We start from the raw sequence: 115343 nt of genomic DNA, 5'->3' as shown, positions 1-115343 counted from the left end.
CGATCGACTCGAACGACCGAAACTGCACCTTGGGATCGCCCTTCCCCAACACCCGGGTGATCGCCGCCGTCAGCGTCGTCTTCCCATGGTCGATGTGCCCGATCGTCCCGATGTTCACGTGCGGTTTCGACCGCTCGAACTTCTCCTTCGCCATCGCCCTTCCTCAGTCTCTCCAGATGCTGGTTGGTGTTCGCTACGCCTGCTTCGCTCGCTGGCAAGCTTCAGCGAGATGAACCAGCCTCAGAATCGCGCACCAGACTGGCTTGCCTAGCCGAAGCCCGCCGGCGTCTGGCCTGAATCAGACCAGACTTCGGCGAGGCGGAGGCTGGAGCCGATGACCGGGATCGAACCGGTGACCTCGTCCTTACCAAGGACGCGCTCTGCCTACTGAGCTACATCGGCCCAACTCAGTGGTCAGTGATCAGTAGCCAGTGGTCAGCCGGTTGGCGATCGCTCGGAGGCCCACGTCGCGATGCCGCAGCCAATTCGCCGCCAGCCCCCGAGCGCTCGCCCATCGGCTGACCACTGATCACTGGCCACTGACCACTTCTTCCTGGAGCGGGAGACGGGAATCGAACCCGCGACCAACAGCTTGGAAGGCTGTGACTCTACCACTGAGTTACTCCCGCCCTCGCGCCTCGCCTCGCCTCCTCAGCGGGTACACCCGCGGAGCCACGCCTGCTTCCCACCATGCTGGCTTTACCTAGCCGGAGGCTGGTGGCGAGGGGAGGATTCGAACCTCCGAAGCCACTGGGGCGGCAGATTTACAGTCTGCTGCGTTTGACCGCTCCGCAACCTCGCCCTGCTTTATCGTCGGCCCACACTTCACGACCACGGCGCGCAGCCCGCTGGTGCGGCTTGCCGGGGCCCGACGCGGCTAGACCGTGCGAAGTGGCGGCCAGAAGCCCTGCGCAGGGGCCCGTAGCGCCACGAAGCTCATATCTGAGTAACTGTCAGGAATGCAGCAACTTGCGACGTTTCCAGCGGCACGTAGATCAGCCGGGTCTATCATGAATCCATGGAGCTGGCGAAGGGATTCGAACCCCCGACCCGCTGATTACAAATCAGCTGCTCTACCGGACTGAGCTACGCCAGCCGGATAAAAAAGGCAGTGTAGCATAGGTCGTGCCAGCTCGCAACTCCCGTCGCGACCCCAACCTTGCAACTTTATCATCCCAGACACGCGTCTGTGGCAATTATCTCGCCTTTCTCGCCGCCGGCACCGGGGCCGTGCCTTGGCGCCTCCGCTGCCGGTGGGCCTCGAACAAGACGACGCCGGCCGCCACGGACACGTTCAAGCTTTCGACCTGCCCGGACATCGGGATCGAGACCACATAGTCGCACTGCTCGCGCACGAGGCGCCGCATCCCTCGTCGCTCGGACCCGAGCACCAACGCGGTTGGCTGTGTCAAATCCACCACGTCATACGGCGTCGTTGCTCGTCCCTCCAGCCCGACAATCCAAAGGCCGAGCTGCTTCAGTTCTTGGAGGGCACGCGCAATGTTGACGACGTCGGCAACAGGGACATGGGCCACGGCGCCGGCTGATGCCTTGGCCGCAGCACCGCCCAGCGGCGCAGCTCGCCGCAGTTGCCGCACCAGACCACGTCCGCCCGCCGCATCCACCGTCCGCAGAATCGCGCCCACGTTCTGAGGATCCTCGATGCCGTCCAGCACCACAATCAGGCTGGGCTGCTCACGGTCGATGAGATCCTCGAGAGCTCGAGCCGGCGGCACCTGTACTGTCCCAACCACCCCCTGATGCCGACCGCCGCCCGCCATTCGATCGAGCATCACGGTATCGACTCGCTCGACACGCACGTCCCGACCGCGTGCCTGCGCCAGCAGCTCTTCGATCCGCCTGTCCTTGCGGGCACCCACGTGCAGGCTCAGGACACGTCCGGCACGCAACGCCTCGCCGACTGCGTTGATGCCGAAAATGATCATCTGGACGCCTCGCCTTCGCCGCTCACCCTGTTTCCTGCCCGTGCCCTAGCAACCAGCGAGCAGCGCGACCGCATGAACGGCGATCGCCTCGCCACGGCCCGTCGCATCGACCTGCTCGTTGGTCTTACCCTTGATGCTGAGCTCCGCCACCGAGATGCCCAACGCATCCGCCAGCACGGTGCGCATGACGGTTGCATGCGGTCCGATCTTCGGCTGCTCGGCAATGACGATGACGTCGATGTTGAGGATTTCCCAGCCCGCCTCACGGACGCGTCGTGCCGCCGCCTCGAGCATCGTCACACTGTTGGCCCCCTCCCAGCGCGGGTCGGTATCCGGAAACAGCGAGCCGATGTCACCGAGGTTGGCAGCGCCCAGCAGGGCGTCGGTCACGGCGTGGCACACGGCGTCTCCATCAGAGTGCGCAATTGGACCGCGCTCAAACGGGATACGCACACCCCCGAGTATCAGCGGGCGCCCCGAACCAAGGCGGTGCAAATCGTAGCCAGCGCCGATCCGGAGGCGCGGCCGTCCAGGTGCCACCGTGGCGCGTCCGCGCGCGAGGTCTGCGTGCGTCGTGATCTTCACGTTCCCTGCGTCGCCGGTCACCAGGCGCACGCGATGGCCTGCCTGCTCGGCGAGCCCCGCTTCATCGGTCGCCGCGGCACCGCGGGTGCCAAGGTCGACAGCCTCCGCCAGCACCTCACGCCGGAAGCCTTGCGGTGTTTGCGCCAGAAAGATCGTCTCACGCGGCAGCGTCCGCTGGACGATGGGCCGGCCATCCTCCACGCTGGCCTGCTTCACCGTATCGTGGACCGCAAGCGCGACGGCGGCGGCGCCCGATTCGGCCGCGGCATCGATCGTCTGTTCGATCATCGTATGCGTGACGAATGGCCGCGCAGCATCGTGCACCAAAACGATGTCGGCGTCGGGCGCCGAGGCATGAAACCCGTTCGCGACGGAGTCTTGCCGCCGTGCCCCTCCCGCGACGAGACGCAGCGGCTTACCACAGGGGCGCTCGGCGAGTGACCGCGCTTCGGGCGCGTCGACGTCTGGCACGACGACCAGGATCTCATCGACGCGTGGCACGCGAGCAAAGGCTCGAACGCTATGCTCGACCAACGTGGTGTCGCCGAGCGACAGCCACTGCTTTGCAACCGGCCCTCCCAGACGCTCACCGCGCCCTGCGGCAGCGATGATGACCGAAACCTTCATAGCACAGGGGTCAAGGGCTAGACGCCTTGCATGACCTTTCGAATGAACCCGAGATTTCGCCCCATGTCCGCCTCGACGTCGCCGCTGGGAGAGTCCGTCTCGAGCTGTGCCCACTGATCGAAGCCGATCTCGACGAGCGCCTGCACGACACCCGGAAAGTCAATCGTCCCTTCGCCCAGATAGTGCGGGTTGTCCTTCAGGTGGATCTCACAAATGCGCTCGCTCCCGAGCCAGCGGATCTCCTCGATCACATTGAAGCCACTCTTGGTCGAGTTACCGACGTCGTAGTACACGAGAATCGCTGGCGACTTCGCCCGCTCCATGATACGGGCATTGTCGCGTGCGGAGATGGTGTTCTCGAGACCAAGGACTACGCCTGCCTGGTCCGCGCTCGGGGCCACCTCCCGCAGAGCGTCGCCAACATAATCCATCTCGGTAGTCGTGGTCAGGGCACCCTTGCCGAAGAACGGCAGCAATACCACACGAACACCCATGGCCTTGGCGATCGGGATGGAGTCGGCAACCCATCGCTGCCCGAGCGGGTCGTTCTTCAGGTAGTTCCGATGAAGGATGTCCAGGCAGAGCGACGCAATTGGCAAGCTCCCTTTGCGGGAAGCGTCGAGATACTGCTGCTGCAGCGACGCGTCCGCCAGCGGCAAGGTCGTCACGGCACCCTCCCCGCCGCGACCAATGCTGACCTGAACACCATCGAAGCCAATCCGCTTCGCCAGCGACACCGCTTCGATCTCGAGCGTTTGTTTCAGATTCCAATCCGTGACACCTACCTTGAAGGAGGCCCCAGCGGCGGCGGCTTCGGCCAGCGCCCGTGCCGCCGGCCACGCCGAGAGCCCCGCCAGCGTCCCCACGCCGTACTGGATGAACCGTCGTCGATCCACGGACATCGAACCCTCCAATCCTGGGAGAATGATACCGGACTTCGTCTGGTCGTGCGCCCGGGCTCACTCGTGTCTGAGGGCTACGACAGGATCCACTGACGCCGCCTTCCGTGCTGGAATCAGCGCAGCCAGTGCTGCCGTCGCAATCAGCACGGCTATGGACAGTGCAAGCAGCCGCGGGTCGTGACCGCTGACGCCATACAGCAGTCCGGCAATGAGCCTCCCGAGCACGAGCGTAAGTCCAATGCCGCCGAACGTTCCGGCGAGCATGACGGGCAGGAGCTGCCGAAGGACGTGCCATTGAATCTGTCGACGGCGGGCGCCTAATGCCATTCGGATGCCGATCTCGCTCGTGCGACTTGCGACGTGGTAACTGAGAAGACCAAACAGCCCGGTCGCCGCCAAGATCAACGACAAGGCGGCCACGCCCGTCGATACGTTCGCAAGCCATCGGTTTTCGGTGGTTGCGCGATCTTTGTTTTGGTCGAGTGTGCGGTAGTTCTCCACGTAGTGCTGGCCTCGTGCGGCAACCACTCGCCGCACTTCCGCGGAGGGCAGCGGCGCGCCGCTTCGGGTCTTGACGAGGAGGAACGGCGACCAGATATCGGGATCTCGCCATAAGTCGATGTAAACCATGTGCGGCTCTCGCCGGAGGGGATGGTGGAGCTGCGCGTCCGCGGCGATTCCAACCACGCGCAGCCGCTTCTCCAATCTCGCCTCGCCGACGCGGATGTGTCGTCCGATCAAGCGCTCACCGCCGAATCGCTTTCCCAGCGACTGACTGACAATGGTCGGCGTTTCCCCGCTCGACTCGCCCGTACCCTGATCCGAGCGCCGGAACCCCTCGCCCGCGACGAGTGGCACGCCCAGCGTCTCGAACAGCTTGTCTGTCACGGTCAGAATCTCCGCGCGGACGTCGGCGCTTATCGCAAGACTCTCGACGCTCGCTACTGGTTTCTCCAATCCTGTGATCGAGAGCGGCGCGAAATCAACAACGCTTGCTGAGGCCACGTCGGGAAGCGCCTCGAGCTGATCGACGAGATCTCGATAGTAGGGGACTCGCGTGGCCGTCGGTGTGACACCGGGAATGCCTGCCAGAGTGACGACCGATACACCTCGCATGCGCATTCCCAGATCGACGGCAAGGAGGCGACTGAGCGAGGCTGTGAGTAACCCGCTCCCAGAGACCAAGGCCAAAGCCACTGCGACCTGGACTCCCAGCAGGATCTTCTGCGTGCGTGTGGTCGTTCCGACTATCCCTCGACCGCTTCCCTTCAGCCCGCCTGCGTCCGCCAGGCGACCGGCCTGCCAGACTGGGACGATCGCGAGCGCAGTCGCGACTATCGCAATCAGCACGGTCAGGAACAGCAACGTTCGGAGGTCAAGCCACAGGCTGGGAGTCGCCGGGCTCAAGACAATCCCGAGCATCGACTCCGCTTGAACGGCCACCAGGCGGTTCATTCCTCCGGCGAGCAGGGTGCCAAGAGCTGCGCCAACCAGGACCAACGGCGCAGTCTCCAGCGTAAGCAGGCGCACGAGCGCGACGCGCGAAGCGCCGAGAGCCAGCCGTGTCGCAATCTCGCGTTGCCTGGCGAGGCCACGCCCCAGGAAGAGAATCGCGAGGTTCACGCAACCCACCAGCAGCATCGCGGTGCAGATCCCCCAACTGCCGTAAAGCGGTCCTTCAAAGCGGCGCTCGAGCCGCGCGTTGCCTCCCGTCTCCAGGCCTCGCGCTGCGGATCGAACAACGAGTCGGCGGTTGACGTACTCGCGCTGTTGCGAGGCGGTATAGCGAGCTGGAGCGCCCTCAGCGAACAGGCGCCGTTCCATCGCGCTCAGCGTCGCCTGCGCCTGCTCCCGCGACACAGAAGGGGCCAGTCGACCGAGCACAACCACCCAAAAATGAAACGGATCCGGCCCGTCGGGCGCAATGCCACCCCTCCAGGGTCTCTGCGCTAGCGGGACGATCACTTCAGCGGGGCTTCCTGGCGTAAACCCCGTGAACCCTGGCTCCGCCACGCCAATAATGCTGAATACGGATCCCGCCACTCTGATCTCTTCGCCGAGCACGTCGGGAGAGCGCCCGAAAGCGCTTCGCCACAGCGAGTCCGTCAGGACGGCGACTCTCCGGGCGCTCGGGTCGTCATCGCGCATCGTGAACGGAGGATCGCCACCGTGGTAAAGGCCGGACTCCGCCTGAGCGAGCGCAGCGCCTGCTTCAGGTCCCGAAAGATCATCTCCACGCGCCACCACGAACGAACCTGTCGGCATTCTTCCTTGATCTGCTCGGCGCCCCCAAAGTGTGCTCTGGCTCGACTCCGCGCCTCTGCTGGCGTCATACCGCTCGCGATGTAATCAGCGACCTGTCGCTCCAGATGGTCGCGAAGCTCCGCGTCGAGATCCCTTTCCCTTCGCTGTCGCCGCTTGCCAAGAGCCGAGCCGAAGCGGAACATTGGCAACCTCCTAAACGTTTGACCTCAATAGCCTAGACCTTCTACACGTCTGGCGCAAGACCGTTCGCTGATCAAGAAGAAGAAACCAGACAAAGCGGAGATTTCGCGTCCAGGGACACGGCCCGACGCGCTCAACGCGGCTCGCGGTGAACGGCGACGCCGAAGATGACGAGCGCGACACCGGCGACCTCGGCAGGCGACGGGATCTGCCGCAAGACGACGATGCCAACCACGGCAGCGGTGGCGGGCAAGAGCGAGAGGAGCAGCGCAAAGGTTGCGCGTGACAGCCGCGCCATCGCGAGCTGGTCGCACACGTAAGGAATCACCGACGACGAGATCCCCACTCCGATACCGGCGGCGAGCAGCGTGGGTTGCACGAGCGCGGGCGCGGCGTCGCGGATGCCGATTGGGATCGCAACCACCATCGCAATGAGCATCGCCAAGCCGAGCCTGTCGATCCCTTGCGCGCCGCCGCCCGCGGCGAGGCGATGGCCGAGCACGATGTACATGACGAACAGGGCGCAGTTGGCAAAGGCGAACAGGAAGCCGATTGGCTCGCCGGCGAGGCGAACGCCGGTCAGCACGTACACGCCGGTCGCCGCGAGACCGAGAGCGACCCAGTTGCGGGCGGTGCGCATGCCGGCTGCGGCCAGGGCAATTGGCCCGAGGAACTCGATCGCGCCGACGGTGGCAAGCGGCAGCCGATCGATCGCGATGTAGAAGCAGGCATTCATCGAGGCGAGGACGCCGCCGAGCAGCACCACCAGCAGTCGCGCGCGCGCATCGAGTGCCCGAAAGAAGCGCCACGGCCGTCGCCAGAGCGCGAAGACCGCCGCGGCGCTCGCGATCCGCAGCCAGGCCACGCCGAGCGGGGCGACCCGCGCGAACAGCAGCACGGCGAACGCGGGACCGAGGTAGTGGAACAACGCGCTCACAAGGAAGAACGCGTGCGGCGGCACACGCGCCGCCAGCGCTGCGGCACCCATGCCCGCACTATGGCACTGCCACAGCCGGTGGCGAATGCCATCACCAAGGTGTCGGTGTGATTCTTCCTTCAATCTGAGGCCAGATCGGCGTGGGTCGCCTTCAGGGTCACGCGCTCTCGATGTTTACCCCTGGCGGGCGTTTGAGGCGGGCTGATGCGGCGCAGGCTCCGCGACAGGTCCCACTTCGAGCGGCAGGCTCACCGTGAACACCGTATGGCCTGGCTCGGAGCTCACGGTCACGCGGCCGCTGTGCTGGAGGGTGACGACGCGCTGTACGATGTCGAGGCCGAGACCGGTACCGGTTCCCATGGCCTTGGTCGTGTAGAACGGCTCGAAGATGCGCGATTGCAGCGCCTCGGGAATGCCACTGCCGTTGTCGATGACGCGGATCTCCACGCCGTCGTGCTCCCGCTCGGCTTCAATCCGGATACGCCCGCCGGTCTGCGGCAGCGCATCGATGGCGTTGTCCAGCAGGTTCGTCCACACTTGTGTCAGCTCGCCGGGATGGCCCGGCACCTTGGGAAGGTCTTCGGCGTACGCACGCTCAATCGCGACTTGCTTCTTCTTGATCTGATGCCCCAGCATGACCAGCGTGTTGTCCAAACCCTCGCGCACGTCGGTGAGCTGGCGCTCTATCGCGCGGTCCATGTGGGAATAGGCCTTGATCGAGGCCACCAGCTCGGAGATGCGCCCCGCCGCTGCAACAATCTCGCCGAGCAGACGGTCTGCCGCCAGGCTCGCCTCGAGCCACGCGAGCACCTCCGGCAGCGTCTCGGCCGGCAGCGTGGACAAGCCAGATTCGAGGTCGCTCGCCGTCACGCCCGCATCGGCATACGTCTCGGCCAGCACCCACGGTTGCTCGACGCCACGAGCTTCCAACCAGTCCGCAATGGCGTCCTCCTGACGCCCGCGCTCGACGGGCGAGAGCCCCTCCGCGGCGTGGCGCTGCAGGACCATCTGTCGCATCTGTTCAAGCGTCTCGGCGTGTCCGTGTATCAGCTCGCACGCCGCCAGCTCGGACGCCGCCTCGCTCAATGTGCGCAGCCGATCCTTGAGGGCACTGGCAGCGCGGGTCACAGCCGCAGCAGGATTGTTCAGCTCGTGTGCGAGCCCTGAGGACAGCTTGCCGAGCGCCATCAGCTTCTCGCGCTGCCCCACCCATCGCGTCGTCTCGCGGATCCGATCGGACAGCAACGCTACCACCCGCTTGCTCAGCTCAGGGTGTAGCGCCAGCATCTCCGGGAACAGATCCTTGAGAATCGCCAGCAGCCGCGAAGGCTTCGTGGCAATGCCCTCGGCGGTGTACGCCTTCATCCGCGAGTAGGGCAGCAACCCGCCCACCGTGCCCTGCTCGGCAGTGAAGAACGTCGTCATCTGCCCGTTCATCAGTCCGCGGACATCGAACTCCCCTTCGAGCAGGATGACCATCCGATCCGGCGTGCCACCCGGCTCGAAGAGCCGCTCGCCGGCCGACGCCGTCATCAGCTCGCCATGCTCGACGAACCAGGTCAGCACGTGGTCCGGGAGATCGTCGAAGAACGCTATCCGGCGAAGCTCTTCAATCGTCGTTCGAGGAGTAGTCATGAAACTGCCAGATATTGATGCACGAAATGCACCGCGACGGAGCCTTCACCCACCGCCGACGCGACGCGCTTGATGGACTCGTGCCGCACGTCGCCGGCGGCAAACACACCAGGCACGCTGGCTTCGAGCAGATACGGTTCGCGCGGGAGCGGCCATTCGCCGAGCTGCTCTGCCTTGAGATCGGTACCCGTCAGCACGAAACCGTGCGCGTCACGCGCGATTGATCCGTTCAGCCACGCCGTGTTCGGCTCCGCGCCAATGAACACGAACAGGAACTTCGTCTCGACGCGCTCCTGGTCGTCGCTGTCACGGTCGCGCAAGGTGATACCGTCGAGGTGCGACTCGCCGTGGCACGCACTGATCTCGGTGTGCAGCCGGATGGCGACATTTGGCAGTGATTGCAGGCGATCGACCAAATACTGGGACATCTTCTCGCCGATGGACCGCCCCCTCACCACGAGCACGACGCGCGAGGCGTGCTCGGCGAAGTACATGGCCGCCTGGCCCGCAGAGTTGCCAGCGCCGACGATGCAGACGTCCTCGCCGTTCGTATGGAGCGCCTCGGTGGTCGCGGCACCGTAGTAGATGCCCCGGCCGGTCAGTGCGTGCGCGCCGGGCGCGTCCAATTGCCGCCAGCGGACGCCGGTCGACAGCATCAGCGCCTTGCAGCTGATTCGTGCGCCGTCACCGCACGTGAGGAGCTTGTACGGCCCCTCGAACGTGAGCTGGCAGATCTCCTGCGGCGACAGAATCTCCACGTTGAAGCGGCGCGCCTGCGTCACGGCCCGCCGCGCAAGGTCCCCGCCCGAGAGCCCCGACGGAAAGCCGAGATAGTTCTCGATGCGGCTGGACGTACCGGCTTGCCCGCCTGGCGCTTCCCGTTCGATCAGGACGGTCTTCAGACCCTCGGATGCGCCGTAGACGGCCGCCGCCAGGCCTGCCGGCCCGCCGCCCACGATGGCAAAGTCGTAGGTCTCGGCGGCAGCCGCCGTGCGGAGCCCGAGCTTCTGCGCCAGTTGTGCAACCGTGGGGGCGTAGAGCTTTTCGCCGCTGGTCAGTACGAGGAGCGGTAATTGCGTCGCGGGGCTGTCCAACTTGGCGGCAATCGCCTTTGCCGTCTCCTCCTGTTCGACGTCGAGGAACTCGTACGGCGCGTGATTGCGCGCGAGAAAGTCTTTGAGCGTGTGCACCTCGGGCATCCAGCGGCTGCCGATGATCCGCACGCCTCCATACCCGAGCTTGTGTCCCGCCTTCCAGTCCTCGAGCAGATCGTCGATGACCGGATACAGCCGCTCGGAGGGCGGATCCCACGGTTTGGTGAGGTAGTAGTCGACCTGAGACTGGTTGATGGCGGCAATGGCGGCGTCGGTATCGGCGTACGCGGTCAGCAGGGCGCGCTTGCTGTCCGGATACCGATGACGAGCCTCGGTGAGGAACGTCACGCCGTCCATGTTGGGCATTCGTTGGTCCGAGACCAGGAGCGCCACGGGACTCGCAGCTTCGACCAGCTCGTCGAGCGCCTGCAACCCTTGCGGCCCCGATTCGGCTCGGAGAACGCTGTACTCCTCCCCGTAGCGCTGGCGCAGGTCCCTGGCGATGGACCGCAGCACCTGCGGGTCATCATCGACGGTTAAAATGACTGGTTTTTCCATGAATGACTGGTATCTCCGTGCCTCTTCGAGCATACACGGTTTGCCGCAGGGGCCGACCTATCCGTACGGGCAGGTCTCAGCGCAGGGAAAGGGATCAAGGGATCAAGGGCTCAAGGGCTCAAGGGCTCAAGGGATCAAAGGTGGTTCTTCGGGCGTACGTAGCTCGGTGCGCGCAGACCCGCAGCCGACGACCCGGAAACTCCGTCTTCACCCCGCTGAGCGAGCCACCCACCCTTGATCCCTTGATCCCTTGATCCCTTGATCCCTTGATCCCTTGATCCCTCTACCCCTTCGTTCTCTCAACCACCGCCGCGATCCTTTGCTGCACCTGCCCCGACAGCCGGCGCGCATCGTCGCGCGACAGGTCGGTCGTGGGAATAGGATCGAAGAGCTCGAGCTCCACCCGACCAGGGCAGGTCATCAAGTTGCCCTTTCGCATCACGAAGCGGCTGCCGTGAATGGCGACCGGGACGACCGGCAAGCCATGCTCGATCGCCATCTTGAACGTGCCGGCCTTGAAAAGCCGCAGAGAGCCGTCCACGCTGCGCGTCCCCTCCGGAAAGACCGTCAGCGAGACCCCCGCCCGCATGAGCTGCGCCACCTGGCGGAAGACACTCGCGCCGGGGTTGCGCCGATCGACGAGGACGTGCCCAGCGCGACTCAGGTGCCAACCGAGAAACGGGAAGCGGCCCAGGGAATCCTTCGCAAGAATACGTACCTCGAACGGCAGCGCCGAGAAGAGAATCGGAATGTCGTAAATGCTCTGATGGTTTGCAGCAAAGACGTACGTCTTCTGCCGATCGACCCGCTCCAGGCCCGATATCCGGACATCCACGCCCGTCGTGGCCAGAATCAGCCAAGACCAGATGCGCGCGCAACGATGCGCGAACCGGCCACTGCGGTCAACGAGCGACGAGGCTATCGACAGCGTGCCCAGCGCAATGGTGTAGACACTGATGGCAGGAATCAGGAAGCAGACGGTGCGCCACCAATGGAACGGGGGAAGCCGACTCACGCCGAGTTCACGTCTGAGTGACGGGACGCGTCCTGTTTCGATATGACTCGGTGCGTGGACTGTTCGACGGGCGAGGCGTGGAAGGCGGCGAGGAGGCCGGCTCGGCGTTCGGCTGACTGATGGACTGTCCCTGGTGCAGCGCCTGCTGGGCCTGCGCAACGGCGCTCGGCTCGATGTAGCGTCCGAAGATCATCTTGCCGGCAGTGGTCTGGAGCACACTCGTGACGACGACGTCGATGTACTTGCTGATCATCTTGCGGGCATTATCGACCACCACCATCGTGCCATCGTCGAGATAGGCCACGCCTTGGTTGTACTCCTTGCCTTCCTTGAGGATGAAGACCTTCATGAACTCGCCCGGCAAAACGACGGGCTTGAGGGCGTTGGCCAGCTCGTTGATGTTGAGCACGCCGACGCCGCGGAGCTGGGCCACCTTGTTGAGATTGAAGTCGTTGGTGACGATCTTCCCGTTGAGCGCACGCGCGAGCTCAATGAGCTTCAGATCGACCTCGCGCACGTCGGGGAAGTCCATGTCGGAGATCATGACTTCGACGCCCGCCATCTTCTGAATCTTCTGGAGGATGTCGAGGCCACGCCGGCCCCGATTGCGCTTCAGCGTATCCGATGAGTCGGCAACGAACTGCAGCTCCTTCAGCACGAACTGCGGGACGATCAGCGCCCCCTCGAGGAAGCCCGCCTCACAAATGTCGGCAATGCGGCCATCGATGATGACGTTCGTGTCCAGAATCTTGTGATGCCTGTCGGGCTCGGTCGACCGAAACAGCGACAGCAACCGCGCGGGCTCGAGCCACTCTCCCTTCATGCCGCCGATGACGAGCCCCAGGTACGGGAGCGCCAGCAGCAGGAGCGTGTGAAGGAAGATGATGCGGGAGTCGGCGCTGTTGGTCCAAAACAGCGCCGCGCCAATCGTCTTCGCCACCAGGACGCCCACCACGCCGCCAATCACGGCGCCGATGACGCTCGTGACCGCCGTATGGCGCAGCGCAATCTCCAGCGCCACCATCAAGCAGGCGAGGCCGAGCCCGAAAAGGGCGTTGAGGGCAGGCTCCGTGTGGAACGGTTGCAGGCGGTAGGCCGTGAACGTGATGGCGCCCACGAGGGCGACGCGTCCCAGAATGAACCACACCATGAATGCGTTCCTACGGTAGGTAGGGCGCGCTCGCCGAGCGCGCCGTCACGGCCGCCTCGGCGACGCCCAAAACGGCCGCCTCGGCGAGGCGGCCCTACCTAGTGTCCCGAAACTGAGATTCAGAACCCTAGCTCCGGCACCATCATACCCAATTCACCAGGCGATGATCTCCTCGAGTGCATCGGCGACGTTCGTGACGCCAATCACCTCGCAGGCCCCCCCAGCCTCCTCGGGGGACGCATTGCCCTTTGGCACCACGCACCGGGTGAATCCCATTTGCGCGGCTTCGCGGAGACGCAGCGCCGCCTGTCCCGTGGCTCGGACCTCGCCCGCCAGTCCCACCTCACCAAACAGGGCGGTCCCCGCCCGCACCGGCCGATTTCTGAGGCTCGAGGCCACGGCCGCCACGACGCCCAGATCGGCCGCGCGCTCGTCAACGGTCATCCCCCCGGCCACGTTGACAAAGACATCCTCTCCGAGCAGGTGCAAACCGGCGCGCTTCTCCATCACCGCCAGCAGGAGCGCGAGACGGTTGGGATCCACGCCGTTGGCCATACGACGGGCGAGCGCGCCGTAACTCGCGCCGCTCACGAGCGCCTGCACCTCGACGAGCACGGGGCGGGATCCCTCCATGCAGCACAGGACCGCGGAGCCAGGCGCATCCACAGGGCGCTCCGCCAGAAACACGGCCGACGCGTTGGGCACGGGTCGCAGACCTGCGCTCGTCATTTCGAACACGCCCAGCTCGTTCGCCGCGCCAAACCGGTTCTTCACCGCACGCACGACGCGATACGTCTGATGCCGCTCGCCTTCGAAGTACAGGACCGTGTCGACCACGTGCTCGAGCACCTTGGGACCAGCGAGGCTCCCATCCTTCGTGACGTGCCCGGCGAGGATCGTTGGCACATTTCGACCCTTGGCCTGAAAGAGCAACTGCGTCGCCGCTTCGCGCACCTGCCCAACGCTACCTGGCGCCGACGGCAGCCGCGACGAGAACACCGTTTGAATGGAGTCCACGACCAGCAGCGCAGGCCGCAGCCGGTCAGCTTCCTGGACGATACGCTCAATCGAGGTCTCGGCGAGGAGAAAGAGTGGAACGGCGCCGACACCGAGTCGCTCGCCGCGCGACTTGATCTGATGCTCGGACTCTTCCCCGGATGCGTACAGGACGGGACCTCCGGCAGGTGCCGCCTGTCGAGCGAAGTGCGCAGCGGCCTGCAAGAGCAGCGTGGACTTGCCGATGCCCGGCTCACCGCCAAGCAGCACGAGCGATCCTGGCACGAGCCCACCGCCAAGGACACGATCGAACTCGCCGACGCCGCTCGAAAGGCGGTTGGCTTGTACGAGATCGACATCTTCGTATCGTTGCGCTCCCGCGGACGTTGTTGGGAGGCCGAAGCGTGGCGTGGCATCCGTTGCGGCGATACGCTCCTCGACGAGCGAGTTCCACGCTCCGCACTCGGTGCAGCGGCCCATCCATTTCGGAGATTGTGCGCCGCATTCCTGGCAAACGAACACCACCTTGGGAGGTTTCATCGCGTGTGCCCTGCTAGGATCGCACCATGGAACGCCACATTGTCATCGACACGGTCTCGCCACGGGTCGATTGCGGGCGCTACCCCGTCAAGTGGATAGTCGCGGAGCCGTGTGTGGTCGAGGCCACCCTCTTTCGCGATGGGCACGAGCTCATCCAAGCGGTTGTCGCCTGGCGGAGGCGGAGCGAGAAGCGGGCGACGGAAGCGGCGATGACGCTCGTCAACCCAGGACTCGATCGCTGGCAGGCCGAGCTGCGGTTTCCCGAGCCAGGCCGCTACGTGTACACGATTCGCGCATGGACCGATCGCTACGGCTCCTGGCTCGCGGATCTGCGGAAGCGCGTGGAAGGCGGGCAGCGCGATGTCCGGAGTGAGGTGCTGGAGGGACTGGAGCACCTCGTGCGGTTTCGCACGCGCGCCCGTACCGCCGACCGGCGCCGGCTCGATGAGACCGTCGAGATGTTGTCGTCGCCGGACGATGCGCGCGCGGCGCTCGACCTGGCTTCCTCTGTCGCGGAGCTCGCCGCGCGTCTCGATACGCGTGCGGACCTCGTCGTCTTCAAGCCGGAGATCGAGATCGTCGTCGAGCGGGAGCGAGCACGAGCCGGGGCCTGGTACGAGCTCTTCGTGCGCTCGCAGGGCACAGAGCCGGGCAAGCCGGCCACCTTCGCGGACGCGGAGCGCCGCCTGCCGGACATTCGCACGATGGGATTCGACGTGGTCTACCTCGCGCCAATTCATCCCATCGGCCACACGCACCGCAAGGGGCGCAACAACCAACTCGTGGCGAGGCCTGACGACCCCGGCAGCCCGTGGGCAATCGGCAGCGAGGCGGGCGGGCATGACAGCGTGGACCCCGCGCTGGGCACGCTGGAGGACTTCGACCGCTTCGTGGAAGCGGCCGACGCCCTGGACATGGAGATTGCCCTCGACTTCGCGATCCAAGTGTCTCCTGATCATCCGTGGGTACGGGAGCACCCGGAGTGGTTCTATCACCGCCCCGACGGCAGTATCAAGTACGCAGAGAATCCGCCGAAGAAATATGAGGACATCTATCCATTGAACTTCGACTGCGACGATCGGTCCGCCCTCTGGGAGGAGATTCGTCGAGTCCTGCTGTTTTGGATCGATCATGGCGTGAAGATCTTTCGCGTGGACAACCCCCACACCAAGCCTCAGGCATTCTGGCAGTGGCTCATTGATGAAATCCACGCCGAGCACCCCGACGTGATCTTCTTGGCAGAAGCGTTCACGCGGCCGCCAATGATGATGACGCTGACCAAGGCGGGATTCAGCCAGTCCTACACCTACTTCACGTGGCGCAACACGAAGGCAGAGCTGACCGAGTATTTGACCGAGCTGGCGCAGCCCGACGCGGTGACCGCCTTCCGGCCAAACTTCTTCGCGAACACACCTGACATTCTGCCACGCATTCTCGCAGATGGCGGGCGGCCTGCCTTCGAGATGCGCCTCGTGCTGGCTGCGACGCTCTCTCCCTCTTATGGCATCTACAGCGGCTTCGAGCTCTGTGAGAGGAGCTGGATGCCCCACCATGCGATTCCAGGCGACATCGAGTACGCGGACTCGGAGAAGTACGAGGTGAAAGTGCGCGATTGGGACGCGCCGGGCCACATCAAGGATCTCATCGCCCGCGTCAACCGCATCCGCCAGGAGAATCCAGCGCTGCAACGTCTGGAAACGCTGCGGTTCCTGGACACCGACAGCGACCATCTCTTGGCGTACGCGAAATGGTCGATCGATCACACGAACGTCCTTCTCGTGTGCGTCAACCTCGATCCGCACCGACCGCACGAGTGTCACGTTCACGTTCCGGCCGACGTCGCGCGCGTCGCTTCGGGCGCGTCCTACGTCGTTCGAGACCTGTTGACCGACGCGTCGTACACGTGGTCCGATCACAACTACGTCCGCCTCGACCCGGATCGAGTGCCAGCGCATATCTTGCGCGTCGAGCGCGCTTGATCACGTACCTTACGTGTCTGGTCAGTGATATGGACGGTGTTACGCCTCCTGTCGAGACTCCCACGATTAAAGTAACGGACGCCTGGGAGCGCCTCTTCGACCCCGATCACGCGTTGGCGCTGTCAAAGGTCCTCGCCGCCTGCCTGCCCGCGCGCCGCTGGTTTCGGTCGAAGTCCCGCTCGATTGTTTCGGTGACCCTCATTGATCTGATCAACCTGCCATGCGCGGATGCCACGGCGTATCTCACAGTCGTGCAGGTCACGTACGCACAGGGAGAACCGGAGCGCTATCTCCTCCTGCTCGGGCTGGCCGACCGATCTCAGGCAGGCGAGATCCTACGCGCCAGTCCGCAGGCCGTCATGGCCCATCTCACGATGGCGGATGGCTCGGCGGGTGTCCTGTACGATGCGGTGGGCGACCCGAGTATCTCGCTGGCGCTGCTCGACCTCATTGCCGAGCACCGCCGGCTCGAGGGCCGCGCCGGCGAAGTTTGCGGACACACGACCGGCGCCTTCGAACAGATTCGCGGCACCGGTGTGCTCGAGCCTCACGTGCTCAGGGCCGAACAGACCAATACGTCCATTCGATTTGGGGACCGGCTCATCCTCAAGCTCTATCGACGCCTCGATGAGGGCGTCACGCCAGACCTCGAGATTGGAGCGTACCTGACGACGGACGTGACCTATCCGCACACGCCTGCCGTCGCTGGGCATCTCGAATCGAAGACAGACGAAGGGCGAGCCGTGACCCTTGCGTTGCTCCAGGCCTATGTGCCCAATCGGGGCGATGCCTGGAGCTATTCGCTCACGTGTCTCGATCAGTTCTTTGATCGTGTGCCGATTGACGACGCCTCCGCGACGTCTCCAATCGCTGCGTTGATTGGCGACTATCTCGAGGCGGTTCGCTTGATTGCTCAACGCACTGCGGAGCTTCATCTTGCCCTCGCGGCTGCCGCACGTGATCCCGCCATGACGGCCGAGCCGTTCGACGAGAGGCATCGCGAGTCGCTCTGCCGCGACATGCGGCACCGTGCCTCTCAGGTGTTTCGACAGCTGCGCGACGCCCTGCCACAATTGCCGGCCAGCGTCCTCCCCAGCGCCCAACGCGCGCTTCGCCTCGAGGCGAGGGCGCTGGAAGATCTGGGATCGATCTTGCGCGTCGGCAACGCCGGTCAGAGAATCCGTATCCACGGCGACTACCATCTGGGGCAGCTGCTGCGCGCCGGTGACGATTTCGTCGTGATCGACTTCGAGGGAGAGCCGGCGCGTCCCCTCAGCGAACGGCGCATGAAGCGTTCAGCGCTCGCCGATGTCGCGGGCATGCTGCGCTCGTTTCAGTACGCAGCCTTCTCGGCGCTGATCCAGCGAACGACCGGAGAGAGCGGCGCATCGCTGTCGCGCCTCGAGCACTGGGCGCGTCTGTGGGAGCGCTTCGTCGGTACCACGTTTCTCGATCGTTACTTGGAGGCTGCCTCGAAGGGACGCTTCCTACCCGACGATCGGGATGCAAGACGCATTCTGCTGAAGGTGCACCTCCTCGACAAAGCCGTCTATGAGCTGGGCTACGAGCTCAATCACCGCCCAACCTGGCTCGAGGTCCCCTTGTGGGGGCTCGACGACCTGCTGAAAACGGGGACAGCCCCCGTTTTACGAAAGACGTAAGAAAGAAGCCAGTCGTCCTCCCCGTCCGCACCGGAAGAGGCTCCTTCTTACGTCTTTCGTAAAACGGGGGCTGTCCCCGTTTTCTCTACCGGCAGCTGTGCCGCCTCCCACGCGGCCATGCCTCCGGCCAGCTCGACCAAGTGTTCGAATCCGTGACGCTCGAGCGAGCTCACGGCAATTGAAGAGCGATATCCGCTCGCGCAGTGAATGACGAGCCGGCGATTGCGAGGCAGCGTGTCCATCCGTGCCTGGAGCTGACTCAGCGGCACGTTCAGGCTGCCTCGTATATGTTGTTTTTGCCACTCTAATGCGGTCCGAACATCCAACACGAGAGGCGGTGTCAGGGAATCCAGGTCCTCCGCAATCACGGCGGCAGTCGCACGTTGGGTTCGAACGATCAGGTCAGGCCGTGCCTCGAGCGCCTGCATGCCGCCGTCGAGATAGCCGGCGACAGCATCGAAGCCAATCCGTCCGAGCCTCGTCGCGGCCTCTTCTTCGCGTCCTGGGTCGCCAATGATGATGATCGGCCGATCGTAGGCCAGCACCGTGCCGGCCCAGGTCGCATACTGTCCACTGAGCGCAACGTTGATACTGCCGGCCAGGTGACCTTGGGCGAAATCGGCTGGCTCGCGAACGTCGAGCAGTTGGGCGTCGCTCTCGCTGGACATCTTCACCACCTGCGCCAGCGAGAGTGGTGTCAGCACGCGCTGCAAGATCGCGTCGAGCGTCGGCCGCTCTTTCGCGTTCAGGATCGCATCGTATGTGAAATACGGCGGCGCGTCTGGCTGATCGGCCGTGACGAGCGTCACGAACTGCTCCCGCGACATCGGCTGAAGCGCGTAGTTCGACCGCCGCTGGTCCGCGATCGTCGCGGTCGCCTCCTGGCTGATGCTCCTCCCACACAGTGATCCTGCGCCGTGCGCCGGATACACCAGCGTCTCGTCCGGCAGCGGCAGGAGCTTCGCGTGCAGCGACTCGTACAACAGCCGTCCGAGATCGGTTGCGGACCACCCCAGAGAAGCACGCAGGTCCGGGCGGCCCACCTCGTCGATGAACAGCGTGTCGCCCGTGAGCACCGCATATGGCCGGGTGGCATCGCGCTCGAGATCGAACACGAGAATCGAGATCGATTCCGCGGTGTGTCCAGGTGTTTCCAGCACGTGCATGCGCACCTGGCCGAACTCGAGCGCATCGCCCTCCTTCATTGCCGTGTAGGTGTATTCGGCACGAGCCGACGTGCCCAGATAGATCCTGGCTCCGGTGCGATCGCGAAGCTCCAGGTGACCTGCGATGAAGTCAGCGTGGAAGTGAGTCAGGAATACGTGGCGGATCAGGAGGCGATCGCGCTCCGCTTCCTCGAGATATGCGTCGACGTCCCGCCGAGGATCGACGACGGCGGCCGTGCGCGTCTGCTCATCACCGATGAGATACGACGCGTGCGCCAGGCAGTCGAGGTAAAACCGCTTGAAGATCATGTGTCCCACGCCTTCCGCCACCCATGTCGACACGAGCGCAGGCACCGTCAATGGTAGACCCGATCGATTCGGCTACCCAAGCGACAGAGGAGCTCGTAGGGGATCGTACCAATGGCCGCCGCCATCTCACGCACGTCGAGGCGCTCATCCTCCTGGCGCCCGAGGATGACGACCTCGTCTCCCGGCGAAACATCCAGACCAGTGACGTCGACGCTGATCATGTCCATGGAGACGGCCCCAACGATGGGGACGCGGCGGCCGCGCACGAGCACCCAAGCCCGGCCCGCGAGGCGTCGGTCGAGGCCGTCGGCATAGCCGGCCGGCACGACGGCCATGGTGGCAGGCCGACGAGCGTGGTATCGCAGGCCGTAGCCCACACCCTCGTCTGGGCGCAGGCCCTTGACGGCGACGATGCGACTGGTCAGGGAGAGCACCGGCGCGATCTCGAGCGTTGTTGCAAGCGGCGGTGGCACCACGCCGTACAAGAGCAGACCTGGGCGGACTGCATCGTACCAAATTCGCTCGTCTCTCAGCAGCGCTGCGCTGTTGGCGGCATGCGCCTTCGCCGGATGCAGCCCCACCTCCGTCACGAGACGGCGCGCCGCCTCGAATCGCTCGCGCTGGCACGCAAACGCCTCGCTCTCCGGCTCATCGGCCGTGGCAAAGTGCGTGTAGACGGCGTCGATCGCAAGCTGCCGGCTCTGGGCTATCGCCGGCAGCGTGCGGCGGAGATTGTCGTATCGGAATCCGAGCCGGTTCATTCCGGTATCGATCTTGAGCTGGCAATGGAGCCGCTCGCCGTGTGCCTCTGCAGCTTGCTGGAGATTCCGTGCAGCGGTGGGCGTCGAGATGGTTGGTGTCAGCCGGTACGTGAAGAGCCCGTCGAGATCACTGATACCAAGCGCGCCAAAGATCAGGATCGGCACGCTCACGCCGCTCTCCCGCAGCTCGATTCCCTCGTCGATGTCGGCACAGGCGAGCATGGGAGCGCCGGCGGCTTCGAGTGCCCGTGCCACCGGCACCGCCCCGTGCCCGTACGCATTGGCCTTGACGACGCCGATGATCTCGGGGGCCGTGCGTCCCGACCGCCGCGCCGCGTCAATTGTCAGCTCCCTAATCGTCTGGTAGTTGGCCTGGAGCGCGGTCAGGTCGACCCGTGCCACCGTGTGGCGGACGGCTATGGTGACCTCCACTCGAGATTCTCGAAGCGTGTCAGCTCTTTGATGAACGCGAGCTTCACGCGGCCCGTGGGTCCGTTGCGTTGCTTGCCGACGATGATCTCTGCGATGCCCTGCTCCTCTTGCGGTGTGTTCTCGCGCTCGTAGAACTCCTCGCGATAAATGAACACGACGAGATCCGCATCCTGCTCGAGCGCCCCGGACTCACGGAGATCGGAGAGCTGCGGCCGTCGATCCGATCGCGCCTCCGGCGCACGCGAGAGCTGTGACAGGGCCAGGATGGGCACATCGAGCTCTTTGGCCAGGCCTTTGAGCGATCGTGAGATCTGTGAGAGCTCCTGCTGCCGGTTGTCGAAGCGCCCGCGTGACTGCATCAGTTGAATGTAGTCGACGACGAGCAGGTGCAAGCCATGCTCTGCTTTCAGGCGTCGGGCCTTCGCGCGCATTTCGAGCACGCCGATCGCTGCCGTGTCATCGAGGAACACGCGCGCATCAGCCAGCGTATTGACCGCCTGCGCGAGCATCGCCCAATCCTTCTCGGCCAGGTGGCCCGTACGAAACCGATGCGCGTCGATCCGGGCCTCTGACGTCAACAGCCGCGTGAAGAGGGCCTCCTTCGACATCTCCAGGCTGAAGAAGCCCACGGTCATGTCGCTCTTCGTGCCTACGTGCTGCGCGATGTTCAGCACCAGGCTGGTCTTTCCCATGGAGGGTCGCGCTGCGATGATGATGAGATCCGACGGTTGGAAGCCGGCGGTCATCTCGTCCAGGTCGGTGAAGCCGCTGGGCACACCGGTCAGCAGGCCCTTCTGCGACTGCAGCTTCTCGAGCGTGGCGAAGCTGCCGTGCACGAGCTCGCGCAGCGGCACGAAGCCGGTCCCCAGTCGGTTGTCCGCAATCTCGAAGATCCGGCGCTCGGCATCATCGAGGATCTCGCTTGCATCCCGCTCGGCGTCGTAGGCCTCCTGCAGGATCGCGTTCGAGGCAAAGATCAGCCGGCGAAGGACCGATTTTTCTTTGACGATGCGCGCGTAATACTCGATGTTGGTCGAGCGCGGCACACCGTCGATGAGCCGCATCAGGTATGCCGGCCCCCCGACTTCCTGGAGGTCACCGCCTCTGTCCAGCTCATTGGCGAGCGTCACTGGATCGATGGCGAGGGCCCGCTCGCTCAGATGAATCATCCGCTCGAAGACGCGGCGATGCGCTTCGCGGAAGAAATCTTCCGGTCGCAACAGCTCGACCGCCTGGTTGATTGCCTCGTTGCGTAACAGCACCGCACCGAGCACAGAACGCTCCGCTTCGAGATTGTGCGGCAAGGTGCGGTCGAGCGTGGCAGCGTCCATGGGCAGGACTACCTTACCAGACTCATCACGGTGTGCAGCCTGTGAATCGCTTGTGGAAAACGCGTGGGAAACCGGTGGAAAACGCAGGGCGCGGTGGTAAGACGCGTTCGCCGACTCGTCCGCCGTAGCGCTAAGTGCGAAGGCGGAACGCGCCGTCAGGACGGTTCCGCGGCACGATGGTAGGGCGCGCTCGCCGAGCGCGCCGTTACGGACGCCTCGACAACGTAACGGCCGCCTCGGCGAGGCGGCCCTACCTAATCACCCTGCCTGCGATCCTTCGTCCTTGACGACGACGACCTTGACCTGGGCGGTGACTTCCCGATGGAGCTTTACCGGAACGGCGAGCTCACCAAGCTGCTTGATTGGCTCGCCCAACTGAATCTTCCGTCGGTCGACCGTGAGCTGTCGCTCGGCAAGAGCCTCGGCGATGTCGGTGGAGGTGACCGAGCCGTAGAGTTGCTCGGTCTCGCCAACGCGCCGCACGAACACGAGCTCGAGCTGCGCCAGACGAGACGCAAAGCTTTCGGCCATCGCCTGCTCTTCCGCCTCTCGTGCTGCGGCAAGCTTCTTCATGTGATCGATCTGACGCCGGTTGGCGTCGGTCACCGGCAGCGCGAGCTTGCGTGGCAACAGGTAATTGCGCGCGTAACCATCGGCGACGTTGACCACCTCACCCGCTTGGCCGAGGTGGTCGATGCGCTCGGTGAGAATGATTTCAGTCATTGGCCCTTATTCGGTTGCGTACGGGAGCAGTGCAAGAAAGCGCGCTCGCTTGATGGCAACGGCGAGCTTGCGCTGATATTTCGCGCTCGTACCCGACAGCCGGCTCGGCTGGATCTTGCCGCGCTCCGGGACGAACTGGGAGATGAGCCGCACATCCTTGTAGTCGATGAAGTCGATCTTCTCCGTTCGGAACTTACAGACCTTCCGCCGGCGCGACGACGGTCGCCGCTCCCGCTTGTCACCACCACCGCGCCCGGCGCCGCGCCCCCGACCGCCTGATCTGCCGTATCCGGACGCGTCGCCCTGCTGTCCGTGTCCCTGCGTGCGCATCATATCGCTCATGACTCATGCCTCCGGCTGCGTGGCCGACCCTGCCGACCCGTTTGCCAATCCTGATTCCGTGGAATCCGTCGTCGGCGGCTCGGCAGGCTCGCCGGCCGAGTCCGCGGTCGACCCGCGCGCCGCCTGGCGCCGCGCTGCCTGCTCCTCCCGACGTGCGCGGATGCGGGCTGCCTTCCGCAAATCCTCGTCGACGCGGACGACCAAGTGTCGCAACACGAAGTCGTGCACCTTCAGGCGTCGCTCGATCTCCTTGACCATGTCACCGAGGCCACTGATGACCATGACGACATAGACCCCTTCGCGCTTGTGTTTGATCTGGAAGGCCAGCTTGCGACGCCCCCAATTTTCCGTGTTGTCGACCGTACCCTGATGGCGGGTGACAACCTCCTGGATCAGCTGGTCGATTTCTTTGGCTTGTTCATCGGTCGCTTCAGGCGACACGATGTAAACGAGCTCGTACTGGCGTTGTGCGGTCATTCAAAGGCCTCCTCTCGGCCTAAGCGGCCACCTGCAACCATCGGGTCCAGGTGGCAAGGAGGTGTTGGAGATGTGAGGTAGGGCGCGTTCGCCGAACGCGCCGCCAGGCCGCCTCGGCGAGGCGGCCCTACCTAGCTCTTGGTTTCTGATTGCCGACTCTCGTTTCCTGTTTCCTGTTCCCTGTTTCCCGAATCCTCGATTCCTGAATCCTGAATCCCGATTCCGGAGTTATACCGATTCATGGCGTGCTCGACGCCGTCGAGCACGAATACCTCAGCGGCATCGGCGGCTCGTCCAATGGCGTCAGTGAGCAGCACGCGCTCTTCGGTCGCCACCCTCGACAACACCCGGTCGACGAGATCGCGGCGCGGGTCACCTCGTCCGATTCCAATGCGCAGCCGTGGCACTGCCGTCGTGCCAAGCGCGTTGACGACCGATTCGAGGCCGTTGTGCCCCCCCGCGGATCCGGCCGCGCGTACCCGCAACCGGCCAAGCGGGAGCGCCACCTCGTCGAGCACAATCAGTACGTCCTGCGGGGCTACCTTGTAGTAGCGCTGAAGCTCGCCGACGGCCACACCACTGAGATTCATGTACGTCAACGGCTTGACGAGCAACAGGCCATCACCGAGCTGCCGCACTCGTGCCATCAGGGCGTCGGCCGGTGCGCCTTCGAACCGCACGCCATGGCGCCGGGCGAGCTCGTCCACGACGGCGAAGCCGACATTGTGATACGTGTCCTGATAGCGCGGTCCCGGGTTGCCGAGACCCGCGATGAGCTTCACTCCGCTTCCTTCTCAGGCTTCCCCTTCTTGATCAGCTCGGGCTCGGCGACAGCCGGCTCAACGGCGACTTCCTCTTCCGGTGCCTTCTCGACGTGTGGCGCGACGATGTGGACGATCATCGTCTCGGGCTCGCTCACCGCCTGCCATTTGTCATTCGGCGGCAGATCGCCAACGCGCACACCATCACCGATCACCAGCTCGCTGACATCGATCTCGATGTGCTCGGGGATGTCCCCCGGCAAGCATTCCACCTCGATCTCTCGTGTCACGAAGTCCAACATGCCAGTCTGCTGCTTCACTCCTCGCGCCTCGCCCTTCAGCATGACCGGCACTGAGATCGTCAGCTGCTTGTGCATCGCCACGCGGAAGAAGTCCGCGTGCAGAATCTCGTGCGTCACCGGATCGAGCTGAAAGTCCTTGACGAGGACCTTCGCAGAGCTCTCGTCGAGGCTCAGGTCGATCAGGCTGTTCACGCCGCTGTCGGAGTGCAGGATGCGCGAGAGCGTCTTGGCATCTACTGCGACGGCGATGTTCTCCATTCCCCCGCTGTAGACGACCGCCGGAACCTGACCCTGCGTTCGGAGCCGGTGCGCTGCGTTCTTGCCGCGCGTCTCTCGCTTGGCCGCTTCGAGTACTGCTGCCATAGTGTTTCTCAATCCTTGTCAAAATCACGCGTAGCGCAGGCGTTTAGGCCTGCCCTCTCGTTGAACGTCGCTGCGCTGGGCAGGCAGGCCTAAAGGCCTGCGCTACAGGCTGCTGTGAATATCGCTCCTATACAAACAGCGAAGAAACCGACGTTTCTTCATGGATACTCCGAATGGCCTGGCCCAGCAGACGCGCGACCGACAGCACACGAATCTTCGGCAGATGCGTCGCGTCGCCGTCGAGCGGGATCGTATCGGTCACGACGAGCTGCTCGAGAGGCGCCTGCTCCATACGCTCGAGGGCCGGACCAGACAACACGGCGTGCACAGAGCAGCCAATCACGCGCTCGGCTCCGCTCTCTTTGAGCGCAGTGGCGGCGCGCTGCATCGTCCCGGCCGTGTCGATGATATCGTCCGTGATCACGCAGGTCCGGCCTGAGACATCGCCGATCACGTGCATGACTTCCGCAGCGCCCGTCTCAGTGCTGCGCCGCTTGTCGATAATCGCGAGCTCTCCACCGAGGCGCTTCGCATACGCGCGCGCGCGCTCGGCACCGCCGGCGTCAGGCGAAACGATGGTCAGCTTCGCGTACTGTTGCCGCGCGAGAAAGTCGACAATGACCGGCGCAGCGAACAAGTGGTCGACCGGAATGTCAAAGAACCCCTGGATCTGCGCCTTGTGCAAATCCATCGTGAGAATACGGCTGGCCCCCGCTGCAATGAGCAGATTCGCGACCAGCTTGGCGGAGATCGGCACGCGCGGCTTGTCCTTGCGATCCTGTCGCGCGTAACCGTAGTACGGCAGCACCGCCGTGATGCGCGACGCCGATGATCGTCGGAACGCATCGAGCATCACGCACAGCTCCATGATGTTCGAATCGACGGGGCGGCACGTAGGCTGAATCACGAACACGTCCGTGCCGCGGATGTTCTCGTCGATCTGGAATGCCACCTCACTGTCTGGAAACCGCTCCAACCGCGACTGACCAAGCGGCACACAGAGCACGTCGGCAATGTCCTGTGCGAGTTGTGGATGCGCGGTTCCTGAAAACAGCTTCAAGTCCGTCCGTCCCATCATCATCGCTCGACACACCCGCCGGTATCGCGACCGAGACAGTCTCCTGTCCTCGGACCCTCGATCCTGGCTGGGGCGGAAGGATTCGAACCTTCGAATGCGGGATTCAAAGTCCCGTGCCTTACCACTTGGCGACGCCCCACCATTCGCACGCGGCCAGAAGGAGACGCGCGACGACATGACACCACACTCGCGCGAGCGAACGATCGGGCCCGTAGGCGTGCGGTCGCCGGGCCGGCGGCAAACGTTTATCGTAGCGGAACAACGGGTTACTGGCAAGTCCGGGCCCCATCTTGGGGGCCATCCCTTCAAGGCTCGTGGTAGGGCGCGTTCGCCGAACGCGCCGTCAGGACGTCTCGGCGAGGAGACTGGCCTCGTAAGTCTGCCGACCGATGGTCTTCGTGCGGAGCAATCGCCAGCCGGGGCGGCTGACGGTCGGCCCGAGCGACCGGCAGGCCTCCTCCATGTCCGCGTCGGCTCGAAACAGGCCGACGACCGCCGAGCCGCTTCCCGTCATGATCGCGAGGAGGGCGCCCGCGGCGCGGAGCGCGCCCACGGCCGTGCCAATCTCCGGATGCCGCGCCGTAACGATGGCCTCCAGGTCGTTTCGCAGCTGCGGCAAGAGCCTGCTCCACGCCGGACCTGCAGTGCTGGAGCCCAACCTGAAGGTCGGGCCTACAAGCTCGGGGAGGGCGTAGGCCCGACCTTCAGCTCGGGCGTCGGAGGCGTCCTCGTGCGGCGGTATCGATGCCGCGTCGAGCCACGTATACGCGTCCTGGGTCGATATGCCAAATGGCGGCAGCACCACGAGCACCTGGTGCTCGGGAAGGTCGGCAAGCGGCTGGATGAGATCCCCTCGCCCCGTCGCGAGCGCGGTGCCGCCCACGAGAAAGAACGGCACATCCGCCCCGAGCTCTCCCGCGACACCTGGGAGCACCGGGTCGTCCGGCGCCACACGCCACCTCTGGGCAAGCAGTCGCAAGATCGCACCCGCATCAGCGCTCCCACCCCCGAGGCCTGCTCGCGCAGGGATGCGCTTTCGGAGCCCAACGGCCAGGCCGTCGAGCGACAGACCGAGCGCTGCACCAAGCCGTGCCGCCGCGCGCCAGACCAGATTCGTGGCGTCCGCGGCAACGCTTGGCTCGTCGCAGGTCAAGGTGAATGGCCCCTCCCGCTCGTGCAATTCGATCTCGTCTCCGAGGGCAAGCGATTGGAGCACGGTGCTCACCTCGTGATACCCGTCCGATCGAGCTCCGAGGATCCGGAAATCGAGGTTGACCTTCGCGTGCGCCCGGACGATCAAGGGAGGGGTCGCCATTGGGGAATCAGGATTCAGGAAACGGGAAACGGCGTCAGAGGGCTGTTCACCACCTCAGCTGGCCTCAGTCCCAACCCCGGCTTCTGACCTGGCCGCTGCGTTCTTGCCGCCTGACCCCTGATTCCTGTTTCCTGATTCTTGATTTTGTCTTTGTCGCAGAGGTCCGGCGCGTCGGAGATCCTCCACCGTGATCGGCGTCGCAGTGGCCGGTAGCTCCACCCGGAATGCCTCGTCTGGCAACTCCTCGTTGATTCCGACCTGAGAGAGGCCGAGCGTGAGCTCTGCCCGCGGGCCGGTCGCGCCATCGGCCATCACACGGACGGCACGCGGTACGCCTCCCGTCGTATCCGGGTACTCTACAGTCACCTCGTCGAGTCGACCCGCTACTACTCGCGGGGAACCGCCGGCGTCCCGGCCATACAGCACTGCTCCATCTTCGAGCGTCAGCGAGAACCAGCCTTCCTCGTGCCGCCGTCCGCCGGTCACGCGGCGTGCCTGTGACACACAGCCACTGAGTATCGCGCGAAGATCGTCTGCGTCGAGTGGCAGCCCCGTCAGCGCATCGACGAGCGTGGCCACCGAGCGCTCCTCGACGTAAGAATCATCGCGGGGCAGCAGCAATGTGGCCTGGCTCGGCTGAGCCGCCAGCACGAACGCAGGCGCTCCAAAGGGGGCGACGGCCTCGAGACGCACTCGCCCTCCCTCCGCGAGGCCTACTTGCAGCCGGCCGCGGACACGCCGTCCGTCGATCCGTCCGGACAGGCCGATCTCCGCGGTCATCGCCCGAACATCGCGGCAGTCGACCGTTGCCTGTTCGTACAGCGTCGAGGCGTCAGCCAGCGGTGTCCCTGGATCGGTCGGCAACGCGACTCGCCTCGCTGCACACGACGATGCGAGCGCGCACACACATGTCCCCAGGACGATGTGGGCTACCAGCCTTCGCTCATGAATGCCGGCGAAGGCTCCCTTGCGCTCATGTGATCCGTTGATCCCCTTCATTCCTGTCGCGCGCGCTGGATCTTGTCCTTGATGTCCGAAGGCACAACCGACTCACCGTCGCCCGTGAGCGCACGCTCCCAGGCTTCGATTGCGGCCTCACGGTCGTTCAGAGCAAAGAGCAGATCGCCGAGGTGGTCCTGCACGACAGAGTTGTTGGTGAGCTGCGTCGCCGCCTTTTGCAGGTGGTCGCGGGCGAGATCGAGCCTGCGCTGCTTGAAGTACGCCCACCCGAGGCTGTCGAGATAGGAGCCGTTGTACGGGTCCAGCTTCACGGCCTGTTGCAACAGCTTCACGGCCTCGTTGAGTCGTACGCCGCGGTCGGCAAACATGTAGCCGAGGTCGTTCAGTGTCGGGGCGTGGCGCGGATCAATCTCCAGCACTGCCCGGAATGCACGTTCCGCTTCGTCATAGCGCCGTGCCTCGTGATAGATGGCGCCCAGCTGGTAGCCGAGCGTCGCGTCTCGCGGAAACCGCGTTCGCGCATCGCTGACCACCGCGACAGCGCGATCGAATTGCTGGCTCTGAGCCAGCATGGCTCCCAGGGCAACCACGTGCGACACATCATCGGGCTCGCGCCGAGCTTGCTGCTCGAGCAGCGCTACGGCCGGCTCCACCTCGCCGGTACCCTGAAGCGCCCGAGCCTCGAGGCGCACCAGCCGAGGGTCCTCCGGCCACCGCTTGCGTGCAGCGCGCGTCGCCGTCAGGGCTCGGTCGTACTGCTCGTCGAGCAGATACGCCTGCGCAATGAAGGCGTCGAACAACGGTGTCGAGGGTCCACGTGCCTTGGCGCGCTCGAACAGATCAATGGCCTCATCCACCCCGCCGGTTTGCTGCTTGGCAAACGCCAGACGCAAGAGCAGGTCCGTGCGGATCTCGGCGGGTGGCTGAGGGGCCGTTGGCGCTGGGTCGGCAAACGGCGCGAGCGCGTCGATGACCGCTTGATACTCACGGCGCTCCTCGAACACCTGTGCGAGCGCATACGCGCCGCGGGCGTCCTTCGGTGCCGCCTCGACGAGCTGACGGGCGGTGGCCTCGGCGGCAGCGAGGTCCCCCGATTCGCGCTGCGCTTCCGAGAGCAAGTACAGAACCCGGCTGTTCGCAGGCTTCTCCTTGGCCGCTTCCTCCAAGAGCGTGCGCGCATCGGCAGGTCGCTTGGCACCGAGCAGCACCGCCGCCTGACGCAGGCGCACATCGGTCGCGGCCGGGTTGTGCTCGAGCGCACGACCGTATGCCGCTGCGGCGCCCGCCCAGTCACCGCGTCGCTCGAGTAGCTCGCCCTTGGCGACTTGTGCGCCAAAGTACTGCGGATCGCCAGGCACCACCGAGTCGAGTGCCCCCATGGCACGTTTGGGATCGCCCGCCTGCTCGTGGGCCTGCGCGAGCAAGAGCGCCGCCTCGGAGACAGTGGCCTCGCGATCGAGCAACTTCGTCAGCAGGGCGATTGCCTTGTCGTGGTCGTCCGTCTCGAGATAGAGCCGCCCCAAGGTGAGCGTGGCCCCAATGTCCCAGGGACGGCCAGGTAACGCTTTCTCGAGATGTGTGATCGCCTGCGCCGCCGCCTCGGAACCCTCGCTGCCTTCATTCTCCCGCGCGGCTCGCGCGAGTGCCGCGTTCACGATACCCAGCACCCAGTGCGCCTGACTATTGTCTGGATCGAGCGCCGTGGCACGCCCAGCGGCCGCCATGGCCTCCTCGGCTTGATTCTGCCGTGCGTGCAGCGCTGCGAGCTCGGCAAAGACCTCGGCGGACGCCGGGTCGTGTTCGGTGGCACGTCGAAGGGCCGCAACCGCTCCCTCGACGTCGCCTTGGTCCTCGAGGCGCCGCGCTTGCAGGAATTCGTAGTACGCGGCGCCGTCGCTGGGCCGCCCATCGGCTGGCGGGCCGGAAGACGTTTCCTCAGCCGGGACGCTGGGGCTCTGCACCCCCAGTGGTGAGATGCCCAGGAGAAGCACGAGCGGCAGCGACAACATCCCCTTGATTGTTCCACAGCCGAAGACTTCAGAAAAAGGGGAAAGGGATAGAGGGGTCAAGGGGGCAAGGGATCGAGGGATCCAGGGATCAAGGGATCGAGGGTGGGATGATTTGGGGACCGGGGGCAAAGCAGCGAGCCACTTCCCCCCTTACCCCGTTGCCCCCTGGATCCCTCGATCCCTTGCCCCCTTGACCCTGCTATATTGCAATGTTGGCCCGTGAACATCTTACTCATCCGCCTGCGCGTGGTCGGTGACGTCGTCTTCACGACTCCCGCCATCCGCGCGGTGAGGCGCGCGCTGCCGGACGCACGACTCACGTATCTCGTTGAGCCCGCGGCGTCAGCCGTGGTTGCCCACAATCCCCATCTCGATGAGGTGCTGCTGCGAGCGGCCCCGAGCGGCCCGGCCCGGGTGCTCGCCGACTGGCAGCTGGCGGCCGAGCTGCGGCGACGTCGGTTCGATGTCGTCGCCGACTTCCACGGCGGGCCACGCGCAAGCTGGCTCACGCTCGCGAGCCGGGCGCCCCGACGCATTGGTTACAGCGTCACTGGCCGTTCCTGGATGTACACCGACATCGTGGCGCGTCCGCGCGAGCTGCGGCCGCGGCACTCGGTGGAAAACCAATGGGACCTACTGCGTCCGCTGCTGCCGGGCATCGAGCCTCCGGACCCAGCGCGCGATCCGGTGGAAATGCCCGAAGACCCCGAAGCGGCCCGGCGGATCGCGATCTGGCTGGACCGCCAGGGCATCGGGTCGGTGCACGTGCCGATCGTCATCCATGTCAGCGCGGGCAATCCCTTTCGACGCTGGCCGCTGGAGAGCTTCGCAGAGCTGGCCGCGCACCTCTCGTCTTCCGACACGGAACGTCGTATCATCCTGACGTCGGGACCGTCCGAGGCAAGCGCCGCAGAGGAGGTGGTCGGACGGGCGTTGCGCCTCGCACCAGCGCAAGGCGAGGCGATCGTGACGTGTGGTGGCTCGACGCTGGCAGAGCTCAGGAGCCTCATCGGGCGTGCCGCCCTGTTCGTCGGGGGAGATAGTGGCCCGCTGCACATCGCAGCGGCAACATCGGTCCCCATCGTCGCGCTCTACGGGCCGACGCTTCCGGCGCGTTCGGCACCTTGGCGGGATCCGGCGTTTGTCACCGAGGCGGTCGAGATCGACGATCTACCCTGCCGTCCGTGCGAGCAGCGCACCTGCGCGCCGGGCGACTTCCGATGCCTCACGCGCATCTCGGCGATGCGCGTCGTCGAGGCGGCGGAACGCGCGTTGGCACGGGCGAGGGCATCCGCGCTGACGAGTCCGGCGGCGAGCCCAATGACCAGCTCTGTGGCGAGACCGGACCGATGACAACGACGACGCTTACCGCGCTGGGGCGCGGCAGTGGTCGCAGCGACAGACTGGAAGGGTTGGCGCTCGGCAGCGCTTTGCTGTTCGTCGCCGCCGTCCAGCTGTTCGTGGCTGGCGCCTACATCCTGCTGACGGCCACGGTCCTTTGTTGGCTGGTGCTGGTTGGCGTCCGCAACGAGCGGATCGAGGTCCCGCGGGTGTTTTGGCCGCTGGCGGTATACGGGGGCCTGACGCTGGTCTCCGCGCTCGCCGCCCCCAACCGCATCGAGACCATCGTCGACTGCAAGCAGCTCGTCCTCTTCTTCATCGTACCGCTCGTCTACCGCATCGCTCGCGGTGAGCGTGCCTCCCTGTTGACGAACGTCATCATCACCATCGGTGCCCTCAGCGCGATCATCGGCATCGTCCAGTACGGAATGTTCCAGTACGACACGCTGGACAGGCGACCAGCCGGCTCCCTCACGCACTACATGACCTATTCAGGCCTGCTGATGCTGGTGGCCGGTGCGGTCGCGGGACGGCTCCTGTACGACAAACACGACCGCACATGGCCGGCACTCGTGCTTCCCGCCGTGTTGGTCGCCCTGTCACTCACCTTCACGCGTAACACGTGGGTCGGCATCTCGGCCGCGATGGGTGTGCTCTTCGTCTTGAAAGACCGGCGGCTACTCGCGCTGCTGCCCATCGCCGTTGCCCTGCTCCTCCTCGTCGCGCCGGGCCGAGTGGCGGCGCGTGTCTACTCGGTGCTCGATCTGCAGGATCCGGCGAACCGCGACCGCGTGGCGATGCTGCGCTCGGGGCTGCGCATCGTGCGCGATCATCCGCTTGTCGGTGTCGGACCAGACAACGTCAAGCGCGTCTATCCGCAGTATCGGATGCCGGAGGCAGTGGAACCGCTGAACGTTCACCTTCACAACGTACCCATGCAGATCGCCGCGGAGCGGGGGCTCCCTGCACTCGCCGCATGGCTCTGGTTCGTCGTGGTCGTTCTGCGTGATCTGTATCGCAGGGTTCGTGCGCAGCGCTCTGCCGGGCTGGCGGCCGCAGGCATTGCTGCCATCATTAGTATGCTGACGGCCGGCATGTTCGAGTACAACTTCGGCGACTCGGAGTTCTTGATGCTCTTTCTCGTACTCGTCACGCTGCCGTACGCCGCCGAATATCAGCAATCAGGATTCAGGACCCAGGATTCAGGAACCGGGAACCAGGAATCGGGCGTCAGCGGCGAGCACGGGCCACGGGAATCCGACCGCAAGGACCAAACCCCCGGATGAATCGAGCATGAGCGCCCAGCCTTCGCTCGCCTCCGGCGAGCTACGGCGAGGCAAGCCTGTTTCCCCTTTTCCTGATTCCTGATTATGCCTTCCTTATCGCTCGCGCGCGCGCGAGCCATACTCGCGTCGCTCGCGGAACGATCCATCCTGATAGTCGGCGACGTGATGCTCGACCATTTCTTGTTCGGTCGGGTGCATCGGATCTCGCCGGAAGCGCCGGTGCCGGTGGTCGAGTTCGATCACGAGCACTTCCGGCTGGGTGGCGCGGCCAACGTCGCCAGCAACGTCACCGCCTTGGGCGGTCGCGCCACGCTGGTGGGCGTGGTGGGAGAAGACGACCCGGCCGACCGATTGAAGGCAGCCCTGAGGGACCGCGGGATCTCCGCTGACAGTCTGGTCTGCGACAGCTCACGCTGTACGACGCGTAAGCTTCGCATCGTCACCACGCGACAACAACAGGTGGCACGAGTCGACTATGAGTTGGATGGAGACATAGCGGGTGCAATCCAGGAGACCGTCATCGCGTACGTCGAGTCGGCCGCTCCAAGAGCCGACATCATCGTCGTGTCCGATTACCTGAAGGGGGTCATCACACAGGAGGTGATGCGTGGCGTGATGGGGTGCGCCCGCGCGCGTGGCATACGGGTGCTGGTGGATCCCAAGATCCCGCATCTCGAGCTGTACGGCGGCGTGACACTCATTACGCCAAACCAGGTCGAAGCGGAAATCGCGACCCATCTCCGGATTCGGTCGGACGATGATGCGCGGCGGGCGGCGCGTGCGCTGCGAGACCAGGTGGGCTGCGCCTCGGTCGTCATCACGCGCGGCGAGCATGGGATCTGGATTCTGGATGGCTCGGAGAGCGGGCACGCATCGCTCGGTGAGGGCGTTCTGCCGGCGGCCACGCGCGAGGTGGCCGATGTCACCGGCGCCGGCGACACCGTGATCAGCACGCTTGCGCTCGCGCTCGCTGGCGGCGCCACACTCGCCGAGGCGGCCGAGATGGCCAACCACGCGGCCGGTGTGGCGGTCAGCCACTTCGGGCCCGCGCCGGTCACCCGCGACGAGCTCGATCAGGCGCTTGCCAGCGAGCTGTAGAAAACGGGGACAGCCCTCGTTTTCCATCCTTCGGAAAACGAGGGCTGTCCCCGTTTTACGTCTTTCGTCAGTGTCTGAAATGCCGAACGCCGGTGAAGATCATGGCGAGGCCGTGCTCGTCGGCCGCGGCAATGGACTCGGCGTCTCGAACCGACCCTCCGGGCTGCACGATAGCCGTGGCGCCCGCCTGAGCGATGGCGTCCACACCATCGCGGAAGGGGAAGAACGCATCCGAGGCCACGACGGATCCGGTCAACGGCGCCGTCGCCTTCATCGCTGCTACCTTGACGGCGTCGACGCGGCTCATCTGTCCAGCGCCAATCGCGAATGTTCGATCGGGTCCGGCGAAGACAACGGCGTTCGACTTCACGTGCGCGCATACGCGCCAAGCGAAGCGCAATCCGCGCCACTCGTCCTCCGTCGGAGCCCGCGCCGTCACGACGCGGACGCCGGCTGCCGGCGGCCACGCCCCTTCGGCCTCCGTCACCCTGTCGTGCTCTTGGATGAGGAGCGCTCCCAAAATTGAGCGTGCTTCGAGCGCGGCCGGCGCCACCCCTTCGCTGCGTGCGAGATTTGCCGAAACGACGCGCAGATTCGGCTTGCGCGCCAGAATCTCCAGGGCGCCGGGCTCGACCGCCGGGGCAATGACGGCCTCGATAAACGTGGACACGAGAACGCTGGCAGCCGCCTCGTCAAGCGTTCGGTTGAGAGCGACGACCCCGCCAAACGCTGACAATCGATCGGCGTCACGTGCGCGCACGTAAGCCTCGGCCGCCGACACGCCAACGGCCACACCGCAGGGGTTCGTATGCTTGATCACAGCGGATGCGGGCTCCTCGAGCTCGAGAACGATACGAGCCGCGGCATCGAGGTCGAGGAGATTCGTGTACGAAAGCTCTTTGCCCTGATGCACCGTTGCTGCACCAAGGGCGCGCGCATCCGGCTGTGCGTACCACGCGGCACGCTGATGCGGGTTCTCGCCGTAGCGCAGCGTGCGAATGCGGCGGCACTGCACGGCGAGCCGGTCTGGCAACTCGCCGCCCTGAGATGCGAGCCCGTCCGCGGCTTGTCCGTCCTCCGCGCGGGCTTCGTCGGTGCTGGACGCGGGCGCCACGCGCGCGACCCGCTCACCGTTGACACGGACGCGCTCGAGCTCCCGTGCGATGGCGCGATCGTACTCGGCCGTGTGCGCGAAGGCCTTGCGCGCCAACGCCAGACGAAGCGGCAGGGGGAACCCCGGTAAATCGGCCACGCGCTCGAGCACTGACGCGTAGTCGGACGGGTCGATGACGACGAGCACGTCGCGAAAGTTCTTGGCGGCCGCCCGGGCGAGGCTCGGCCCGCCGATGTCGATCTCCTCGACGAGCGCGTCGAAGGTTGTGGCCGGGTCGGCAGCGGCGCGCGCGAACGGGTACAGGTTGACGGCAACGAGATCAATCAGGTCGATGCGCTCGCGCCGCGCCGCAGCGAGATCATCCGGGCGGTGCCTGCGCGCGAGGATGCCGCCATGAATCCTCGGGTGCAGCGTCTTCACACGCCCGTCCATCATCTCCGGAAACCGAGTGACGTCGGCAACCTGGGTAACGGGCACCCCGGCGTCACCGAGCGCACGCGCCGTGCCGCCCGTCGAAACGATCTCCCATCCCCGCCCGACGAGACCGGAAGCGAACTCGACGAGGCCCCTTTTGTCCGACACGCTCAGCAATGCTCGTGGCATCTTGATTGGCTCTCAGTGTATCCAAACTTGACAATGTCCAAAAGGCGCCAGTATTGTTTGCCGCGCTGGCTCACCAAGCGCGGCAGGAGATATCGGGCCGCGCCGGCCGGCCTTCGCAACTGCCCGTCGGCAAATGAGCCAACGGGTGCACCAACCCATCGTGTTAGATGCACGGCGGGCCAGTAAGGCAGGGAAGTCGATGCAGCGCATTACAGGTCGTGTCAAGTGGTTCAACAACCAGAAGGGTTATGGCTTCATCGAGCGTGAAGCGGGGAGCGATGTGTTCGTTCACTATTCCGCCATTCAGGGCTCTGGGTACCGCACGCTCGAGGAGGGTGAGCCGGTCGAGTTCGAGATCGTCGACGGCCCCAAGGGACCTCAGGCCGGCAACGTGATCAAGCAGGACTAAGGACTCGTCTGGGAATCCCAAGGACCGCGGAAAAGAGCTGCCTGACCGGCAGCTCTTTTCGTGCTTCCTCGGTAGGGCGCGTCAGCCTCCCGCGCCGTCACGGCCGCCTCGCCGAGGCGGCCCTACCTAGTGTGCTGTCCGCGGACAGGACACTAGGATCTTGGCAGCAAATACCACATCAACGGCAGCCACAGCTCGCGCGCGTACGGCACCCGGTGATCGTCGACGAGCACCTCGCAGCCATCGTAGCGTCCCACGATCTCGAATAGATCCCGCAGGGCCAGCGCCTGGTCAGGCGTGAAGCGGGCCCGCGATTGCACGTCTGCGCCCGACCCGCGCTGTTGGAACTCCCCAGCCGCACGCGCCAGCTCGAGGGCCCGCTCGTAATCCGGCCCGTCGAAGCGCGGGAACACGAGAGTGATGGAAAATGGACCCAGCGGCGTCGCGTACAGGGCTCGTCGGAGATCGGGGTCCAGCGCCTGGAGCTCTTCGTCGGTCGGCTGCTCGGGGAGATTGAGATACGGCCAGCAACGCTCTTGGGGGCGCCGCGTGGGCCTTGACGTTGGAGACTCCGCGTCGCCAGGGTTTATTGTGACATCCGACATTCATGCGTATTGTGCCATCGATTGAGCGGCTGCGGCAACGCGCCACCGCGCAGGCGCTCGAGGCCAGATTCGGGCGCGCGGCGATCGTGGCAGCGCTCCGCGCGGAGGCCAACGCTCTACGCGACGCGCTCGCCGCAGGGCCGTCCGCTGCGCGGTCATCGTCTCGACCGGCCACGCCCGAGGACGCTGCCGCCTGGATTGAAGCGCGGCTCCCGGCGCGTCTGGCGCGCACCTTCACGCCGACGCTGCGACGCATCATCAACGCCACCGGTGTCCTGCTGCACACCAACCTCGGGCGCGCACCACTGGCTGCGGCCGTCGTCCGGCAGCTCGCGGAAGTGAGCGGCTACGTCTCGATCGAGTACGACCTCGAGGCTGGAACGCGCGGTGCCAGGGATGTGCACGCCGAAGCGTTGCTGTGTCGCCTCACGGGCGCGGATGCGGCGGTGGTCGTCAACAACAACGCAGCCGCGGTGTTGTTGGTCCTGACGGCGCTCGCCGCGGGCCGGGAGGTGATTATCTCGCGTGGCGAGCTGGTCGAGATCGGGGGCGGCTTCCGAGTGCCGGACGTGCTTCGGGCTTCAGGGGCCATCCTGCGTGAGGTCGGCACGACCAACCGGACGCGCGTGGCCGATTACGGGGCAGCCATCAGCGAGCGGACCGCGCTACTCCTGCGCGTTCATCCATCGAACTTCCGCATCGAGGGCTTCACCGAACGTCCAGCGCTGACCGAGATTGCAGCGTTGGGCAAACGCTTCGGCCTCCCGGTGGTCGAGGACCTCGGCAGCGGGCATCTGCTGCCGCTGCCCGGTGTTCTGGACTCCGAGCCAGTCGTCACCGACAGCGTCGCGGCGGGAGCCGACCTGTCGACCTTCAGCGGCGACAAGCTCCTCGGCGGGCCCCAGGCGGGCATCATCGTCGGCCGCCGTGACCTGGTCGACTGCATTCGGCGCCATCCGCTCATGCGTGCGCTGCGTGTCGACAAGCTGACCTATGCAGCGCTCGAAGCCACGCTTTGCGAGTACGCCTGTGACCGCGCGTCCGCCACCGTACCGGTTCAGCGCATGTTACGGCTCACGGGAGCCGAGATCGAGGCGCGCGCGCGCCGCGTGCTCGAGCGCGTCCACGCCGCATCCGGCGAATCGGCTCTCTCACTTACCATCGTCGACGGCGACTCCACGATTGGCGGAGGGAGCGCACCTGGCGAGCTGCTGCCGACCCGCTTGCTTGCGGTGCACGCCCCGGATGTGGGCGCGAGCGAGCTGGCTCGGCGACTTCGAGCCGCCGACCCGCCCTTGGTGGCACGCATCGTCGAGAACCGCCTCGTCTTGGACCTTCGAACCGTGACCCCGGAAGACGACGAGCTGGTGGCATCCCTGCTCGCGGCAGCGTTGCGATGAACCTACCTAAAAGATCCCCTGCACACTCGTGAGCGCAAGGTCGATAGCGCGCGCTGGAAGGAGGCCGAGATAGAAGACGGCCACGAGCGCGAAGGCGAGGCCTGCAACAGCCGATCGTGCCAAGGCCGGTGTTGGAACGTGCGGCGCCTCGTCGGTCATGTACATCATCACGACAATACGAAGGTAGAAAAAGACCGAGATGACGCTCGTCAGCACGCCGATGACGGCAAGCCAGACGTAGCCAGCCTCGATGGCGGCGCTGAAGATGTACCACTTGCCGACGAAGCCAGCCAGCGGCGGGAACCCTCCGAGCGAGAGCAGGAAGACCGTCATCAGCGCGGCCAGTCCGGGACGTGAGCCCCAGAGCCCGGCGAAGTCTTGCACACGGTCGTGCGCGTGCTCTCCGTCGGCCAGCAGCGCCAACACGGCGAACGCGCCGATGGTGCTCACGGCATATGTGGCCAAGTAGAACAGCGTGGCCGCCTCGCCGACCTGACTCCCTGCGATGAGGCCAATCAGAAGGTAGCCGGCGTGGGCAACGCTGGAATAGGCGAGCATGCGCTTGGCGTTCGCCTGAACGACGCCCACGACTGTTCCCAGGATCATGGTCGCAACCGCCACGACCCACAACATCGGGGCCCAGATCTCGTGCAGCGTCTGAAACGACGACAGGAACACCCTCAGGAATGCTGCGAAGGCGGCCGCCTTGACACCGGTCGCCATGAAGCCAGTGACCAGTGTTGGCGCCCCCTCGTACGCGTCCGGTGCCCACATATGGAACGGCACAGCCGAGACCTTGAAGGCAAAGCCGACGGCCAGGAGGCCAATTGCCACGAACAGGAGCACGCCGGGCGCGTCGGCCTGCCCTGCCACCGCCGCCGCTATCTCTTCCAGCCGCGTGCTACCGACGATCGCGTAGGTCAATGCCACGCCATAGAGGAGAAACGCGCTCGAAAAGGAGCCGAGCAGAAAGTACTTGAACGCCCCTTCCGCGCCCTGTGGCTGCGACCGCCGAATTCCCGTGAGGACGTACACCGCCAGGGACAAGACTTCCAGCGCGAGAAACAGGAGGAGGAGATCGGTCGCCGCCGCCATCAGCATCATGCCGACGACGGCAAAGAGCGTCAGCGCATAGTACTCGCCTGGCGGGATGCCCTCGCGCTCGATCACCTGCGTCGAGAACAATATCGTGAGGAGGCCCACGGCGATGACGATCAGGTTGATGAACAGGCTGAAATCGTCCGCCCGCACGACACCGAAGCCGGTCTTGTCGTAGCCCCACAACAGCATCGACGCCGCCGCGGCGCCAATCAATCCGAGCACGCCGAACCCGGCGAGCGGCGCACGCTCCTGTTTCGGCTGAAACGCTTCGGCCACCATCGTGACGATGGCCGACAACGTCACGATGAGAATGGGCATGATGGCTTGGAAGTCAGTCAGCATCGTGCGTCCTTATTACTCAACGGGCAGTCTCGTCAGGAGCGGCGTGGTCGAGGGACCTGACGGGGGCGAGGGGTTACGGCGCACCTCGTTTTCTCCGGTACGTCGCGCGCGGCGGTCAGGCCGCGCGAGCGCCGACGGATCGGTCCGTTCGGCGCCGGTCTTCGCAAGCGTGGGTCGCTGTGCCTGCACACGCTCGACGAGCCGGGTCACCGCGGGCTGCATGGGCTGAAGGAAGACGTTTGGCACGATGCCCATCACGATGGCCATCACGACGGTCGGGCCGAGCGTCGCCCACTCGCGGGCAGAAAGATCCGGCAGTCGCTCGTTCTTCGGATTCGTCACGGTGCCGTAGTTCACGCGCTGGAACATCCACAGCATGTAAACCGCCGAGAGAATCACGCCCGACGCCGCCAGCACCGCGTAACCTGGCCTCCACAGAAAACCTCCCAGGATGGCCAGGAACTCACCGACGAAGCCATTGAGCCCCGGCAAACCGATCGATGAGAGGGTGATGATGAGGAAGCAGGCCACGAGCCGCGGACAGACGTTCTTGAGGCCGCCGAACTCGGCAATGAGCCGCGTGTGGCGCCTGTCCGACAGCATCCCGACGATGATGAACAGCGCGCCGGTGCTGACGCCGTGGCTCAGCATCTGGTAAACAGCGCCCTGGACGCCCTGCAGGTTCATCGCGCAGATGCCGAGCACGACAAAGCCCATATGGCTCACCGAGGAGTAGGCCACGAGCTTCTTCAGATCCGGCTGCACCATCGCGACCAGCGCGCCGTAGATGATGCCGATCACGGCGAGCGCGGCCAGGTAGGGAGCGCTGACGAGCGCGGCATCAGGAAACAGCGGAAACGCGAATCGGAGCAGGCCATAGGTGCCCATCTTGAGCAGAACGCCTGCCAGAATGACCGATCCCGCCGTGGGCGCCTCCACGTGCGCGTCCGGCAGCCAGGTATGGAACGGAAACAGCGGCACCTTGATCGCAAACGCCAGCGTGAAGGCAAGGAACAGCCACATCTGGGCGTCGAAGCCGATCTGCAGGGTCTGGATGTCGTCCAGCGCGAAAGAGTACTCGCCCGTTGCTTGCTGGTGCATCACCGCCAGCGCGATGATGGCGACCAGCATCAAGACGCTGCCAGCCATCGTGTAGAGGATGAACTTGACCGCGGCATAGATGCGCCGCTCATATCCCCAGACGCCGATCAGGAAGTACATCGGGACGAGCATCGCGTCCCAGAACACATAGAAGAGAAACAGGTCGAGCGCGACGAACACGCCCAGCATGCCCGTCTCGAGCGCCAACAGGAAGAAACAGAACTCCTTGACCTTCTTGGTCACGCCGTGCCAGGAAGACAGCAGCGCGAGCGGGGTGAGAAAGCCGGTCAGCACCACCAGGAACAGGCTGACGCCGTCCAAGCCCAGGGCATAGTCGATTCCGAACTGAGGAATCCACGCGTACTGCTCTGAGAACTGGTACTCGGCCGTTGCCGGATCGAACTGCCACCACGCGACGAGCGTGAGGGCAAACGCGACCAGCGCCACCCCCAGCGCGAGTTGACGGACCAGCTCGTCGCGCTCGCCGTCGCGGTTCGGCAGCAGCAACAGCAGCAGCGCCCCAGCGAGCGGGACGAACACGATGAGAGACAGGAGCGGAAACGCCATGTTCAGGTTCTTGCCGCGCGGCCCTTACCGCACCAGATAAAACGCAATCACCAGCACCGTCCCGATGACGAACGCAGCGGCGTAGGTGCGCACCGAGCCACTTTGCGCCAGACGCAGGCCGCCCGCGCTGCCGCGCACAAGCCAACCCGTCCCGTTGACGGCACCATCGATCAGACCGACATCGACACCTTTCCAGAGCCCCGCGCCCGAGCCGTGCTTGATCGGCTGCACGATGGTGGCATCGTAGAGCTCGTCGACGTACCACTTGTTCAACAACAGCCGATGCAACCAAGGGACGCGCGCCGCAATGACGGCGGCCGTGTGCGGCCGGGTCAACCACACCAGCGTGGCGAGGCCAATGCCGATGAGGGCGATGGCAATCGACGTCATCATGAGCGTGAGCTCGAGCGCGGTGTCGGGATGTTCGGCGCCGTGTGCCTCGGCCGGCGCATGAGCCGGCTCTCCGGCCACCGGCGACACCGCGTGCGTGGGCACGCCTTCCACCAGCGCCGCCGGGGCGCTGAAGCTGGGCTCCAAGAACGCCTCGATGTGGTTGCTACCGCCCAGGGCATGGGGCACACCGACGTAACCGGCCGCCACCGAGCCAATCGCCAAGAGCACCAGAGGAATCGCCATGGCCGCCGGCGCATCGTGCAGGTGGCCGCCGTGCGCGTGACTTGCCTGACCGTGCCCCGCGCCGTGGGCCTCTTGCGCCGTCTCGTGACGCGACTCACCGTGGAAGGTCAGATAGATGAGACGAAACATGTAAACGGCGGTCAGGAGCGCCGTTGCCGTGCCGACCAGCCACAGCATGCGGTGCCCCCCCTCGAATGTCCGGAACAGGATTTCGTCCTTGCTGAAAAACCCGGACAAGCCGGGGACGCCCGCGATGGCGAGCGCGCCGATGAGAAATGTCCAGTAGGTAATCGGCAGCGCCCGACGCAGGCCGCCCATCTTTCGCATGTCCTGCTCCCCGTGCAGCGCGTGGATGACGGCGCCCGAGCCGAGGAACATCAAGGCCTTGAAGAAGGCGTGCGTGAACAGATGGAAGATACCAGCCGCAAACGCGCCGACCCCCATGGCGAGGAACATGTAGCCAAGCTGCGAGACGGTCGAATAGGCGAGGACCCGCTTGATGTCGTTCTGTGCGAGGCCGATCGTGCCCGCCACGAGCGCCGTCGCCACGCCAATGACGGCCACCACCTCCATCGTGAGCGGCGCGTGGGTGTAGAGGACGGCAGTGCGTCCGATCATGTAGACGCCCGCCGTCACCATCGTGGCGGCGTGAATGAGCGCCGACACGGGCGTCGGGCCCTCCATCGCGTCCGGCAACCAGACATACAGCGGAATCTGCGCAGACTTTCCTGTCGCACCGATGAAGAACAAGAGCGTGATTGTCGAGAGCACGCCCCACGTCACCTCGGGAGGGAGCCCAGCAACCGCACCGGCCATCGCCCGAAAGTCGAGCGTGCCGAAGTGGGCAAACGCGAGGCACATCCCCACGATGAACGCCATGTCGCCGACGCGATTGACGATGAAGGCCTTCTTGCCGGCGTCGGTGGCCGACTGCTTCTTGAACCAATACCCGATCAGCAGATACGAGCAGAGCCCGACGCCCTCCCAACCGATGAACATCACCAGCAGGTTCGCGCCCAGCACGAGGAGAAGCATGAAGGCGGCAAACAAATTCAAGTACGAGAAATAGCGCGCGTACTCAGCGTCCGTTTCCTCGTGCATGTACGCCGTCGAGTAGACATGGATGAGAAACCCAATGCCGGTCACGACGAGGCACATCAGCGCCGAGAGCGGATCCAGGCGCAACGTCAACGGCGCCTGGAATCGGCCCGATGTGATCCATGTGAAGACGGTCTCGTCGACGACACGTGCTTCCGGCGGCAAGCCCAGCAGGCGCAAGAACACGATGACCGCCACGCCAAACGAGACGAGCATGGCGACACACGCCAGGCCGCCCGACACCGCCTTGGACAGGCGCCGCCCGATGAGGGCGTTGATGATGAACCCGATCAACGGGAAGAGTGGGATGAGCGCGAGCATCGAATTTCCGATTCAGGTCACCGGAGCATGAGAACACACGTTCGTAGCGCAGGGCTTTAGCCCTGCCTACGTGGCGTTGGCAGGCCTGAAGGCCTGCGCTACGGCTGTCTCTACCATTTCAGCGAGCTGTACGCATCTGGGCTCAACGTCTCTCCGTGCCTGAAGAGCGAGATGACGAGGGCGAGGCCCACCGCCGCCTCCGCGGCGGCCACGGTCATCACGAAGAACACGATGATCTGACCATCGACCGAGCCCAGGTAGCGCCCAACAGCCACGAACGTCAAATTGACCGCGTTCAGCATGATCTCGATCGACAACAGCAGCGTGATGACGTTTCGCCGGAGGAACACGCCGCACGTGCCGATCGCGAACAGCACCGCGGACAGGATCAGGTAATGATTGAGTGTGACCATCTCAGGTCCTTGGTCCTTGATCGTCAGACCTTTCGCTTCGCCAACACGACCGCGCCGAGCATCGCCACGAGAATCAGGATGGAGGTGACCTCGAAGGCGAAGGCGTACTCGGTGAAGAGCACTCGCCCAATCTCGTGGACCGACGACACCGTGTCGGCGCTGGCCGCCTCCTTCTCCACCACCGGCCGCCCCACGCTCGTGACGGCCCACGCGAGCTCGACCAGCAGCACCAGTGCCAGTAGGCATCCGCTCACCTTCACCCCTATCGGCACCGGCGCGCGCGCACGCGGATCATCCTCTTCGTGCGACGCGTTGAGCAGCATCACGACGAACAGAAACAGCACCATGATGGCGCCGGCATAGATGATGATCTGTGCCACCGCGGCGAAGGGTGAATCGAGCTGCACGTAGAGCGCCGCGAGCGCCCCGAACGACAGAATGAGGAACAGCACGCTGTGCATCGGGCTACGCTGCCCGATCACGCCAAGCGACGCGCCGACGATAATCAGCGCGAAGAGATAAAAGAGCCAGATGTCCACGTTTCTCCGTTACCTCGAACCTCGAACCTGCTGGGGCCGGCGAAGCCGGCGCCGCATGAAGGCCGAGCCGCGACCAACGGTCGGGGCGAGGCCAACCTTAACTCTCTAGCCACACGACCAGCCCCGCCACAGCCAACAGATTGAGCGTGGCTACGGGGAGCAGGACCTTCCAGCCAAACGCCATGAGCTGGTCGTAGCGATACCGCGGGAGCGTCCACCGCATCCAAATGTAGAAGAACAGCAGCGCCGAGACCTTGATCAGGAACCACACCCAGGCGAGCCACTCGGGCGTCACGCCAAACGGATCGAACCAGCCACCGAGAAACAGGCTCACGGCGACGGCCGAGACGGTCACCATGTTCACGTACTCGGCCAAGAAGAAGAGCGCGAAGCTCATGCTGCTGTACTCGGTGTGGTAGCCAGCGACCAGCTCCTGCTCCGCTTCTGGGAAGTCGAATGGCGCGCGGTTGGTCTCTGCAACGCCGGCAATCATATACACGATGAATCCGACCGGGGCGAGAAACACGTACCACTTCGGAATCAGACCGAACCAGTGGCCAGCTTGGCTCTCGACGATCTCCCGCAGCGACAAGGAGTTGGCCAGCACCAGCACGGACGCGAGCGCCAGCGCGTACGAGAGCTCGTAGCTGATCATCTGTGCCGCGCTCCGCAAGCCGCCGAGCAGCGAGTACTTGGAGTTCGAGCTCCAGCCCGCGAGCACGATGCCGTACACGCCCATCGACGTGATCGCAAAGACCACGAGCAACGCCACGTTGACGTCGGCGACCTGCAAGCGAATCGGCTCGTCGAGCAGGCCGAAGAGCGTCGTCTCACCGCCGAACGGCACGACCGCGAACGCCGCGAACGCCGCCGTCGCGGAGAGGATCGGGGCCAGGTAGAAGATCCACGGATCGGCCGCTTTCGGCCGCAGCTCCTCCTTGAACAGCAACTTGACGATATCGGCCAGCGGCTGGAGCACACCGCGCGGCCCCACGCGATACGGCCCAAGACGCTGCTGCGCCCACGCCGCGATCTTGCGCTCGAAGTAGACCAGGACGGCCGCCGAAATCTGCAACGCGAAGAAGACGACGACGATGAGAATGAGATGGGCGATGAGGGCCGAATTCATGTCTCAGTCACAGGCGAACAGTTCACAGCAACAAAACAGCGGCGGTCGCGCGTCACGGGTGATCGGGTGAGGGTTGACGTGGTAAATCGACTGATACGGTAGAGCGCGGCTTCCCGCCTTCGCCGACGCTTCGGCGGAGGGCAAGCCAGCACTGGTGTCACCTGTTCAGTGCGCCCCGATCAGCTCTTCCTGCGCACGCCATGGGGCGAGCGCCGGCCGCCCCGTGCGGACGTGCGCCTCGTACTCCTCCCGAAAGTGCTGCAAGGTGCTCACGACCGGAGGCACCACGGCGTCGCCGAATGGACAGAGCGTCTTGCCGCCGATGTTGTCCGCAACGCTGAACAGCAGGTCGAGGTCACGGAGCTCTCCTTCGCCGCGCTCGATCTTCGACAAAATCTTGTGGAGCCAGTCGGTTCCCTCCCGGCACGGCGTGCACTTGCCACACGATTCGTGCTCGTAGAAGTGGAGCAGGTTCTTCGCCACCCAGACCATGCTCGTGGTCTCATCCATGACGATGATACCGGCGGACCCGAGCATGGATCCCGCCTGCACCAAGCCGTCGAAGCTCGCCTGCACGTCAATCTTGTCGGCGGGCAGCACGTTGGTCGACGAGCCGCCGGGGATGACCGCCTTGAGCTCGCGGTCGCCCGAAATCCCCCCGGCGTAGTCGTAAATGAGCTGCCGCAAGGTCACGCTCATGTCCGTCTCGTACACGCCGGGCCGCTTGACATGGCCGCTGACGCAATAGAGCTTTGGACCGGTGTTCTTCTCTGGGCCGATGGCCGCATACCACTCCGCGCCACGGTCGAGAATGAGCGGCACGTTGCAGATCGTCTCGACGTTGTTGACGACCGTCGGACAGCCATAGAGACCGACGACCGCTGGAAACGGGGGCTTCAGCCGGGGCTGCGCGCGCTTCCCCTCGAGTGACTCGATGAGTGCGGTTTCCTCCCCGGCCTCGTAGGCACCGGCGCCGCGATGGATATAGATGTCGATCTGCTCGCCGCTGTCAAGGATGTTCGCGCCAACAAAGCCCGCATCGTATGCGCGTCTCAACTCGGTCTCCAGCACGTGCTGGAGATGATAGAACTCGCCGCGCACATAGATATAACAGACCTTCGCGCCAATCGCCCGGCACGCAATCACGCATCCCTCCAAGAAGAGGTGCGGATTCCGCTCCATCAGCACGTGATCCTTGAACGTGCCCGGCTCACTCTCGTCAGCGTTGACGCACAGGTACTTCGGCTTCGGCGAGTCCTTCGGGACAAATCCCCACTTCATCCCGGTTGGGAAGCCCGCGCCGCCCCGGCCACGGAGCCCGGACTTCTTGACCGCGTCGATGATCTCGGCCGGCGTCATGCCTAGCGCCTTACGGAGGCCTTCGTACCCGCGGTGTTGCAGCGCGAAGTCGAGCGTCTGCGCGTTGGGCTCGCCGACAAACGGTGTCAGAACTGGTTCCATACTGCGATCCTGAGTAGTGGTCAGTGGTCAGTGATCACTCCTCATGTTTCTCCCTGACCAAATGACATCCAGAGAGCGCCTCCACCCCCTCTGTCCGGAGGAGCTCAATCAGCTCCGTCACCCGCTCTGGAGCCTGGCACTCGTGCCAGTGGTCGTTGTTGACCATGATGACGGGTGCACGGTCGCACGCACCGAGACACTCGAACTCGGTGACGGTGAACATCCCGTCGGCGGTGGTCTCACCGGGGCGCACCTGCAGATGCTGGCACAGGGCCTCGGTGACACGCTCGGCGCCCCGGAGCGCGCACGACAGCGTGCGACAGACCTGCAGCACATATCGGCCGACCGGCCGCGTGAAGAACATGACGTAGTACGACACCACGTCTTCGACCTGCGCCGGCGGGCAGCCAATCACGTCGGCCACGTGCTTCATCGCATTACCCGTGATGTGGCCCTGCTGCTCCTGCACGAGATAGAGCGCCGCGATGACGGCGCTCTTGCGTTGCTCGGGCGGATAGTGCCTACAGATCTCCTCGAGGCGGGCGACGTTCGCCGGCGTAAAGGCAAACGGCGGCCCGTCCGGCGGCACCCGCCGCTGGCTGCGATGCCAGCCCTCGCCGTAGGGCATCGACGGATGAAAGCTCATCGATCCACATCCCCCATCACCACATCGGTCGAGCCAATCACCGCGATGACGTCGGCGATGAGCCCGCCTTCAATCAGCTTTGGCAGCGCTTGACACGCCAGAAAGCTGGGCGGGCGCGACTTGATGCGCCACGGCCGGTTCGTGCCGTCCGAGACCACGTAGAAGCCCTGCTCCCCACGCGGGCCCTCGATTGGCACATACGCCTCACCCGCCGGCACCGTAAAGCCCTGCGAATAGATCAGGAAGTGCTGGATGAGCGCCTCCATCTCGGTGTAGACCTGATCCTTCGGCGGCGGCACGAGTCGAGGGTCATCGACCGCCCAATCGCCGGTGGGCGAGATCTGATCGATCAGCTGACGACAGATCTTCGCGCTCTCCTCCATCTCGCGCATACGCACGAGATACCGCGCGTACACGTCGCCGTCGGACTCGAGGGGAACGTCGAAATCGAGTGTGTCGTAGCACAGGTAGGGAAACACGCGACGTACGTCGTAGTTGAGGCCCGACGCGCGGCCGATCGGCCCGACGAGACCCCAGTCGAGCGCATCCTGTTTCGAGAGCACGCCGACACCGCGCGTTCGTTTCTCCCAAATGCGGTTCTTGGTGAGCAGGTTATGGTAGTCCCTCAGCTTCGGCGGGAGCCGATCCAGGAACTCGCGCACGGCGTCGTGAAAGCCGATCGGCAGCTCTTCGCGCAGCCCTCCGATACGGATGTAGCTGGGAAACAGCCGAAATCCGGCGATCATCTCGTTGATGTTGAGCAGGAGCTCGCGCTCGCGAAAGCAATAGAGCATCACCGAGACGGCACCAACCTCCATCGCGTGTGTGCCAAGCCAGACGAGATGGCTCGACAGACGCTGCAACTCCATGATTAGGGCGCGAATCCTGGTCACGCGGTCTGGCATGCGCGTCTCGAGGTCGAGCAACCGCTCGACCGCGAGCACGAAAGCCATGGCATTGCTCTGAGCCGCGAGGTAATCCATACGCTCGACGAGCGGGATGACTTGCTGCCACTTCTTCTGCTCCGCGGTCTTTTCGATACCCGTATGCAGGTAACCAATCGTCACGCCGGCCGTGACGATGTTCTCCCCATCGAGCTCGATGACCAGGCGCAGCACACCATGGGTACTGGGGTGCTGCGGCCCCATGTTGACCGTCATCGTTTCCGTGCGCAGCTCAGGCATAAGACAGGTTCATGGTAGGGCGCCCCTTTAGCGGTTCTCGGCGGCGATAGTATCGGCTTCTCGTTCGACCAGCTCGCAGAGGGCGTGCAGCAGCGTCAGATGCACCTCCTGCACACGCGCCGTCACAGGATGCGCGACATGTACGTGCAGGCGCGCTGCCCGGCCAATCGAGCCGCCGTCCGCGCCGGTCAGCGCGATGGTCACCAAGCCGCGTGAGTTCGCGGCATTCACTGCACGGAGCACGTTGGCCGACGCGCCGCTCGTCGAGAGCGCCAGCAGCACGTCGCCCGGCCGGCCGAGCGACTCGACCTGCCGCTCGAACACGCGCTCGAACCCGAGATCATTGGCCACGGCCGTCAGGATGCTGGTGTCGGTCGTCAGAGCCACGGCCGGCAGCGCCGCGCGATCCCGACTGAATCGACCCGCAAGCTCTGCCACGACATGCTGCGCCTCCGCGGCGCTCCCGCCGTTCCCACACGCCAGCACTTTGTGCCCGGCCGCAAGCGCCTGAATAATCGCCTCCCCGGCGGCAGCCAATTCTCCAGCAACCGCGCCACAGCTCCGCACATGAAGTGCGGCGGCCTCGCGCAGAGCCTCTTCAACGAGCGCCGATGCGGTGGCACGGGTCTGCGGCATAGGAACGGGTGACCCGGTGACAGGGTGACCGGGTGACAAGGTGATCGGGGTTGTTTCAAGAGCTCGAGCCACCCCTATCACCTAGTCACCCCATCACCCCGTCACCTTGTCACCCCATCACCTTGTCACCCTTTCACCCCACTCCCACTCCGTGCTCGCTGCTCCTCGATCGTCCGGAGAAATTCCTCCTCGGTCACCTGCAGCGGCATGCTGACGTTCACGGGCAACTTCACCTGAACCGGGTAGTCCTTGCGTGCAGGGTGCCCCTCCCATTCGTCCGGCATCAGGATGCGCCGCAGGTCGGGATGCCCCGTGAAGATCACGCCGAAGAGGTCCCAGACCTCGCGCTCGTACCAGTTCGCGTTTGGATACACGGACGAGATCGTCGCGAGCGCAGGGTCGCTACCCGGGACACGGACCTTGAGCCGCAGGCGCGCCGGCGGTGGTGCGTCCCCCATGGCGGCCGGCCCCAGCGAGACGAAGTGATAGACGACCTCGAAGCGCGGCTCCCGGGGCCACACATCGACGGCCGTCATCTCGGCCAGCACCTGGAACTGCAGGGCACCATGCTCGCGCAGCGTGCGGCACACGTCCACGATCGCCTCACGAGGCACGGCCAAACACGGCTGATCGACCGAGGGAATCTCCTCGAAGGTGACCTCCGGCAGCGTGCTCCTCAGCACGGCAAGACGCTGGCTGACGTCCATCACGCGTGGTCACCTCGCAGCAGAGCCGGTGGCGGGTGCGTGTCGGTCCGAGGCCTCATGCGGTGCGCCCAAATGCCCGCTGTTGATCGATTTTTCGCTGCAGTTGCACGATGCCGTAGATGAGCGACTCCGGTCTCGGCGGGCAGCCCGGCACGAAGACATCCACGGGCACGACCTGGTCGACCCCTTGCACGAGGGCATAGTTGTCGAACACACCGCCAACTGAGGCACACGCACCCATCGAGATGACCCATTTCGGCTCGGGCATCTGGTCGTACACGCGCCGCAGCGCGGGGGCCATCTTTCGAGACAACCGCCCGGCGACGATCATCAGGTCGGACTGCCGCGGCGACGCGCGAAAGACCTCCGCACCGAAGCGGGCAATGTCGTAGCGGCCGCAGCTCATGGCCATCATCTCGATGGCGCAGCAGGCCAAGCCGAAGGTCACGGGCCAAATGGCCGAACGGCGCGCCCACTGCACCATTCGATCCACGCTCGTCGTCAACACGGGGATTTCAGGAAATTCGGCCACGATTACTCCTCACGGCTACCCCAATCCAGCACGCCCTTGCGCCAGATATAGACGTACCCCGCCGACAGCACCAGGATGAAGACCAGCACCTGGACGTAGCCCGCCCAGCGGAGATCGCGCAGGGCCATCGCCCACGGGTAGAGAAACGCGACCTCGATGTCGAACAGCAGGAAGATCATCGCCACGAGGTAGAAGCGGACCGACTGCCGCTCGCGGGCGTCGCCGACCGGCGGCATGCCGCACTCGTAGGGCGCTGCCTTCTCCGGGCTCGGACTGCGTGGTCCGACGAACTGAGAGAGGAGCACGTTGCCGCCGGCAAACGCCAGGCCAAATCCCAGTAGGATGACGATAGGTAGCCAGCCGTCCATAGGTCAGATGGGCGTCGCTCGACGCCGCAAGCTCCACCGCGGCCGGCGCGGCGCGCGTCTCGGAGCTTGTGAACATTTTCTCAAGCGCCGTACAAAATGCAAATGGAAAAGGGATCCAGGGGCCAAGGGATTGAGGGATCGAGGGGGTGCAAGGGCCAACTCCTCAGGTCTGATCGCTTACTATTGCCCCTACTTACCCCTTGATCCCTTGGTCCCTGGACCCCTGGATCCCTGATATACAAACCCCATGCGCCTTGCTTGGTTCTCCCCACTTCCGCCAGCGCGCGTCGAGGCGGCGGGGCTCGCCGTGTCGCTGCTCCGCCGGGCCGTCGCCTCGCACTCGGTCGATGTCTTTACCGGTGACGAGTACTGGCTGCCGTGGGCGCGCTGGACGGGCACGCCTACCGCTGATCTGCCGTATGTCGGGCGCCGGCCCAAGCGTGGGAGCATACCACGTGAGGAAGGGCCCCCTCGGCCAGACGAAGCGGTGCTCGCGCCGAGCACGTGGCGCGGGGCTCGCACGCCACCGGCGCCGCTCGGCCACGCCCGGCTGTTTCGGGCATGGGAGTTCATCTTCGCGGAGCAACACGCCCCGTACGACCTCAAGGTCTATCAGATGAGCAACGACGCGGCGCACGACTTCGTGTGGCCGTATACGTTCCGCTGGCCGGGTCTCGTCATCCTCCACCACGCCGACCTGCACGACGCGCGGGCGCGGCGTCTGCTCTACCTCGCGCAGCCAAACAACTATCGTGCGGAGTTCGCGTACAACCACCCAGGTATCGACACGCGCGCGCCGGAGTACGTGATTGCGGAGGTGGAAAACCGGCCGTCGGGTCTCTGGCCCATGGCGCGCGCGCTCGTGGAGCGTGCGCGAGGTGTGGTCGTCCACAACAGACGACTCCTGGAAGAGCTGCGAGAGGAGTTTCCGGGATCGCCGCTGCGGCAGGTAACGGCCGGCGTCTGCGACGCGCCAGTCGCGACTCCGCGTCACGCAGGAACCCAGCTCGTCGTCGCCGCGATCGGGCCGCGCCTCGCGCCGCGGCTGAGGCCGCTCGTCCAGGCGTTCGCGGCCGTCGTGCGACACCACCCGGACGCACGACTGCTGTTGCTCGACGACGCCACGGAGGCGCTCGTCACGGCAACCGCTGGCGTCGATGCGAGTGTGACGGCGCGCATCGAGGCACGCGGGTACATCCCGGATGTGGCGCTCGCGCCACATCTTGCCGAGGCCAGCATCGTGGTGTCCGTCCGATGGCCAACCTGGCGCGAGACGTCGACGCGCTGGCTGCAGGCGCTGGCTGCGGGCCTCCCGACCATCGTGGCAGACGAGGCGACCCTGGTCGACCTGCCTCTCCTCGAGCCGCTCGACTGGACGCTGCTTCACGCGCGCGAGGACGCGGCAGCAACACTCGATCCACCGACCTGGCGGGAGGCCGTCGCCGTGGCGGTGGACATACGACGCGAGGAGACCACGATTCGGCAGGCGCTGTTGCGCCTCGCGCGCGACGGCGAGCTTCGCGCCACTCTCGGCGCCAATGCCAGGCGCTTCTGGGAAGCGCACCACACCGAGTCGCACATGCAGGCCGACCTCGCCCAGGCTCTCGAGTGGTGCGGTAATCTACCCGAGCCCGCGATCCCGCCGAGGTTTCCAGCGCACCTGACCGCGGATGGGACGGGCAACGTGCGCCGCACGCTCGAAGAGCTGGGCACGACGACAGACCTCTTCTAGCATCGTGGTCCTCATCGCTTGTCAAGGCGCAAGACACGAGACACAATGCAGGAAGTGGAGATTCGGCTCAACGGAGAAGTGTACGAGCTGCCGGAGCCGCTTGCAGTCCATGCACTGCTCGATCGGCTGGGAATCGACCCGCGTCGCGTTGCCGTGGAGGTCAACCTCACGGTGATCAAGCGCGGGCAGTACGACGGGACCATCGTGCGCGAAGGGGATGAAGTCGAGATCGTGAACTTCGTCGGAGGAGGATAGGACAGAAGCTCATGCCTGATATCGATGGACTGCGTATCGCCGATCGCACCTTCTCCTCTCGGCTCATCGTTGGAACCGGCAAGTATGCCTCGTTCGACCTCATGCTGCGCGCCATCGAAGCGTCGGCGGCGGAGATGGTCACGGTGGCAGTCCGGCGCGTCAACGTGCACGACCGCGCGGGCGGCTCCCTCCTGGATCACTTGGATAGCGCTCGCATCGCGATCTTGCCAAACACGGCCGGCTGCTATACCGCCGCGGACGCGATACGCTCCGCGCACCTGGCTCGCGAGGCGGGGCTGTCGAACTGGGTGAAGCTAGAGGTGATTGGCGACGAGCGTACGCTCTATCCGGACAACCAAGCGTTGCTGGAAGCCACGCGCGTGCTGGTGGAGGAAGGCTTCGTCGTGCTCCCTTACACCAACGATGATCCGGTGGTGTGCCGAAAGCTCGAGGATGCTGGCGCCGCGGCGGTGATGCCGCTCGGTGCCCCGATTGGATCCGGTCTGGGCATTCAGAATCCAAACAACATTCGCATCATCAAGGCGTTCGCGAGCGTGCCGGTCATCGTGGACGCCGGCGTTGGGACGGCATCGGATGCCGCCGTGGCCATGGAGCTTGGCGCGGACGCAGTGCTCATGAACACCGGCATAGCCGGGGCGAGCGACCCGCTGGCCATGGCGCGGGCCATGCGGCTCGGGGTGGAAGCCGGTCGTCTCGCGCATCTCGCCGGCCGCATCCCGCGTAAGGCGTACGCCACGGCGAGCAGCCCGCTGGAAGGCGTCATCGGCAGCAGGTAGGGCGCGTCAGCCTCCCGCGCCGTCACGGCCGCCTCGGCGAGGCGGCCCTACCTGGCCGCTCGACGCGAAGCGAGGCGCCCTCTTGCATTTTCACGCTGCATCTTACATTTTGCACTGATAGATGACGACGCGTACCATCACGCCTGACGAGCTGGCACAGCTCAAGGCCGCGCGTGAAGAGGCGGATCGCCGGTACAACGATGCGCTCAGCGCCCTCTATGCGGCGTTGCCCTCGGGACGGGAGCTGCCGGCGAGCCCGCCCGTGCCGGACGAACGGCTCGGGCCGACGTTGAACGAGCGCTGGCCCGTGTTGAAGGATGTCGAGGCGCCGGCGGGTTGGCGGGGCCGTGTCGTGCGGTTCGTCCGGCGTTCGGTCGAGCCGTTCTTTGCCCGCCAGCAAGCGTTCAATGCGGCGCTCGTCGAGCACCTGAACAACAACGTGCCGGTGGCCCGTGCCACGCATGCGGCAGTCACCGACGTGCTGGATCGCCTCCAGCATCACATCTATGACGTTGTGCACTTTCAGGTGTTGTTGATGGGATTCGTCCAGCAGATCACTTCATATACCGACACGAAGGACTACGAGATGGAGGGCTTGGCGCGCCGACGCATCGAAGACCTGCAGGAGCTGATTGGCGCGGTCGGGGGCGTGGGTGACGAGCTGCAGAAGCGGCTCGAGCTGCTCGGAGCGCGCGAGCACCGGTTCGAAGCGCGCGTGTCCAGTGTGACCGCTGCACACGAGGACTTTCGGGGAAGCCTCGCACTGCTACAACGCGCGCAACAGGCGCTTGCCCGTGAGGTCGAACAGCTTGCCGGACCAAGGCGGACAGGCCCCTTTTCGGAAAGAGGAACCGGGTTCCTTTTCGAGGACGAAGAAGCCGCGAAGGACGCGGTTCCTTTTTCCCCGGTTGCCTCATCCGAGCCAATCTCCTCTTCGCAGCTCGCCGCACGCGATCAGGACGCCTACAAGTACGTGGCGTTCGAGGACGCGTTTCGTGGACGACCGGAGGACATCCGGGCGCGTCTCGCCGAATACCTGCCAACCTTCGAGGGTGCGAGCGACATCGTCGATCTCGGCTGTGGCCGGGGCGAGTTCCTGGCCCTGTTGCGCGAGCACGGGATCGCAGCGCGTGGGCTCGATATCAACCCGGAGATGGTGCAGATCTGCCGCGAGCGGGGCTTACGCGTAGACGAGGGAGATGCGCTGACGTTCCTTGCATCGCTCCCGGACGAATCGCTCGGCGGCCTCCTCGCGGCGCAGGTCGTCGAGCACCTTCAGCCCGACTACCTGGTGCAGATGCTCGCGACGGCGCAGACGAAGCTCCGGCCCGGCGCGCGGATCGTGCTGGAGACGGTGAACGTCGCGTGCTGGTTCGCGTTCTTTCAGAGCTATATTCGCGACGTCACGCATATCCGGCCGCTGCACCCGGACACGCTGTCGCACTTCGTCCGCGCGAGTGGATTCCAACAGATCGCGGTACGCTTCTCCAGCCCGTTACCAGCGGAACATCGCCTTCTGCACGCTGCCGGCGATGACGAGCTGCACTTTGCGTTCAATCGAAACGTCGATCGATTGAATGACCTGCTGTTCACGCACCTCGATTACGCGGTGATTGGAACCAAGTAGGCACGCGACGCCCAATATCTCGCGAGTGTCTTGGTCGCATCACAGAAACAGCTGCGTTATCCTGGTCGCGTGAGTCCGACGGTTCTGCGAATCCGCGGGTTTCGCTTTTACTTCTTCTCGCGCGAGGAGCGGCGAGTGCACGTTCATGTGCAGCATGCCGATGGCGAAGCAAAATTCTGGATCGAGCCGAAGGTGGGGCTCGCAGTGAACTATGGGCTCACAGCAAAGCAGCTGACCGAGGTCCAGGCATTGATCGAGGAGCATGTTGATGAAATCCGAAACGCTTGGGCGGCACACTTCGCAGATTGAAGTGACGAACGTCTCGCCACACGGTTTCTGGATCCTCATCGAGGAGCGAGAGCTGTTCGTGCCGTTCGGCGAGTTCCCATGGTTCAGGGAAAGCTCAATTCGCGAGATTGCGAATGTACAGCTGTCCAGTCCACATCATCTCCATTGGCCAGATCTTGACATCGATCTGGCAGTGGAATCTTTGGATCATCCGGAGAAGTTCCCTTTGGTGAGCAGAGTACAGCCTGTTGTCAAGAGGCGATTGGAGCCGCCGCCCGCGCACGGCGGGGCTGGGAAGAAGCGAGGCAAGCGCTGATCTCATCGGGGCTGAGCACGTATAGGGGCTCGTCTGGGAATCCTTACTGCCGCCGAAGGTTGTACTTCAAGATGCACCACACGGCACGCACGCCATCCTTCCAGCCGATCTTCTTGCCCTCCTCGTAGGTTCGGCCGGAGTACGAGATCCCAACCTCATAGATGCGGACCTTCAGGCGTGCGATCTTGGCAGTCACCTCTGGCTCGAATCCGAAGCGGTCCTCCTCGAGCTCGATACGCTCCAGCACCTCTCGGCGAAAGACCTTGTGACAGGTCTCCATATCGGTGAGGTTGAGGCCTGTCAGCATGTTCGAGAGCAGCGTAAGAAACTTGTTGCCCATCGAATGCCAGAAGTACAGCACCCGGTGCGAGTCGCCCCCGGTGAACCGCGAGCCATAAACGACGTCCGCTCTTCCCTCGAGGATTGGCTGAATCAGCTTGGGATACTCGCGGGGATCGAACTCCAAGTCGGCGTCTTGGACGACGACCATGTCACCCGTGGCCGCGGCAAACCCACTCCGCAACGCAGCGCCCTTCCCGCGATTCTGCTCGTGAAAGATCACACGCACATTCGGCGGATGTGCTGTCTGTCGCAGGTACTCCCCTGTGCCGTCGGTCGAACAGTCGTCGACGACGATGATCTCGCGGTCCACGTCGAGTGGCACGGCCGCGACTCGCTCTAGGACTTGCGGGAGCGTTGTGCGCTCGTTATAAGCGGCAATGACAACAGAGAGCTTCATAGGCAATCGAACGGCCAATTGTCGCGCCTAGTCTATCGTGACCGGGTGACAGGGTCATCTTGTCGGTCACCGCCCGACGCCGCAGAGTGGGTACGCCCGGCCGGCCGCGGCATCGATGGCCCACGCTTGCACGGCGCGTGGTGACAACCCAGAGCTGAATCGAGCGTGCCAACCAGCCCTGGTTTTGGGCCTGGTTTTGGGACGTGCCTCGGCCACGCCCTGGCGCGCCGCACTACGTGAACGCTCGGCGGCCGGCACAACGAACCGGACTGGCGTGGGATAGGGCTCCCTCGGATCTCGCTCGGTCATGACCACGCCGTCCGGGGCCCGGCGCTCTCGCGGCAACCAGGCCCAGCCGGCGAGATCGAGCCCTCCATCCTCAGCGCGCCTGGCTCGCGTCACCGCCCCAAATGCGCAACGCGACGCCTCCGCATCGCGAAGCATCCATCGCGTGCGTGCACCCTGCAGGGGGAGCAAGCCCGCGTCTCGTAAGGCAGCGGCCTGGTCCCGTACGTCACGATCCCAATTCGGATGCAACAAGTGATCCACGGGCAGGGCAACCGTCGAAAACTCGAGCGCAGCCTTTCCCTGGAGGCGCAGCGTGCGCATCTCCCGCGCCTCCAGTAGGCCGTCACCGAACGCGAGTCCGTACAGCATGGCGCCGACGACCCAACAAGCGAGAGCTGCGTGAGAAGACCACGGATGGAGCCGCCCCTGCCGCGACTCGCGATCGTGCGCAAGACATATCGCGGTCACCATCACGACGGCGATGAGAATCCATACGGACAGGCTGACGTAACGACTGGCGGAGAGTCCCAGCATGCCATACGCCGAGCGCCCAACCGCCACCAGCAGCACGGAAGCGAGACCGTAGCCGCCGAGGCTGAGCCACGGCGCCACGCGATCGATCAGCCCTTCGTCGCGTCGGTTGCGAACCAGATAGGCCAGAGGCAGGAGGGCGAAGCCGGCCGCAGTGAATCCCACGAGCTCGGCCCAATACATACGCTCCTCAACGGTCGCGCCAAAGGCCAGCGGCCGCCCCAAGAGGGCAAACGGCGCCCTGATCGTCAGCCATGGATTCGCGAACGCTCCCTCGATCAGGCCGTGCGGCCGAGTCGTGTGATAGCCATCGACAAAGGTCCAGCCGACCACGGCGAGCGCCGCGAGCCACAGCAACCACATCCAAGGCCGCTCACGGCTTTCCTCGCGATGCGTCCACCAAATGATCGGTGGCATCACTGCCCAACAGACGCTGCCGTTGAGGAGCGAGAAGGTCGCCACGCTGGCCAACAGCGCCGACACGACGAGCGTCTGCAGCAGAGGCAGTCGGCTTCGCGCCAGGAGCACGCATGCCATCACGCAAACGCTGGGCAGCACGAGCTGCATCGTGAAGCCCCAGAGCAGCGTCTCGGCCTGTGCCGGCGTGTACAGCAGCGCCAGCACCGCGACGAGCGGCAAGAGATACCGCGAAAGACGAGGGGAGACCGTCTGGCGCGCGAGGATGGCGCAGCCAATTGCGCCAGCCAGGAGACAGCCCTGAGTGACGATCATCGCCGCTATTTCGTTCCAGCCGATGGTGACCAGCAGCGCCACGTAGAGCAGCGCGACGATGAGGAGCCGGTGCTCGTTGTGCTGTCGCAGCAAGATCTCGAGATCGAGCGTTCCCCCGTTCAGCGCCTTCCACAACGGGGGGACGAAGTCCCACTCGTCCATGTAGGGGACGTCGACCGCGTACTGCCGCAGAAACACCAGACTGAGCAACGCCGCGCTCAGAACCGCAGCGACCGCCGGCAGAGAGGAATAGTCGCGCTCGAGCGGGGCGGGCACAGGTTCTTGGCGCATTTGTACCTGCCAGAGCCCTCGAGGACTTCGCTTTAGGTCTTCTCCCACGCCAGCGACAGCTCGTTATGTGTGAACACTCGACCGAGCCACGCATTGTCGAGCGGAAACCGCCGCACGTACACCCTTCGCCAACCGGCAACGTCGAGGAGGAGCCGCTCGCGAAGATACGCCTCGTCAACGAAGGTGCGGTGAGTGGCGTCACTGGCAAACCCCTTGGGTCCCGGCACGATGATGACGACACGCGTGATGCCGAGCCGACCGCATGCGTCGAAGAGCAGCCGCAGCGCCCGGTCCGGGCGCTCGAGATGCTCGAGCACATGGCTCGCAATGAGCGTCTCGAATCGATCGATCGGCAGGTCGCGCAAGCCGTAGCCGTCCGTGTCAGGATCGTAGAGCGTCACGTTCAGCCCTCGCGAGCGGCAGTACGCGACGCTGGCCGCGTTCACCTCCAGCCCCATCGAGCCCGCCGGCAAGCGTTCGAGCAGAGCACCGATACCGCACCCGAAGTCGAGCACGCGCCCGCGACAGAGCCGCGCCGCGTGCGCCAGATACGCTCGCCGGACGAGACGTCGCAGGCGACCGCGCCGCCGTTGATAATCGGTGTAGCGCTCGTCGTACACGGTCTCGCTTCCTTAGCCCGGAGTTGAACCACGAAGATCCATCGCGGCCTCACCACCACACGATGAGACGCGCAAAGCGTCCACACACCCAGAGCACCGTGGTCACCAGCGCCTCAGTCGGGCGTGCGATCACAGGCGGCACGGTCTGGGTGAGCGTGAGCTTCGACGTGAAGCTCCGCAGCAGCTCGCGATCCGGCGTGCGCCGCAGACGCTGAACGACGCGGTGGTTTCTTCGGATCTCGCCGGTGTGTGTCAGTAACCAGCGCAGGCTGCGCAGCTTTGCAGCAATCAGCCCCGGTCCGCCTCCGATCACATACGTCCACACGACCAGCTCGCTGAAGGCCAACGCCGGGAGCAAGGCGAGGAGCGTTGGCCAGCGTAAGTTCTGCGCCAAGGCCGCGTACCGGTTGCGCTCGATCCAATAACACTTGCTTGGGCTCATGCGAAAGTGGAACTTGTGCTGGACGAGCGACGCCGGCACGAAACGACATCGCCAGCCGGCAACCCGCGCTCGCAAGGAGAGATCCGTGTCCTCGTAGTAGGTGAAGAACGACTCGTTGAAGCCGCCAATTGCTTCGAGCACGTCGCGCCTGATGACGAACGCCGCTCCCGAGACAGCCGCAACATCCTCGGCCTGCGTGTAAGCGGTCACCGGCGCCTCGAGGCCTCGGCACACGGTGAGGCCGGCGAACGTGACGGCATTGCCGCATGTGTTGATCAGACTCGGCCGGTCGATCAGCGCGATCTTTGGCGTGGCCAGCCCGACTTGCGGATCGCGGCCAAGGGCCTCCACCAGCGGCTCGAGCCACCCTGGCGCGACCCGCGTATCTGGATTCAGCACGGCGAGAACGTCGCCGCGCGCATGGCGAAACCCCATGTTGTTGCCCGCCGCATAGCCGACGTTCTCATCGCGTCGAATGAGCCGCGCCTGTGGCCAGCTCGCCTGCACGCGCGCGACCGTGTCGTCGGTAGAGGCATTGTCGACGACGATCAGCTCCCAGTGGGACCAGGTCTGCGAGCCCAACGACGACACGCAGCACGCGATGTCATCGGCCGAGTTGTGGGTCACGACGACGACCGACACCAGCGGTGTCGCAAGCGGTGTCGCAAGCGCAGCAGTGGCGCTGGAGGCCGCGGGCATGGCACTACCACCGGGTGGGGGCACGGGTGTCGGCTGGCTCATGCGCCGCCCAGACGCGCTTCATCCTCTAGGGAGTGGTGCACGGGATGCACCGGCGTGCTCTGGATGTCGAGGGTGAGCGCCTGGAGCAGGAGCTGGATGCCGAGGATGATGGGCAACACCGCAATCATGACGGTGCCGGCGCTGGTCTCCACATTGCGGTGTGCATTGCTCGCCCAAGCCCACGCTCCAAAACCTGCGCCAAACGCGCTGAGGAGCACGCCGCTGACGAGGAACAGCGCGAAGAGACCAAAGTCTTGCACGAAGTGATGCACGACCACGCGCCGAACCAGGCTCCGGATGAGGCGCGGGGGGAACGAGACGAACGCGCGCGACTCGGAGAGCGAGCTCCTCTCGCCGCGATAGCGCGCCGGCATCGGCACGTCCCGCACGACGGCGCGGCACATGCTCAGCTCCACGAGCATGCTCGTCTCGAAGAAGAATCGCCGGTCGAGCGCCTCCTGGTTGATCATGGGCAACACCGAGGCGTGGATGGCGGTGTAGCCGTTGGTCGGGTCGAAGACGTCCCAATAGCCGGAGGCCATCTTTGTCAGGAACGAGAGCCCCATGTTGCCGATCCGCCGGAGCGGCGGCATCGCCGCCAGCTGCGGCGCGTGCAGAAAGCGATTGCCCTTCGTGTAGTCTGCCTCGCCGTTGACGATGGGCGCGACGAGACGCGGCAGCTGCGCGGCATCCATCTGGCCGTCGGCATCCATCTTGACGAGGATCTCTGCGCCCAGCCGGGCGGCTTGGCGATAGCCTGTGAGCATGGCGCCACCGACGCCGCAGTTCGTATCGTGCCGGAAGTAGTGCACACGTGGATCGCCTTGGGTAGCGACCACCTCTGCTGTCTCATCCGGGCTGGCATCGTCGACGACCACGATGATGCTGACCCAGGCGGGGATGCTGGCGAGGACACCGCCGATGTGGGCCGCGGCCCGATACGCGGGAATCACAACCGCCACGCGAGGGAACGACGCGGCCGAGCGCCGGCGCGCCGCGCCTCGGGGCACGGCCAGACTGCTCATCGGCCACTATGATATGCGATCGAATGTTTCGTCTCTCCCGCGCCCCCATCGTTGGCGCTCTGCTGTTCGCGCTCGGAGGTGCCGCGTTTGGTGCAGCGGAGCTGAGCCTCACGTCGCTCCGACAGCCAATCTATCGCGATTTCTATTATCAGCGCGACGCCGACGAGGGATTCCGGCGCTTCGCGTATGCGCACTCTGCCATCTACATCCACGATCTCGGCTGCGGGCCACTCGACACATTCGTTCGGGTGCGCTCCGGTAGCCGGAAGCTCAGGCTCGATGTTCGGCTGGCGGCATCGGGACGCACGCTCGCCGACGCGCAGGTGCGAGAGCCGGCGCAGTGGATCAACGTCCGGGTGCCCGACACCGATGGAGCGCGTGGAATCGAGCGTCTGGATCTGTACTCGGAAGTGCCACCCAATCCGTGGGGATTCGCCGCGGTCGTAGATGACGTTCGGGCAAATGCCTGGGCACCGTGTCGCGCGGCGGGTCGCATCACGCAAATCGTCGCGCGACGTGCTGTCGGAGGAGTCATCGTCGGCCTCCTGCTCTGGACGCTCGTCTGGCCGGTCATGTGGCACCGGTGGTTGTTTGGCGCGGCGGCCTCGACGCCTGTATGGCAGCCTGGCACGACGGAAGGCTCGGATGCCGCGACCGGGGCCAAGGCGGGGAGCTGGAACCTTCATGGGCGGGTGCGTGCCAACGCTGCGCGCCTACGCGCCCACCTCGTAACATGGGCGGCGCTGTTCGTGCTCTTCGGCTCGTGGGCCGTGATCCGTCCGCCGCTGCAGTCGCCGGACGAGGTGGACCATTTCGCACGAGTCCTCTCGATGGCGCGCCAACCGTGGGTCGCCTTTGGTGAGGAAGTGCGGCTGCCTGGAGGGCTGCTCACGCCATTCGTTTTGCGAGGCAACGAGCCGGTCGGCGCCCGGAAATTGATGTTCGATGGCGAGGCTCAGCTCACAAGGAGCGAGATCACCGACCTCAAGCGGAGCGCGCTCGGCTTCACGGCTGCCGATGACGACCACGTGCTCTCGCACGCCTGGGCGTACCCACCCGCGTATTACCTGCCCGTGTTCCTCGTTGGCCGGGCGTTGACAGGCGGGCTGGCGCTTTCACCTTACGACGCGTTCTATGCGTACAGGCTCGCCTCAGCGGCGCTCTCGGCTCTCCTGTGGGTGCTGGTGGCGCGTGCGCTCGGTGGCGTGTTCACCAGATCTGGGGATCGACGCCTCGCATTTCTCCTGATGGTGTCGACGCCCATGGTGACCTTCCTGGCCAGCAGCGTGAACGCCGACGCAGCAATGCTGCCGCTTTCGGTGCTGGCCACGTTGCTCGTGTGGGACCTGGCGAGAAATGGCCGCGGCCATCTCCAGACGTTTGTCGTGCTGCTGGCGCTCGCGCTCAGTAAGCCAGCCGCGGTTGTGGTGATCCTGAGCCTCGCCGCGGCGCTAATCCTCACGACGGTTGTGCGCCGATCTCCGGACCTGCCAGCGGGACAGGACGCGACCTTGGTTTGCGTACGCGCGATGGCGGTGGCGTACGTCGTGTACTACGCGTGGGTGTCGCCTCATCTGCTCGGCGTGCCGCTCGATCTCTCGCCCACCGCGTACCTCGAGTTGTTGCCCCGGCGCGCCTCCTTTCTGTGGGCCGGTTTCTGGGGACACCTTGGCTGGCTCGATTACCGGCTCGAGTGGGGTTGGTACGTCGCGCTTGCTGTGCTCTGTGTGATGAACGCGGGCTACTATCTCGCTGACCGCTCGCGCCGCTATAGCGCGTTCGCCTGGTTTGCGGTCATCAGTGCAGTGTCGCTCGGCGGCGCACTGCTGGCCGCCGAGTACCTCACGCTGTCGCGTGTCGGCTTGACGCTTCAAGGACGCTACTTTCTCCCGGCGCTTCCGGCGTTGGCGGTTCTCTTGATGCACCGCGGCCAGGCCGTCCGGTTGGCCTTCGTCGTGCTCGTCATCGTCTGCCATCTCGTGTTGGTCGACGTCACCGCGCGCCGCTACTACGTCGACGATTGGCGTGGCGTTGTTGCTGCGCTGCCGTACTACTAGAATCACCTTCGTTACAACACCTTGGTTGTCTTTACCAGCGACAACGGTGCCCACTGGCTGACGAGCGATATTCGCGAGTTCAACCACAGGGCCAATGGGCGCCTTCGTGGGCAGAAGGCCGATATCTGGGAAGGCGGCCACCGGATTCCCTTCATCGCTCGGTGGCCCGGCACCAGCAACGTCCGGAAATCGTCGAACGCCTGACGGCCTTACTCGAGAAGTATCGGAGAGAAGGTGCCAGTCATCTAGCTGCCGTGTCGGCTCAGTGAGTATCCGACGCTCTCCTCCAAGTATCTGCCTCAGCGCTTTTGGAAGTAATCGATGACCTTGGCGAGGATTTCGTCGAGATCCACGCGCGGCTCGTATCCGACGAGGTTGCGAATCTTCGTGATGTCCGGTACTCGGCGCTGCATGTCCTCGAAGCCGGCTTCGTACGCCTTCTCGTAAGGAACGGTGACGATCTCCGAGCTGCTGCGGCTCAGCGTCTTGACCTTCCGCGCGAGATCGAGAATCGAGATCTCCTGGCCGTTCCCGATGTTGAACACGTCGCCGACGGCACGGGGATGCTCGACGAGCGCCAGGACCGCCCGGATCACGTCTCCTACATAGGTAAAGCTGCGCGTCTGGTTACCATCGCCGAAAACGGTGATCGGCCTGTCAGCCAGCGCCTGTCGCACGAAGCTGGGAATCACCATGCCGTACTGGCCGGTCTGGCGCGGCCCAACCGTGTTGAAGAGTCGAATGATGATGATGGGCAGCTTCTTCTCTTTCCAGTAGGCGAGCGCGAGAAACTCGTCGATGGCCTTGCTGCAGGCGTAGGCCCACCGATGCTTGAACGTTGGGCCCATCACGAGGTCGGCATCCTCGCGAAAGGGCACGGTGTCGTTCTTCCCGTACACCTCCGACGTCGAGGCCAACACGACCAGCTTCTTCTTCTTGTTCGCGTGCTGCAGCACGACCTCGGTGCCGTGGACGTTGTTCTCGATTGTCTGAACCGGCTCTTCGACGATCTTCCTCACGCCGACGGTCGCCGCCAGATGAAAGACCACATCGGCGCGATCCACGAGCTCGGCGAGCACCGGCTCGTTCGTCACGCTGTCGATCGTGTAGTGAAACTCACGTCGAGCCTTCAAGTGCTCGATGTTCGTGATCGAGCCCGTGGACAAATCGTCGAGGACGAAGACGTCATGCCCCGCGTCGAGCAACGCTTCTGACAGATGCGATCCGATGAACCCCGCTCCTCCTGTGATCAATGCGCGCATGATGATGCTATCGTTCGAGTCTGATGTTGGGCAGGGGGAAAAGGTACCCGGTTCCTTTTTCCCCTTACCTAGTGCTTGGCGTGTTCGAGGCGCAGCAATGCTCGCCGGACCGGTATCTCGAGCGGTTCGCAGAAGTCCAGGACTGCCTGAACCTGCTCTGACGAGAGGCGCGACGTCGAAATAATCACTTCCGAGACTTCCATGGTCAACAGCGCATCCTCGAGGCGCTCCATTCCGCCCAATACCGGCACGTCCAGCACTCGTGTCCCGTGCTTGTCCCGATCATCGTCCAAGAACCCCACGGCATTCCGGTTCAGATCGCGGTTGCTCCGGATTTCCCGAAGCACCATGACGCCGCCGTCGCCCGCACCATAGATGAGGACCCGCTGGTTCTCGCCGACACCTTGCCGAAGAATCTCGTCGAGCGCACGGAAGAAAATGCGGCTGCCGCCGATGAATCCGAGGACCAGCACCCAGTCGATCACGAAGACGGCCCGTGAATAGCCCTCGAAACGTGTGGCAAAGAGCAGCACCAGGATCGCGGCCACGGTACCGACGCTCGTGGCCTGGGTGATTCGGATGAGATCACGCAGGCCCGTATATCGCCAGAGCCCCCGATAGACGCGGAACACGGCAAGCGCGAAGAGCTGGCACCCGAGGACGATGGGAAGGGAGTCGATGAAGTACGCTTGCTCGGCACCCAGCTCGTTCTCGAACCGCAGAACGTACGCACTGTAGTAGGCCACGACAATCAGCGTCACGTCGATGACGACGGTGGCAATCTGCCGCTTGTACGGGAAGGCCGCGACCAGCCGCACGACGCGGGCGCGCTCGCCGATCCCGACTTGGTTCTCTGGATAAACCTCCAGCCGGCCCAGGTAGATGCCGAACAAGCCCAGGCCGATCACGAGAAGACAAATGAGGATGACGCTATACGAGAAGCCGGTGCGGTATGAGAGGAAAGCAACGGCGCCCGAGAGCGCTGCGACGACATACAGGACGATGACCGCGCCGCGCTCCGAGATGCCAAGAGCGACGAGCCGGTGAGACGAATGGTCACGGCCGCCGGTCGAGACCGAGCGCCCGGCCAGCACGCGAGCGACCGTCACCAGCGTCGTGTCGAAGATCGGGACGAGCAGGATCAGCACGGGGAACAGCAAGACCGACGCGGCGTTCCGCGAGTACGCCCAGTCGCCGACCAAGCTCAGACCGCTCACCATGACGCCGAGGAACAGGCTCCCGGCGTCACCCATGAAGATCGACGCTGGATTGAAGTTGTGGACGAGAAAGCCGAGACAGGCTCCCACCAGCAACGCCGCCAGCCGCGCCCCTTCGACGTTGCCGTCCCACGAGAAGAACACCAGCCAGAAGCTGGCCGTGATGGCCGCGATGCCTGCGGCCAGGCCGTCCATGTTGTCGAGGAGGTTGAACGCGTTCGTGATGCCCACGATCCAAAAGATCGTGATGAGGACGTTGAGGAAGGGCAGATCCGTGAGGGTGAGCCGCAGCCCCAGAGCGGCCAGGGCGCTCGCCACGACGATCTGCACAATGAACTTCGACTGTGGCCGGATCGGTCGCAAGTCATCGACCACGCCCACGAAGCAGATGACCAGCGCCGCCGCGAGCAGAATCAGGATCCTCGGGCTGCTCGGAGGCGCCATCGCAAAGCCGATGAACACGCCTCCGGCGATGGCGAGGCCGCCGAGCAGCGGAATCGCCTTCCGGTGCCAGCGATCGGCCTTGGGATGCGCGACGGCACCGAGCCGAGCGGCGATCGGCTTCAGCCCGCCTGCGAGGAGCAGGCTGACCACGAACCCGATGGCTCCGACGACGAGCAGGGGCTGACTGGGGCCAAGCATGGTACATCGCGAGCGCCTTCACTCTTCGCGTGCCGAAGGTATGCGCTCGTCTGGCCCGACCGGCGGCCGTGACCGCTTGCAGTATAGCCCGCTCGGGCTCCGCAGGCACCTTCTCCCGTGATCTCTACAAACGGAGCGCTAGTGTCGTGCGATTGATGAAAACGGCGTCTTCACGGGCTCGTAGCGCTTGAACCACTCCCCGTCGTGGCGGACCCAACGCTCTTCGAATGTCTCCGGATACGGCTCTCGCTTGGGAGGCGCCGCGACGAATCCGACAAGCACACGAATCTGCTCTGGCCCTTCCGGCGTCGTCTCCCGGATGGTCGGCTCGCGAAGATCGATCCGGCTCCTGACCACGCTCTCCTCCACGAACTTCTCGTACGGGACGCGGTCACGATACGCGGGCTCGTAGAGGTCGTACATAGCGCGATGATCACGCGCAACACGAGCCTTCCACCACGCCAGGACCCGATCCTCCAAGACGCGTTGCTCGGCTGGTTCCAGCTTCGGTGCGCGAGCGGTCTCTGCTGCGGGCGGCTGCACCGGCTGAGGTGTGGCCTGCAGACAGAAGCCGAGCGGCAGGACGATGACGAAGGCCGAGAGATTCATGTCAGGTCCTCGCGGTCTCGCTCAGAAGGCAAGCGAGTGTCGTGGTGTGAACGGCGAGTCGAACGACAAGCCCGTCGTCGCGCTCTGGGTCGTGATGTTAGCCGAGATGGCGCAGCATGACGAGCGCCTATACTCATTCGCACGATGGCTCGTCATCCGCTCCCGGCCTTCATGCTTCTCGCCCTGTTGCACGGGGTGACGATGGTGTTGGTCAGGCCCATGTTCCAGGTCTCGGATGAGCTGACCTATTTCGCGGGCGCGCAGGAGGCGGCCGTCAGGCTGGTCGCGAGGCAACCGGGAGATCCTGATCGGGCGCGCTTGCTGCACCACGATCTCTTCGTCTACGACGCCCCAGCGGGCAAGCCCCTGTTTCGATACGCCGGTGGAGCGGCGTACATCGCGCTCAGTCACATCGTTCGTCTACCAGACGGCGCACTGCTGCTGCGCTTGTTCTACGTGCTGTCCCTGCCGGTCGCGGTGCTCGCCACGTGGCTCTTGGCCAGTCGTCTCGCACCAGGCAACCGGACCGTCTTGTTGTGCGCTCCACTCTTCGTGGCTCTCCATCCTGTATTCGTCAAATACTCGGCCGCTGTCACACCAGACGCTTGGGCGAACGCCGCAGCCATGTTCGCCGTGTGGCTCGCGGTGCGGATCGCCGATGGCACCGCACGCGGGATCGAGCCCCTGGTTGCCCTCCTGGTGTCGGCCGTCGCAATCGCGCTCAAAGATACCAGCTTCTTCCTGGCGGCGCTGGTGCCGTGCAGCTTCCTGCTTCGCCTGCGAATCGGCGTCCAGACAACGCATGGTGATCTCCTCGCGTGGATACGGTCCGACCCCTGGCTCGTGGCGCTTCCGGTATCCGTGTCGGTCGTGCTCGTCGTGTCCCTGCTCACAAGCACCGTGTCGTCCGTCCTTGCCTCGCCGTACGAGATGAACCTGAACGGAGCGCTGTCCCTCTCCCGAATTCCTGCCCTCGGCCTCGAAATGGTGGCAACCACGTGGCAGCAGATCCCGAGCCTCTTTGATTCCTTCTGGGGCAACCTCGGGAACTTCGGCGCCACGATTGTTCCGATACCGGCGGCCGTCATGCGCGTGATTCTGGTGGCTACACTGCTCGCCGGAGTCGGACTTCTCCTGGCCGCCTGGCGGCGTCCTTCCTCGACCGACGAAGCCCTCGAGTCGCGCGCTGGCGTGACGCTGCTTCTGATCGGTGGAGCGCTCCTCCTCCTCCTCCAGCCCGCGGTGCGCCAAGTCCTGCTCGACGCAGATGATCTGTTCCAGGGGCGGTGGCTCTTCCCGATGATGGGTGCGATCGCTGTGGCGCTGACCGCCGGATGGTCGGCGCTCTGGCCGCAGCCGGACCGCCTCAGTCCGCTCATCGGCTGGCTGCTCGCGACCTACGCCGTAACGGCGATGGTTGTGGTGGTAATCCCCTATTACTACGTGAACTTCCCCGAGACCTATCGCCTGGCGGGCATCTTCGTCCAGGGCACAGCGGGTAAAGGTGCGGATCCCGCACGGGTACTGCCGTATCTCGCTCGTCCATCCCTGCTGAGCGGCAACGCGCTCATGGTCGGCGTGCTAGGCCTGTGGCTGGCGTGGCTGGCGGTCTGCCTCGTGCGTCTGCCGCGGTGGGCGCACGGCTATCGGGCAAGAACCGGTCATTGATCACGCACAAGGCGTACGCCTGCATGGTCTCGGCATCGATCACCCACGCTTGGATCTGGCCGGGCTGAGGCCACTCGAGTGACAAGGTCCATCCAGCCGACGCAGCGCGCGGCCTGCCGAGGCGTTTGGCGACGTCCTCGCGCGGCTGGCGAGGGCGCACGAAGGCCACCGCGTTGCGGGCTCCGGACTTTTGTGCGGTTAGGACTACTGCGTCCCCGGGACGATCCGCTTCGGGAAGATAGGCCCATCCAGCCACGCGGAGCGCACGAGTGTGCTGGACGCTCAGCGTGTCGACCCACCCCATTCGGCAATCGTCACTCGGGCTGGACGCCCAATCGATGTCTGCCTCGCGCAACATGCCTGCGCGCCGCAGGCCGTGAACGCGCGCGCGCACATACGGCGCAGTGGCAATCGAGTCCAGGAAGGGGTTCACCTCGTCATCCGGGGCCTGATCGATGAACCGGAGCAAGGACTTGGCGATGAGCCGGTCACGATGCGCACTCTTGACGCGGACCATGATGTCCGGCAGGGCAAGGGCGTGGAGCACCGCCAAGCTCACCCACATCGCCGCGGAGACCGAGGCGAACCAGACGGCGCGCGGCCGAAGGCCCCGGCGAGGCGAGGCGCGGTCGTCGTCGGACACATGCAACCAACAGGAGCATACGAGTAGCAGCGTGCCGACGACCGCCCACGCCGAGAACATCACGTAGTGCGACCTCAGCACCAACTCGCTACCGAGGCCAATACGCCCAATCACGATTGGCACACCGGAGCCGAATCCGTACAGGGCGACGAGCAGCCAAGGCAGATAGCTCGTACGGTCGCTGTAGCGTCGACCGACGGTCGCTATCCAGACGCACGTCACGGCAAACAGTGTCAAGACTCCAGCGCCAACGACCCCAGCCACTCCGAAGCGCCGGGCGCCAAAGCCAAAGGCCCCGCCCAGATACGCCAAATACGCCAGCAGCACCTCTCGCGGACGCTCCAGCGCGATCCACCAAGACGGGTGCCGCGCTGGCTTGACGTATCCGAGGAAGTACACGCTGACACACGCTGCCAGCACGCATGCCCAGACGAACCAGAGGAGCAGGGGCTGGTCCTTGGGGCAGCGGCGGATCCAAAGGGTCGGCGCCAGTAGCAGCCACACGAGGAAGCCATTGGCATACGAGAACGTGGCTATCACGCAGAGGGGGATGACCAGCGCCCATGCAATCGCGTCAGACAACGAGGGCTCCAGCGCCACGACCAAGCCGGCGAGGAGGCAAGCAGTGGTCGCATAACCTATCAGGGGAATACCCCAGAGCAGCCCATCGTATTGAGCGGGCGAGAAGAGGACCAGGTTCGTCACGAACAGCGGTCCGAGCAATGCCCACGATCGTCTGGGCGCCCAACGACGCAAGAGCAGCCAGCAGCCGAGGCTCATCGAAATGAGGAGCACCACGGATATGGCCATCTCGACGCGTGTGTTCCACCCGGTGAGTAGCGCGCTGAGCAGGAAGACAAGACGCGGGAAGGCCGGTCTACTCTCGTTGGCTTGCTCGAACAGCTCGGCCACGGAAAACCGCCCGGTCGTCGCGTGCTCCAGGAGCGGTGCAACGAAGCGCCATTGATCGCCAATGGGAACGTCGACGCCGTAGCGCCAGACCAGATAGGCGGTGAACGCCGCCGGGCTGACGGCCAATAACCAGATCAGCCACCCTCGCTTCATTGGAACCCTTGCGAACCCGAAACGTGACGCGTGATGTCAAGAGTTGTGGCGTGCGAGCACGGCGCGTTCGGCGAACCCGCCCTACCGCAGACGACGGTAGGGCCGCCTCGCCGAGGCGGCCGCTAGAATTCGTCAAAAGCCAACACCGCCTCGATGATGAGCTCGAGCTCGTCCTCGGTCAGAGAAGCAAAGAGCGGCAGGCGGACTAGCTCACGGCTGGCCCGCTCGGTCACCGGAAGCGCTCCCTGCCGACCGCCGAAGTGCTGGCCCATAGGAGCGGTGTGCAGCGGCACATAATGAAACGCACAATAGACTCCCCGATCCCACATGAACGCCAGGAATCGATCTCGGCTGTCGCCGTTCGGAAAGCGCAGATAGAACAGATGAAACGCAGGCGAGCAGGTCGACGGCACGAAAGGGAGTCGAATGCCGTTGCTGCGCGCCCAGCCCGCGAGATCCGCGGCGTAGCGCTCACACACGGCACGCCTTCGGGCCTGGCTCGCGTCATGTCGATCGAGCTGCGCCAGTAGGCAGGCCGCCAGCAGCTCACTCATGACGTAGCTGGATCCAACGTCGATCCAGGTGTACTTCTCGACGTCGCCACGAAAGAAGGCTGCGCGGTTCGTCCCTTTCTCACGAATGATCTCGGCACGATTGACCTGACTCTCGTCGTTGACCACGAGCGCCCCTCCCTCACCGCACGTGACGTTTTTCGTCTCGTGGAAGCTCAACGCGGCGAACCGCCCGAAGCTCCCAAGGGCGCGCTCCTTGTATCGGCCGAAGAGGCCGTGCGCGTTGTCTTCGACGATCGCCAGCCCTCGCAATCGTGCAAGAGCCTGGATCGCATCCATCTCGCAACCGACACCACCATAGTGCACGGGGACGATGGCGCGGGTCCTTGCTGAGATCACCTCGTTCAACTGCGTCTCGTCCAGGTTCAGCGTGTCGTCGCGGATGTCGACGAAGATCGGCCGTGCGCCGCGAAGCACGAACGCGTTTGCGGTGGAGACGAAGGTAAAGGAAGGCAAGATCACCTCGTCACCTGGACCAAGATCGAGCAAAAAGGCAGCCATCTCCAGGGCGTGAGTGCCAGAGGTCGTCAGAAGGACTCTGGCCGCACCAAGCTGCTGCTCGAGCCGGGCTTCACAGCGCCGCGTGAACGTGCCGTTCCCGGAAATGTGCCCGCCGGCGACGGCCTCCCGCATCGCCGTCCACTCCGACTCCTCGAACGATGCACGGTTGAACGGAATGCGCGGTGGTGGCATGTCAATCGCTGTCGCGACGCTGGTCCGCCACCGCGTCGATTACATAGGCCGGTCGCTCCATGATGCGGAAATACATGCGCGCCAGGTACTCGCCCATCACTCCCAGCGCGAAGAGTTGCGCGCCGGAGAAGATCGCAATCATCGACGCGAGAAAGGGGAATCCTGGCACCGAGCTCCCCTGCCATGCGTACCGCCCCAGCACGTAACACAGCAGCACCAGCCCCACGGTCGTGCAGGCGAAACCGATGAGGCTGGCCAGCCGCAGCGGCCACACGCTGAATCCCGTCAGCATGTTCACCGCGTGCCGCGCCAGCCCGGCGACGCTGTACTGTGACTTGCCGTACTTTCGCTGCTCGAAGACGACGTCACGCGCTGCCACGTTGTCGGTGACCCAGTTGAGCCAGACGTCCACGTTGACGTACGGCCCGCGCACATCGGCAAACGCGCGGGCGATACGCCCGCGAAAGGCGCGAAACGCGCTGACGTCGCGGGATACCGCGGCGCCGAGCGCAGCGCGCAACGCCAGCTTGACGAGCAGCGTCGCCAAATCGCGCCAGATCCCGTGCGTTGCCTCGCGCGGCCGGCCGTACACGAGATCGTGCGAATCGAGCGCCTCCAACAATCTCGGAATTTCCTCCGGCGGCTGCTGCAGGTCATCATCGAGCGTCACGATAGCTTCACCCCGCGCGAGCCGAATTCCCGCCAGGAGGGCGTTGTGCTGTCCGAAGTTCCTGGAGAGGTTGATCCCGACGATGCGAGGATCATGGCGTCCGATCTCACGGACACAGTGCCACGTCGGCGCTGGGCTGCCATCGTTGACAAGGATGATCTCCCACGGCTCGCCCCTGCGCTCCAGGGTGGCCATGGTCCGGTTCACGAGCTCTTGGAGCGCGCGTCCATCCCCGAACACTGGAACGACGACTGATACCGCGACGTCTCCCTGCATGCTAAACCTTGCGCGCCACAACAAGACAGCTTGCTCCCCACGAGAGGCGACGACCTGCCCCAATGCGTCTCACTTCGCGCGCCAGCATCGCGCGTACGAACAGCCCCATGTGGCGCGAGCGTGGCACGTGGCTCGAGGTCACGGTCGGTCGATGCCGCTCGCTGGGTGCGCCAAAGAGCCTACTCGGGAGCGTCCGCAGCATGGCTATCGGAATCACCAGAGCCTGGAACATATAGGTGCCATATTCCACTGTGTATCCCCGGTGTGCAAGCAGCGCTGAGAGGCCACTGAGCGTGTATCGACGGATGTGCCCAGCCGCGACGTCTTCGGAGGACCACAGGAACCCGTATGCCGGCACCGTCAACAGCAGTCGTCCGCCCGGCGACAAGTAACGATGGATTTGGTCGAGAAACGTCTCGTGCTCGTCGATATGCTCGAGGACGTCACAGAGCGTGACCGCACCAACCACGCCGGGCTCGACCTGTAGTTGCTCGGGCCGCGCGCGCACGCACACGTGTACGCCGCGTCGCCGGGCGTTGCGGGGTGCTGACTCACCCGGCTCGATCAGGACCACATCGAGCCCGTGGTCCTGCATGGCCTTCGCGACAACGCCATTTCCGCCGCCGATGTCGAAGATGGGACCCTCCGGTGGAAACCGACCCAAAGCAGCGAGAATGCACGCATTCCGATGCTGGAACCAGAAGGAGCGGTCCTCGATTTCGTACAACCGATCGGCAGCGGCTTCCGGGTAGCTCACGCCTGCGGTGGGGACCCCAGCGATGGTCCAGACTCCGTCCGCATCCTGTTCCAAGCCGCTGCCGCACGCGTCGAGGCCGCGAGACGCGCGGTGGCTCGTGTGTGGCGGCGAAGGCAGGCGAGCAGTTGTCATCGGTTCAGCGCACGCGGCCTTAACTTGCCATCCCTCTCCGTCGGCGTCAACAACCTCTCGACATCGCGAGTGTGGTACGGTTTCGAGCGCTGCCCGGTCGCACGCATGGCTCGAGACTACATCGCTTCGGCAATATCCCAAGCCGTCGGCCTCACCACCGCGGCGCTCTCGCTCGTGCTCGTGGCACGTTGGCTCGGCCCCGAGGGACGCGGACAGTACGCGTTGCTGACTGGTGGAGCTCAGGTTCTGGCGTTGCTCGGACTGGCGGGCTTTCGGACGGGCGCCATCTACATGGGCAGCCGGGGCCTCGTCGGGTTTCAGACCCTGTGCCGGGCCGCCGAGTGGATCTCACTGCTGAGCGGCGCCTTCGTGATGGCCGCCGCCGTGGTCGCCGCGGCTGTGTTTCCGCGACTCGTGGGCGGTGCCTCCTGGCCAGCGTGTCTCGCCGCCTTCCTCACCATCCCCCAATTGCTTGCCGCCCATGCGCTCGGCGCTGTGCTGCTGTCGCAGCAGCGTCTCGTCAGGTTCAACGTCACGTTAATCGTGCAGCAGATCGTGTGGCTCACCGGCCTCGTCGTCGTGCTCTCGTTCTGGCCGTCGCCAGCTCCAGCGTTGTTCGCCTGGATGATCTCCCACACCCTCTGGGTCGCGCTGATCCGGCGCGGCCTTGGCTTGCCGCTGGTACCCACTTTTGCACACATGCCCGAGGCGCAAGCGTTCAAGCGAGTGCTCTCGTTCGGGCTCCAGAGCGCAGTCGGCCAGGTGGTGCAGCTTCTCACGTATCGTATTAGTTTGTTCGTGATCAGCCTACACCTCGATGCGCATGCCGTGGGAATCTACTCGATTGCCACGGTTGTGGCAGAAGCGCTCTGGCAGGTTGCGGCGAGCGTGGCGAACGTGAATCTTCCCAAGGTCTCAGCCACCCTGGATTCCAGCCTGCTGACTCGCGGCGTCGGTATTTCGTACCGGCTGGCGGTGACGACAATCTTTCTCGTCGCCGTCGGCGTCGCGTTGTGCGCGCCATGGCTGGTCCGCTGGTGCTTCGGATCCGAGTATCTGGAAGTCGTGTCGCCGCTCCGCCTGCTCTTGCCGGGCACGGCGATGTTCTCGATCACCTTGCTCCTGTCCAGCGACCTCGTCGCGCGTGGGTACCCACGTCTGAGCAGCGCGGTCGCACTGGTAACCCTCGTGCTCTCGACAACCCTCTACATCGTGCTGGTACCGAGGTGGGGACTGCTGGGTGCAGCGCTCGCGGGGACGGTTGCCTACACGCTGTCAACCGTGGTGATGATGATCGTCCACTTCAGAACGACGCGCATTCCAACGACGCGATTCCTGTTCCTCTCGCCGGGCGACCTGCGACTCCTCTACACGTTCCTCGTGCGCTCCATCGGACTTCACCGGACCTAGTGCGGTGTCGCTCTCAATCCGGCAGCCGCGTCGCTGGAACCGCGCTACCGCCGTCCCACGGGGCCGACGTCGACCAGTACGTCGCGCGTTCGACGAAGATGGGCACGCCGTTCACGCTCTCGATCGTTGCGCCGAACTCCTGCCCGGCGAGCTCCGTGACGAACGTGCTCACGGGAATGGTGAAGCGGGTCTTCGGTCCGACCTCGTAGGTGCGCCGAATCGTCCGACCATCGCGCGTGAGGAACGACACCGACAGTTGGGAGGCTCGCTGCTCGTCAGGATTGGCAACCAGTATGAAGGTCTCGTACGCCATGTCGCCCCCGACACGTCCATCGGCCACGCCCCACCGGAGACCCGGCTCCGATACACCAAGCGCATCGTGGCCCTCTCGCCAATCGCCGCCCCAGTACATCGCACGCTCAGCAATGACGGGACGATCCGACTCGACGATTGCGGAGACCGCGGTATCCACCAACGCGGGATCCTCGAGCGCGATGTTCAGCGTCAAGCGGCTGCGGCCGGCAATCTGATGGTCCTTGCCAAGCTGCTCGCCGTTGGGCAGAAGATACGTGACGTGAATGTTGGCCGCGTTGCTGTCCGGATTGCCCACGAGTAAGAACGTGTTGAAGAATGCGCCGGTCGCACCTTCCGCGAAGAACCAGCGACGAGCCGGAGCGGTGGTACCCGGGCTCGCATGACCGCCGTCCCAGAACCGGTTCACGCCGAAGTACATGGCGCGCTCCGCCGCTATCGGTGCGTCCGATGCGACCTCGATCGAGAACGCGCGGCCGACGAGCTCCGGGATGTCGCCGGCGTAAATGGTCCGCCGCGCCAGAGGCGGCAGTGCCACATCTCGCGTGACGACCTCCCCGCCGTCGAGGAGGAAGGACAGCGTCACGGACGCTGGATTGTCGTTGCCGTTGGCCAGCAGGAGAAACGTCTCGAACGCTCCCTGAAACCCTTCAGCAAACCACCATCGCGTGCTGGCGCTGTTGACCGCACCCGTACTGTGTCCACCATAGCGCGCCGCGTCCCAAAACATCGTCCGCTCGACGATGAGTGGCACCGCGTCGGTGGACGTCACAATAGTGGAGACGGCCGTCGATTCGAGGCCAGGGATGTCGTCAACGCGTATCGTGCGCTGCGACATGGGCGCCAGGACGTCAGTTTGAACAACGCGTTCGCCATCCTCTCTCAGGAACTCGAGTGTGACCGGCGCCGGCTGGTCGTTTGGATTGGCGACGGCGACGTCTAGGTCGAAGAAGCTGCCGGTCGAGCCCTCCGCCAGGAGGTATTCGATGCGGGGCAGCGTGAAGACGATCTCTTCACGCGCGCTCTGCCCTGCCACGTCCGTGGCGGTGATCGTGATCGTGTTCTGTCCCGCATGAAGCGGCACGTTAGCGACGGACCAGGTCGATGTCCCGTCCGCCACGCCGCTCGCGCCAGTATTTGTACGCCATGTCACGGATGCGACCCTGGCGGCTCCGTCGCGTGCCTGTCCGGAGAGGCTCACAAATGGCGCTGTCACCTCTATCGGGTCGTTCCCCAGGGGATCGGAGAGCGTGATCGTCGGCGCGGGCGTCCCGGGCGGAACCGGCGCAACCTCGAATGGCCAAGGCTCGCTCCATGGACTCGCCTGAAGCATCCGATCCCTGGCGCGCACACGCCAGTAGTACGTCTCACCTGGAATGAGCCATTCGCCGAACGGGGTCGTCCACGTCGGCTCGGCTTCGACAACGGGACCGTCGTCGGCCGTGCCGAGCCTGCCGTCGGGTCCGACATCGGTGTTGTGCACGTAGAGGTCGAAGATGCTACTCAGTGGTGAAACGCAGCTTGCGCTATCGCACAGCTGCACATCGTAGAGGAAGATGGGCTCGTTTGGATCCACGGAACGCTCCCAGCGAAACGTTATCGCGTCGTCCCATGTCACCGATCCGTCGCGCGCCGGGGACACCGGCGCAGCGGGCGCGGACGGCGGCGCTGGTCCGTGCCGTTCCTCCCAGCGGTGTGTCACTTCGACCTGATGGGTTTCGGTGGTCTCGTCAGAGTATTTGACCTCATTGGGGCCCGCGACGAGGTCGGGGAGCGATTTCGGGTTCACTTGAATGGTCGTTCTCGCCGCGAACTGATCCAGGCCGGCGTTCAGGGAGCCAGTCAGCGAGTAGAGCCGAATTCGAATGAGGTACCGATAGACGGGCGGATGCCCGCGTGGCACGATCGCGTCGGTGAAGTCCTCCGATATCGAGAAGTGCCCAGTCGTGCCGGCAGCGTCCGCGCTCTCTGTCGACCACACCACGCGGAACTCGTAGGGCTCGATGCCATCCAGCATCAGCTCCTGCAGCCCCGTATTCCAACCCTCGGTGCTGGATTGAAACCGAAACTGCACGAAGAAATTGTCGTACAGCCGAATCCAGTTGGTGATGTCGGCCTGGTGCGTGAAGTATCCAACCTGGTCGCTCGCCGCCCGCCAGACGACTGTCCACAGCCTGCCGTCCGCCGAGATGGCAACCTCGAGGCCATCCTCGACGCCTCGACGAAAGAACTCCCCACCGATGCGTGTGGGCTCGTCTCGCCCACTGCGCCGCATCCTGTATGTCAGCGTCGCGGTCGTGCCCACGGCCGCCGGATGCAGGGCGGGCCAATTGCCATCGTCCCACATCGTGACGAGCCCGTCGGCTTCGGCGTTCAGCCCGGCGATGTCGTACCAGCCGGAGGCGAGATCGAGCCAGTTCAAACGAACCGATTGCACATCCGGGATGGCCGCAATCTCGATGCGGTCGTTCTCGCCAGCCCGGTAGAGATCGCCCTCGAAGCTGGCGCCAATCATTGGGTACGGGGATGACACCTCATAGACCAGCTCTCCGGTGACACCGATGAGCGATGGGCTCAACGCCAAGTCGCGGTCATCCTCACCACTCATCCGAATCCACGAGTCGCGGACCAGCCATTGGCGCGCGCCCGGCTCCGACGGCGTGAAGGGGCTGGTCAAAAGGCCGTCGGCTAGTACCGGCGGAGGCGGCCTGTTGAAGCTCGTGTCGTCGTGATAGCGAGCGGAGGAGGATTGCCAATTGAGCGTCAGCTCCTCGCCTGGCCGAAGCGTCAGATCCATCGTATGGCCTGCTGCGCCATAAGTGGACCAGCCGCCGGGCCGCGTACGCCGGTAAATGTCGACGAGATCGGCGTGGGCGGGACCTGCACGGGCAACCAGGTCAGGGTCCGCGATGAGGTCGTCGACGCCGGCGATCGTTCGGTTGTCCCCCTTCAGGTACAGCCCGTCGCGGTCAGCATCCAACACGTGCCACGCATTGTCGTAATAGACCTCGACGACGCTGTGCTGACCGGCACCAAGGTGGCGTTGTCTGAACGGGAGGCCAACGCGCTCGTACAGTACGGCTTGAGCGCCCATGACATTGTTGCAAAGCCCATATCCGTACGCGTTGAACAGCTTGACCGGATCGTCGCCGTCGTAGCCCAGCGTTGGAGGTGCGTAGTGGTATCCGTTGGTGCGAGCGAAGCTCCAAATGGCGCGCGCCTTCTGCTCGTCCAACATGTCTGGCGTGAGAATGCTCGCCAGGATGCTGTCGACGCTCGACCAATCCTTGCCGCCAATCACGACCTTTGGATTGACGACCGCGGTCGTGCCGGTATTTCGGATGCTGACGGAGGTCTCGACCGGCTCTCCGGTTCCTCCAGGACTCACCGTATAGGTTTCGGCGCTGGTCGAAATGGACTGCGTGTGCTCCTGCGCGAAGAGAGGCGTGACGCCCGCCGCGAGCAGCGCGACCGTGAGCTGGCAGGCGATCCGAGCGCCGGAGCCAACCCTCGCCAGGACCTCCCACGACCGGAGTCGAGTCACGTCGTTACCCATCGTCCTTCTTGCGGGCCTCCCCTACTAAGCGTGTGTATAGCATCTCATACTGGCCGACGATTTTCTCTAGGGTGAACTGCTCAAGCACGCGGGCTCTCGCCGCCTGACCCAACGCTTGCCGGTCGGCCGGGCCGAGCGCGATCAACCGGCGCCAGGCGTCGGCGAGCCGGTCCGGCGCGGCAGCGGGCACCACCAGCCCAGTCGAGCCCACGATCGCCGCTGCATCACCCACGTCTGCCACGACACAAGGCACGCCACTCGCCATGTTCTCGACCACGACATTGGGGAAGCCTTCGCTAACGGACGAACAGGTGGCGATGTCCACACCCGTCAAGAGGCGGCTCACGTCGTTTCGCGAACCAAAGCATGTCAGACGCACCCCTGGCGCTTCCCGGGCCAGCAGCGCGGCAAATGACGGATTGTCTCGTGTCGCGCCCTCGCCAATCAGCACGAAGTGCACATCGTCACCTGTCTCGGTCAGCTGCGCCGCCGCGCGGAGAAACGTATCGTGGCCCTTTACCGGATCGAAGCGCGCGACAAGGCCGATGACAACGGTCGTCTCAGCGCACCCCAGTTCCTTCCGGATCGCGGCGCGATCGGTGGCTCGTGGTCGGAACTCCTCGGGATCGACGCCGTTGGGAATCAAGACCCATTCGCGGGCCCGATAACCCAGTTTGCGGTGGGCCTGACGACCAGCGCGCGAGTTCACGACGACGGCAGCCGGGATGGCGGACGTCCAGGTGCAGAGCCGGCGCGTGAGCGACGAAACGTGCCCGTAAGGTGTCAAGTCCATGTCCGACGCACGAATGTTCCACACGATCCGGGGTACGCGGGCAGCGATTCCAGACACGAGGCCGAGCAAGTCGGCGTGATACATCCACGTCTGCAATAGGTCTGGTCTCAACCGTCGAAGCTCGCGAGTGCACCTCCACAGGGCCGAGGCGGTGGGGCGTCCGGGCCGCATGTCGAGACACACGACTGGGACGCCGGCGCGCGTCAGTTCGTCGGCGAGCGGACCATGACCGAGCATCGAGATCACGTGGGAATCGACCCGCGGGGCCAGTCGTGGGACGATCCGGCAGAGCGCTCGCTCGGCGCCGCCGATCTGGAGCCCGGTGATGAGGTGAACCACCCTCATGGCTCTGACGGCATCCCTCCCGCGCGCTTCAAGATTCCGGCCAGGCGTGGCGTCAACGCGCGCACGCTGAACTCTCGGTCCACCACGCGCCGACCCTCTTCACCCATCTCGGTCGCGGCCGTGTGGTCGGTCACGAGCAAGTCGAGCGCCGCTTCCCAGTCGCGAACCGACTGCGCACCGAAACCTACGGAGCCGCGGTTGAGCACCTGCGCGTTCATGCCGACGGGCGACACGACGACCGGCACGCTACAGGCCATGTACAGGAGCATCTTGAAGCTGCATTTCCCCCGCGCCCACTGCGAATCGTGCAAGGGCATGATCCCGGCCGTCAACGATTGCACGACCTCGAGCTCCGTCTGCGGCGACCACGGCACGAACCGCAGAGGCACGTGCCGGAGAGAGGTTGACGTCGGCGGCCGATCGCACACGATCCAGAGCTCGGCGCCAGCATGACGCTTCAGCACCGATTCCAGGGCGGGGGCGCACAGATCGAGGTTCGGGAGATTGGCGCTCACGCCCACCCAGCCAATCCGCCCTGGGTGCTTTGCAGGTGCCCCTGCTGGCGCGAACACATCGGTATCTACGGCGGTTGGAAGAATGTCGATGTGAGAATTCCATTGCCTGAAGTGCTCCGCCAGATAGTCGTTCCCGCAGACCACTCCATCACACATGGCGGCCAGCCGACGAACGTAGCGGCCGCGGCGATTGAGCCAAATGGCATCGTCGACATCGAGGAGACGCGGCGACTTCGTGAACGGCTCCAACGTGACGAACGTCGACAGCAGCTCCCGCTGAAGCAGCGTGACGTCACTTCCGTGAGACGCGAGGACTGCCGGAATACGGCTGGCCATCGATCCAATCGCCCAGAACGGCCGTGGCCAGCGGCGAGCGGGAGGATATCGACCGAGCCGCGTGAATCGCTCGGTGACATGGATGTCGTGTCGCCGCAAGGCGGCAACATATTGACGCACCCGAAACCGCGCCGAAGGCACGTCGGGTCCGCCCGTGAATGCCGAGACCTTAAGCATCACCCTCGACCCGCTCCTCAGGCGATCGACTTGTCACGAGATCGTTGAGGTACACCACCATGAAGGGCAGAAAGGATGTGAACCGGAACCGGAAAAACGGCGTGTATCCAACCTCGAACAGGAGAATCACGAAATAGAGCCACCGGATATCGCTCCGGCTCTTGAGGTTCGCTCTCAGAAACGCGTAGAGACCACCGTAGATGAGCAGGACGAGGGGCAGGGAACCCCTGAGCATGTATTGAATCCATCCCGAGTCGCTGTAGTACAGGTCCTGATCGAGGCCATAGTTGAAGCCGAGGGGAGAGAATGTCGAATCACGCAGGTACCTCAGATTGCCAGCCAGGAGCCCGCTCTCCGAATAGCGGGCCATGAGGCCACTCACCTCGGTGCCCACCAGCATCTCGCGCACCGGCTCGACGGCCGCGGTAAGCCGCTCCATCTCGAGCACGACCGCACCCACGATCAGCAGCGGGGCCAACACCGGCACCCACGCCAGCTGCCGACCATGACGCCGCCAGACCGCAAGGAGAAGTTGCCCGCCCGCAATCGTCATCAAGATCCAACCGGTTGTGGATCGAAGGGCCATGCCAAGCGTCATGTGACCGATGGCCGCAGCAAGACCCCAGCGGCTGCCGGTCACGACGTAGTTCCTGAAGTTCAGGTAAAAGAACAAGTAGTAGAAGAAGCCCGCCAGGGAGTGCGTGGCGAAGGTCAGCACGGGCTTATCGTACCAGTCGAGCATGGACACGAGGATGTCCTGCCAGAACGCCGTGTAGTACGCCTTCACGAAGCGGTCAGCCCACTGCACATCGAAGGCAAGAGCCGTTCCCAGCGTGAACGCGAACAGGTTGATGAACGCTAGTGTCAGGGCGGTCGCCTGGGGAGCGCTGACACGCCTGACGCTCGTCGACAACATGAGCGCGAGACCAACGAAGATCGCGACGAGACCGGGAGCCAATCGCGCATGTGGAAACAACAGCGTCATCGCCGAGAGCCAGGCGATCATCGCGAGGTTCACGATCGCCAGCAGACGACTACCGTGACATTTTCCGAGAAGGAGGAGTGCTCCAAAGACGGCGACGTTGAGCAGGATCGCGACGCGATCGAGTGTCGGTGAGATGACGCCGCCAACGGAGGTCGGGAAGAGCAACGCGAAGACGACGCCCACGATCACGATTCCGCGGGCGGCGCGCGAGCTCTTCGCCTGCTGCCCCGATGTCATGGCTCCCCAGCGCTCGGCCGCTTGTACATGAAGATCGAGCCACCGCTCTGCGTGAGGGCCAGGGCACGGAGCCAGGGCCGGTATCGGATGCGCTCGACCATCAACCGTCGCAGCCTGCTCGCCCTCACAAAAGCGTTCTGTCGCCCGGCAAGATCAATCCACGAATAGAAGTGCGCGAAGCCCGCCATCCGCCCGAGCTGGCACAGCTCGCTGTACGTGAACCAGTGAAAGGCCGGCCGTGCATTGAAGTTTGCCAAGCTCGGATCGTAGTGGAGCTGCTGGAAGACGTACGACTCCTTCACAATTGCCGGAAACCAGTTGAAGAAGGGGACGCGGTACTCGCCGTTGACGCCCCGTGGAGAGAACTTCCAGCGATTCGTCGTGTAAACATAGAGAACGCCACCCGGGACCAAGACGCGGTACATCTCGTTCAGGGCCTTGATTGGCGAGTCGACGTGCTCGAGCACGCTTTCCATGAGGATGATGCGGAACGACTCGTCTGGAAAGGCCAGCGATTCAGCGGATCCCTGCTGGACCAGACTGTCATCCTGCAGAAACTGTCTTGCGGACGCCACGTTCTGCGCCACTGGCTCGACGGCTCTGGCATCGAGGCCCCGGTCCAAGAGGTCGCGGACTGCGCCCGGTTTCGGACCGCAGCCGACCACGAGCGCCGCCCGGGAGCCCGTGGCGAGATCTATCAGGCGCTCAAGGCAGTCGAGCGCCGCCCGGCTGAACTGGTGGCTGGTGTCGGCATGCGTGGCGTGGTACTCGGCTCCGAGCCGCTCGAGGTCGGGACAGCCTGCTGACAACGGACGCTTGGCGTAGAGCGAATCGAACATTGCCACGTCGATTCCAGTCGGCTCGGCAGGGCGCTATGCCGATGGTGCTTGGCGCAACGCTGCGATGGTTCGCGACGACAAGACGTAGACGATGGCCAACAGCAGACCCGCAACGGCGCCGAGCACGAGATTGCGCAGCAGATGACGCGAGACCGGCACCGTCGGCGGCACGGCTGGATCGATCACCAGCAGCCGAGCACTCCGGCTGGCCACCTGGACCCGGGCTTGCTCATAGCGAGTCGCAACGTCGACGTAGACCACGCGCGCAATCTCGAGGTCGGTCTCGAGTCGCGATATCCGCCGTTGCGATTCGTACAGTCTGTTCAAGAGAGGAATACTCACACCTTTGAGGTTGTGCTGCGTGGTCAACTGTGTCCGTCGACGTTCGAGATCCGTCACCCGCGCGCGCGCGAGCGCCACCTCCTCGTCCAACTTGTCGTAGGTCGGGTTCACTGCTTCATCCTTCAGCGTCAATCCGAGGATGCTCTGGGTGCCGCTACTTCTCGCGGCCTCCGCCAGCGCTGGATCGGCATCAATCGACCGGCTGAGCGTCTGGATCCGCTCGCGTTTCGCCAACTCTTCTTCCGCCCGCTCCAGGGCAGCGCGCTCCCCGGCGGCCTCGACGATGAGCTCGCGCAGCTCGCCACGCTGCTCGAGAATGGCGTCGATGTCCTTCTCTTGGAGCTCGACTTGCGCCTCCTTCTTGGTCTCCTCCAGCTGCTGCGCAATCTTGTCGAGGTTTTCGCGCGACTCTTTCACCTGCGCCGCAATGCCGTCACGGGCCTGAACCGCTTCCTCGAGCGTGAGCGCCTTCCCGATATCGGCCGAGCGGTTCGCCATCGCGTTTGCCACGTTCGCCGCGAGCGCCGCGTCGGCAAGCGTGACACGCAGGTTGAGCAGCGTTGTCGAGGGGATGGCTTCCACGGTGACCGCCCGGATCAGAAACTGCGCCGCTGTCATCTCGTGCGGCGGCTGGTTGAGCCGGAAATCCCTGACGATCCCTCGGGCGATTGCCTGGCTAGTGAGAATCGACCTGAACGTCCCGAGCAAGGCGTCTGCCGGTTGCTCCCGTTGACTTGCGTCCAGCTGCGTTTGGCTCACACCGAGGATGGTCTGCGCTTCGTAGGCTCGAGTCGCCAGCAGCCCAGCGGCAAGCCCTCCGAGTCCACCGACGAGCGTGAGAACGATGACCAGGCGACGGCGGCCCCAAAGCAGCCGTACGTGGTCGAGGATCTGATGCTCATCATCCTCAGGAGTCCACCGCTGAACCGGAGGCCGGTGGGTGTCGTGGCCGGCTAGTGAGGTTGGGTCGGGTCCAGGATTCGATCCCGATGGTGGTGTCAGCATCTCGCTCGAATCATCGCCAGCGCCGGTAGGTATTGTAGCCCATGCTGGCGCGGGTGCTAGCCGCCACTGTAACGCTCCTGCCGTTCCAGGAACAGGCTGATGCAGTTGGCGTACTTGAGCACCGCAGTGCTAATCCACTGCCGGGGAGCCACGGTTCGATGATACCGCCACCGCGGAGACCGCCCGAGCACGTCACGTACCTTACGCGCGTAGAAGTCCCCGGTATAGCGGAAAGACGCACGAAGGCGATGCGTCTTCGCCAGTTGGATCACGTCATGGTAACTGAGGTAATTCGTGAAATAGTGCATGTAGTCAGCGTGCCGCTCTGAAAAGATCTCGAGGCTGGTGCCCGAATCACGGCGGTGCTGCCGATACCGACCAAAGCCGAGCCGGCTCAACCACTTGATATACCAGCACAGCAGGTCGTGCTCCTTCACGCGGTGGACGTAAGGGATCAAGAGATGACCTTCGTAGACGTAGTTCCTTAGCGGGAAGAGATGCGCGGAGAACCCCCCTCGGCGCAGCACCCGCGAAAGCTGGCCAAAAAAATGATGGTGATCGAAGACATGTTCGAGCACCTGGTTCGACACGACAACGTCGAAACTCTGATCGGTATAGGGCCAAGGATCGGCCTGGCGGATCGCCGAGACTCGACGGGCCCAGTCCGTACGTGGATCGGCGACCGCTAGTCGTGCGACCAGCCCATCGTGGAAGCCGTGCCCTTCTGGACCGCGGTCGGCAACGTCGAACCCGTACAGCTCGTACTCACGATCGGTATCGATCTGCTCGAGAGCGCGAGCGAAGTACGCCAGCATAGCGCCGCTACCGCATCCCGCGTCGAGCACGCGGACCGTTGGGCCCAGCCCGCGCATGGCCGCTTCCGTAGCAACGACCGTCGCCAGGTGTTCGTGAGTGAGACTCGAAGCTCGTGGCACCATGGACCCTCGCAGTTGAACGGGACGGCCGAGCGGGCGACAATACCGACGTCTATGTGTGGCATCGCCGGAGCCGTGACGCTGACCGGAAAGCCGCCAGGTGAGCCCCTCGAGCCGATGCTCGAACGAGAGCGTCACCGCGGGCCCGATGACGAGGGGGTCTGGGCCGACGCCTGGTGTCGGCTCGGTCACAAGAGGCTCGCAATCATCGACCTGTCGCCTGCCGGACGTCAACCGCTTTCCAATCGCCAGGGCAGCGTGTGGATCACCTTCAACGGCGAGATCTACAACTTTCAGACGCTGCGCCGCGAGCTCGAGCAGGACGGCTACGTCTTCCGCACCCGCACCGATACGGAAGTGATCCTCTCCGCGTACGAGAAGTGGGGACTCGACTGTCTCACGCGTCTCCGCGGCATGTTCGCCTTTGCTCTGTGGGACGCTCCTCGCCGGCGACTGCTGCTGGCGCGCGATCGTGTTGGCAAGAAGCCGCTCTTCTACACGACCGCCGGCGGGCGCCTGCTCTTCGCCTCGGAGCTGCAGAGCCTGCTCGCCGACCCCGCCGTGCCACGAACGGTCGATCTGCCGGCCATAGACACCTATCTGTCGTGGGGCTACGTGCCAGCCCCACAAACCGCCTTCGAGAACGTCTTCAAGCTGCCGCCAGCGCATTATCTAACGCTGACACTGACGCCGGCAGGGCCGGTCACTCGTCTCGAGCGATACTGGTCGCTTGGCTATCAGGCGAAGTTGCGGCTGAGCGAAGCGGAGGCGGCCGAGGCACTTCGCGACACGCTGACCGAGGCGGTGCGCTTGCGAATGATCAGCGACGTCCCGCTGGGGGCTTTCCTTTCAGGCGGCATCGACTCGAGCCTCATCGTCGGCTTGATGGCGGGCCTGTCCAGTGGTCCCGTCAAGACCTTCTCGATCGGCTTCGAAGAAGCCGATTACAACGAGCTCGTGCACGCCCGCCGCGTCGCCACGCGCTTCGGCACCGACCATCACGAGTTCATCGTGAAGCCCGACGCGCTGGCGATATTGCCAAAGCTCGTGCGCCATTTCGGCGAGCCGTTTGCGGATGCCTCGGCGATCCCCACGTATTACGTGTCGGAGATGACGCGCCGGCACGTCACCGTCGCGCTCACGGGCGACGGCGGCGACGAGAGCTTTGCCGGCTATCAGCGCTACCTCGCCAGCCGCCTCGCTGCACGCATCCAGCGCGTCCCCGGCCTGGCGATGACAGCGCGGGCCGCTGGCGGCCTCCTGCCCTCATCAAGGGACTTCAAGAATCGCTGGCAGCGCGCGAGTCGATTCCTGACCGCCTTGACCGAGTCGCCCGCTGAGCGATATGGCCGCTGGGTCGGTGGCTCCACGGGACATTTCACCGAAGCAGACAAGGTGCAGCTGTACCGCAACCGCATGTGGGCGGCGCTCGATGGCCGGCGTCCTGTCGACTGGATGGCGTCGCTGTTTGCCACCGCCGCCGATCTCGATCCTGTGGATGCCGCCATGGCCGTGGATGTCGCGGCGTATCTCCCTTTCGATCTGTTGGTCAAGGTCGACATCACCTCCATGGCCAACAGCCTCGAAGCGCGATCCCCGCTGCTCGATCACGAGGTCATGGAGTTGGCGGCCCGCCTGCCGGTCGCCTTCAAGCTGCGAGGCCGCGTGTCCAAGTACCTCCTCCGGCGCGCGTTCGCGGATGTGTTGCCTCCAGAGAACATGGCGCGGGGGAAGATGGGCTTTGGCGTACCGGTCGGTCAGTGGTTGCGGGGACCGTTGCAGGGCCTGCTCGCGGACACGCTGATCGCGGAGCCCACGCTCCTTCGGGACTGCTTCAACACCGCGGCGGTCCAGCAGCTCGTCACCGCCCACCTGGAGGGCCGCGCCGATCATGGCTTCCGTCTGTGGAACCTGCTCATGCTCGAGTTGTGGCATCGCGAGATGGTCAGCCGAACGACACTGCCAACCGACAACGTGAGACTGTATGCGACGGGCAGCTCGTGACTGCACCGCGACACGCATGAACGAGGTGCTAGAATCACGTCGCCCATGAGCGTCGACACACCCGTCAGGGTCCTGCACATCATCACGCGGATGATTGTCGGCGGGGCCCAAGAAAACACGCTGCTCTCCGTCGAAGGCCTGGACCGTCTGCCGGAATACGACGTCACGCTCGTCAGCGGCGTCGACCGCGGTCCGGAAGGAGATCTGCTGGTACGAGCACGAAACAGCACGAAGCTGGCCATCGTGCCGGAGCTGGGCCGCGCGGTCAGTCCCCTGGCGGATCTCGTGGCCCTGTGGAAGCTGTACCGGTTGATTCGCGCTGGGCGTTACCACATCGTTCACACACATTCCTCGAAGGCAGGCGTGCTCGGTCGCATCGCGGCGAAGGCCGCAGGAGCACCGCTCATCGTCCACACCGTGCACGGCCTGGCGTTTCACGACTATCAATCGTGGTTGGTGAACCGTCTGTGGTGGCTCACGGAGAGGATGTGCGTACCGCTCACCGACCATTTCATCAGCGTCTCGAGCCTGATGGCTCAGAGGGCCATCGTTGCCGGCATGGGGCGTCCGGAACTGTTTACCACCGTCTACAGCGGCATGGAGCTGGATTGGTATCTCAACCCCAGCGTCGATCCAGCCGCGGTGCGTCGTGAGTTCGGTATTCCCGAAGGTGCCCGTGTCGTCGGCAAGATCGCGCGGTTGTTCCATTTGAAGGGACATGATCAGCTCTTCGATGCCGCGCCGGCCATCGTCCGACGAAATCCAGACGTGCGCTTCTTTCTGGTCGGCGACGGCATCCTCCTCGATCACCTGCGACAACGCGCGCAGGAGCAAGGCATCCTTCGACATTTCGTCTTCGCCGGGCTCGTCGACCGCGAGCGTATTCCGGAGATGCTCTCCGCGATGGACGTCCTCGTGCACACGTCGCTGCGGGAAGGTCTAGCGCGCGTGCTGCCGCAAGCACTGGCCATGGGCAAGCCGTGCGTCTCGTTCGACCTCGACGGTGCTCCGGAGGTCGTTATCCCGGGCCAGACTGGCTACCTTGTCCGCCCGGGCGACGCCGATGGGTTGGCGCATGCGGTCACGCGGTTGCTGGCGGACCCGGACTTGCGCAGGCGGATGGGCGAGGCGGGCCGGCGTCGTGTCGATCCTGCCTTCCGGGCCGAGACCATGGTGCAAGAGATCGCGGCGCTCTACCGCACGTTGCTCGACCAATATCCCGAACGACTGCGGCGCTTCGACGGGCAGGAGCGGCAGCCTATAGCGCTGAAGAACGTGACCACTCATGGCGCCCCTCCGCGCCGCTGAAGCCGCGACAACGCTCCTACGGTCTCGCCGGCAGCCGAGCTGTCCCCTCTGCGGAGAGCTCGGCGCCCCGCTCCACAGCGGCCTTCGGGACCGGCTGTTGGACCGTCCCGAGGCGTGGTCGCTCGTGCGCTGCGAACACACGGCATGCGGGCTGCTGTGGCTCGACCCCCAGCCCCTGTCTGAGGACATCACGCTCGCCTATGGGGACTCGTATCCATCGCACGTGGTGCTGACCCCACCACCAAGCCTTGTCCGTCGCTTCTACTCCAGGGTCGAGAGAGGTTACTTCGCCGACGCGTTCGGCTACGACGGTCCAGAGGTCAGGTCGTGGCAACGCCTGGCTGGGCATGCCTTGGGAGGGCTTCCGCTCAGGCGCGCCGCGTGCGACTTCCAAGTGGCGCATCTGAGCGCCCTCTCTGGCGGGCGGCTCCTCGACGTCGGGTGCGGTAGAGGGGACGGTCTCCTCTTGCTGCGGCGACTTGGCTGGAGCGCCGAAGGTGTGGACTTCGATCCCTCCGCGGTTGACGCGGCGCGGACGCGCGGACTGGAAGTGCGGTGTGGTACGGTGGAGGCACAACGCTACGCCGCGGCGTCATTCGATGCCATTGTCTTGAGCCACGTCATCGAGCACCTGTTCGATCCCTTGCAGCTCCTCCGGGAGTGCGCGCGCATTCTCAAGCCAGGCGGACGGCTGGTCGTGGTCACGCCGAACACGGCGAGCCTCTTTCATGCACGATTCGGCGCGAGCTGGTTTCATCTGGACCCGCCCCGACACATCATGCTGTTTCACGCGCCTCCCCTTCGCCAGGTCGTAGAGGCGGCAGGGTTGACCATCGAACGGCTCACCACGAGCCTTCGCAGCGCCTGGCTCAATTGGATACTGAGCCGTCGCATTCAACGGGAAGGCGTCGCCGATCTGTATCGGCCACCCTCCAACCGGGAGCGGATGGAAGGATATCTGTCCGTGCTCGCCAAGCGCATTGGCACAACTGATTCCGGCGAAGAGCTCGTGCTGCTGGCTCGGAAGCCACCACCGTCTGAAGACGACCCGCGGATGGAGGCACCAGCACAGAGCCGATAGGCGCGCTCTCGTTCCGCGTCGTACGCCCAAACCGCAACATGATCGGGGTTTCCTGGCACGCTTCCCTGCCACAAACTACGGCGACCTGAGCTCGGATTCTCGGGTCGCGGAGCGACCGAAAGGATGGGGCGCGGGGGATGACCGGAGGCTGTCACAACCACGGCGTCCGCCACGCGCTGGGGACCGGGAAGATACGCCCAGCCCTTCATCAAGACATCGCTGCCGCGTGCTTCCACACCTGTCACCTGCCCCATCTCGCATCGCTCGGGCACGAGCCACACCACTCGCGACAGCGATTCGCGAACGATGCCTGCCTGACGCCACCGAGGGAGGTTGCCGCGAACACGCTCCCAGATCGGATACAGCAGCCCGTTTCCTGAATCACCTTCGGGCGAGACGTCAGCGAACACGAGAGCAGCTTTCGCTTGGAGCAACCGAATCCGATACGCACTTGCCGCGCGCCATGTGTCTGGCAGCGCCAAACCGTACATCACGATGAAGGCTGCGACGGGTACCAATACGCAGGCTTGCCACCAGAAGCGCGGCGCAGCCCCGCGAGGAAGGGCTGCACGCCGCTGCTCCATCCAAAGCCACGCGAGCATGACGCAGGCAATCACGACCCAGGATGAGAATGCGATGTATCGGGATGCCAGCATCCAGGGCGCGCCGAAGCCAATCCGTCCAATCAGGGTCACCAGCCCCGCCCCAAGACCGTACAAGCCGAGAATCACCCATGGCTTCGCACGGTCCGTGAGCTCGCGCTCGCGGCGGCTCCTCAGCAGCCACACGGTGAGGGCGAACAGGAGCACGCACAGCACGAGCCCGCTCCACCAAGCCGTGGCGACGCGTGCCTCCTCACCGATCGCAAACGAGCTACCGAGAAAGAGCAGGAGACCGTCCAGAGTAGCGTGCGGCGTCTGAAGCGCGGTAAAGGCGCTCGGATGGTAGCCAGGCTTCACGTAGTCGGCAAAATACAACCAGAAGGTGGCGCCTCCGGCGGTCAGCCACAGGACGCGATCGTGCCTCGATCGAGCCCACACCCAGGGGGCGAGAAACCAACAAAGCAGTCCGGTCGCCACCGTGAAGCTGGCAAGCATGACGAGCAGGAGCGAGACGATGACGATCCACGGCCGCTTCGGAAGCGCCTGAGCCAGCCACAACACGAGCAGCAGGCAGAAGCCAGGGAGGTACATCATGAACTGGAGCCCCCACAGGGTGTTCTCCCGCTGCGCAGGCGTGAACAGCGCGAGAAACACGAGCGTCATGGGGACGACCGAGCGGAGGCCACTGCGTCGTATCGATTCACGGGCGAACGCCAGGCAAGCCAAGCCGGACACCAGCAGCAGCAACTGCGTTGCAGCCATGCCGGCCCGTGTATCCCAGTGTGTGAGGACAGCGAGGGCCGTGTAGAGCAGGCGGGCAACGGCGGGTCGGTGCTCGTTGTGTTGAGAGAACAACTCGCCCAACTCAACCGAGCCGCTCCTCAGCCAGGTCCACGTGGGGGGAACGATGTCCCATTCGTCGCCCAGAGGCACGTCCACCCAGAACCGCGTGACGAATAGCGCGGAGGCGAGCGTGACGACGCCCAACACGCCGACGTTGATCCACAGGGAAGAAGGGGGAGATGGTGAGGGGGTGACAGGGTGGGCAGGTGGCACGGCTGGCGGGTGATAGGGTGACAGAGGGTTCGCGCGCTACGAACCGACTTTCTCTGCCTTCCGTAGCAAGGCAATCCATTTTGGCGCATTCGCTTGCACGGAATAGAGCGATGCGACGCGATCGCGGGCACGCCTCCCAAGCTGTTCGCGCAGCGTCCGGTCTTCGATGAGCTGCGCAAGGGCCCGTTCCCACTCGGCGTCTGACCGGCAAAAGAGCGTGCCGGTGTCACTCCCGAGGATCTGCTCGTTGGTCTCCGTCCACGAGGCGATCGTTGGCGCGCCGGATGCACCGTACTGAAGCGCCTTGAGGGCGGCTTTGCCCCGTGTCCACGCGGTGTCCGGCATCGGCATCAATCCGATATCGAACGCGGAGACGTCGTTGACCTCCGTCTCGAGACACCACGGATGGATCGTGACCGGAACGCCGCGCAACGGGCTCCGCCCGGCGCCCACCAGTCGAAGCTCGACATCGTAACGGCAGAGGATCCGCCGCAACGGCTCCTCGATGAGGGTCAGGTAAGCGGCCGTGGACGGTGTGCCAATCCAGCCAAGGACCAGCCGCGCCGCGGTACGGGGCGGTGCCGGAAAGGGGTATCGATCGATGTCGACAGACGTCGGAATGAGCACGGCTTCCCCGCCGGCCGCTTGGACGACCGCGGCGTTACGGTGGTTCGAGGTGACGATCACCCGGCAGCAGGCGATGGCCCGTGCCAGGCTGTCGCGCCACAAGCGGCCGCGCAGCTTGGCCATGAGATGCGTTTCTCCTGCTTCCTGCACGTCCAACGCATCGTCGAAATCGTACACGAGCCGATCGCGATACGGGCCGAGCCACGTGGTCGTCCAGGCCGGCAGCGGAATCCGATAGAACACGCATCGATCGAACCGCGGCAGCAGCGAGATGAGACGCGCCAGGCTGGCGTGTGTCTCGCTCCAACTTCGAGCCAGCTGCAGCGTCCGCACGTGGCGTGCGCGCCCGAGGCTGCCGAGCGCTGCAGCGGTCGACACTTGACTCTGCGCCACGCGGACGGTGCAGAGAAAGCCGGCCGACTCCAAGGCCGGCAGGTACTGCAGAACCCGATAGCGCGTCCCGGGAGAGGACCCGGTATGCTGAACGAGGAATAACACCCTCATACGCCTGTTAGACGATTAGTCCAAAGACGTGCCCTTATCCGTGTCCCTCGGTATCCGTCCTTATTTGCGTCCATCTCTGGATGCCCCGATGCCTCCACAGATCGCCAAGGACCCGCCTCCAGAGCCGCACGTACCCGAGCACGACGTCCGTGATTTCTCGACCGTCGAGATGACCAAGCGCGTGAGCCAGGCGGATCAGGGGCTCGACACAGAGCGTCCCCACCGCGAGCGCCGTCGCGCTCCGCCGGGGAAAATGCTTGTACCCGTAGAGAATCCGGCTGTGCAGCGCGTAGCCAAGCCTCAGTGCCTTCACCGCTTGCGATGCACCGCCACCCTTATGGTAAACGACGGCGTCAGCGAGGAACATGGTCCGCGAACCGCGGAGCGCGGCCCGACGCGAGAAGTCGAGGTCTTCGAGATACAAGAAGAATCGCTCGTCGAAGCCATCAAGGGCTTGGAAGAGCAAGCGCCGTACGGCATAGAACGCGCCGCAGACGTGCTCGACCTGCCGCGTATCCCGATGGTCCCACTCACTCATCACGTGGGACGGCCAGCGCCGGGGGAAGAGCCGATTGAGCCCGAGCACGACGCTCACGAACATGGCGGGAGTCGGGAATCGCGCACAGCTCCGGCTCGTCGCCCCTTCGTCATCGACCAGTCGAGGGCCGACAATGCCCACGTCTCGCCCCGATGGAGACGCGAGATACTCGACAGGCCTCGCGAGGGCATCCGCCGTCACGCGCGTGTCTGGGTTCAAGAAAAGGAGATAGTCTGCTGTCGATCCGATGGCGCCTCGATTGCACGCGGCCGCAAAACCGAGATTACGGCGGCTACGAATGACCTCGACTCTCGAGTCGAGCCATTCGAGACCATCCATCGAACCGTCACTGGATCCGTTGTCGACGACGACGACCCGACGTAACTCGAACCGATGGTCGTGGATGGCGCCCACTGACTCGATGCAGTCGTGGAGCAAGCGCCCACCGTTCCAGTTGACGACGACGACGTCGAGCGAAGGCAGCATCCAGGTGCTTGGTCCTCAGGGACCTACAAGGACTTACGCGCTCGCGGCCGACGTGCTGGAAACGAGCTGGCGCCTGCGGAGGCGCTCGAGATCAGCGTCCACCATCATCATCACGAGCGTCTTGAAGTCGACCGTCGGCTCCCATCCCAGCTCGCTGCGCGCCTTCGTGGCGTCGCCGACCAACAGATCGACTTCCGCCGGCCGGTGGAACTGTGGATCGACCACCACGTGCTCGCGCCAGTCGAGACCGGCGTGGCCGAACGCCACCTCCACCAGCTCGCGCACCGAGTGCGTCACACCGCTTGCCACCACGTAATCGTCTGGCTGATCTTGCTGGAGCATGAGCCAGATGGCACGAATGTAATCGCCGGCAAAGCCCCAGTCGCGCTTCGCGTCCAGTGTGCCGAGGGCGAGCGTCGGCGCGAGCCCGAGCTTGATCCGGGCGACGCCGTCGCTCACCTTGCGCGTGACGAACTCCAGCCCCCGTCGAGGTGATTCGTGGTTGAACAGGATCCCCGAGCAACCGAAGATGCCGAAGCTCTCGCGGTAGTTCACCGTCATGTAATGGCCGAAGACCTTCGAGACGCCATACGGGCTGCGCGGGTAGAACGGCGTGAGCTCTGTCTGGGGCACCTCACGCACTTTGCCGAACATCTCGCTCGAGCTCGCCTGGTAGAACCGGATTTTGACATTGACCTGTCGGATCGCCTCGAGCACCCGCGTCACGCCCTGCGCGTTGTAGTCGCCGGTCAGGACCGGCTGCTGCCAGGAGGTAGGCACGAACGACATCGCGGCAAGGTTGTAGAGCTCGTCTGGCTGCACCTCGTCGAGGAGGCGGATGATGGAGAGCTGGTCGAGCAGGTCGGCGTGCCGGAGCTCGATCCGATCCTGAAGCGGCTCGATGCGCCACAGGTTTGGCGCGCTGGCGCGGCGGATCACACCCACCACGCGATAGCCCTTCTCGACGAGGAACTCGGCCAGATACGAGCCGTCTTGTCCCGTGATGCCCGTGATGACAGCACACTTCGGCATGACGTGAATAGATTACTACAGCCGAAAGATGTGCGCGCCGGCAATACCCTTCAAGGCGTTCCGCGTGTCCACGATGAGCGGGGCGCGCTCCGCCAGCTCAGCATAGTCGAAGGCCCGATGATTCGTGGCAATGATGGCGCAGTCGAATCCGTCACGATAGGCCTCCTCCAGCGGCACCGCGGTCAAGCGTAAGTCGCCATGCTCCACATCGGGAACGTGCGGGTCACTGTAGGTGACCCGTGCCCCTCGCTGCCGCAACAGTTGCGCGATGTCGAGGGCGGGAGACTCGCGGTGGTCGCTCACATCCGGTTTGTACGCCATACCAAGGAGGTGAAGGCGGGATCCTCGAATCGCCTTTCCGAGGCTGTTGAGCGCGTCGGCCACGAGGCTGACCACGTATTTCGGCATCCCTGCGTTGACGTGACCCGCCAACTCGATGAAGCGGCTCTCGAAGCCGCTCTGACGCGCCTTCCAACTGAGATAGAACGGATCGATCGGAATGCAGTGGCCACCGAGGCCCGGTCCCGGATAGAACGGCATGAAGCCGAACGGCTTGGTCTTCGCCGCATCGATGACCTGCCACACATTGATGCCGAGGTCCCGACACATCAGCGCCAACTCGTTGACGAGACCAATGTTCACCGCACGAAAGGTGTTCTCGAGCAGCTTGACCATCTCGGCCACTCGAGGGTTCGACACCGGCACCACCTCGTTGACGATGGTCGAGTACAGCGCGACCGCGGCGCCGGTCGACGCGGCGTCGAAGCCACCAACCACCTTGGGAATATTGTGCGTCTGGAAGTGTGGGTTGCCTGGATCCACGCGCTCCGGCGAGAACGCAAGGTAGAAGTCGGTGCCAGCCTTGAGCCCCGCTTCCTCCAGCATGGGTTGCACGACCTCTTCGGTGGTTCCCGGATAGGTCGTCGATTCGAGAATCACGAGCTGTCCCTTGCGGAGATACTTCGCCGCTTCCGCCACCGCCGAAGCCACGTACGAAAGGTCCGGGTCCTTCGTTTTCCGCAACGGGGTCGGCACGCAGATGTTGATCGTGTCGACCTCCGAGAGCGCCGCGAAGTCGGTGGTCGCACGAAAGCGGCCATCCTGCACCGCTTGATTCACGTGGCAGGCCGGCACGTCGAGGATGTACGACTCGCCGGCGTTGAGCGCCGCGACCTTGTTCCGGTCCACGTCAATGCCGGTCACGTGAAGGCCTGCCCGGGCGAACTCGATCGCTAGGGGCAAGCCCACGTAGCCGAGACCAATGACCCCGGCGCGAGCCTGGCGAGCGCGTAGCTTTTCAATCAGGACATCAGACATTGGGATGAGCACTCTCGATGTGATGTTCCGGCGCGGCGTGGGCGCCATCCGGGGCGCCGTCGGCATGCCCACGGGAACCTCCATCTCAGTAGGTGAAATGGCACGCACCCTGCAGTAGCTCTGGTAGGCACGCGGTCGCTTTGCCTTGGAAAACCCGGAAAGCCCAAGCATTCTGGTACTGAGGGCAAATGCCCGCGAACCTGTTGGCTACCCCACGAATAACGAAAGTCAGCTGAACCGTAGACGTCGTGAACTTGCGACAGAGCCCGAAACTGAGAGTCACTATGAAACGTTCGCTCGCATCTGCTCTTTTCGTTGGCACGGCCTGGCTCACGTCCGCGTCGGCTTCGGCCGCTCCTATTATCGTCGGTTCGGGTAGTCTTCAGCCTGTGACATCCACCGATCAGACGTTCAACCCCTACTGGAACGGCGACTCGTGGGACAGCAACACCGGACCCTGCCACCTCGCCAGCCTCGCGCAAGGGACGGTCTGCGACTGGGTTGGCGGTTCGCCGACCGTTCTCTCCCAGACGACGAGCGACCCCTTGAGCTATCTGGGCCAGGCGGACGGCTCCGCGGTTGACGCGTTCTACTTCGACGAAGGCGCCGCGTACAACTACGAGATCGCCTTGGTAGGCGAGTTCAGCGTCCTCAACGGCAGCAACGAGTTCGGGTGGTACGACCCGCTCACCGGCGAGCGCCACCAGCTCTTCTCGCCGGAGCAGACCTTTGGCGACGTGGCGACGGTCGCCCTGCCGGCCCAGTTTGGCTTCTACTATTTCAACACCGAGTTCGGTCAGTCGTACTTCACGGACTCGACATTGAACGACGGGGCGTATTTCACCGACACGTACGGGCACATTCCTGGCCAACAGTTTGGTTACATGACCGACGGCAGTAATTTCTGGCTGGGGGTGGAGGATTTGTTCGGGACCCTCGCAACGCCCGACTGCATTCCGGGCTCGTGCTCGGACTATGACTACAACGACGTGATCGTATCGTGGAGGCCGATTTCGAAGGTGCCGGAGCCGGGCACGACCGCGCTCCTCGGGCTCGGGCTCCTGGGGTTCGCCTGGGCAATCGGTCGCCGACGGTAGGCTCTGTTTGCCGAACGCGCTGTGCCTCGCGCGTAGCTCTGCGGAAAACCTGCTCCCAGCTCCCCTGCCTCGTCCGTCGCCTGCGTGGAGCGGTGCCAGCTGAAACGGGGACAGTCCTCCTTCTACCTGGCACCGTTCTCACGCCGTCCGGAGCGCGACGTCTCGCCTGAACGTCTCTTCCCAACGCGGTATCCCAAAGCCCACGCGCCGCCCCTTCTGGTTGGTCAGCGCGGCAGTCGGGACGTCTCACTCCAATGGTGACCTCGTCAATCGGCACCAGCGCGAGCCTGATGCGGCAGAAGCTTTGTATGCCGTGGTTCAAGCATTTGAGCTGGTAACCATAACTGGTGTCCAGTAAGTAGCTTGACTGCAGGCGGCCCAGGCGCCACAGGCCTCGCCAGAGCTGGCCACATCAAATACGAACATGGCACGCCGCCTGCATTGATACTGCTACGGACGCGGTGGATGTGCCTGGAATGCGCGGAACAGCCCAAGTATTCAGGCAGGCAGGGAGCGACCCGCGAACCTGTTGGTTCCCTTCGGGCCAACGAAAGTCGGCTCGAGCGTAGACATCGTTTACTTGCGACGGAACAGGAATTCGGAGCCACTATGAAGCGTTCGCTCGTATTTGTCCTTCTCGTTGGTGTGGCCTGGCTGACGTCCACGTCGGCTTCGGCCGCCCCGATCGTCGTCGGTTCGGGCAGCCTTCAAGGCGTCGATTCGGCCACGCAGTCTTTCAACCCGTACTGGGACGGCGACTCATGGGACAGCGTGAACGGCGCCTGCAACATGGGCAGTCTCACACAAGGCTCGGTGTGTGACTGGATTGGAGGGTCTCTGCACACCTTGCCCCAGACGGCAGGCGGGCCCTTGAGCTACTTGGGACAGGCGTCCGGCACCGGAGTCGACGACTTCTACTTCGACGAGGGTGCTGCATATAACTACGAATTCACCCTCGCAGGGGAGTTCACCGCGCTCGACGGCAACAATGAGTTCGGGTGGTACGACCCGCTCACGGGGGAACGTCACCAGCTCTTCTCTCCAGACCAGACCGTCGACGCCGTAGCAAGCGCTGAATTACCCTCGCTCTTTGGCTTCTACTACTTCAACACGGACTTGGGTCAGACATTCTTCACGCAGTCGTCGTGGAATATCGGCGGCTACTTCAGTGACATGTACGGCGTGATGCCTGGCCAACAGTTCGCGTACATGACCGACGGGGACGGGTCATGGCTTGGGCTCGAGGATCTTTTCGGGGCCGCCTCGACGTCTGGATGCGTTGCAGGCGCCTGCTCGGACTATGACTACAACGACCTGATCGTGTCGTGGAGACCGGTTTCGAAGGTGCCAGAGCCGGGCATGACCGCGCTCCTCGGACTCGGGCTGCTCGGGTTCGCCTGGGTAGTCGGCCGCCGCAAGTAAAGGTTCGAGGTAAGAGGTAAGAGGTAAGAGGTCCGAGGTGGTGGCAGGGCGCAGCTTCGGTGGCTTCGTCGAACGTGAAGGGTCGAGCTTCGAGGTCGAGCTCGGCGTTGAGGCTCGCGTGGGGAATGGCTCGGGGGGAGCGAGCTGCCCGGCGTTAGCCCGAAGCACTGAACTCGCCCCCACCTCGAACCTCGCACCTCGAACCTTTATCCTGTTCGCAACGCGACGTATCGCGTGAGCGCCTCTTCCCAGCCCGGCATCGCAATCCCAGCCTGCCGCAGCTTCTCGTTGGCCAACGCGCAGTAGCGCGGGCGTCTCGCTCGAAGCGTGACCTCGTCCACGGACACCGGCACGAGCAACGACGCCGATGCTCCCAGTCTGGCCGCGATGTGTTCCGCCGCCCGATACCACGTCGTCGTCCCTGTATTCACGCAGTGATACAGGCCACTCGGCGCATCGCGGGCCACGAGCCCCAGCGTCGCGTCCACCACGTCTTGGACGTAACTCGGTGACACGATGCGGTCCGAGAACACGCGAACCTCACGACCGGCCATCAGGCCGGCCATGATCTTGTCGAAGCTGCTTCTCGCCGCCGGCCCCCCAAAGAGGCTCTCGACGCGAAGCACGTAGTGTCGCGGCGCATCCGCCGCGAACCACTCTCCCAGGAGCTTGGAGGCCCCGTACACGCTGAGGGGACGCGCTCGATCCTCTTCGCGGTACGGCGTCGTCCCCTCTCCGTCGAAGACGAAGTCGGTGCTGTAGTGCACGAGCGTGGCACCGATCTCGGCAGCCACACGCGCCATGGCCTGCACCGCCAGCGCATTGACGGTCAGCGCATCGGTGGCGTGCTCCTCCGCACCGTCCACGTCGTTGTAGGCCGTGCAGTTGATAATCACCGTTGGGTGGTGCCCGACAATGGCACTGCGTAGGGCGTGGGTGTCGGTCACGTCCAACTCTTGTCGCGTCAGCGCCACCGGCGCAGGCGCTTCTTCCGCCTCGCCGGCACGCCGGAGCCGCTCCACGATGGTCGAACCGAGCTGCCCGTTGGCTCCAAGGACGAGAATCATAGGCATCAGGAATTAGGCTTGCCTAGCCGTAGCTCCCCGGAGGCGAGCGAAGGCTGGAATCAAGGCGCACTACGTCTGAGAGCTCACAACTCAAGACTCACAACTTCCCGCGATAAAACGCCGCAATCTGCTCCACGACATATCGCTGCTGCTCCTCCGTCAGCTCCGGGAACACCGGGAGGGCAAGCGACTCCCCCGCGGCCCGTTCCGCCTCCGGCAACCGCCCGGGGCCGTATCCGAGCGACGCGAAGCAGGGCTGCAAATGAAACGGGAGCGGGTAGTACACTTCGCTGCCAACGCCCGCCGCTGCGAGATGTCTGCGTAGATCGTCTCGCGCCGGCACTCGCACCACGAACTGATTGTAGATGTGCGTCCGCTCCGCCGCTTCAACGGGAAGGCCGACGGGTGCGTCCGGCGCGTATTCCGCGAAGAATCGCCGGTACCGCGCGGCATTGGCCTGCCGCCGCGCCGTCCAGGCCGCCAGGTGCGGTAGCTTCACGCGCAGCACCACGGCTTGCAGCGCATCCAGGCGGAAGTTCCCGCCGACCAGCTCGTGGAGGTACGCGCGAGACGCGCCATGGTTGCGCAGCAAGCGGACTCGCTCGGCGAGCGCCGGCTCGTTCGTGGTGACGAGGCCGCCGTCGCCGAACGCGCCCAGGTTCTTGCTCGGATAGAACGAGAAGCACCCGAGCGTGCCGAGGCGGCCCGCTGGCTGATCGCGATATCTCGCCCCGATGGCCTGCGCCGCATCCTCCACCACCGCGAGGCCAGTCTCGCGCGCCAGGCTCGTCAGCTCCGCCATCTCCGCGCACTGACCGAACAAATGCACCGGGATGATCGCCTTGGTTCGCGACGTCACCGCGCGCCGCGCCTCGTCGGGATCGATGTTGAACGTCGCCGGATCGATGTCGACGAAGACGGGCGTCGCGCCAACCCGGCTGACCGATCCCGCTGTGGCGAAGAACGAGTAGGTCGGGACGATGACCTCGTCGCCGCTGCCGATGCCGAGCGCCATGAGCGCCACCAGCAGCGCGTCGGTGCCGGATGACACGCCAATCGCATGGCGGACGCCGATGACCTCCGCCAACGCCTGCTCGAGCGCCTCGACGTCCGGGCCGAGAACGAACCGCTGCGTGTCGCACGCCCGCTCGATCGCGGCAAGCACGTCGTTTCGGATGCCCTGGAATTGCGCGTGTAGGTCGAGCAACGGCACGATCATGGTCCGGAAGAATGCTACACTCTCGAGGCGATGTGGGCCAACGACGCCCTGATGGTCTATCGTTATCGCGAGCTGCTCCGCAATCTCGTGTTGCGAGATCTGCGGATGAAATACAAGGGATCGGCGATTGGATTCTTCTGGTCGCTGCTGCACCCGCTGGCCATGGCGGTGGTGTACACGATCGCATTCGAGTACATCCTCAACATCGAGATTGAGTTCTTTCCGCTGTTCCTCTTGAGCGGCCTCTTGCCATGGATGTTCTTCACTCAGGCCGTCAGCGCGGCGACAGGCGCGGTCGCTGACAACGGCAACCTCGTGCGCAAGGTGGCGTTTCCTCGGGTAGTGCTCCCCATGGGAGCCATTGGCGCGCAGTTCGTGCAGTTTCTGCTGATGTATCTCGTCGTGTTCCCGCTCGCGCTCGTGATCGGCGTCGGCCTCTCCCCTGCGCTGTTCGCCCTCGTGCCGGTGATCCTCTTGCAGATGCTGTTCACGGTCGGCTTCGGCCTCGCGCTGTCGACCGCCTACGTCTATCTCCGCGATACGCGTCACCTGCTGGAGGTCGCCCTGCAAGTCTGGTTCTGGCTCACGCCGATCCTCTACGCCGTCTCGCTCGCGCCCGAAGATCTCCGCCCCGTCCTCTGGCTCAATCCCATGACGCATTTCATCACCGCCTACCAACAGATCGTCGTGTACCATCACGCGCCCGGCTTGATCTCCATGGTGGTCATGACCTCCGTCGCCCTGGCAGTTCTCGGCTTCGGCATGGCTATCTTTGGTCGGCATCAGCGGCGGTTCGCGGAGTTCGTGTGAACGTTTGCTAGACTCGCGCTGTGGCCATCACCCTCGAGGGCGTGTCGAAGCGCTACAGCATTTATGTCCGTCGGGCGGGTGGGCTGAAGGACAAGCTCGTCGGGCGGGTCATGGGGAGGCCCGAGGTCAAGAAAACGTTATGGGCGCTCCGCGATGTCTCGCTGGCCGCCGAGCGCGGCACGACCCTCGGCATCATCGGCGGCAATGGCTCTGGCAAGAGCACGCTCCTCCAAATCATCGCGGGGATTCTCGAGGCCGACGAGGGACGGGTCGACGTGGATGGTCGTGTGACATCGCTGTTGGAGCTGGGGGCCGGCTTCAGCCCTGATCTGTCCGGCCGCGAGAACGTCTATCTCAATGCCTCTCTGCACGGCGTGCCTCGCCACGTGATTGATCAACGGTTCGACGAGATCGTCGCATTCTCCGGCTTGGAAGCGTTCATCGATTCCCCCGTTCGAAACTACTCGTCCGGCATGTACATGCGCCTTGGTTTCTCGGTTGCCGCACACCTCGACCCGGAAATCGTGCTGATCGACGAAGCGTTCGCCGTGGGCGACGAACAATTCCAGCGTAAGTGCCTGCGCAAGATCCAGGACTTCAAGTCCCAAGGTGTGACCATCCTCATTGTCTCTCACGACCTCTTGCTGATCGAGCGCCTCTGCACCCACGTGTGCCTGCTCGATCGTGGCCGCGTGCGGGCCTACGGGCCGGCGGCGGACGCGATCGCCCGCTATCATCAGCTCGCGGCGGGGGGAGACGATATCTCGAGCGAGTATCGATGGGGCACGCGCGAGATCACCATCACCGGTGTTCGCATCCTGGACGAGGAAGGCCATGACACACGCGCATTCAAGACGGGCGACGCGTTCCGGCTGCTGATCTCCTACGAGGCGACAGAACCGGTGCGCTATCCCATCTTCGGCATGGCGGTATTCGCCGAGGACGGCACGCATCTCACGGGGCCCAATACGCGGATGAGCCGCTATCCCATCCCGCTGGTCGACGGCGCGGGGGTGATTGAATACACCGTGCGCCAACTGCCCCTCCTGCCTGGTCAGTACGCGATCTCGGTGTCGGCGTACGATGAGAGCCTCCTGCATGCCTACGACCATCGCAACCGGGTGGTGACGTTCACCGTCGTCGAGAGCGGCACCGCCGAGCGCTTCGGCCTGATCACGTTCAACGGTCAGTGGTCTCTCGAGGCTCATGCGCAGGTCGAGCCCCATGAGTCCTAACCGCAGGCTTCACATGTACTGTCAATCATTGGTCCTCGTAGCGCAGGCCTTTAGGCCTGCCCATCGCCGCGCGAAATTCCCGCAGGCAGGCCTAAAGGCCTGCGCTACGAATGACCCTTCGAATCAGCGCGAGCCTGGCACACGCCGGTGAACGACCCCACGTCGACTTACCCACCCGCCACCGTGCTCCTGACGACAGCCGCGTTCCTTCTCGCGGTCGGTCTCGTTCGCCGTACCGACCGACAGCATGCGCCGCCGGGTCTGAGCGTTGCCGCACTTGGTCTGGCTGTGCACGCCTTGCTCGTGTGCGCGCTGTTCGCAGAAGCCGTCTTTCGCGGTTGGACGCTGGCCGCGCCGTTGCTCCTGCTGAACACGTGGCCCTGGGCTGCCTACCACTTCGACGCTGCTCCGAGGCCGCCCAACCCCATGACCGTCGACCTCGCGCTTCAATTCGGCCCATGGCTCGAGCACATCCGGACGCAGCTCACCCAAGCGACCCTTCCGCTCTGGAACCCCTTGAGCGGCGCCGGCGAGCCATTCGTGGCGTTGTATCAGTCCGCAGTCTTTTCGCCGTTCACGCTCGCCGGCGCGCTTGCACCGTCGCCCTATGGCTTGCTCGCCATCGGCGTGCTCCAGTTGCTCGCCGGCGGCATGGGCATGCTGCTACTCCTTCGCGCCGCCGGTCTCGGTCTACCGGCCATCTTGGTCGGCAGCACAGCATGGATGTTCAATTCCTTCACCGTCGGATGGCTCGGGTGGCCATTCGCGTCCGCCTCTTGTCTCCTGCCTTGGCTCCTCTGGGCCGTGCATGACGCCATAGCCACGCCCAATCGACGCCGCTTCGTTCTGCTCGCCGTGATCTGCGGGCTCGTCATCGTCTCCGGGCATCCGGAAACCGTTTTCAAGATGAGCCTCGTCGTTGCGGCCTTCGCGGTGGCCGGCCTTGCGGCGCTGCCGCGCCATCGTGGCGCGGCAGTGCGACTGCTCGCGGGTGCCGCGCTGTCCGGGCTGCTCCTGGCGGCGATCCAAGTTGGCCCGTTCCTGGAGTACCTGCCGGAGACCGGGAAGCTCGAACAGCGCCGGGATCTCGTCAACGCGTCGTACACACCACGCAAGACGATGGTGGTGGCGTGGGTGCCTGACTTCTTTGGTCCACCCGCCGGACCGTGGAGGATTGTCTCGAACCGAGAGGGAACGCCGACGAACTATCTGGCGCAGCTGGTCTACCCAGGTGTGGCTATTTGGCTGCTCGCGGCCGTGGGTGTGGTGTCCTGCTGGCGTCGCTGGGCCGTCAAGGCGCTGGCCGTCGCCGCCATCGCAGCGGCGGCATTGAAATACGGGGCGCCCGGCTTCCTGCAGCTCGTGCGCCATCTCCCTACGCCCCTGCCGTACTTCAGTGTCGACATCGTCTTTTGTGCGGTCGCGCTCGGAGCGTGGGGGCTCGACGCGCTCTGGCGTGCCGACATTCGCACGAGCGAGGGCGTCTCTGCGCCCGGACCGGGGGCAACGCTTCGCGTGTGGCCGGCGGTAATTGTCGCGGCCGCGGCGGTGATGATCATCGGCGTGTCCCTGATCCGCGAGCGCACCATCCTTCAGGAGATGAGCCTCTGGCCGGGGACGCTCCGTGCCTCCGCCGCCGCCCTCGTGTTCGTTGGCGTCACACTCGGGCTCATCATTGCGCGGCGGCGAAGATGGCTCGGACGGAGCGCATTTGCCTTGCTGCTCTTCGGTTGTCTCGTCATCGACCTCGTGGGCTTTGGCCGGGGCTACCAGCGCCTGGCGCCTGCAACGCTGCAGTATCCCCGCGTGCCCGAGATCGACGCCATTGTACGGGACCCTGGCCTCTTCAGGGTGGTCGGACTCGACGACACGCTCCAACCGAACTCACATCTGCCGTTTGGCTTTGCCTCCGTCCGCACCTATGACGGCCTTGGTGGGCCACGACGCTTCAATGCGCTCATCGACCGTGCGCTTGGCGTGCGCGCTGAGCTGGTCAACATGCCACCGTCGCGATCGCCGAGCCACGTCGTTCTCGACCTCTTGAACGTCAAATACGTGGTCGGGCCGCCCGACCTGCAGCTTCCAGCGCCCTCCTACGAGCGGCTCCGCGTCGGGCGGGCCGCGCTCTATCGAAACGTCGACGTGCTCCCACGCGCGTTCCTTGCGGATCGGTACGTGGTCCAGCCAAGCGATGCGGCCGCCGCGCAGGCGCTCGTGGATGGCACGGTCGACGCGCGGCACACCGCGATCCTACCGGAGGAAATCCCGGCTTCGCATCGGCCGGAGCAGGATCGAGCGGACGCCGATGCCGTCGCCATGCGCCACTATCGCGCTGACTTCATCGAGCTCGAGGTGTCATGTGCCAAGCCGCGGCTCCTGGTCCTGACCGATCTCTACGCGCCCGGCTGGTCGGCAACCGTCGACGAGCGAGACGTTCCACTGTTCCGTGCGGACGTTGCATTTCGGGCCGTCCCGGTGCCTGCCGGCAAGCACATAATTCGTTTCCACTACTCGCCCCGCGCCTTTCGGCTGGGAGCCTGGCTAAGCGTGCTGACGGCAGTGGCACTGGCCGGTGTTGCAGTCTCATCGTTGCGCTTCGAGCGTCGATGACTGCGACCCCGGCCTAATACCCCGTCCTTGGTTCGCATCAAAGTGGCGTTGAAATGGCATCAGTTAAACTCCCTTGACACAACGATCACGGCTCTGCTACGGTCCAGTAACGTCCGTCGGAGGTTTGGGCCTCTGACGGGCCCCCGGCGAGAAAAGTCAGTGCCCGGCAGCGGCCGCCGAATCGGCCCGCCGTTGGCGAGGCGCCCATCACATGACCGATCGCCAGCACTTCATCGTCCGCCGTTACCTGACGAGTGACGGGAGCGGCGACCCCTCATCAGCAGGTCCGGCAGCGCTTCGAGAGCATCTCGTCCAGGGATTCGTGGAGCAAGGCCTCGTTCGGTCACGGGCCGACAACGGAGCCCTCGATCGATGGACACGCTTGGCGTTCACGGTGATAGAAACGCTCGCCCGTGATCCGTTTGCAACCCAGGCTGCTCTGGCGCGCGATCTCGGCGTCGACCGGGACACGCTGAGACAATTGAACGCGGCGATCTCGACGAGCGATGTGGCGCAGGCGCTGCTCACGCAGCATGGCCAGGGCGCCAAGTACTGGCAGAACACGATCCTGCCGATGCTCGGGACGGGCGTCGTGAGCGCTGTGCGACTGAAGGCGCATCGTTATCCGCTTCGCGTCGGCGTCTATCCCGGTGTCTCTTGCATGTTCTTCTGCACGTTCTGCGGTAGGCAGCATGATGCCAAGTACGCGTCGGATACCGTCCCTCACGGGAATGCGCTCTTCAGCGCCATGCTTCGGGACGCTCCTGGCGACGATCCGCACCGGTTCTATGTGTCCGGCGGCCTCGAGCCCTTGACCAACCCGGGGCTGGGGGAGATCGTGGCCGTGGCTGCCGACCACGGCGCCAAGCTGTCGCTCTATACGAACGGCTTCATGCTGACGCCGAAATTGCTGCAGAAGCAGGAAGGTCTGTGGCGGCTGCACACGCTTCGCATCTCGCTGTACGGCGTCGATCACGAGAGCACGACACGGGTCACGCAACATCCCAAGGCGTTTGATCTCGTCGTACGCAACGCCGTGGAAGTCCTGCGGCTGCGTAACCACACCGGTTCATCCCTTCGCCTCGGATTCAACTTCGTTGTCCTGCCAGGCCACGCCGCTGACGTCCTCCGGCTGGCGGACTTGATCGGCGAGATCAATCGCGAGGCCGGTGGCGATCGCCAGATCGACTTTCTCACGCTGCGTGAGGACTACAGTGTGCCGCCCACCGAGGGCTTGAGCCCCGCCGAGCGGGCGCGCCTCGTCGAGATTTTCGGCGAGCTCGAGCACCGCCGGACACGTGACGATCTGTGCCAGCTGCAGATCGATTATGGCTATGCGCTTCAAGCTCTGAGCCAAGGGACTCCAGGACAGCCGTTGGAGATGGTGAGTGATGCCGAGATGCGGCCATCCGGCTACCCGCAGATCTCCGTGGTGGTCGACTTGCTTGGCGACGTTTATCTGTATCGAGAGGCGGGATTCCTTGACCGTCCTGGGGCTCGCCGCTACTCGATCGGTCGGGTCGCGCCCTCCACCTCTCTCGACCAGGTCGTGCGCGATTTCGTCGAGTCTGGCCGTACGATCGTTCCGGAGCCAGGCGACACGAAGTTCTTCGACGCCTTCGACCACGTGGTCACCAAGCTGTTGAACCAAGCCGATGCGGATGCGGCCTTCGGCGTCCCGTTCGAGCTCGGACCCGTTCGGCAACGTGCCGTGACGGATCCAGACCACGCGCTGACGATCGCTCATCCAACGCTTCCACCGACGCCAGTGGTACACTCGACCGCTGCCGGGCTCGACCGCTAGTGTCCTGGAACAGTGATTCGTGGCATAAGTCCCGGAGCGCGGCGCCCGGCTGGCAAGGCGCGAGGAGGGAGCATACAGGCCGTATGTGACTGACGAGCAACGCCGCCAGGCGGGATGCCCCGCCCGGGAATTATGTCGCGAATCACTGTTCCAGGACACTAGTACATCGTCCGATTAGTGATTTATGTTATTGGCCGCGTGTTTTGCGTGTGCGGCGGCGCTTCCGGGGATGCGCCGCCTGATACGCTTTCGTGGCCTCAATGATGCTTCGCAACTGCTCTGGCCCTTTCGTCCAGGTAAAGGGGCCGCTCGTCTCGTTGTAGGTCGTCAGATACTCGATGAGAAACTCGCGCAGCGACGTTTTTGATCGATCGACTCGGTGGGAGAGGCCCTGCTTTCCCAGGATGCTGAAGAAGCACTCGATCAGATTGGTCCACGACGCATGGGTTGGCGTGTGATGGAAATGCACCGACGGATGGCGCTTGAGCCACCGTTGGGCCGCGGCGTTCTTATGGATGTTCAGATTGTCGAGAATAATGTGGAGATCCCGGTTCGGAAACGCTGCGACGACGTCGTTCATAAAGCGGAGAAAGTTCGCGGAGGTCCGCCGGTCTTTGACGTGCCCAATCACGCGTCCGGTGGCGATATCCAGCGCGGCCAGCAGCGCTTGGGTGCCATGCCGCACGTATTCATTGGTCCACGTCCGGGGACGCGTCGCGCGCAGCGGCAGGCCGGGCTGCGTCCGGTCCAACGCCTGAATCCCCGATTTTTCATCGACGCACAGGACGATCGCGTTGTCTGGCGGATGCAGATAGAGCCCCACGAGATCGAGCAATTTCGCTTCGAAGTCGGAGTCGGGACTGAAGGTAAACGTGCGGACGCGATGGGGCTGCAGCCGGGCGCTCACCAACGCCTCATGCACCGTCGTGGGCGGCAACCCGAGATCCCGGGCCAACGTCCGCACACTCCAGCGGCTGTACGCCTCCGGTTGCTCACAGACGCGCGTCTGGATCCGCTGCCACACCTTGTCGCTGTGTTTCGGCGGGCGCCCCGACCGCGGCGCGTCGTGCAAGCCGTCCAGGCCGGAGAGGGCAAACGCGCGGCGCCACTTGCCGACGGTCACTTCGGGGATGTGCAACGTGGCAGCAATCTGTTGGTTGGAGCGGCCCTCGCTGGCCGCCAGCACAATCTGGCCCCGCAGGGCCAGCGCCTGCGGAGTCGACGGCGACCGGACCAGGTGACGCAACATCGTATCTGTCACGGCATTCAGGGTGATCGCCGGCGCGACTCGTGGCATGGCACCCACGTTACACGAGCCTGCGAATAACATAAAGTACTAATCGGACGATGTACTAGATCGAGCCCGGCCATTTTCCGACAGGCGGCCGTGACCGGACCTTCCGTCTCGCTCATTCTCCACGCTGCGCGCTGGCCGGCCCGTGACCGGCTCGAGGCCCTCCGTACGCTCGTCGAGCAGGCCGTCGGCCACACCGTCGACGTCATACGCGCCCATGACGACCCACAGCAGCCGCGCGGCGCAGCCGCACGCATGAACGACGCGGCGCGCGAAGCGCGGGGCACCTGGCTTCTCTTTGCGGATCCGGCGTTCGAATGGACCGCTGCGGATCTGGCGGTGCTCACGGCTGCAACACGGATCAAGGCAGAGCCCCACCTCCTCGTTCTCGCGCCGGCGCATCGGTCCCCGGCGTCCGGCTCTGGATCTCTAGACGATTCCGCCTCTTCTGGTGCGCAAGCGCCCCAGACAGCAGGCCGGCGGAGAGGCACCGCCGAGGCCCAAGCCGACCCGATCCGGCGCCTGTGCGACGCGTACGTCGACACGGTGGCCGGCGTTGCCCATCGCGCCCTCCTCGATCCGCCGCTGTGGACGATGAGCCGTCACACGTTCGACCTCCTCAGCGGCCTCGATGAGCGCATGTGGTCGGTGGGCGTAGTGGCCGATCTCGCTGCGCGGGCACGGGCACGCGGGATCGTCGTGCGTACTGTCGGTCCCATGGGCCGGCAGACTGGCCCCGACGCGTATCCTCTCGCGGCCCACGTGCGCGACTTTCTGACATGGCGAAATCCGCTGATCACCGCCGCCAAGACGATGTCGCGCGATGAGCTGGCAGCGGTGGTCGCCACGAAGACCACTGCGGCGCTGCTGACCGCTTGGCGCGCAGCCGGTATCGATGCAGGCGACTTGCGCTTCGGTGGCCAATGGGGGCGGGAGTCACTTCTTTCACGAGTGCAGGCACGAATCGGCGGCGTGCCCCCGTCGATGCCTTGGCCCGAAGACGAAGCGGCGACCGCCATTCCCCTGCTCGCCCTGCACAGCTTCATGGATGAGCTCGCCGGAGAGGCGTCAGGCGTCAGGGATCAGGCGTCAGGCGTCAGCAATGTAGGCCCGACCTTTAGGTCGGGCGACGCCGACAACGGCGAGCAAAGTGACGACGACGAATCTCGGACATTGCGTCCGCCCGACCTAAAGGTCGGGCCTACACGTGCTCGGGAGACGCTCGCGGCGCGGGTCCCAACGGCGCCTTCCTCGGAGAGCCCGCTCCGTCCGCGCGTCTCCGTCATTGTCGTCAACTGGAATGGCCACGAGTACCTCCGCGACTGCTACGGCTCACTTCGCGAGAGCGACTACCCAGAGGATCGGCTCGAGCTCATCTGTGTGGACAATGGTTCGACGGACGAATCGCGAGCGCTTCTCGGACAGGAGTTCCCGGACGTGCGCCTCGTTCCGCTTCCAGAGAACCGAGGCTTCACCGGCGCCAATGCTGCCGGCGTCGACGCCGCCACGGGCGACGTCCTCCTGTTCCTCAACAACGACATGCGCGTGGACTCGGAGACCGTGCGCCGTCTGATAGACGCCCTCGACGACCAGTACGCGTGCATCGCCGCACGCGTGTTGAGCTGGGACGGCAAGCGCATTGACTTCGTCGGCGGAACGAGCACGTTCGAAGCCTTTGGCGTCCAGGAGCGGTACGGCAAGCCAAATGCGACCGAGTACCTGGGTGGCGGCGAGACGTTCTTCGCCAATGGCGGCGCGTTTGCCATCACGCGCCGGGCGTACCTGGCGGCTGGCGGTTTCGACCCGAGCTTTTTCGCCTATTACGACGACGTCGATCTTGGGTGGCGCGTACGGGCAGCAGGTTACGAGGTTCGCACGGCGCTGGATGCCATCGTGTATCACCGGCACGGCGGCACGTCGAGGCGCTACCCCGACGGGCAGAAGCAGTACCTGATGCAGCGCAACGCGCTCTGGACGGTGCTGAAGAACTATGAGGCTCGCGTCCTGCGCCGTGTCTTGCCCGCTGCCTTGCTCCTGGCCGCTCGCCGCGTCACACAGGATCTCGCGCTCGTGCGCCGTACGCGGTTTGCCGAGTCTCTACGTCCATGGCTCGGCCAAAGCCGCTTCCGGCCCAGACGGGCCGCACCGGTGTACGACATGGGCCCACCGGTCGCGCCCGAAGCGCGACTCATCGCTGATTTTCCCGTCGTGCCGTTTGCGGCGGCGGGTGTCGCGCTCTCGGCGCTGCCGCGCATCGCGGAAGAGCGGGCCGTCTTGCAACGCGGCCGCCGCGTGCCGGATGCGGTTGTCCTACCACGGCTCGGGCGCGCTCTCGAACCGCCGGGGCCGCTCAACGGCCGCACGTCGTACCGAAAGCTGCACGAGATACTCCTCGAGCTCTTCGAAGTCCCGCGCTTCCTCCGCGACCGGCCCAGCCTCCTCATCGTCACTCACGAAGCCTTGAAGGACCAGATGTCCGGGCCGGCCATCCGTGCGCTCGAGATGGGACGCGCGCTCGCGTCGGTCGCGCGGGTCACGATTGCTGCGCCGACCGGAACGACACTCCGCGACGGTCGCTGCTCGATCGTGCCGTACGACGAGAATAGGCCGATCGGCCTGGGCAAGCTCGCCGAGGAGGCGGACATCGTGCTGGCCTGGGGCTTCGCGTTCACGAAGTTCCCATATTTGAGCACGCTGCTGGTTCCTATCGTGGTCGATCTCTACTGCCCATTCACGCTCGAGCACCTCGAGCAGCACGGAGCAGAGATGAGGTCAGGCACGGAGGCGCGCACGGCTCAGATCGAGCACGCTGCGCGTCAGATCCTTGCCGTTCAGAACCATCAGCTCGGTATCGGCGATTTCTTCATCTGCGCGAGTGAGCAGCAGCGCGACTTCTGGATCGGCGCGTTGCACACGGCCGGGCGCGTCAACCCGAGGACGATTTCCGCGGACGCGTCACTGAGAGCGCTCATCGACGTCGTGCCGTTTGGCATCCCCGAGCTCGACGCCGACAGCTTCGAACGGGAGGCAGCCCGTGCACGCGGCGTTGCGGATGATGAGGTGCCTCGCCGCATGCTCAAGGGTGTGCACCCCGCAATCGGGCCGGACGACACGCTCCTGCTCTGGGGCGGCTCGCTGCTCGATTGGCAGGACCCGCACACGCTGATCAGAGCGGTCAAGCAGCTCGTGGACGGGGGCCGGCGCGACCTCAAGCTCTTCTTCATGGGAACCAAGCATCCGAATCCAGCCGTCCTCCCGATGAAGGTCGTCGATTCGAGCATCCAGCTCTCTCGTGAGCTCGGCCTGCTCGACACGCACGTGCTCTTCAACGATTGGGTGCCGTATCACGATCGCGCTGCGTACTTATTGGAAGCGGATCTCGGTGTGAGCACGCACCTCGCCCATCTCGAGACGCACTTCTCGTTTCGCACGCGGATGCTGGATTACATTTGGGCGAGGTTGCCCATTGTCTGCACAGCCGGTGACTATTTCAGCGATGTGGTCGTCGCACGAGGTCTGGGACGCGTCGTACCGCCGGCCGATGTCGACCGGCTCGCCGCCGCCATCGCAGCGCTCCTGGATGACGAGCGGGCGCGGGCCGCCGCCGCCGCCAATTGCGCGGTGCTGGCGGAGGAGCTTCGTTGGTCGCGCGTCGTCGAACCGATGCGACGCTTCTGCGCAGCGCCGCACTTCGCCGCAGATCGGGCAAGGGCCGTCGTGGGCCTGCGATCGCGCCTCGAGCGAGCATATCGGGTCTCGAAGTACGTGAAGCGGACCGCCCTTCGGCTTGGCATCTCCGAGCGTCAGTTCGAAGCCTTCAAGCAGCTGGCACCAGTCCGTTACGGCATGTCGGTTCGCAATCGCCTGACGATGTTCCGCGCTCGGCGAGTGGGGTAACATCGCGGCCGTCGTAGCGCAGGCCTTTAGGCCTGCCTGCAGGATTCCACGCCGCGCAATTGGCAGGCCTGAAGGCCTGCGCTACGAGCGCCAACGATTGGCAATACAAATGGGTCTTAGAGCTAGTTTCTTGGCGGTTGTGTTGGCCGTTGCCGGGCTGTCCGCCGGCGCACACACGCAGGAGCAGCGATCAGACGATCTCGGCTGGCCGGAACATCACACTGGGCACACCGCAAAGCCGTGGACGCGTTGGTGGTGGCCAGGCAGTGCCGTGGACAAGGAGAACCTCACATGGCAGCTCGAGAAGCTGGCGGCGGCGGGCATTGGGGGCGTCGAGATCGCGCCGATTTACGGCGCACGTGGCTACGAGAATCGCTACATCGATTTCCTCACGCCCAGATACATGGAAATGCTCGCGCACACAGGACGCGAAGCCAAGCGCCTCGGCCTCGGTGTCGACATGGCAACGGGCACCGGGTGGCCCTTTGGAGGCCCGTGGGTCACAGAGCCCGATTCGAGCGCACGGGCGGTGATACGTGACGGCCGCCTCTCCGGTGAATCAACCGCGATGCTGGTCAAGCGCGCCGCGCGCGGCGGCGAAGGCCTCGTCGTCGACCCGTACTCCGTCGATGCGCTGCGACGCTACCTCCAGCCGTTCGACCGCGCCTTCACCGGTTTTCCCGACACGCTGATTCGTGCGCAGTTCCACGATTCCTTCGAGTACTTCGATGCGAGTTGGACCGACCGCCTCCCTGGCCTGTTTTGTGCGATGCACGGATACGACCTTCAGCAGTTTGCCCCTGCGCTCGTCGGAAACGAGGAGATGGCCCCGGAAAGCCTCGGGCGGATCAAGAGCGACTATCGCGCCACGCTGTCGCGGTTACACCTGGACTTCCTGCGCGCTTGGGCGGAATGGTCGCACGAGCATGGGTTCATCGTCCGCAACCAGTCGCACGGAGCGCCCGCCAATCTGCTCGACCTGTATGGAGCGGTCGACATTCCCGAGACCGAGATCTTCGGGTCGACGCCTTTTCCCGTCCCAGGCTTGAGGCGCGACCCGGCCGCCGTCCGTCACGATCAGGATCTCCCAGAGCCCCTGGTGAGCCGGATGGCTTCGTCGGCTGCGCACGTGATGGGACGTCGGCTCACGTCGTCCGAGACGGCGACCTGGCTGCGCGACCACTGGAAGGTGACGCTCGCCCACGTGAAGCCGGAGATCGATCGCGTGTGGCTCGACGGTATCAACCACATCTTCTACCATGGCACCGTCTATTCGCCGCAGGACATCCCCTGGCCTGGCTGGTTGTTCTATGCGGCCACGCAGTTCAATCCAAGCAACACCTGGTGGAAGGACTTCGCAGCGCTCAACCAATACGTGGAACGGGTGCAGTCGATTCTCCAACGCGGTCGTCCCGACAACGACATCCTGGTCTACTGGCCGGTCTACGACGTCTGGAAGGACCCTGAAGGCCTCGCAAAGCAGCTCACGGTCCACGAGGTGGGCTTTCTCGTCGACGAGCCTGTTGGCAAGCTGGCGAAGCAGCTCGACGAGGCTGGTTATACCTTCGACTACATCTCCGACGATCAGTTGATGCGAACGCGTGCCGAGCGAAGCAGGCTGGCCACGCCCGGGAATGTTTACCGCGTGCTGGTCGTGCCCGCCGCAGAAGTCATCCCTCTGGCAACACTGCAACACATCGCGAAGCTTGCGGAGGGCGGCGCGACAGTGATCTTCGCTGATCTTCCGAAGGATGTCCCGGGATACGGACGACTCGAGGAGCGTCGTCGGGCGCTCCATCGCCTCGTCGGTGGACTGGCTTTCCGGCAAAGCAGCAGTGCCGGCGTCGACGAGCTCCGAGCCGGCCGCGGGGCCATGTTCCGCGGCGATGTGCTTTCCGCGCTCGAGCACACGAACGTGCCTTACGAGCCAATCGCCCGGAGCGGGATCGGGTTCGTCAGGCGCGAGAGCGAGCTCGGGCACGACTATTTTCTAGCGAATCTCTCGGCGGAGCGCGTTGAAGGTTGGATTCCACTCGGCGTCGCCGCGCGCTCAGCCATGCTTCTCGATCCTGTCGCCGGCTCGACAGGCATGGCCGCGACGCGGCAAGGTGCAAACGGGCGTCTCGAGGTGTATCTGCAGATCGAGCCGGGCGAATCGTTCGTGCTGCGCACGTTGAGAGATGGGCGGCCGGACGGAAACGGCTGGACGTATCTCGCCTCGTCTGGCGCGCGTGTCGCGGTCACAGGAACTTGGACGATCGAGTTTCTCGAAGGCGGCCCGGTCTTGCCGCGGGGAATCCGAACCACCCAGCTGAAATCCTGGACGGAGCTGGGCGATGACGAGGCACGGCGGTTCGGCGGGACGGCACGCTACCGCATCGAGCTCGAGCTGCCCCAACGGCAGGCGGACGACTGGTTGCTGGATCTCGGCGACGTGCGCGAGAGCGCACGCGTGCGACTCAACGGCCGCGACGTGGAGACCGCATGGAGCATCCCGTTCACGATGCGGGTCGGTCGCTATCTCAGACCCGGTGGCAACGTTCTCGAGATCGACGTGACGAACACTGCTGCCAACCGCATCCGCGATATGGACCGTCGCGGACAGCGCTGGAAGATCATGCGCGAGATCAACATCGTGGATATCCGCTACGAACCGTTCGATGCTTCCGGTTGGGAGATCGAACCGTCTGGCCTGCTGGGGCCCATCACGCTCGTTCCGATGCGTGAGACGGACACCTCAGCGAGCCGACCGTCCCGCGGCAATGGTAGGGCGCGTTCGCCGACTCGTCCGCCCGTTTCGACTTCGCCAAGGCTACGTCGAAC

At 64.6% G+C, this 115343-nt stretch carries 90 protein-coding genes, 5 tRNA genes and 1 pseudogene (1 of these 96 running past the window's edge); 28 read left to right on the top strand and 68 right to left on the bottom strand.

The window, feature by feature from the left end:
* The 14 genes and pseudogenes from tuf to radA form a co-directional block, all read right to left on the bottom strand.
* A pseudogene (gene tuf / locus GEV06_04450) lies at window positions 1-154 on the bottom strand (elongation factor Tu); it reaches 421 nt to the left of the window's first position.
* A 172-nt stretch (window positions 155-326) separates the two neighbouring features.
* A tRNA-Thr gene (locus GEV06_04445) sits at window positions 327-402 on the bottom strand.
* A 152-nt stretch (window positions 403-554) separates the two neighbouring features.
* Window positions 555-629: transfer RNA gene (locus tag GEV06_04440), tRNA-Gly, on the bottom strand.
* Window positions 630-715: 86 nt separating this feature from the next.
* A tRNA-Tyr gene (locus GEV06_04435) sits at window positions 716-802 on the bottom strand.
* A 217-nt stretch (window positions 803-1019) separates the two neighbouring features.
* Window positions 1020-1096, bottom strand: a tRNA-Thr gene (locus GEV06_04430).
* Window positions 1097-1196: 100 nt separating this feature from the next.
* Window positions 1197-1946 (bottom strand): 23S rRNA (guanosine(2251)-2'-O)-methyltransferase RlmB, encoded by a 750-nt coding sequence (rlmB, locus tag GEV06_04425; protein MPZ17150.1) that lies wholly within the window; start codon window positions 1944-1946, stop codon window positions 1197-1199.
* Window positions 1947-1991: 45 nt separating this feature from the next.
* Window positions 1992-3158 carry a 2-C-methyl-D-erythritol 4-phosphate cytidylyltransferase gene (ispD, locus tag GEV06_04420; GenBank protein ID MPZ17149.1) on the bottom strand — a complete coding sequence of 389 codons (1167 nt, stop codon included), beginning with the start codon at window positions 3156-3158 and terminating at the stop codon, window positions 1992-1994.
* A gap of 17 nt (window positions 3159-3175) precedes the next feature.
* On the bottom strand, window positions 3176-4060 hold the full coding sequence (locus tag GEV06_04415; protein ID MPZ17148.1) for a TIM barrel protein: 885 nt from the start codon (window positions 4058-4060) through the stop codon (window positions 3176-3178).
* A 57-nt stretch (window positions 4061-4117) separates the two neighbouring features.
* Window positions 4118-6325, bottom strand: coding sequence for an FtsX-like permease family protein (locus GEV06_04410; protein ID MPZ17147.1), 2208 nt, complete (start codon window positions 6323-6325; stop codon window positions 4118-4120).
* Between the two features lie 313 nt (window positions 6326-6638).
* The gene (locus GEV06_04405; GenBank protein ID MPZ17146.1) at window positions 6639-7493 is read right to left on the bottom strand and encodes an EamA family transporter; all 855 of its coding nucleotides are present in this window, start codon (window positions 7491-7493) and stop codon (window positions 6639-6641) included.
* Window positions 7494-7616: 123 nt separating this feature from the next.
* On the bottom strand, window positions 7617-9077 hold the full coding sequence (locus GEV06_04400) for a GHKL domain-containing protein (GenBank protein ID MPZ17145.1): 1461 nt from the start codon (window positions 9075-9077) through the stop codon (window positions 7617-7619).
* Window positions 9074-10729, bottom strand: coding sequence for an FAD-dependent oxidoreductase (locus GEV06_04395; protein ID MPZ17144.1), 1656 nt, complete (start codon window positions 10727-10729; stop codon window positions 9074-9076). Before GEV06_04395 ends, GEV06_04400 begins: the two co-directional genes overlap by 4 nt.
* 283 nt (window positions 10730-11012) lie before the next feature.
* Window positions 11013-11903, bottom strand: a complete 891-nt coding sequence (locus GEV06_04390; protein ID MPZ17143.1) for a 1-acylglycerol-3-phosphate O-acyltransferase — start codon at window positions 11901-11903, stop codon at window positions 11013-11015.
* A 1144-nt stretch (window positions 11904-13047) separates the two neighbouring features.
* Window positions 13048-14430: a DNA repair protein RadA gene (gene radA, locus GEV06_04385; GenBank protein MPZ17142.1), complete on the bottom strand. Its 1383-nt coding sequence runs from the start codon at window positions 14428-14430 to the stop codon at window positions 13048-13050.
* Between the two features lie 26 nt (window positions 14431-14456).
* On the opposite strand from radA, the gene GEV06_04380 reads away from it, so the two are divergent.
* Window positions 14457-16409 (top strand): DUF3416 domain-containing protein, encoded by a 1953-nt coding sequence (locus GEV06_04380; GenBank protein MPZ17141.1) that lies wholly within the window; start codon window positions 14457-14459, stop codon window positions 16407-16409.
* 29 nt (window positions 16410-16438) lie between these two features.
* A complete protein-coding gene (locus GEV06_04375; protein ID MPZ17140.1) occupies window positions 16439-18070 on the top strand; it encodes a hypothetical protein in 1632 nt (543 codons plus the stop codon).
* 47 nt (window positions 18071-18117) lie between these two features.
* On the opposite strand, the gene GEV06_04370 is transcribed toward GEV06_04375, so the two are convergent.
* From GEV06_04370 to GEV06_04310, 13 genes are all read right to left on the bottom strand, one after another.
* Window positions 18118-19545 carry an MBL fold metallo-hydrolase gene (locus tag GEV06_04370; protein ID MPZ17139.1) on the bottom strand — a complete coding sequence of 476 codons (1428 nt, stop codon included), beginning with the start codon at window positions 19543-19545 and terminating at the stop codon, window positions 18118-18120.
* Between the two features lie 47 nt (window positions 19546-19592).
* A complete protein-coding gene (gene alr / locus GEV06_04365) occupies window positions 19593-20738 on the bottom strand; it encodes an alanine racemase (protein ID MPZ17138.1) in 1146 nt (381 codons plus the stop codon).
* A complete protein-coding gene (gene dnaB, locus GEV06_04360; protein ID MPZ17137.1) occupies window positions 20723-22069 on the bottom strand; it encodes a replicative DNA helicase in 1347 nt (448 codons plus the stop codon). The genes alr and dnaB overlap by 16 nt, the downstream gene beginning before the upstream one ends.
* Before the next feature lie 258 nt (window positions 22070-22327).
* Window positions 22328-22792 (bottom strand): 50S ribosomal protein L9, encoded by a 465-nt coding sequence (locus GEV06_04355; GenBank protein ID MPZ17136.1) that lies wholly within the window; start codon window positions 22790-22792, stop codon window positions 22328-22330.
* A gap of 6 nt (window positions 22793-22798) precedes the next feature.
* Complete coding sequence (rpsR, locus tag GEV06_04350) at window positions 22799-23122, bottom strand: 30S ribosomal protein S18 (protein ID MPZ17135.1); 324 nt, start codon at window positions 23120-23122, stop codon at window positions 22799-22801.
* 15 nt (window positions 23123-23137) lie between these two features.
* Window positions 23138-23611 (bottom strand): 30S ribosomal protein S6, encoded by a 474-nt coding sequence (rpsF, locus tag GEV06_04345; GenBank protein ID MPZ17134.1) that lies wholly within the window; start codon window positions 23609-23611, stop codon window positions 23138-23140.
* A gap of 131 nt (window positions 23612-23742) precedes the next feature.
* Entirely contained in the window at window positions 23743-24393 is a 651-nt protein-coding gene (locus GEV06_04340; GenBank protein ID MPZ17133.1) for an aminoacyl-tRNA hydrolase, read from the bottom strand.
* Complete coding sequence (locus GEV06_04335; protein MPZ17132.1) at window positions 24390-25037, bottom strand: 50S ribosomal protein L25; 648 nt, start codon at window positions 25035-25037, stop codon at window positions 24390-24392. Before GEV06_04335 ends, GEV06_04340 begins: the two co-directional genes overlap by 4 nt.
* Window positions 25038-25164: 127 nt before the next feature.
* Complete coding sequence (gene prs / locus GEV06_04330; protein ID MPZ17131.1) at window positions 25165-26112, bottom strand: ribose-phosphate diphosphokinase; 948 nt, start codon at window positions 26110-26112, stop codon at window positions 25165-25167.
* A 67-nt stretch (window positions 26113-26179) separates the two neighbouring features.
* Window positions 26180-26254, bottom strand: a tRNA-Gln gene (locus GEV06_04325).
* 204 nt (window positions 26255-26458) lie between these two features.
* Entirely contained in the window at window positions 26459-27430 is a 972-nt protein-coding gene (gene ispE, locus GEV06_04320; protein MPZ17130.1) for a 4-(cytidine 5'-diphospho)-2-C-methyl-D-erythritol kinase, read from the bottom strand.
* 54 nt (window positions 27431-27484) lie between these two features.
* Entirely contained in the window at window positions 27485-28294 is an 810-nt protein-coding gene (locus GEV06_04315; protein MPZ17129.1) for a hypothetical protein, read from the bottom strand.
* 131 nt (window positions 28295-28425) lie between these two features.
* The gene (locus GEV06_04310) at window positions 28426-30399 is read right to left on the bottom strand and encodes a tetratricopeptide repeat protein (GenBank protein MPZ17128.1); all 1974 of its coding nucleotides are present in this window, start codon (window positions 30397-30399) and stop codon (window positions 28426-28428) included.
* Between the two features lie 165 nt (window positions 30400-30564).
* On the opposite strand from GEV06_04310, the gene GEV06_04305 reads away from it, so the two are divergent.
* The 3 genes from GEV06_04305 (at window position 30565) to rfaE1 (ending at window position 34124) form a co-directional block, all read left to right on the top strand.
* A complete protein-coding gene (locus GEV06_04305) occupies window positions 30565-31752 on the top strand; it encodes a hypothetical protein (GenBank protein ID MPZ17127.1) in 1188 nt (395 codons plus the stop codon).
* A complete protein-coding gene (locus GEV06_04300; protein MPZ17126.1) occupies window positions 31620-33026 on the top strand; it encodes a hypothetical protein in 1407 nt (468 codons plus the stop codon). Before GEV06_04305 ends, GEV06_04300 begins: the two co-directional genes overlap by 133 nt.
* 84 nt (window positions 33027-33110) lie before the next feature.
* Complete coding sequence (rfaE1, locus tag GEV06_04295) at window positions 33111-34124, top strand: D-glycero-beta-D-manno-heptose-7-phosphate kinase (GenBank protein ID MPZ17125.1); 1014 nt, start codon at window positions 33111-33113, stop codon at window positions 34122-34124.
* 67 nt (window positions 34125-34191) lie between these two features.
* Here rfaE1 and purH read toward each other — a convergent pair whose 3' ends face one another.
* Complete coding sequence (purH, locus tag GEV06_04290; protein ID MPZ17124.1) at window positions 34192-35841, bottom strand: bifunctional phosphoribosylaminoimidazolecarboxamide formyltransferase/IMP cyclohydrolase; 1650 nt, start codon at window positions 35839-35841, stop codon at window positions 34192-34194.
* A 199-nt stretch (window positions 35842-36040) separates the two neighbouring features.
* On the opposite strand from purH, the gene GEV06_04285 reads away from it, so the two are divergent.
* On the top strand, window positions 36041-36250 hold the full coding sequence (locus GEV06_04285; GenBank protein ID MPZ17123.1) for a cold-shock protein: 210 nt from the start codon (window positions 36041-36043) through the stop codon (window positions 36248-36250).
* A 152-nt stretch (window positions 36251-36402) separates the two neighbouring features.
* Here the strand turns inward: GEV06_04285 and GEV06_04280 are convergent, their stop codons facing one another.
* On the bottom strand, window positions 36403-36855 hold the full coding sequence (locus GEV06_04280) for a hypothetical protein (protein MPZ17122.1): 453 nt from the start codon (window positions 36853-36855) through the stop codon (window positions 36403-36405).
* Between the two features lie 2 nt (window positions 36856-36857).
* On the opposite strand from GEV06_04280, the gene GEV06_04275 reads away from it, so the two are divergent.
* The gene (locus GEV06_04275) at window positions 36858-38255 is read left to right on the top strand and encodes an L-seryl-tRNA(Sec) selenium transferase (protein ID MPZ17121.1); all 1398 of its coding nucleotides are present in this window, start codon (window positions 36858-36860) and stop codon (window positions 38253-38255) included.
* Window positions 38256-38261: 6 nt separating this feature from the next.
* Here the strand turns inward: GEV06_04275 and nuoN are convergent, their stop codons facing one another.
* The 13 genes from nuoN to GEV06_04210 form a co-directional block, all read right to left on the bottom strand.
* Entirely contained in the window at window positions 38262-39698 is a 1437-nt protein-coding gene (gene nuoN, locus GEV06_04270; protein MPZ17120.1) for an NADH-quinone oxidoreductase subunit NuoN, read from the bottom strand.
* 12 nt (window positions 39699-39710) lie between these two features.
* Window positions 39711-41366 (bottom strand): NADH-quinone oxidoreductase subunit M, encoded by a 1656-nt coding sequence (locus tag GEV06_04265; protein MPZ17119.1) that lies wholly within the window; start codon window positions 41364-41366, stop codon window positions 39711-39713.
* A gap of 24 nt (window positions 41367-41390) precedes the next feature.
* Window positions 41391-43421: an NADH-quinone oxidoreductase subunit L gene (nuoL, locus tag GEV06_04260; protein ID MPZ17118.1), complete on the bottom strand. Its 2031-nt coding sequence runs from the start codon at window positions 43419-43421 to the stop codon at window positions 41391-41393.
* A 110-nt stretch (window positions 43422-43531) separates the two neighbouring features.
* Window positions 43532-43834, bottom strand: a complete 303-nt coding sequence (gene nuoK, locus GEV06_04255; GenBank protein MPZ17117.1) for an NADH-quinone oxidoreductase subunit NuoK — start codon at window positions 43832-43834, stop codon at window positions 43532-43534.
* Between the two features lie 23 nt (window positions 43835-43857).
* Complete coding sequence (locus GEV06_04250; GenBank protein MPZ17116.1) at window positions 43858-44373, bottom strand: NADH-quinone oxidoreductase subunit J; 516 nt, start codon at window positions 44371-44373, stop codon at window positions 43858-43860.
* Between the two features lie 97 nt (window positions 44374-44470).
* Complete coding sequence (gene nuoH / locus GEV06_04245; protein MPZ17115.1) at window positions 44471-45502, bottom strand: NADH-quinone oxidoreductase subunit NuoH; 1032 nt, start codon at window positions 45500-45502, stop codon at window positions 44471-44473.
* Window positions 45503-45667: 165 nt separating this feature from the next.
* On the bottom strand, window positions 45668-46963 hold the full coding sequence (gene nuoF / locus GEV06_04240; GenBank protein MPZ17114.1) for an NADH-quinone oxidoreductase subunit NuoF: 1296 nt from the start codon (window positions 46961-46963) through the stop codon (window positions 45668-45670).
* Window positions 46964-46997: 34 nt separating this feature from the next.
* Window positions 46998-47591 carry an NADH-quinone oxidoreductase subunit NuoE gene (gene nuoE, locus GEV06_04235; protein ID MPZ17113.1) on the bottom strand — a complete coding sequence of 198 codons (594 nt, stop codon included), beginning with the start codon at window positions 47589-47591 and terminating at the stop codon, window positions 46998-47000.
* Between the two features lie 14 nt (window positions 47592-47605).
* Window positions 47606-48793, bottom strand: coding sequence for an NADH dehydrogenase (quinone) subunit D (gene nuoD, locus GEV06_04230; protein ID MPZ17112.1), 1188 nt, complete (start codon window positions 48791-48793; stop codon window positions 47606-47608).
* Window positions 48794-48820: 27 nt separating this feature from the next.
* Window positions 48821-49429, bottom strand: a complete 609-nt coding sequence (locus GEV06_04225; protein ID MPZ17111.1) for an SIS domain-containing protein — start codon at window positions 49427-49429, stop codon at window positions 48821-48823.
* A gap of 125 nt (window positions 49430-49554) precedes the next feature.
* On the bottom strand, window positions 49555-50139 hold the full coding sequence (locus tag GEV06_04220; protein ID MPZ17110.1) for an NADH-quinone oxidoreductase subunit C: 585 nt from the start codon (window positions 50137-50139) through the stop codon (window positions 49555-49557).
* A 52-nt stretch (window positions 50140-50191) separates the two neighbouring features.
* Window positions 50192-50620 carry an NADH-quinone oxidoreductase subunit B gene (locus tag GEV06_04215; protein ID MPZ17109.1) on the bottom strand — a complete coding sequence of 143 codons (429 nt, stop codon included), beginning with the start codon at window positions 50618-50620 and terminating at the stop codon, window positions 50192-50194.
* 50 nt (window positions 50621-50670) lie between these two features.
* A complete protein-coding gene (locus tag GEV06_04210) occupies window positions 50671-51036 on the bottom strand; it encodes an NADH-quinone oxidoreductase subunit A (protein MPZ17108.1) in 366 nt (121 codons plus the stop codon).
* A 247-nt stretch (window positions 51037-51283) separates the two neighbouring features.
* Between GEV06_04210 and GEV06_04205 the strand changes: the two genes are divergently transcribed.
* From GEV06_04205 to GEV06_04180, 6 genes are all read left to right on the top strand, one after another.
* Complete coding sequence (locus tag GEV06_04205) at window positions 51284-52768, top strand: hypothetical protein (protein ID MPZ17107.1); 1485 nt, start codon at window positions 51284-51286, stop codon at window positions 52766-52768.
* 54 nt (window positions 52769-52822) lie between these two features.
* Entirely contained in the window at window positions 52823-53023 is a 201-nt protein-coding gene (gene thiS / locus GEV06_04200) for a sulfur carrier protein ThiS (protein MPZ17106.1), read from the top strand.
* Window positions 53024-53034: 11 nt separating this feature from the next.
* On the top strand, window positions 53035-53820 hold the full coding sequence (locus tag GEV06_04195) for a thiazole synthase (GenBank protein ID MPZ17105.1): 786 nt from the start codon (window positions 53035-53037) through the stop codon (window positions 53818-53820).
* Between the two features lie 121 nt (window positions 53821-53941).
* Window positions 53942-55447, top strand: a complete 1506-nt coding sequence (locus GEV06_04190; protein ID MPZ17104.1) for a methyltransferase domain-containing protein — start codon at window positions 53942-53944, stop codon at window positions 55445-55447.
* Window positions 55448-55516: 69 nt separating this feature from the next.
* Window positions 55517-55756 (top strand): DUF4160 domain-containing protein, encoded by a 240-nt coding sequence (locus GEV06_04185; GenBank protein MPZ17103.1) that lies wholly within the window; start codon window positions 55517-55519, stop codon window positions 55754-55756.
* Window positions 55716-56051 carry a DUF2442 domain-containing protein gene (locus tag GEV06_04180; GenBank protein ID MPZ17102.1) on the top strand — a complete coding sequence of 112 codons (336 nt, stop codon included), beginning with the start codon at window positions 55716-55718 and terminating at the stop codon, window positions 56049-56051. Before GEV06_04185 ends, GEV06_04180 begins: the two co-directional genes overlap by 41 nt.
* 43 nt (window positions 56052-56094) lie before the next feature.
* Here the strand turns inward: GEV06_04180 and GEV06_04175 are convergent, their stop codons facing one another.
* The 5 genes from GEV06_04175 to GEV06_04155 form a co-directional block, all read right to left on the bottom strand.
* A complete protein-coding gene (locus GEV06_04175) occupies window positions 56095-56790 on the bottom strand; it encodes a glycosyltransferase (GenBank protein ID MPZ17101.1) in 696 nt (231 codons plus the stop codon).
* Between the two features lie 66 nt (window positions 56791-56856).
* A complete protein-coding gene (locus tag GEV06_04170; GenBank protein MPZ17100.1) occupies window positions 56857-58632 on the bottom strand; it encodes a hypothetical protein in 1776 nt (591 codons plus the stop codon).
* A gap of 32 nt (window positions 58633-58664) precedes the next feature.
* Window positions 58665-59252 carry a methyltransferase domain-containing protein gene (locus GEV06_04165; GenBank protein ID MPZ17099.1) on the bottom strand — a complete coding sequence of 196 codons (588 nt, stop codon included), beginning with the start codon at window positions 59250-59252 and terminating at the stop codon, window positions 58665-58667.
* Window positions 59253-59301: 49 nt separating this feature from the next.
* Window positions 59302-60435: a glycosyltransferase gene (locus tag GEV06_04160; GenBank protein ID MPZ17098.1), complete on the bottom strand. Its 1134-nt coding sequence runs from the start codon at window positions 60433-60435 to the stop codon at window positions 59302-59304.
* On the bottom strand, window positions 60432-61460 hold the full coding sequence (locus GEV06_04155) for a glycosyltransferase (protein MPZ17097.1): 1029 nt from the start codon (window positions 61458-61460) through the stop codon (window positions 60432-60434). Before GEV06_04155 ends, GEV06_04160 begins: the two co-directional genes overlap by 4 nt.
* Before the next feature lie 8 nt (window positions 61461-61468).
* Between GEV06_04155 and GEV06_04150 the strand changes: the two genes are divergently transcribed.
* Both GEV06_04150 and GEV06_04145 read left to right on the top strand, forming a co-directional pair.
* Window positions 61469-63517, top strand: coding sequence for a DUF2142 domain-containing protein (locus GEV06_04150; protein ID MPZ17096.1), 2049 nt, complete (start codon window positions 61469-61471; stop codon window positions 63515-63517).
* A gap of 21 nt (window positions 63518-63538) precedes the next feature.
* On the top strand, window positions 63539-63721 hold the full coding sequence (locus GEV06_04145; protein ID MPZ17095.1) for a sulfatase-like hydrolase/transferase: 183 nt from the start codon (window positions 63539-63541) through the stop codon (window positions 63719-63721).
* A 95-nt stretch (window positions 63722-63816) separates the two neighbouring features.
* On the opposite strand, the gene GEV06_04140 is transcribed toward GEV06_04145, so the two are convergent.
* From GEV06_04140 to GEV06_04130, 3 genes are all read right to left on the bottom strand, one after another.
* Entirely contained in the window at window positions 63817-64779 is a 963-nt protein-coding gene (locus tag GEV06_04140) for an NAD-dependent epimerase/dehydratase family protein (GenBank protein ID MPZ17094.1), read from the bottom strand.
* A gap of 68 nt (window positions 64780-64847) precedes the next feature.
* Window positions 64848-66638 carry a hypothetical protein gene (locus GEV06_04135; GenBank protein MPZ17093.1) on the bottom strand — a complete coding sequence of 597 codons (1791 nt, stop codon included), beginning with the start codon at window positions 66636-66638 and terminating at the stop codon, window positions 64848-64850.
* A gap of 138 nt (window positions 66639-66776) precedes the next feature.
* Window positions 66777-67247, bottom strand: a complete 471-nt coding sequence (locus GEV06_04130; protein ID MPZ17092.1) for a hypothetical protein — start codon at window positions 67245-67247, stop codon at window positions 66777-66779.
* Between the two features lie 144 nt (window positions 67248-67391).
* Here GEV06_04130 and GEV06_04125 point away from each other — a divergent pair, with 144 nt between their 5' ends.
* Entirely contained in the window at window positions 67392-68915 is a 1524-nt protein-coding gene (locus GEV06_04125; protein MPZ17091.1) for a hypothetical protein, read from the top strand.
* Here GEV06_04125 and GEV06_04120 read toward each other — a convergent pair.
* From GEV06_04120 to GEV06_04105, 4 genes are all read right to left on the bottom strand, one after another.
* Complete coding sequence (locus GEV06_04120) at window positions 68815-70623, bottom strand: hypothetical protein (GenBank protein MPZ17090.1); 1809 nt, start codon at window positions 70621-70623, stop codon at window positions 68815-68817. The genes GEV06_04125 and GEV06_04120 overlap by 101 nt on opposite strands.
* A 122-nt stretch (window positions 70624-70745) precedes the next feature.
* The gene (gene rffA / locus GEV06_04115; protein MPZ17089.1) at window positions 70746-71888 is read right to left on the bottom strand and encodes a dTDP-4-amino-4,6-dideoxygalactose transaminase; all 1143 of its coding nucleotides are present in this window, start codon (window positions 71886-71888) and stop codon (window positions 70746-70748) included.
* Between the two features lies 1 nt (window position 71889).
* Complete coding sequence (locus tag GEV06_04110) at window positions 71890-72834, bottom strand: glycosyltransferase (GenBank protein ID MPZ17088.1); 945 nt, start codon at window positions 72832-72834, stop codon at window positions 71890-71892.
* A 1-nt stretch (window position 72835) separates the two neighbouring features.
* On the bottom strand, window positions 72836-73723 hold the full coding sequence (locus GEV06_04105) for a methyltransferase domain-containing protein (protein MPZ17087.1): 888 nt from the start codon (window positions 73721-73723) through the stop codon (window positions 72836-72838).
* Between GEV06_04105 and GEV06_04100 the strand changes: the two genes are divergently transcribed.
* Window positions 73523-75133, top strand: a complete 1611-nt coding sequence (locus tag GEV06_04100; protein MPZ17086.1) for an oligosaccharide flippase family protein — start codon at window positions 73523-73525, stop codon at window positions 75131-75133. The genes GEV06_04105 and GEV06_04100 overlap by 201 nt on opposite strands.
* Window positions 75134-75146: 13 nt before the next feature.
* Here the strand turns inward: GEV06_04100 and GEV06_04095 are convergent, their stop codons facing one another.
* Genes GEV06_04095 through GEV06_04065 form a run of 7 tightly spaced genes read right to left on the bottom strand, consistent with a single transcriptional unit; the run spans window position 75147 to window position 85513 of the window.
* Complete coding sequence (locus GEV06_04095) at window positions 75147-78989, bottom strand: hypothetical protein (GenBank protein MPZ17085.1); 3843 nt, start codon at window positions 78987-78989, stop codon at window positions 75147-75149.
* Window positions 78990-78993: 4 nt separating this feature from the next.
* Window positions 78994-80139, bottom strand: coding sequence for a glycosyltransferase (locus tag GEV06_04090; GenBank protein ID MPZ17084.1), 1146 nt, complete (start codon window positions 80137-80139; stop codon window positions 78994-78996).
* Window positions 80136-81167: a glycosyltransferase gene (locus GEV06_04085; protein ID MPZ17083.1), complete on the bottom strand. Its 1032-nt coding sequence runs from the start codon at window positions 81165-81167 to the stop codon at window positions 80136-80138. Before GEV06_04085 ends, GEV06_04090 begins: the two co-directional genes overlap by 4 nt.
* The gene (locus GEV06_04080; GenBank protein MPZ17082.1) at window positions 81160-82389 is read right to left on the bottom strand and encodes a hypothetical protein; all 1230 of its coding nucleotides are present in this window, start codon (window positions 82387-82389) and stop codon (window positions 81160-81162) included. The genes GEV06_04085 and GEV06_04080 overlap by 8 nt, the downstream gene beginning before the upstream one ends.
* The gene (locus GEV06_04075; protein MPZ17081.1) at window positions 82386-83228 is read right to left on the bottom strand and encodes a methyltransferase domain-containing protein; all 843 of its coding nucleotides are present in this window, start codon (window positions 83226-83228) and stop codon (window positions 82386-82388) included. The genes GEV06_04080 and GEV06_04075 overlap by 4 nt, the downstream gene beginning before the upstream one ends.
* Window positions 83229-83261: 33 nt before the next feature.
* Complete coding sequence (locus GEV06_04070; GenBank protein ID MPZ17080.1) at window positions 83262-84575, bottom strand: hypothetical protein; 1314 nt, start codon at window positions 84573-84575, stop codon at window positions 83262-83264.
* 56 nt (window positions 84576-84631) lie between these two features.
* Window positions 84632-85513, bottom strand: coding sequence for a methyltransferase domain-containing protein (locus GEV06_04065; GenBank protein ID MPZ17079.1), 882 nt, complete (start codon window positions 85511-85513; stop codon window positions 84632-84634).
* A gap of 51 nt (window positions 85514-85564) precedes the next feature.
* Here GEV06_04065 and asnB point away from each other — a divergent pair, with 51 nt between their 5' ends.
* Genes asnB through GEV06_04050 form a run of 3 tightly spaced genes read left to right on the top strand, consistent with a single transcriptional unit; the run spans window position 85565 to window position 89903 of the window.
* Window positions 85565-87514, top strand: coding sequence for an asparagine synthase (glutamine-hydrolyzing) (asnB, locus tag GEV06_04060; protein MPZ17078.1), 1950 nt, complete (start codon window positions 85565-85567; stop codon window positions 87512-87514).
* Window positions 87515-87559: 45 nt separating this feature from the next.
* On the top strand, window positions 87560-88822 hold the full coding sequence (locus tag GEV06_04055; GenBank protein MPZ17077.1) for a glycosyltransferase: 1263 nt from the start codon (window positions 87560-87562) through the stop codon (window positions 88820-88822).
* Window positions 88800-89903 (top strand): methyltransferase domain-containing protein, encoded by a 1104-nt coding sequence (locus tag GEV06_04050; GenBank protein MPZ17076.1) that lies wholly within the window; start codon window positions 88800-88802, stop codon window positions 89901-89903. The genes GEV06_04055 and GEV06_04050 overlap by 23 nt, the downstream gene beginning before the upstream one ends.
* Window positions 89904-91597: 1694 nt before the next feature.
* On the opposite strand, the gene GEV06_04045 is transcribed toward GEV06_04050, so the two are convergent.
* From GEV06_04045 to GEV06_04030, 4 genes are read right to left on the bottom strand one after another with little or no spacing between them, the layout of a single operon-like run.
* The gene (locus GEV06_04045) at window positions 91598-92692 is read right to left on the bottom strand and encodes a glycosyltransferase (GenBank protein MPZ17075.1); all 1095 of its coding nucleotides are present in this window, start codon (window positions 92690-92692) and stop codon (window positions 91598-91600) included.
* A gap of 34 nt (window positions 92693-92726) precedes the next feature.
* On the bottom strand, window positions 92727-93716 hold the full coding sequence (locus GEV06_04040; protein MPZ17074.1) for a glycosyltransferase: 990 nt from the start codon (window positions 93714-93716) through the stop codon (window positions 92727-92729).
* Window positions 93717-93749: 33 nt separating this feature from the next.
* Window positions 93750-94748 carry a GDP-mannose 4,6-dehydratase gene (gene gmd / locus GEV06_04035; GenBank protein MPZ17073.1) on the bottom strand — a complete coding sequence of 333 codons (999 nt, stop codon included), beginning with the start codon at window positions 94746-94748 and terminating at the stop codon, window positions 93750-93752.
* A gap of 15 nt (window positions 94749-94763) precedes the next feature.
* Window positions 94764-96065 carry a nucleotide sugar dehydrogenase gene (locus GEV06_04030; GenBank protein ID MPZ17072.1) on the bottom strand — a complete coding sequence of 434 codons (1302 nt, stop codon included), beginning with the start codon at window positions 96063-96065 and terminating at the stop codon, window positions 94764-94766.
* Window positions 96066-96349: 284 nt separating this feature from the next.
* Here GEV06_04030 and GEV06_04025 point away from each other — a divergent pair, with 284 nt between their 5' ends.
* Entirely contained in the window at window positions 96350-97162 is an 813-nt protein-coding gene (locus tag GEV06_04025) for a PEP-CTERM sorting domain-containing protein (GenBank protein ID MPZ17071.1), read from the top strand.
* A gap of 789 nt (window positions 97163-97951) precedes the next feature.
* A complete protein-coding gene (locus GEV06_04020; GenBank protein ID MPZ17070.1) occupies window positions 97952-98584 on the top strand; it encodes a PEP-CTERM sorting domain-containing protein in 633 nt (210 codons plus the stop codon).
* Window positions 98585-98790: 206 nt separating this feature from the next.
* Here GEV06_04020 and rfbD read toward each other — a convergent pair whose 3' ends face one another.
* Together rfbD and GEV06_04010 are read right to left on the bottom strand one after the other, a co-directional pair.
* Entirely contained in the window at window positions 98791-99657 is an 867-nt protein-coding gene (gene rfbD / locus GEV06_04015; GenBank protein ID MPZ17069.1) for a dTDP-4-dehydrorhamnose reductase, read from the bottom strand.
* A gap of 91 nt (window positions 99658-99748) precedes the next feature.
* Complete coding sequence (locus tag GEV06_04010) at window positions 99749-100870, bottom strand: aminotransferase class I/II-fold pyridoxal phosphate-dependent enzyme (GenBank protein MPZ17068.1); 1122 nt, start codon at window positions 100868-100870, stop codon at window positions 99749-99751.
* Window positions 100871-100900: 30 nt separating this feature from the next.
* Here GEV06_04010 and GEV06_04005 point away from each other — a divergent pair, with 30 nt between their 5' ends.
* The 4 genes from GEV06_04005 (at window position 100901) to GEV06_03990 (ending at window position 107329) form a co-directional block, all read left to right on the top strand.
* On the top strand, window positions 100901-101680 hold the full coding sequence (locus tag GEV06_04005; GenBank protein MPZ17067.1) for a hypothetical protein: 780 nt from the start codon (window positions 100901-100903) through the stop codon (window positions 101678-101680).
* 20 nt (window positions 101681-101700) lie between these two features.
* Window positions 101701-102915 (top strand): ATP-binding cassette domain-containing protein, encoded by a 1215-nt coding sequence (locus GEV06_04000; GenBank protein MPZ17066.1) that lies wholly within the window; start codon window positions 101701-101703, stop codon window positions 102913-102915.
* A 147-nt stretch (window positions 102916-103062) separates the two neighbouring features.
* The gene (locus GEV06_03995) at window positions 103063-105525 is read left to right on the top strand and encodes a YfhO family protein (protein ID MPZ17065.1); all 2463 of its coding nucleotides are present in this window, start codon (window positions 103063-103065) and stop codon (window positions 105523-105525) included.
* A 211-nt stretch (window positions 105526-105736) separates the two neighbouring features.
* Complete coding sequence (locus tag GEV06_03990) at window positions 105737-107329, top strand: dTDP-4-amino-4,6-dideoxy-D-glucose ammonia-lyase (GenBank protein ID MPZ17064.1); 1593 nt, start codon at window positions 105737-105739, stop codon at window positions 107327-107329.
* 187 nt (window positions 107330-107516) lie between these two features.
* On the opposite strand, the gene GEV06_03985 is transcribed toward GEV06_03990, so the two are convergent.
* Window positions 107517-108578, bottom strand: a complete 1062-nt coding sequence (locus GEV06_03985; GenBank protein ID MPZ17063.1) for an IS630 family transposase — start codon at window positions 108576-108578, stop codon at window positions 107517-107519.
* Between the two features lie 138 nt (window positions 108579-108716).
* Here GEV06_03985 and GEV06_03980 point away from each other — a divergent pair, with 138 nt between their 5' ends.
* Both GEV06_03980 and GEV06_03975 read left to right on the top strand, forming a co-directional pair.
* Window positions 108717-112520, top strand: coding sequence for a glycosyltransferase (locus tag GEV06_03980; protein ID MPZ17062.1), 3804 nt, complete (start codon window positions 108717-108719; stop codon window positions 112518-112520).
* 109 nt (window positions 112521-112629) lie between these two features.
* The coding region (locus GEV06_03975) for a hypothetical protein (protein ID MPZ17061.1) at window positions 112630-115343 on the top strand (2714 nt) is incomplete at its 3' end.

Origin of the sequence: Luteitalea sp. (assembly GCA_009377605.1) — a bacterium.
GTDB lineage: Bacteria > Acidobacteriota > Vicinamibacteria > Vicinamibacterales > Vicinamibacteraceae > WHTT01.
Note: the sequence above shows the minus strand (reverse complement) of the source record. Positions and strands in the feature narration are given on the sequence as shown.

Bases quoted from the DNA above. Each gene is read 5' to 3' on its own strand.
- gmd (MPZ17073.1), bottom strand. From the start codon at position 94,748: ATGCCGAAGTGTGCTGTCATCACGGGCATCACGGGACAAGACGGCTCG.
- GEV06_03985 (MPZ17063.1), bottom strand. From the start codon at position 108,578: ATGTTGCGTCACCTGGTCCGGTCGCCGTCGACTCCGCAGGCGCTGGCC.
- GEV06_04275 (MPZ17121.1), top strand. From the start codon at position 36,858: ATGCGTATTGTGCCATCGATTGAGCGGCTGCGGCAACGCGCCACCGCG.
- GEV06_04285 (MPZ17123.1), top strand. From the start codon at position 36,041: ATGCAGCGCATTACAGGTCGTGTCAAGTGGTTCAACAACCAGAAGGGT.
- radA (MPZ17142.1), bottom strand. From the start codon at position 14,430: ATGAAACCTCCCAAGGTGGTGTTCGTTTGCCAGGAATGCGGCGCACAA.
- rpsR (MPZ17135.1), bottom strand. From the start codon at position 23,122: ATGCGCACGCAGGGACACGGACAGCAGGGCGACGCGTCCGGATACGGC.
- GEV06_04215 (MPZ17109.1), bottom strand. From the start codon at position 50,620: ATGGTGCAGTGGGCGCGCCGTTCGGCCATTTGGCCCGTGACCTTCGGC.
- GEV06_04030 (MPZ17072.1), bottom strand. From the start codon at position 96,065: ATGTCTGATGTCCTGATTGAAAAGCTACGCGCTCGCCAGGCTCGCGCC.
- GEV06_04040 (MPZ17074.1), bottom strand. From the start codon at position 93,716: ATGCTGCCTTCGCTCGACGTCGTCGTCGTCAACTGGAACGGTGGGCGC.
- ispE (MPZ17130.1), bottom strand. From the start codon at position 27,430: ATGGCGACCCCTCCCTTGATCGTCCGGGCGCACGCGAAGGTCAACCTC.
- nuoE (MPZ17113.1), bottom strand. From the start codon at position 47,591: ATGCCCTACGGCGAGGGCTGGCATCGCAGCCAGCGGCGGGTGCCGCCG.
- GEV06_04085 (MPZ17083.1), bottom strand. From the start codon at position 81,167: ATGCTTAAGGTCTCGGCATTCACGGGCGGACCCGACGTGCCTTCGGCG.
- rfaE1 (MPZ17125.1), top strand. From the start codon at position 33,111: ATGCCTTCCTTATCGCTCGCGCGCGCGCGAGCCATACTCGCGTCGCTC.
- rlmB (MPZ17150.1), bottom strand. From the start codon at position 1,946: ATGATCATTTTCGGCATCAACGCAGTCGGCGAGGCGTTGCGTGCCGGA.
- GEV06_04070 (MPZ17080.1), bottom strand. From the start codon at position 84,575: ATGCTGACACCACCATCGGGATCGAATCCTGGACCCGACCCAACCTCA.
- GEV06_04280 (MPZ17122.1), bottom strand. From the start codon at position 36,855: ATGTCGGATGTCACAATAAACCCTGGCGACGCGGAGTCTCCAACGTCA.
- GEV06_04375 (MPZ17140.1), top strand. From the start codon at position 16,439: ATGGACGGTGTTACGCCTCCTGTCGAGACTCCCACGATTAAAGTAACG.
- GEV06_04125 (MPZ17091.1), top strand. From the start codon at position 67,392: ATGGCTCGTCATCCGCTCCCGGCCTTCATGCTTCTCGCCCTGTTGCAC.
- GEV06_04120 (MPZ17090.1), bottom strand. From the start codon at position 70,623: ATGAAGCGAGGGTGGCTGATCTGGTTATTGGCCGTCAGCCCGGCGGCG.
- GEV06_04100 (MPZ17086.1), top strand. From the start codon at position 73,523: ATGCTGGAACCAGAAGGAGCGGTCCTCGATTTCGTACAACCGATCGGC.
- dnaB (MPZ17137.1), bottom strand. From the start codon at position 22,069: ATGGACGCTGCCACGCTCGACCGCACCTTGCCGCACAATCTCGAAGCG.
- prs (MPZ17131.1), bottom strand. From the start codon at position 26,112: ATGGGACGGACGGACTTGAAGCTGTTTTCAGGAACCGCGCATCCACAA.
- rfbD (MPZ17069.1), bottom strand. From the start codon at position 99,657: ATGCCTATGATTCTCGTCCTTGGAGCCAACGGGCAGCTCGGTTCGACC.
- GEV06_04140 (MPZ17094.1), bottom strand. From the start codon at position 64,779: ATGCGCGCATTGATCACAGGAGGAGCGGGGTTCATCGGATCGCATCTG.
- GEV06_04080 (MPZ17082.1), bottom strand. From the start codon at position 82,389: ATGACATCGGGGCAGCAGGCGAAGAGCTCGCGCGCCGCCCGCGGAATC.
- ispD (MPZ17149.1), bottom strand. From the start codon at position 3,158: ATGAAGGTTTCGGTCATCATCGCTGCCGCAGGGCGCGGTGAGCGTCTG.
- GEV06_04135 (MPZ17093.1), bottom strand. From the start codon at position 66,638: ATGCTTGGCCCCAGTCAGCCCCTGCTCGTCGTCGGAGCCATCGGGTTC.
- asnB (MPZ17078.1), top strand. From the start codon at position 85,565: ATGTGTGGCATCGCCGGAGCCGTGACGCTGACCGGAAAGCCGCCAGGT.
- GEV06_04155 (MPZ17097.1), bottom strand. From the start codon at position 61,460: ATGAGCAGTCTGGCCGTGCCCCGAGGCGCGGCGCGCCGGCGCTCGGCC.
- GEV06_04265 (MPZ17119.1), bottom strand. From the start codon at position 41,366: ATGGCGTTTCCGCTCCTGTCTCTCATCGTGTTCGTCCCGCTCGCTGGG.
- GEV06_03990 (MPZ17064.1), top strand. From the start codon at position 105,737: ATGACCGATCGCCAGCACTTCATCGTCCGCCGTTACCTGACGAGTGAC.
- GEV06_04300 (MPZ17126.1), top strand. From the start codon at position 31,620: ATGCCTCACGCGCATCTCGGCGATGCGCGTCGTCGAGGCGGCGGAACG.
- GEV06_04380 (MPZ17141.1), top strand. From the start codon at position 14,457: ATGGAACGCCACATTGTCATCGACACGGTCTCGCCACGGGTCGATTGC.
- GEV06_04110 (MPZ17088.1), bottom strand. From the start codon at position 72,834: ATGCAGGGAGACGTCGCGGTATCAGTCGTCGTTCCAGTGTTCGGGGAT.
- GEV06_04045 (MPZ17075.1), bottom strand. From the start codon at position 92,692: ATGAGGGTGTTATTCCTCGTTCAGCATACCGGGTCCTCTCCCGGGACG.
- nuoN (MPZ17120.1), bottom strand. From the start codon at position 39,698: ATGCTGACTGACTTCCAAGCCATCATGCCCATTCTCATCGTGACGTTG.
- GEV06_04395 (MPZ17144.1), bottom strand. From the start codon at position 10,729: ATGGAAAAACCAGTCATTTTAACCGTCGATGATGACCCGCAGGTGCTG.
- GEV06_04415 (MPZ17148.1), bottom strand. From the start codon at position 4,060: ATGTCCGTGGATCGACGACGGTTCATCCAGTACGGCGTGGGGACGCTG.
- GEV06_04225 (MPZ17111.1), bottom strand. From the start codon at position 49,429: ATGCCGCAGACCCGTGCCACCGCATCGGCGCTCGTTGAAGAGGCTCTG.
- GEV06_04335 (MPZ17132.1), bottom strand. From the start codon at position 25,037: ATGGCAGCAGTACTCGAAGCGGCCAAGCGAGAGACGCGCGGCAAGAAC.
- GEV06_04005 (MPZ17067.1), top strand. From the start codon at position 100,901: ATGTGGGCCAACGACGCCCTGATGGTCTATCGTTATCGCGAGCTGCTC.
- GEV06_04410 (MPZ17147.1), bottom strand. From the start codon at position 6,325: ATGCCGACAGGTTCGTTCGTGGTGGCGCGTGGAGATGATCTTTCGGGA.
- GEV06_04400 (MPZ17145.1), bottom strand. From the start codon at position 9,077: ATGACTACTCCTCGAACGACGATTGAAGAGCTTCGCCGGATAGCGTTC.
- GEV06_04175 (MPZ17101.1), bottom strand. From the start codon at position 56,790: ATGAAGCTCTCTGTTGTCATTGCCGCTTATAACGAGCGCACAACGCTC.
- GEV06_04150 (MPZ17096.1), top strand. From the start codon at position 61,469: ATGATATGCGATCGAATGTTTCGTCTCTCCCGCGCCCCCATCGTTGGC.
- purH (MPZ17124.1), bottom strand. From the start codon at position 35,841: ATGCCACGAGCATTGCTGAGCGTGTCGGACAAAAGGGGCCTCGTCGAG.
- GEV06_04205 (MPZ17107.1), top strand. From the start codon at position 51,284: ATGCGCCTTGCTTGGTTCTCCCCACTTCCGCCAGCGCGCGTCGAGGCG.
- GEV06_04210 (MPZ17108.1), bottom strand. From the start codon at position 51,036: ATGGACGGCTGGCTACCTATCGTCATCCTACTGGGATTTGGCCTGGCG.
- GEV06_04020 (MPZ17070.1), top strand. From the start codon at position 97,952: ATGGGCAGTCTCACACAAGGCTCGGTGTGTGACTGGATTGGAGGGTCT.
- GEV06_04065 (MPZ17079.1), bottom strand. From the start codon at position 85,513: ATGGTGCCACGAGCTTCGAGTCTCACTCACGAACACCTGGCGACGGTC.
- GEV06_04025 (MPZ17071.1), top strand. From the start codon at position 96,350: ATGAAACGTTCGCTCGCATCTGCTCTTTTCGTTGGCACGGCCTGGCTC.
- GEV06_04195 (MPZ17105.1), top strand. From the start codon at position 53,035: ATGCCTGATATCGATGGACTGCGTATCGCCGATCGCACCTTCTCCTCT.
- GEV06_04370 (MPZ17139.1), bottom strand. From the start codon at position 19,545: ATGATCTTCAAGCGGTTTTACCTCGACTGCCTGGCGCACGCGTCGTAT.
- nuoF (MPZ17114.1), bottom strand. From the start codon at position 46,963: ATGGAACCAGTTCTGACACCGTTTGTCGGCGAGCCCAACGCGCAGACG.
- GEV06_04075 (MPZ17081.1), bottom strand. From the start codon at position 83,228: ATGTTCGATTCGCTCTACGCCAAGCGTCCGTTGTCAGCAGGCTGTCCC.
- GEV06_04405 (MPZ17146.1), bottom strand. From the start codon at position 7,493: ATGGGTGCCGCAGCGCTGGCGGCGCGTGTGCCGCCGCACGCGTTCTTC.
- GEV06_04355 (MPZ17136.1), bottom strand. From the start codon at position 22,792: ATGACTGAAATCATTCTCACCGAGCGCATCGACCACCTCGGCCAAGCG.
- GEV06_04190 (MPZ17104.1), top strand. From the start codon at position 53,942: ATGACGACGCGTACCATCACGCCTGACGAGCTGGCACAGCTCAAGGCC.
- rffA (MPZ17089.1), bottom strand. From the start codon at position 71,888: ATGCCACCACCGCGCATTCCGTTCAACCGTGCATCGTTCGAGGAGTCG.
- GEV06_04180 (MPZ17102.1), top strand. From the start codon at position 55,716: ATGAAATCCGAAACGCTTGGGCGGCACACTTCGCAGATTGAAGTGACG.
- GEV06_04160 (MPZ17098.1), bottom strand. From the start codon at position 60,435: ATGAGCCAGCCGACACCCGTGCCCCCACCCGGTGGTAGTGCCATGCCC.
- GEV06_04050 (MPZ17076.1), top strand. From the start codon at position 88,800: ATGGCGCCCCTCCGCGCCGCTGAAGCCGCGACAACGCTCCTACGGTCT.
- nuoK (MPZ17117.1), bottom strand. From the start codon at position 43,834: ATGGTCACACTCAATCATTACCTGATCCTGTCCGCGGTGCTGTTCGCG.
- GEV06_04310 (MPZ17128.1), bottom strand. From the start codon at position 30,399: ATGTTGTCGCTGCCGCTCGTGCTTCTCCTGGGCATCTCACCACTGGGG.
- rpsF (MPZ17134.1), bottom strand. From the start codon at position 23,611: ATGACCGCACAACGCCAGTACGAGCTCGTTTACATCGTGTCGCCTGAA.
- nuoL (MPZ17118.1), bottom strand. From the start codon at position 43,421: ATGCTCGCGCTCATCCCACTCTTCCCGTTGATCGGGTTCATCATCAAC.
- GEV06_04105 (MPZ17087.1), bottom strand. From the start codon at position 73,723: ATGACAACTGCTCGCCTGCCTTCGCCGCCACACACGAGCCACCGCGCG.
- GEV06_04090 (MPZ17084.1), bottom strand. From the start codon at position 80,139: ATGAGGGTGGTTCACCTCATCACCGGGCTCCAGATCGGCGGCGCCGAG.
- GEV06_04170 (MPZ17100.1), bottom strand. From the start codon at position 58,632: ATGCGCCAAGAACCTGTGCCCGCCCCGCTCGAGCGCGACTATTCCTCT.
- nuoD (MPZ17112.1), bottom strand. From the start codon at position 48,793: ATGCCTGAGCTGCGCACGGAAACGATGACGGTCAACATGGGGCCGCAG.
- GEV06_04055 (MPZ17077.1), top strand. From the start codon at position 87,560: ATGAGCGTCGACACACCCGTCAGGGTCCTGCACATCATCACGCGGATG.
- GEV06_04130 (MPZ17092.1), bottom strand. From the start codon at position 67,247: ATGAATCTCTCGGCCTTCGTCATCGTCCTGCCGCTCGGCTTCTGTCTG.
- GEV06_04010 (MPZ17068.1), bottom strand. From the start codon at position 100,870: ATGATCGTGCCGTTGCTCGACCTACACGCGCAATTCCAGGGCATCCGA.
- nuoH (MPZ17115.1), bottom strand. From the start codon at position 45,502: ATGAATTCGGCCCTCATCGCCCATCTCATTCTCATCGTCGTCGTCTTC.